Source organism: Mesorhizobium sp. CA13, assembly GCF_020165235.1.
Classification (GTDB): domain Bacteria; phylum Pseudomonadota; class Alphaproteobacteria; order Rhizobiales; family Rhizobiaceae; genus Mesorhizobium.
On sequence record NZ_JAIUHS010000017.1, the window covers coordinates 1 to 107,410 of the forward strand.

The window sequence follows — 107,410 nt, forward strand, 5'->3', positions numbered from 1 at the left end:
ACCCCCGCCTTGGCCGCCATAACGCCTGAGCAGATCACGTCCCTCCGCCTGGCTGAGGCTGTCACCTACGACGACGACGTCGACGTCCTTTCCGGCCAGCATCGATTCCGCTTCCCAGGGCTGGCGCGCCTGACGCACGTCGTGGCCCCGGCGATCGAGGTGATCGGCGAGTTCGGTCGCCACCACGTCGGCGACGCAGATAAGCCCGATGACGGCGCGTGCGGCCATGTTTTCCAACCGTTTCCTGGCAACCCGATATGAGTGCTGGACATCATGTTTATACCCAATCTACTTTCCACCGAAAGTGGGAGCGAGCGCATCGTGCGGGCGAGAATTGTCATTGTCGAGGATGAGCCCGATCTGAGAGAGGCGGTTGCCGAATATCTCGGCGCCGCCGGCTATGACGTGGCGACCGCCGAAACCGCGGCCGCCGCGCGCAGCCTGGTCGAAACGCAGTCGTTCCATCTCGCCATCCTCGACATCGCCATGCCGGGTGAGGATGGTCTATCGCTCGGCCGCTGGTTGCGCTCGAGACTGCCGATCGGCATCATCTACGCCACCGCCGCCGGCACCGCGCTCGACCGCATCGTCGGCCTGGAACTCGGTGCCGACGACTATATCGTCAAGCCATACGAGTTGCGCGAGGTGCTGGCGAGAGTCCGCAGCGTGCTGCGCCGCGTCCCGCAGCCAACGGAATCGCAGGACAGGAAAGCCGGAACGGAGCGCCGCTCCGTTGCCTTCGGACCGTTCCGGGCCGATCTCGACGGCAGGCTGGTCACCGGCGCCAACGGTGCGGTAATCGACATGGCCAAAAGCGAATTCGACGTGCTGGAGATTTTCCTCACCCGCGCCAACCGGCTTTTGACGCGCGCCGCGATCTCGGAGGCGATCGGCTTCACCGAGGATCCCGAATCCTCGCGCGCCGTCGACATCCGCATCATGCGCCTGAGAAAGAAGATCGAGGCGGACCCGGCCAACCCGAAATTCCTGCGCACGGTGCGCGGCGAAGGCTATATCTTCTCGCTGCCGGCCGGCGACGGCAACTGAGCGGGCGCAGGAGATTCCTCCTTCGCCCGTGCTGGTCTGTGGACGGATCCGACGCAAATGCCTGCCGTCCAAAAACGCTCTCGGTTTGGGACAAGGTATAAAACAAGGATTTGAAACGCGGCGCATGAAATCCGCTTGGCACCGCAACAATGGCTGAAAATGACCGCTGAAGCAGCAGGCACGGACATGCAAGACGGCCGGCAAGGCGCGGCGATGGCGGCAGTGCGTGTGGTCCGCCGGCTGCGCGAGGCCGGCGACTGGCAGCGCGAGATGGACGCCATACTGGAAACGCTGTGCCGCGCCATGGACTGCCAGCGCGGCATCCTGTTTCGCCTGCGCGAACTGCCCGGCCAGGGATTTGCCCAATCCGTGGCCGCCTACTGGATCGATCCCGTGTTCGGTGGCGAGCTGGCCTCGCCGACGGTGATCGTGCAGTCGATCATCAACGCCGATCCGTTGCTGGAACGCCTGCAGGAGGATGAACGGCAGGGCAAGATTTTCGCCGGCCATACGCGCGATCTCGAAGGCTTCCTGAGAGCCGATTTCGAAAAACAGAGCATCAAATCGTTCCTGTCCGTGTCCGTTTTCGCGCACGGCCATCTCTGGGGGACGCTGGCGGTCAATGATTGCGTCGAGGAGCGCGAATGGACCGACGAGGAAGAGGCGACGCTGCACATCATCGCGCTGGCCATCGGCGATGCCATCGAACGCTCGCCCTCCGACGCCCACGCCAGCGAGGTCATCCGCCGCACCATGCTGCAGGCCTCGCTCGATGCCATCATCGTCATCGACGAGACCGGCTCGATCGTCGAATTCAATCCGGCCGCCGAGAAGATGTTCGGCTTCCTGCGCAGCGACATCCTCGGCAAGGACCTGCTCGATACCATCGTGCCGATCTACTACCGCAAGGGCTATGCTTCGGGGGCCGAATATATGTCCGGGCGCGGCGCGCCGATGGTCGGGCAGCGGCTCGAGACCGTGACCCAGAACGCCGCCGGCGAGATTTTCCCCATCGAACTGACGGCGACCGAGATGCGGGTCGCCGACCGCCGCCTGATCTTCGGCTCCATCCGAGACCTGCGCGACAAGCTGCGCGCCGAGGAGGAGATCAACCGGCAGCGCGAGAAGCTGCACCAGAACGAGAAGATGGCGGCGATGGGTTCGCTGCTTGCGGGCGTCTCGCATGAGCTCAACAACCCGCTGGCCGTGGTTGTCGCGCAGTCGACATTGCTGCACGAATTCGCCTCCGATCCGCAGACCAAGGTTCGCGCCGAGAAAGTGCGCGCCGCCGCCGAGCGTTGCGGCCGTATCGTCAAGAGCTTCCTGTCGATGGTCCGGCTGCATCCCACGGAGCGGGCCGAGACGGACCTCAACCAGGTGATCCGCGCGGCGCTCGAGGTGACTGCCTACGGCGCGCGCTCGAGCGGCATCATCATCGATACCGATTTCGCGCCTGGCCCGTTGCTGGCCATGGCCGACGCCGATCACGTCACCCAGGTGGCGGCCAATTTCCTCATCAACAGCCAGCATGCGCTGGCCGGCGTAGGCGGCGACCGGCTGATCAAGGTGCGGACCTTCCGCAGCGAGCGCGGAGATCCCGGTTTCTCGGTCGAGGACAATGGGCCTGGCGTGCCGGAAACGATCCGGTCCCGCATCTTCGAATCTTATTTCACCACCAAACCGGTCGGCGTCGGCACCGGCATCGGCCTGTCCATCTCGAAATCGATTATCGAGCGGCACAATGGCAATGTCTGGTTCGAGGAAGTGCTGCCGAATGGCGCCCGTTTCGTCGTCCAGCTGCCGGCCATTGCAGCCGGCATCGCCATTGCCGGCCAGAGCCAGCCGCGATCGAGCGGGCTGCGCCACGCCTTGATCATCGATGATGAGCCTGACGTCGCCGGTTCGCTCTCCGACATACTCGAATTAATGGGCATCAAGTCACGGATCGCGCTCGTCTGGGACACGGCCACAACCATATTGGCTGGCCACATGCCGCCCGACATCGTCTTTTCGGACCTGCGCATGCCTGGAACAAGCGGCATAACCATCTATCGAGAGTTGCTTACCGAAAGGCCGGAACTGGCGCGGCGTTTCGTGCTGGTCACTGGCGACCTGATCGGCGCCAAGGCCGAAATCGAGGCGTTGCCGCCCTTGCAGCGTCCGCAGATCCTGGAGAAACCGTTCAGCACACTGGATGTGCGCAGCGTGCTTTCCGCCATCGCCGAACAGGCGGCTTTGAAGGGATAGGCCGCGCCGACCGGTATTAAAAAAGGCCCCCGACCGACAAAGCGGCGGGAGCCGAAGGGAGCGCTGGAAGCGCTCGGGGAGCGCCGCGACATGATCCTAAGCGGAGCCGCTTCGGAACCATGTTTCAGCGAGTACTCAGAAAACGTTCGGCGTATTGGTCAGTGGCGCGGCATTGGCGATCATCCGGATCGCACGGGCTTTGTGCGCTCCGGACTGCTCGGCTATGGCCCGCAGGCAATCGACGCTCTCGGCGCCCCACGCCTGACCCTTGCAGGCAAAGTCGATCATCGGCACCGGCAGGCGTGCGGTTCTGGTGGTGGTCATTGCGCCGCCGACGACGTTGGCCGGTGGATTGAGCGAAGCAAAGGCGGGGCCGACCGTCGGCGTGAACGCCATGCCGGCGAAGGCGCAAGCAGCCAGCGCCATGAACATTGCCATGGGGTGGTCGCTGGCGCGCTGGCGCAATGCCAGCTTCGGGCGGCGGCTAACGCGCTCCGGAGCCTGGGCCCGGCAGTCGTTCTTGGCAATCTGAACTTTCGCATGCATCATCATCCCCTTCGTTTAAGGTTCTTTTTTGGATGAAACGAACTTAGTCGCGCTCTGTATCAGCGGAAAGCTGGCGTGGATTTGATATTGTAACCGCCTTGAAACGGCACTTCGCGGCCAGATTCCACCAAGGGGACATCACGCGCCTGCTTGCCGATCCCGGCTCGGCGGATCGGCAAGCGGGCAAGACGCGTGGCGCCCTTTTGCCTCGGCTTCCCTGCTGGCAGGGATTTGCTTCGGAAACCATACCGGAACCTAGCTTTGAAACCCGACCTAACGCCCGGATTCTCCGGGGTTTTCGGGGCGGACCGTCACATCGGATCGGGTCGCAATCGGCACGCAAATTTTTTTCCAAAGTACGACTGTTTGCACAAGCCATTGCATTTCAATGAAAAATATGATTATATTGAACGGATATTCAATAAAAAGAAGAGACGTTTTATGAACCCGCATCTCCGTGACGTGGCCATTCCCAACGATTGGGACCGGCGGGGACTGCCTGGCTGGAGCTACCATTCCGATGCCCTTCTCGAACTCGAGAAGGAGCACGTTTTCCGCAACCATTGGCAGATCGCCGGACATGTCAGCGACATCCCTGACGCCGGCGACTACCTGGCCATGGACGTCGTCGGCGAACGCGCTCTGATCGTGCGCGGCAAGGACGGCGTCGTGCGGGGTTTCAACAATATGTGCCGTCATCGCGGCAGCCGTGTCGTCGCCGACAGCCAGGGCAACTGCAAGAACGCGCTTGTGTGCCCGTTCCACGGCTGGGTCTACAATCTCGACGGCACGTTGCGCGGCGCTGCCCGCCCGCGTTCCTTTCCCGATCTCGACAAGACCGAGTTCGGCCTGATGCCGCTCGATCTGGAGGTCTGGATGGGCTTCATCTTCATCCGCTTCCGCGCTGGCGGCCCGCAGCCGTCCGTCGCCGAGCTGATGAAGCCGATCGAGCCCGAATTCTCGCACTACAAGGCCGCCGACATGGTGCCCTCCTGGGGCATCTGGACCCAGAAAACTCCGGTCAACTGGAAGTCGGTGCGCGACGTCGACAATGAGGGCTATCACGTCGCCATGGCGCACCCGGCTCTGCAGGACCTCTATGGCGCGACCTATTTCGACGAACCCTTCGTCAACGGCGTGTCGCGCTCCTTCGCCAGCTACAACCCGCATGCCGGCCGTCGCTGGAGCGTCAGGAACTACGTCAAGATCGCGCCGGAGCCGGCGCATCTGCCGGACTATCTGAAGAAGGCCTGGGTCTATTACGGCATCTTCCCCAACGCGGTCCTCTCGGTGATGCCGGAATCGGTGCAATTCTATCAGGAGTTCCCGCTGTCGACGGGTGAGACCCTGCTGCGCGGCGCCATCTACCGCTATCGCGACGAAAGCCGCGAGCAGGCCGCGGCCCGCTACCTCTCCTTCCGCATCGACCGCGACACCATGTCGGAGGATGTCCAGCTTTCGGTGTGGTCGAACGAATCCATGCTGTCGGAAGCCTTCGAGGGTTTTTATCTCTCCGACCTCGAATACGGAGTGCGCACCCACCACGACCATCTGCGCAGGCAGATCCCCGTGCTTGGGCTCGAAACGGCGCCGGAGGAGAAGGACATGTGGAACTTGAACGACGCGCTCAGGTCGCGGGGGTAGGCGGGACGGCGAAGCTGCCGATCTCCCCCCTCGTGGGGAGATTAGCCAATCACCCCCGCCACACCCCTTCTTTCCTGAGATCATCCATCGTGCGCGAAATGCCCTCGCGCAAAATGCCGACCATGTCGTCGATCTGCTCGCGCGTGATGACCAGCGGCGGCGACATCACGCACATGTTGATCAGCGGTCGCACCAGCAGGCCGAGCTCGTGGCAATGCGCGTCGATGCGTTTGCCGACATCCTTATCGAGCTGCAGCGGATCCTTGCTTTCGCGGTCGGCGACGCATTCGACGCAGCCCATCAATCCCAGGCCGCGCACCTCGCCGACCAGCGGCAATTCTTCCAGCGTCTTCAGCTGCGCCTGGAAATAGGGCGCGACCGCCTGCGTGTGGGCAAGTATCCCCTGTTCCAGAAGGTCGAGATTCCTGAGCGCCACCGCGCAGCCGACCGGGTGCGAGGTATAGGTCAGGCCATGGCCGAACATCGCGTCGGGATGGTTCGACCGGCGCAGTTCCTCCAGCAGCCGTTCCGATATGATGACGCCGCCGAGCGGGAAATAGCCTGACGTCACACCCTTGGCGAAGGTGATCATGTCGGGATCGATGCCGAACACATCGCCCGAGGCGAAGACATGGCCCAGCCGTCCAAAGCCCGTCACCACCTCATCGGAGACATAGAGGATGTCGTTGTCGCGGCAGATCTCGCGGATGCGCTTGAGATAGCCGTCCGGCGGCACGACAACGCCTCCGGAAGCCTGTATGGGCTCGCCGACGAAAGCACCGATCCTGTCGGCGCCGACACGCGCGACGGTGCCGCGGAACTGGTCGACGAGGAAGTCGGTGAAACTGGCTATGCTCATGCCCTGTGGACGACGGAACGGATCGGGCGAGGACAGCTTGATCACCAGCTCGTCGGCGCCGTCCATCCAGTCACGGTCGCGCGGGCGGCCATTGAGCGAGGCCGACAGATAGGTCGAGCCGTGATAGGCGCCGCCGCGCGACAGGATCAGCTTCTTCTCCGGCCGGCCCCGCACATTGTTGTAGAACTGCATGAAGCGCAGAGCCGTCTCCACCGCCGAGGAGCCGCCCGTGGTATAGAAGACGTGGCTGAGATCACCGGTCGCGTGACCGGCTATGCGACCGGCAAGTTCCGCTGAAGGCACGTTCATCGTGTACCACGGGGTGTTGTAGGACAACGCCATCGCCTGGTCGTACATCACCCTGGCGAGTTCCTCGCGCCGATGACCGACATTGACGCACCACATGCCGGCCGGCCCGTCGATCAACCGCTTGCCGGTGCCGTCGGTGATGTAGATGCCGTCGCCTTCGCCGATCAGCGCGCGCGCTTCCGCGCCGACCGAACCGGCATACGGCCAGGGCTGGACGAGATGGCGCCTGGCCAACTCGACGGCATCGGCGGCTCCAGCTTCGGCCATGTCGCTCGCCTTCAGGTCCCTCGCAGCCGCCATTGTCATCTCCACATCATTCGTCGAATTCAGGATTTCGAAATTTGGCCGGCAGTGCCGGAAATATCCGGCATAATCCGCGCTATTTTGAATGTCCGTTCAATCAATATCTCAGAAATAGCGCTTGATTTCAATCCGCGGATGCGGGCATGATGAAAGAAAGCCGGCAAGCTTGGAGCGCGATCAGCAAAAGTGGTCACCGGTTTTGCGTTCGATCGCGCTCCAAAACAAAATTGGGAACAAACAGCCGGCGTCAGTCCAATGGGATACCGCATGGCGGGACGCTCCAGGCCAGCAACCGAGATCACAGCCGGAGCCCTGCCCTCCGGAGTCTGGCAATGACGGCGGCGGCGGAAGGGTCGCCCCCGTTGCGCATGACGCGGGCCAGACGAAACGCCCTTCTGCAATCCGAACCCGTGCAGGGCTTTGCCCTGATCAGCCCGACCTTTCTCTACGCGCTCATCCTCCTGGTTCTGCCGATCCTGGTGGTTATCGCCCACTCCTTCTGGACGCAGAACTATCTGACCATTGACCGCACCTTCACGCTGGAAAACTACCGCATCGCCCTGACCGAGCCGATCTATCGCGATCTGTTGTGGCGCTCGCTGTATATCTCGCTGACGGTCAGCTTCTTCACCGTCGTCCTGGCTTATCCGATCGCCTATTTCATTTCCTTCCATGGCGGCCGCCACAAGAGCCTGTGGCTGTTCCTCATCACCATCCCGTTCTGGACCAGCTACCTGCTGCGCGTGATGTCGTGGAAGGTCATCCTCGGCTATAATGGCGTCTTGAACTCCGGGCTGATCGGCCTCGGCATTATCGACGAGCCGTCGACAGCGCTGCTCTACAATTCGAGCGCCGTCATCATCACGCTGACCCACGCCTGGGCGGCCTTCGCCATCCTGCCGATCTTCGTCTCGCTGGAGAAGATCGACCGGACCCTGGTGGAGGCGGCCACGGACCTCGGCGACGGTCCCTTTCGTTCGTTCCTTCGCGTGACCTTGCCGCTGTCGGCGCCGGGCATCATCTCGGCGGCGCTGATCGTCATGATCCCGACGGTCGGCGACTATGTCACCCCCAAGCTCGTCGGCGGCAAGGACGGCGTCATGATCGCCAACGCCATTCAGGCGCAGTTCGGCAAGGCCTCGAACTGGCCGCTGGGCGCCGCCCTTTCCGTCACCACGATGCTGGTCGTGACATTGATGGCCGGTGTCACGGTGCTGGTCATTCGTGCCGCCCAGAGGCTTGCGCGATGAGTGCGGCGCGACGCCTGCTGCCGGGCGGCTGGCTGTCGGCCTACGCCTTCCTCTATATCGTCTTCCTCTATCTGCCCGTGATCTTCCTGCCGATCTTTTCGATCAACACGGCCGCGACGCCGAAATTCCCGCTGACCGGCTACACCCTCAAATGGTACGAGGACCTGCCCAACACGCCGGCGCTGCTCGACGCCACCTGGAACAGCCTGATCGTTGGCGTCTCGGCGTCCGTCCTTTCGACGGTCCTCGGCATCCTCGCCGCCCGCTCGATCACCCGCTACCGTTATCCCGGCCGGCGGGCCATCAACGGTCTGATCATGGCGCCGCTCGTGCTGCCGGAAGTCATCGTCGCTATCTCGATGCTGCTGGTGATGCTGCAGCTCGGCTTGAGCCTCTCCCTGTTTACCGTCGTGCTCGGCCATGTCCTGGTTTGCATCCCCTATTCGATGACGGTGCTGACCTCCGGCTTCGAGGGTTTCGATCGCAGCCTCGAGGAGGCCTCGGCCGACCTCGGCGAGAGCGCCTTCGGCACCTTCCGGCGGGTGACGCTGCCGATGGTGGCGCCCGCGATCATCTCCAGCCTGCTGGTCTGCTTCACCATTTCGCTGGACGAGTTCATCATCGCCTTCTTCCTGACCGGAACCGAGGCGACGCTGCCGATCTATATCTGGGGCCAGTTGCGCTTCGCGGCCAAACTGCCGGGCGTGCTCGCGCTCGGCACGCTGCTGCTGGTCGCCTCCTTCCTGCTGATGACCGTCGCCGAAATCCTGCGCCGCCGCGCCGCCAGACGCACCCAGAACGAGGGAGGGCTTTATGCCTGAGCAGGTTTCATCCGGACGAGCCCTGTCCGAACGGACGATGATCGAGATCAACGGCGTCACCCGCAGCTACGGCGCCTTCAAGGCGCTCGACGATGCCTCCCTGAGCATCCGCGAGGGGGAATTCTTCTCGCTGCTCGGCCCGTCCGGCTGCGGCAAGACCACGCTGTTGCGCATGATCGCCGGCTTCGACAACCCGACCAGCGGTTCGATTTCGGTCGGCGGCCAGCCGATGGAAGGCATCGCACCCAATCGCCGGCCGACCAACATGGTCTTCCAGAGCTATGCGATATTCCCGCATCTCAACGTCGAGCAGAACGTCGCCTATGGCCTGAAGCGGCTGAAGCTCCAGGGCGGCGAGGAGAAGCGCCGCGTCGATGAAGCCCTGGCGCAGGTCTCGCTGACCGGTCTCGGCAAGCGGCTCGCCACTGAACTGTCCGGCGGCCAGCGGCAACGCGTCGCGCTTGCCCGCGCGCTGGTGATGCGGCCCAAGGTGCTGCTGCTCGACGAGCCGCTGTCGGCACTCGACAAGAAGCTGCGCGAGCAGATGCAGGTCGAACTGCGCCGCCTGCAGCAGGCCGTCGGCATCACTTTCGTGCTGGTCACCCATGACCAGTATGAGGCGCTGGCCATGTCCGACCGCATCGCCGTGATGTTCGGCGGCAGGATCGCGCAGGTCGCCTCGCCCAAGGAGATCTACCAGCGGCCGGTCAACCGCCAGGTGGCCGACTTCCTCGGCGGCATGAACTTCGTCAAGGCCGAGATCGTCGAGGAGAACGGCGCCTCACTGGTCGTCGACACGCTGGGCTTCGGCCGTGTGAAGACCGACAAGCCAAAAGCCTTCGTGCGCAATGGCGGCGGCGCCACGCTCGGCATCCGCCCGGAGCGCCTGCGCGTGTTGTGGGACAATGCGACGGCCAAGTTCGAGGTTGCCGGAAAGGTGGTCGAACGCCACTATTTCGGCGAGATCACCCATTTGATCGTCGAGATCCCCGGCCTGGAAAAGCCGCTGTCGGTAACCGAGACCAACGATTTCGGCGCCGACGATATTCCGGTCGGCACTTCGATCCGCCTTGCCTACGATCCCGAAGCCTTGGTGGCGATGGCGGATTGACGGTCCGCGATGATCTTTCGCGCCGCAATGCGACCGGCAACGATCGCCCCTTCGACATAGCCGGGGAATGACGGCGACAGCTCCGACGACGCGAAATGAACAGGCGGCGCGCCAGCCAGGAGCACGGGCTCGGCATCGGTCGCCGCGACGTCGACGATGAGGTCGCTGTAGCCGCCGCCGCTCCAGCGGTCATGCGTCCAGTCGCGCTGGCTGAAACCCGCAATTTCGGCCGCGTCGGGGCCGAGGGCTTCCACGAGTTTACCGGTCACTTCGGCGCGCAACGCAGCCTCGCCAAGCTCACCCAAGCGCAGGGCGAGCGGGCCGCCGACGAAGACGACCAGCGCCGCGCGGCCTTCATCCGGACTGGCATCGCAGGCGAACAGCCCCGGCGGGTCGCGCCACATCACCATGCCGCTCAAGCCGCGGCGGCGCCAGAAGGCAGCGGGGTAGCGCACCAGCACCTTGATCACGGCGCCGCTTTCCCAGACGCCGAGCGCCTTCGCCAGGGATTCGGGCAGAGCGGGTGCGAAGTCCAGTTTCGCCGCTATGACCGGCGGCACCGCGACAAGTGCCGCCCGTGCTTCAATGATATCCGCCGCCGAGACGATGCGAACGCCTTGCGGCCCATGCTCGATGCATGAAACGGCTGCGTTGAGCCACAGCCGGTCGCCGAGATCGCCGGCCAGGTCCTCGGCCAGCGACTGCATCGTCTCGCGCAGGAAATACTGCAGCTCCGGCACCTCATTGGTGATGCGTCGGTCATTGTCGATCAGGTGCCAGAGCGGCAGTTTCTCCAGCGCCAGGCACCACAGGCCCTCGATCATCGAGCGGAAGGCTGCCTTGGCGGCATCGGCATCGTCCTGCCGGTCGAGCCAGGCGGCAACGGTCAGCCCGGCAATCGAGGGATCGTCCGGCGCGATCGCGTTCATCCGCTCGCGGATCGCCATCGAACCAGAATAGGTTCGCTTTGCCTCGGCGGCGGAGATCGGCGGCTGGACAATGAACTCGCCATGGACATAGGTTTCGACCAGCGTCTTGCCGCGCGCGCCGACGAGCGCCATCAGCTCCGGCATGTCCTCGCACAGGAACTGGCCGCCACTGTCGATGCGCTCGCCGGAGCCGATCTCCATCGACTCGACGCGCCCGCCGACACGGTCGCGCGCCTCGAGCAGCACGAAATCGACGCCGGCCTTTTTCAGCTCGAGCGCGGCCGACAGCCCGGTGAAGCCGGCGCCGATGATGACGACATCGGCTCGTGCGGATTCGCTGTTCAATAGCCGGCCTTGATCTTCTCGAACTCGGCGACCATGCGTTGCTTGAGCTCCGGCGCCACCGGCTGCTGGAACAGCGTCTTGTCGAGGAATTTATCGAGATCGTCGAAGCCGCGGTCGGCCAGCACCTGGTGATCGACCGCGGCCATGCCGGCACCGTTGCCATGGCCGTAGCCGAAGGTCTTGACCATATAGTCCGACACCCCGGGCGCATTGACCGCGCTCAGGAAATCATAGGCCTGGTCGAGCTTGCCCGGCGCGTCCTTCATCAGCACATAGCCGCACACCCAGGTCGAGATTCCCTCCTTGCTGTCGCGGTTCATGGCGATCGGCAGGCCTTGCCCCTTCAGCGTCACATAGGTCTCGTTCCAGCCCCAGACGAGATCGACCTCATTGCCGATGAAGGCCTGGTTGAGATCGGTGTCGTCGGTCCAGTAGAAACGGATGTTCTTGTGCACGTCGCGCAGGAAGGCGGACGCCTCCCGGAACTGGGCATCGGTCATCCTGGTCCAGTCTTTCAGCCCGATGACCAGGCTCGCCAGCGCATAGGCGTCGTCGACATTGTCGCCGATGGTGACGCGCCCCTTGAACTTCGGGTCGGCGAAGATCCTGAGCGATTGCGCCTGCTCCGGCGTCACCTTGTCGGTGCGGTAGAGAAGCGAGGTGTTGCCCCAGTCGAACGGCATGAACCACGCTTTGCCGTCGTTGGTGGTGGCGAGATCCTTCATCGCCATGATGCCGGGATTGAGGTTTTTCCAGCCTGCTATCCTCGACGTGTCGAGCGGCTGCAGCATGCCCGCCTCGCGCCACTTGACCACGCTTTGCGAACAGGGATGCGCGATGTCGGCCCTGAAGCCGGCTCGCATCTTCTCGAAGGCTTCGTCCTCGTCGCCGAAGAAGGCGAAGGTCGGCTCGGCGCCGTATTTGGCGGCATAGGCGGGGTGCAGCAGCGGGTCCTCATAGCCGGACCAGTCGAACACGACGAGGTCGCCGCCACCTTCCGCCCAGGCACAGACGGCGCCGGCGCCGATCACGCAGGCGGCGGCAAGGACAAGGCGGCGTAGCACTGGCTTCATGGTGCGAATTCCCCGTCGCGAAAATGCTGCCGCGAGGTTAGGAGAATTCGCCTCTCTTGGCGAGCCCGTCCGCCCACCATCTCCGCAGGCGGACGGGCGGCCGAACCGGCTCAATAGCCGGCTTTGATCTTCTCGAACTCGGCGATCATCTTGAGCTTGAGCTGCGACGGCACCGGCGACTGGAACAGCGTCTTGTCGACGAATTTCTGCACATCGTCATAGCCTTTTTCCTTCAGCACGGCCTGATCGACACCGGCCATGCCCTTGGCGTTTGCCTGACCGTAACCCCAGTCCTTGACCAGCACCTTGGCGATGTCGGGATCGTTGACCGCGTTCAGATAATCATATGCCTTGTCGACATTGCCGGGCGCGTCCTTGAACAGCACATAGCCGCAGACCCAGGTCGAAATGCCTTCGTCAGTGTCCTTTTTGGCCTTGATCGGCACGCCGGCGGCGACCGATTGCACGGTGGCGTCATTCCACGCCCAGGCAAGATCGACCTCGCCACCGCTCAAAAGCTGCACCACGTCCGTTGTGTCGGTCCAGTAGGAGCGCACGTTCTTATGCACCTGGCGCAGGAAATCCGACGCCTGTTTGAACTGGTCGTCGGTCATCTTGGTCCAGTCCTTGACGCCGATGGCGAGGCTTGCCAGCGCATAGGCATCATCGACATTGTCGCCGATCGAAACCCGGCCCTTGTACTTCGGATCGGCGAACGCCTTCAGCGACTGCACGTCCTTGGCGTCGACCTTTTCGGAATTATAGGTGAGCTGCGTATTGCCCCAGTCCCAGGGCATGAACCAGGCCTTGCCGTCGGCGGTCGTGGCGAGATCCTTCATCGCCATGATGCCGGGATTGAGATCTTTCCAGCCTGTGATCTTCGATGTGTCGAGCGGCTGCAGCAGGCCCGCCTCGCGCCATTTCACCACGCTCTGCGAGCAGGGATGGCCGAGGTCGGCCTTGAAACCGGAGCGCACCTTCTCGAACGCCTCGTCCTCGTCGCCGAAGAAGGCAAAGGTCGGCGAATCGCCGTTCTTCTCGACATATTTCGGATGGAAGCTCGGATCCTCATAGCCGGACCAGTCGAACACGACCAGGTCCTTGTCGGCGGCAACCGCCATGGCTGCGGCCGAGGCCGCCAGCACACCGGTCAATGCCAGGGTCAATGTCAGGCGTCGGGCCAATGTCAGTCGCTGGATTGATGTCCTCATTGCTGTTCCATCCTCTTTTATTTTATCGATTGCTTCATGCCTTGCGACGGGTGGCGGCTGCTCCCTGGTAATGTTTGGGGAATGCGGCCGACAGGAATTCATTGGCTGCCTGCAAGGCGCTCTCGCGGGTGGTGTCTTCGGTGCCCATCATCAAGCGCAGCCACAGCCCCTCCAGCATCGCGCTGAGCGCCAGCGCCATGACCTGCGGCTCATAGGCATAGCCGCCGCTTTGCTTGAGCGTCGCGCAGAGCTCGATGAAGATGTTCTGGTAGACGGCATCGCGGGCGCTGCTCAGCGCCTGGTAGGTCGGTCGCGACTTGGCCTCGCCCCAGAAGGCGCACCAGGCCGCCAGCTTGCGCTTGTTGCAGATGGAACGGTCGAAATCGGCCGCGACCAGGGTCCGCAGCTGGTCGGCGGGGTCGTCCCCCGCCTTCTCCAAGGCATTGCGCCAATGCGCCGAGTACTCGTCATACATATGTTGCAAGGTCGCGATCAGCAGTTTTTCCTTGCTCTCGAAATGGAAATTGACGATGCCGCGCGACAGGCCCGCGCCATCGGCGACGTCGGCCATCGTCGTCTCCGAATAGCCGCGCTTGGCCAGCGAATCGATCGTCGCCTCGATCAGTTGAAGCTGCCTGACCTCCTTGGAAGCCTTGCGCCCGCGTTTCTCGGGTTCGCTCGATGCCTCGGCGGACTGCTCTTGGCGTGCTGCAATTTTCATGGGTACGGTCATGCTCCACATCGCCGGCTAGCCGACCATCTTCGGTTTTTGCCCGCGAAGATGAGTGGGACGGTGCTCGCCACTGTCAAGCACCTTCTGCATGGCCTCCCAGGTTCGTATGTTCTTGTCGACATAGGCGGCGCCCACCGCCGCCGCGACCGTCGGATAGAGCGGCCCCTTCAGCCTTTCCAGTTCGCCCCGCGCCACTTCGCGATACCAGGGATTGCGGTCGCGAACCGCGATCTCGGCAAAGCCCGCCTGGCGCATCGCCCGTGCGTAGCGCACCGGCGAGGCCATGGCGAAGGACAGCCCTTCGGCGGCGACATAGGCCTTCATCTCAGGTGATGGTTCGCCGTCATGCGAGATCATCCAGTTTGATGCCGCAAAGGCGCCGCCGGCCTTGAGCACGCGGAATATCTCCGCAAACAGCGCATCCTTGTCGGCGACATGCAGCAGCGCATCCTTGGAGAAGACGACGTCGAAGGATTGATCCTCGAAAGGCAACCGCCCAGGCGGCGCCTGGATGAAGCAGGCGCGGTCGGCAAGCCCGCGGGAGGCTGCCCGCCGCCTGGCCGTTTCGATCACCGGCCGCTCGACATCGAAGCCGGTGACGTGCGCAGCGCCATGCCGTTCGACCAGATGCAGCGTGATGCCTCCGGACCCGCAGCCGATGTCAAGGATGGTCTTGCCTGCGAGCGAAAGTCCCTCGAGCACGCGGTCGACTTCGTCGGGCCCGCCCGGCGACAGGTAGCCGTCTCCCCACAGCGCCTCGAGGAAGCGGATGGCGGCATCGTCATACTCCGGCTCGGCCTCGGCCGTTTCGATCATCAACCCTCGATCCCCAATCGATGAATGTCCGTCTCGAACGCCTGCAAAGCCTAGCCCATGTCTGGGAAAACGCAATATCATTTGTTGAACATTCATTCAATATGGCTGGACAAAACGACAACTGCCATGCCAAATTTCGCGCGTTAAGAGGACGGATTGCGCCAAATGAACAGCGGATCGCATGGAAAGACTGGGCCAAAATGAAAGCTTGGGATGCGATCGTCATCGGAGGCGGACACAACGGCCTGGTCAACGCCTGCTATCTCCAGCGCGCCGGCCTCGACGTGCTGGTGGTGGAGAAGAATCCCTGGGTCGGCGGCGCCGCCACCAGCCGGGAGTTGACGCCGGGCTTCCTCTATTCCAACTGTTCCTATGTCTGTTCGCTGTTTCGCCCTGAAATCATGCGCGACCTCGAACTGCCGCGCTTCGGCCTGCAGGTCATTGCCTATGAGGGCGGCGCGGTGTTCACCAGGGATGGCGACTATCTTGCCAATTACCGGGACCACGATGCGCACCGGCGCGAATTTGCGCGCTTCTCCCGACGCGATGCCGAAGCCTATGACCGTTATGCGCGCGATGTGACACGCCAGTGCCGTTTCATCCAGCCGCTGTTGATGCGCACCGCGCCCGACCCGACCAGCCTGCGGCCGCGCGACCTCGGCGAACTGCTTTATCTGGGCAGGAAATTCGCGGGCCTGTCGGCGGAGGAAATGGCGCTGACGCTGCGCTTCTGGACCATGTCGATCTCGGACTTCCTCGACGAATATTTCGAGACCGATGTCATCAAGGCCAATTTCGCTTTGTCCGGCATCATCGGCACGGCGCTCGGGCCGATGTCGCCCGGCACTGCCTATGTGCTGCTGCACCACTATATGGGCGAGGTCGACGGCTCGGTCGGCGCCTGGGGCTATGCGCGCGGAGGCATGGGTGCGGTGACCAAGGCGCTGGCGGCGTCCTTCAAGGCGTCGGGCGGAACCATTCGCACCGGCGCCGAGGTCGATCATGTGCTGGTCGGCAGGGGGAAAGCCAAAGGCGTGGTGCTGGCCGGCGGCGAGGAGATCCGTGGCAGGCTCGTCGTCTCCAATGCCGACGTCAAGCGAACCTTCCTGAAACTGGTCGAGGAAAAGGAACTGCCCGAGATTTTCCTGCGCCGGGTCAGGAACTTCAAGATCCGAGGCTCGTCCGGCAAGGTCAACATCGCGCTCGATTCGCTGCCCGAATTCCCGGCATTGCCGAAGGATTCGCCGGTCTATCGCGGCGACATGCACTTCACCGATTCGATGGAGCGCATGGAGCGCGCCTATGACGACTGGAAGGCCGGACGCTGGTCGGCCGATCCCTTCCTCGACATGGTCATCCCGACAACGCTCGACCCGACCATGGCGCCGCCCGGCAAGCATTTCATGAGCTGCTTCGTGCAATACGCGCCGCCCAAAGTGAACGGCCATGAATGGACCGACGCCGATCGCGACGGCTTCGCCGAAAGCGTGATTGCGCAGATTGCCGGCTACTCGCCCGGCTTTCGCGACCGCATCGTCCACATGGAGGTGCGCACGCCGCGCGAAATCGAGGCCGAGGTCGGGCTGACCGAAGGCAACATCTTCCAGGGCGAACTCACCTTCGACCAGCTTCTGTTCAATCGTCCGGTGCCGGGCTACGCACAATACCGCTCGCCGGTCGGCGGGCTTTATATGTGCGGCTCCTCGACCCATCCCGGCGGCGGCGTCATGGGCGCGCCCGGCCGCAATGCCGCGGCCGAAATCCTGCGCGACCTCGCCAAATCGACCTCGCATATGAGCCCGGCCCATGACGTCATTTGATGCCATCGTCATTGGCGGCGGCCATAATGGCCTCGTCACTGCTGCCACGTTGGCGAAGGCCGGGCGCAAGGTGCTGCTGCTGGAAGCCGGGAGCGATCTCGGCGGCGCCGCGCGCACGGAGGAATTCGCGCCGGGTTTTCATGTCTCGTCGATCGCCCATCTGCTGAACCGCCTGCATCCCGACGTGGTGAAGACGCTGGAGCTGGAGAAGCATGGCCTGCGGATCACCCCAGACGACTTCGTGCCGTCGGTTGCGCTGTCGATGGACGGCCCCTCGCTCATCCTGCACGGCGCCTATGGCGAAATGCTCACCGGCGCAAGTTCGTCCGAGCAATCCGCGTGGAAGCAGTTGCGCGCGCAGCTGCTGCGCTACGCCGGCATCCTGGAACCCTTCCTCTCGCGTCGTCCGCCCGATCTGGCCGGCATGTCGCTGCTGGAGACGGCGGCGTTCGGCCAGACCGCTCTGGCGCTGAAAAGGCTCGGCAAGGAAGACATGCGCGATTTCCTGCGCGTACTCTTGATGAACGTCGCCGACCTGCTCGACGAGCAGCTTGCCGACACCAGGCTGAAAGGGCTGCTTGCCTTCGACGCGACGCTCGGCAGCCATCTCGGTCCGCGCTCGCCCACCTCGCTGCTCGGCCTCTACTACCGGCTGGCCGGCGAGGCCGGCGGTTCGGCCGGCGCGCAGATAATGCCGAAGGGCGGCATGGGCGCGGTGATCGCCGCCATCCGCGCCTCGGCCGAAAAGGCCGGCGTGAACGTCCGCACATCGGCGCCTGTCGCAAGGATCATTGTCGAGAAAGGCCGCGCCGTCAGTGTCGCATTGGACAATGGCGAGCTGCTGCGCGCCAGGACGATCGTCTCCGCGACAAATCCGGCGACGACTTTGCTCGACCTTGTCGGTCCACGCGAACTCGACACCGGCTTCGTGCGCAAGGTGAACAACATCCGCATGAAGGGTGATGTCGCCAAGCTCCACCTGGCGCTCGACAGGCCGCCGCAATTCACAGATGTAGATGCCGCCGGCCACAGGGGGCGGCTGGTTATCGCCCCCTCGCCCGATCATGTCGAGCGCGCCTTCAATCCATCCAAATACGGCGCGTTCTCGCCCGAACCGGTGATGGAGATCACGCTGCCAAGCCTCGCCGATCCATCGCTCGCGCCCGACGGCGCCTGTGTGTTGTCGGCGGTGGTGCAATACGCTCCCTATGCGCTCCGAGAAGGCTGGTATGCCGGCAAGCCGAAATTCCTCAAGGCGGTCATGGCGCAGCTCGAGGCCTACGCACCCGGCATCGGCAACAGCGTCGTCCATGCCGAGCTTTTGACGCCCGCCGACATCGAAACGCGCTACCGCATGCCGGGCGGCCACTGGCACCACGGCGAATTGCAGGCCGACCAGATGCTGATCTCGCGCCCGGTCTCGGGCTGGTCCGGTTACGACACGCCGTTCGACGGGCTGTTCCTCGCCGGCGCCGGCTCGCATCCCGGCGGCGGCGTCTCCGGCGCGCCAGGGCTCAATGCCGCGCGACGCGTCATCGCGATGAAGGGGTGAGCATGATTTCGCAATTCGCCAAGGCTGAGTTCTACGGGGGGCGCGAAGGATCGCCGGCATGAATCATCAACCCACCATCCCTCCACCATCCGCCCGCATCGCCGCCCAATCCCACTTCCGCACGTTGCGTCTCGGCACGCCGTTCCAGCCGCGCATCGATGCTCTGGCCAGGACCCAGGATTGGTACAACTGGGCGGGCTACCGCGCCCCCCATTCGCTGTGGGACGAGGAGCTGGAATATTTCGCCATTCGCAGCCAGGCGGCACTCTTCGACATCTCGCCTATGACCAAATACCGTATCGAGGGCACGGATGCCGAAGCCTTCCTCGATCGTGTCACCTTGCGTGACGTGACCAGGCTCAGGCCGGGCCGCGTCCACTACACCGCGTGGTGCGACGACGAGGGTTTCGTCCTCGATGACGGCACGCTGTTCCGGCTCTCGCCGATGCGGTTCCGGCTGTGCTCGCAGGAGCGGCATTTGCCTTGGCTGCTCGACAGCGCCATTGGGTTCGATGTGACGGTGGAAGAAGAAACCGACGCCGTCGCGGGCCTGGCATTGCAGGGTCCGACCTCTTTCGCCGTGCTGCGTGATGCCGGTTTTGCCGGAGTCGGAAAGCTGAAGGCATTCGACCTCGCCGAATTCCCGCATGATGGCGAAACCGTCACCATCTCGCGCACCGGCTTCACCGGCGATCTCGGCTACGAACTGTTCGTACCGGTCGACAAAGCGCTGAGCCTGTGGGACCGGCTGATGGCGGCCGGCGAATTGCGCGGCATCCGCGCCATCGGCTACACCCCGCTCAACCGCGCCCGGCTCGAGGCCGGGCTGATCGTCGCCAATGCGGACTTCACGACAGCCGAACACGCCATCCGCGCCGACCGCTTGCGCATGCCCGACGAGATCGGGCTCGGCTTCATGATCGATCTGGAAAAGGCCCATTTCAACGGCCGTCGCGCCATCTTCGAGGCGCGCGCCAAGCGCAAGCTGCGGCATGTGCTGGTCGGGTTGGAGATCGAAGGCAACATCCCGGCCGAACACGCCATCGTGTATCACAGAAAGAGCCAGGAGGTCGGGCTGGTCAGTGCCGCCATGTGGTCGCCGATGGCCAAGCGCAACATCGCCATCGCTTCGCTGGCGCGACCATATGGTGATACCGTCGTCGACGACCTCTGGGTCGAGATCTACGCCATGCGCGAGCTGCAATACCAGAAGCTGATGAAGCGGGCCAAGGTGGTGCCGCGGCCGTTCATCAAGCTCGATCGCCGCACCGCCAATCCGCCGGCGGATTTCTGACCATGGGCGAGGAAGCCGACAAGCAGCAAGAAGAGGCGGCCGAACAGTGGGAACTGGTCAACACGCCACTCGGCGAAAAATGGTCCGGCCGCACACGCTATGCCGCCGCCATGTTCTTCTACAAGCGCGGCGAGATGAGCGCCGAGACGCTTGAGGTCTACCGCATCTGCGCGCGGCTCGATTCGGAAGACCCGCTGCCGATCATCCGCGACCGCGGCGTCGGCAAGGACTGGCTGAAGCGCATGGGATTCGGCTGAACTTCCTATCCTATGGTCTTCTCCAGCATGGCCAGCCAGTTTCGGTAGGCGATCTTTTCGATCAGCGCGCGGCCGAAGCCGCGTGCGGCGAGCGCATCGATGAGCTTCGGCAGGCCGGCGGCATCGCCAATGACGGCCGGGATCATGGCTCCGTCGAAATCGGAGCCGAGGCCAACCCCATCCTCACCCAGCGCCTGCAGCAGGGAATCGATGTGGCGCACCATGATGTCGAGGCCGGTATCGGCGTTCATCTTTCCGTCCTCGCGCAGGAAACCGGTGGCGAAGTTCAGCCCGACCATGCCGCCGGTTTCGCGAATCGCGCCGAGCTGCCAGTCGGTGAGATTGCGGGAGTGGCCGCATATCGCATGCACGTTGGAATGGGTCGCGACCAGCGGCGCATCGCTGAGCGCGGCGACGTCACGAAACCCCTTCTCGTTGAGATGCGACAGGTCGATCATGATCCTGAGTTGGTTGCAGGCCTTGACCAGCGCCTTGCCGGCATCGGTCAAGCCGGGACCGGTATCGGGCGAGGACGGAAAGCGGAACGGCACGCCATGGCCGAAAGCGTTCGGGCGGCTCCAGACGATGCCGAGCGAGCGCAAGCCGGCGGCATGCAGCACGTCGAGCATGGTGAGTTCGGGATCGATCGCCTCGACCCCTTCGATATGGAATACCGCGGCGATCGAGTCGCGCGCCATGGCGCCGCGCACATCGGCGGCATTGCGGCAGACGCTCAGCGCTCCGGCGCGTTCCAGCCTGAACAGGATCGAGGCCATCGCCATCGTCGAGACCAGCGCATCGCTGTGCGGGAGTTCGGGCGGCAAAGGCTCGGTGTCGCTGGGTGTCGACGGGACAGCGCCGCGCCGACCTCTCTCGACAGGCGGCGGGAAGATCGCGAACATGCCGCCCACAAACCCGCCGGCTCGTGCGCGCGGCAGATCGATATGGCCGCCCGATTTCCCTTCCATGAACAGCTTTTCGACGTCCGGGTCTTTCGACTGATAGAGTCTGAGCAGCGTGTCGTTATGGCCGTCGAAGACGGGAACGAGATCGGTTTCGGTCATGAAGGGATCATTCGGTTCGATGTGTCGCACGCCGCCCGCGATATATCATATCTACTTAGGCAAGATGGGCCGAGCGTGCAAATGCCAAAGCCGTGCTGGCCTATCACACTGTTTTACTCCCGCGGGTCCCGACTGGTAAAGCGCCGGCTGATCCTACCCCTTCAGCACGTCGGCCCACTCCGGATGACGGCGGAACTGGGCGTTGGCGAAGGGACAGAGCGGGATGATCTTCTTGCCCGCCGCGCGCGCGTCCTCGACGGCGCGGGTGACGAGCCGAAGCCCGGCACCCTGGCCGCGAAACGCGTCGGGCACTTCGGTGTGGTCGATGATGATCTGGTGCTCGCCGATCCTGGTGAAGGTCATCTCCGCCTCGGCGCCGCCCGGACCGCGCAGCACGTAGCGGCCCTTGGAACCACGATCTTGGAGTTCGATCTCCGGCAGTTGGTCAGGCATCACTTACTCCTTGGGCCACGCCGGCAAAGAGCCGCCGCGCCGCCTCGATTTCGTTTGGCCGCACTTCGTGCCCGCCTTCATGCCACTCCACTGTGACATCGGCGCCATCGGCGCGCAAATAGGCTTCAAGCCGCGAAGTCAGGTTCGGCGGGCAGATCGGATCCCGCCTGCCGGCAGTCACCAGAATGCGGCGCCCGGCAAGACTGCCGTTCACCTCCGGTTCGAACGGGATCAGCGGGTGCATCAGCACCGCCGCGTCGAACAGGTCAGGAGCTTCGAACAGCAGCGATGCCAGGATGTTGGCGCCATTGGAGTAGCCGAGAGCGTATATCGCCGACGGCTTCGCCGCTGCTATCTGCGCCTTGACGAAGCCCGCCATCTTCCGCGTCGCGCGCTCCAGGTCCTGCATGTCATAGACGCCCTCGCCGGTGCGACGGAAAAAGCGCGCGGCGCCTTGTTCAGACACATCGCCGCGTGGCGAGATGATGGTTGCCTGGGGCGCGAGATCGCGCCCCAGCGGGACGAGCTGGCCCTCGTCGCCTCCGGTGCCATGGAAGACGAAGAGCAGCGGACCGCCCGGCGAACCGGGCAGCACCTTGTGGATGTAGCTGTCTGTGCTCATGACCCCGCCCCTCAGTCTTCCAGCTTCTGCAGGTGCTTTTCGAGATAGGGCCGCAGGTGCTGATGCTGCGCCGGCAGCTTCAAGGCTTCACCGAGATGGGCGGTGTCCTCGTCGCGGTCGAAGCCCGGCTCGTTGGTGGCGACTTCGAACAGAACGCCGCCCGGCGTGCGGAAATAGATCGCCCAGAAGTAATCGCGGTCGATCACCGGCGTCACCTGGTAGCCGGTATCCATCAGCGCCTTGCGCACTTCGAGCTGCTTGGCGCGGTCCTCGACGGCAAAGGCGACGTGATGGACCGAGCCCGCGCCGAGATCGGCAAAGGCGGCACCGGGTAGCGATTCGATGTCGACGACGTCGGCGCCATTGCCGTTCCTGACCGCCAGCCGCCTGACATTGCCGGATCTGTCGACCTCCTCATAGCCCATGAACTTCAACAACTCCTCGGTGGCGCCGCCATCCTTCAGGCGCAACGACACGGAGTGAAAGCCACGGATCGCCTCGTCGGCGGGAACACCGCCCTTCGCCCATGGCGCGCGCGTGTCGGCGCTGTCCTCGACAAGCGCGAAACCGTCGCCGTCCGGCCCGGCGAAGGCCAGACGCTTCTCGCCAAAGGTCTCGTCGCGAGACAGCCCGGTGATGCCTTTCTCGGCGAAGCGCTGTTCCCAATAGGCGAGCGTGCCTTGCGGCACCGAATAGGCGGTGGTGCCGACCTCGCCGACGCCGTGACGGCCCTTGCCGATGTTCGGAAACGGAAAATAGGTCATCACCGAACCAGGCGTACCAAGCTCGTCGGCATAGTAGAGGTGATAGACGTCGGGCGCGTCGAAATTGACCGTTTTCTTGACCCGGCGCAGGCCGAGCTTCCCAGTGAAGAACTCATTGTTCTGGCGGGCATCGCTGGCCATCGAGGTGACGTGATGCAAACCCTTGATCTGGTCAAGCATGAGTGCTGCTCCCTTGTTGTGTCGCGGCCCCTGCCGCTGTCCCCGCCAATATGAGCATCGGCCTGTTCCCGTCAAAGGCGACAAAGGCGGGATGGACTGTACTCTGGAAGTGAACAATCAAAAGCAGTTTGTTCACCGATCCACCAGCAGCCCGGGCTTGCGCCGGGGGCGGATTTCGGTTCCATGAGCGACGCTCGAACATTAGCCAAGGATATCGCCCAGTGACCGGAAAAGGCAGGCGTCCGAACGTTCTCCTGATCACATGCGACCAATGGCGCGGCGATTGCCTTTCGGCGGCTGGCCATCCCCTGGTGAAGACGCCGAATGCCGACGCATTGGCAGCGGAAGGCGTATTGTTCAAGCGGCACTATGGCGGCGCGGCACCCTGCTCGCCGGCCCGTGCCTGCCTCTATACCGGCCTCTACCAGATGAATAACCGGGTTTGCCGCAATGGCACGCCGCTCGATGCCCGTCACGGCAATATAGCGCTTTCGGCGCGCGCGCTGGGCTACGATCCGACGCTGTTCGGCTACACCGACGTGTCGCTGGATCCGCGCCGGCTCGCTCAGGCTGACCCGCGGCTGCGAAGCTATGAAGGCGTACTGCCTGGTTTCACGGTGCGCCAATTGCTGCCCGAGCATCAGAGGCAGTGGTTGTCATGGCTGCGAATGCAGGGCATCGATACCGACGCCGGCTCCCCCGCGATCCATCGACCGGCGAAAGGGGCAGGCGATGCCGGCTCGGTGACGACTGCGCCGCCCGTCTATTCGAAGGAGCAGACGCCGACGGCTTTTCTTGCCGGCGAATTCATCCGATGGCTGGGCGAACAGGAGCATGCCGCGCCCTGGTTCGCGCATCTGTCCTTCATCAGCCCGCATCCGCCCTTCATCGCGCCTGCGCCATACGACAGTATGTACGACCCCGCCGACGGCCCCGGCTTTCGCCGCGCGGCGGGCTGGCGCGACGAGGCGGACAGCCATCCCTATCTCGCTTATGACTTCGGCAGGCAAAAAAAGCACAAGTTTCGTCCTGGCGCCGCGGGCAAGGTCCACGATTGGAGCGAGGATGATTTCCGCCGCATCCGCGCGATCTATTACGGCATGATCTCGGAAGTCGATGCGCAGCTCGGCCGGATCTGGCAGGCGGTCAAGGCGGCGGGCGCGTGGGACGATACTGTTGTCGTGCTTACCTCCGACCATGCCGAGATGATGGGCGACCATTTCATGCTGGGCAAAGGCGGCTTCTTCGATGCCAGCTACCATATCCCCCTGGTCATCCGCGACCCGCGTCACGACCGAACCGCAGGCATGGCCGTCGACCGCTTTACCGAGGCGGTGGACATATTGCCGACCTTGCTCGAGCTGCTCGGAGGGGAACCCGCGCCGCATCTCGACGGACGTTCGCTGCGGCCGTTCATCGCCGGCGAGGAGCCGTCGGACTGGCGCGATGCCGCGCATTGGGAATTCGATTTCCGTTCGATCGCGGACGGGGAAGCCGAACGGCATTTCGGCCTTGCGTCGCGCCAGTGCAACCTCGCCGTGATCCGCACGGAAAAATTCAAATATGTGCATTTCGGCGGCGGCCTGCCGCCATTGCTGTTCGACCTGGAGAAGGATCCCGCCGAGCTTGCCAATCTCGCCGCCGATCCCGCCTATCTCCCGGTCAGGCTGGAATTCGCCGAACGGCTGCTTGCCTGGCGGGCCGAACATCTCGACCAGTCGCTGGCGCTGGCGGAACTGACCAGCGATGGCGTTGTGGGCTATGTAGTAGGGCAGTAGGGGAATAGGGAATCCCTACTGCCCTACTGCCCTACTGCCCTACTGCCCTACTGCCCTACTGCCCTACTGCCGTTGCTATCTCACGATCATCCGCTGCTGCTCGCGGTTCTGCGCGTAGCTGCCTTTGTCATAGGCGGCCTGGGCCTCGAGCTGCTCCTTGGTGAAGGTCGTGTAGAGATATTTGTTGCCGTCCTTGTCGGTCATGAACTTCAGATTGTCCATGCCGACGGCGACTTCCTTCTCGCCCACGCCGAGGAAACCGCCGACATCGACGATGACCGCGTCGGTCTTGTTGTCGGGCGTCAGCACGACGTCGCCGATCTCACCGACCTTGGCATCGTTGGCGCCATAAACGGTGGTGCCCTTCAGATCGTCTGCCCTGATTTCGCCGACCGGCATGGCGGTCAGCGTCGACTTGTCGATGGCGGCCGTCTGCGTCTGGTCGGGAGCCGTAGCTGCCGGAGCAGCGGCCGTCTTGTCGGCCGGAGCCGCGGCAGGTGCCGTGGTGGCGGCCGGCGTGGTTGCTGCCGGCGCATTGGAAGCGGTCGTGGCCGGAGCCGGATCATAGGCCTTGCGGTTGAAGTCCGGCAATGCCTGGAGCTCTTCCTTGGTGGTTTGAGCAACCAGCCAGCGGTCGCCGTTTTTCTCGGCCCACTGGGCCTTGCCGAAATCATAGGTGACGTTCTTCTCGCCGATGCCCAGGAAGCCGCCGACGCCGATCACCAGCGATTGCGCCTTGCCTTCCTTGCTCAGGACGATGTCGTTGACGTTGCCGATGTTCTGCGCGTCGTCACCGGTCCCGTTATAGACGCTTTCGCCGATGATATTGGTGGCGAGATTGCCGTCGGCCCGCTTCACCGGTTCCGCCGGAGCCGCGTTCATGTCGGCGGGCGCTTGCGCAGTATCGGTCGACGCGGATGTGGACGGCGCCTGTGCAGCCGTCGATGCGGCAGGTGCCGGAGAATAAGGCTTGGTGTCGAACTCCGGCTGCGCCGTCAGTTCGTCCTTGGTCGTCTGGGCGACCAGCCAGCGATCGCCGTTCTTTTCGGCCCATTGCAGCTTGTCGTAATCGAAAGCGACATTCTTCGTTCCGACGCCGAGAAAACCGCCGACACCGATGATGACGGATTTCGCCTGACCGTCCTTGTCGAACACGACATCGCTGACCTTGCCGATGTTCTCGGCATTGTCGCCGGTGCCGTTGTAGACTGATTCACCAATGATGTTGGTGACGATGCTGCCCTCGGCGTGCACCACCGGGGCGGCGGGTTCCTCCGCGCCAGGCGCAGCCGGTGTCGGGGTCGTCTGCGCATTGGCGCCCGTCGCCACAAGCATGGCGAGAGCTGTGGTGGCCAAAAGATTGCGGATCATGATGATGTCTCCTCGTGCCTGATTTCATGTATGCCGCCCGTCATGCGCCGTCGCAGGCGACGAATGGCGCGGCATTCGCCTGTTCACAACGTCGTGACCACCTTGTTGTTCCGACAAAAGCGGCCGCTCATATTCACCGCCAACAGCGCCTGCGAATTGTATGCCGCAAACGGAATTCCCTCGATCGTACGGAACCTTTTTGCCACTTGCGCCGTTCAGCCGGCGGCTGGAGCTTCTCCGGCCTGGAGTTGTCTTGAGAACATGGAGCAGGCATGCGGTTTGCGGCGGTGCTGAACCGGGACGGTGGCACCTTACGCACCACTGATCTTGAGGCCTTTTGCGATCGCATGCGCGACATGCTGGAGGCGGCAGGCCATTCCATCGATGTCGACGTGGTTGCCGGCAAGGATATCGTGCCCGCATTGGACAAGGCGGCTTCGCGACGCGGCGTCGACGTGGTGCTCGCCGGCGGCGGCGACGGCACGATCTCGGCGGCGGCGGCGCGGCTGATGGGCAAGAAAAAGGCGCTGGCCATATTGCCCGCGGGCACCATGAACCTCTTCGCGCGCGGACTCGGCATACCGCAGACGCTGGACACGGCCTTGCGATCCTTCGCCGATGGCGAGGTAATGGCCGTCGATATCGCCACCGCCAATGGCCGGCCTTTCGTGCATCAATTCTCGATCGGCATGCATGCCAAGATGGTGCAGCTACGCCAGAAGATGGAGTTTGGATCCCGGCTGGGAAAGATGCGAGCATCCGTCAAGGCGGCTTGGGCGACGATCAAAAATCCGCCGGCGATGACGGTCACCCTCACTATCGGTGAAGCCGAGATCACGGCGCGAACCACCGGCGTCGGCATCACCAACAACCTCTTTGGCGAGGGACACTTGCCCTTTGCCGACAATCCGGCGGGCGGCGTGCTCGGCATCTATGTCACGGTCGCGCAGCAACGCGCCGAACTGATCAAGTTCCTGTTCAACGTCGCGCGTGGCAAATGGCGTGACAATGAACATGTCGAGATCCATCAGACGGAGCGGGCTGTGCTGAAGATCCGGTCGGCGGCCAGGAAATTCCGCGCCGTCCTGGATGGTGAACTCATCAAGCTCGAGGACGAAATCACCATCGAGATCCATCCGGGCGCATTGAACGTGCTGGTGCCGCGGCACGGTGTGCGGGCGAAGGCGGCCTGATGCAAAGGCAGCCGACGAGAGATCGACGACTAGCCGCTCGGAGCGCTGCCTTGTTCGGTCGTCGGCGATTTCGTGTACTCGCCATAAATCTCAACAACGCCCCAGACGACGAAAGCCAGGAGAAGCCCGGCAATCAGGATTCGCAAGCCGTGCCAGCCCCAGTGCCCTTGACGCGCTTTGTTTTCAGGAATGGTCTTGGGCATGGCCGGCCTCGATGCGATTTGGACGGGTTGGACTCTGGCAAAACATCATCGGGTAACGGTTCCTTGCTACGAAGGTTCCGCGTTTGGCCAAGCCCTTCGCCGGCAAGTCGGCAGAGCGAAGACGGAAGGCTCGCGGGAGCGCTGGTGAACAAAGCGGGCAAATTGGCTCCGGGCCTGCCGGCCGAAGTATTGCGCGTCGTCAACGACGCCGGCCGGCTGGCCGTGCTGCATGGCTTGCAGGCGCTGGATACGATGGCCGACGCCGATTTCGACCGCGTCAGCGGCCTTGCCGCAGCCGCCATGCGCACACCGATCGCGCTGGTCACGCTCGTCGACGTCGAGCGGCAGTGGTTCAAGTCGCGGGTCGGCCTGGACGAGACCGAAACCGCAACCGACATCTCCTTCTCCGCCCATGCGATTGCCGCAGGCGAAGAACCGATGGTGGTAATGGACGCGACGTTGGATCCGCGTTTCAAAGCCAACCCGCTGGTCACTGGCCAGCATCACATCCGCTTCTTTGCGGGCGCCCCGGTGACCGTCGCGGGCGCCAGGATCGGAACTCTGTGCGTTTTCGACCGCAAACCCCGTTCCTATCCATCGCGCGTCAGGCTCGACCAGTTGAAGAAACTGGCCGGCCTCGCCGCCAGCCTGTTCACGCTGAAGGACGCGACGCGCAGCGGCGCCATCGCCGAGGCGGCGCTGGTCCGCGAAGAAAAAAGGCGCGCCATAGCGCTCGACGCGGCATCGCTTGCCAGTTGGGCTTGGGACATCCGCACCGACATGATCGAATGCGACGTTCTGCTGCCGGAATTGTTCAATCTGCCGCGATCGAACCGGTTGCGGGCGCGCGACATCGTGATGGCGATAGATCCGCGTGACGCCTACCAGACCGAAACCCGCTTCCGCGACGCCTTGGCCGGCGGCGACGACTATTTCGGCGAGTACCGTGTGAAAGGCTTCCATCCGCCGCGCTGGCTGGCAACGCGCGGCCGCGTCATCGAGCGCCATGCCGACGGCAGGCCGACGCTGATCTTCGGGGTCAGCTACGACATATCCGAACGCAAGCTCGGCGAAGAACGACAGCGGCTGCTGCTGCGCGAACTCAATCACCGCGTCAAGAACACGCTGGCGACCGTTCAGGCGCTGGCGACGCAGACCGTGCGCCATGCCCGCCAGCCGAGCGCGTTCCTCGAGGCCTTCGGCGCCCGGCTCCAAGCGCTCGGCATCGCCCATAATCTCCTGTCCGACCGGGAATGGCGCGGCATCGGCATCCATGAACTCGTCCAGATCGAGGTGAGGCCCTTCGACACCGCCGAGCAGCTGCGCATGACGATCACCGGTCCCGATCTGTTGCTGTCGCCCGACCAGGCAGTGGGACTGGGCCTGATCCTGCACGAACTGGCCAGCAACGCCCTACAATATGGATCGCTGTCGGCGACATCCGGCAAGGTCGATCTGAGCTGGAAGACACAAGGCAGAAAAGGCGGCCGCCGCCTTGTCCTGACCTGGCGCGAAAGCGGCGGTCCCGCGGTTGCCCCGCCCGAGCGGCATGGTTTCGGCTCGATCCTGATCCGCCGCAGCCTGGCCAAGGTCATGTCCAGCGAAGTGGCGCATGAGTTCCGGCCGGAAGGCGTTTTCGCCGAAATATCCATGCCGCTGGAGGATCTCTCCAAGTAACGGGCCCCCGACCTTAATCCGGGTCGCCGCCAGCCGGCCCGCCGGGACCTGGTTTCACGTTCTCGCGGTAGATGGCATAGGCCGCCAGCGCCACGGCGGGACCGAGAATGGCTCCGAGGCCGCCCTTACCCTTGAGCAGCGCCGGCAGCGCCGCCAGTGCGGCGGTGACGCCGATCGCCGTCATGTCGGCCTTGCGCCGTTCTGCCCGGCGCCGTGCGCGTGACCCGGCCGAGAAACGATAAACCAGCAGAATCAGGCCAGCGACGATCAGAAAGCCGACGCCGAATCCCAAAGCCGCCGCGAGCGGTCCATACCGGCCCGCAGCCAATATATAGCCGGCTCCGATCAGGAAGCCGAGACCGCACAGCGCCGCGAGCGCGGCAAGCGCATAGACGATTGCAGCCGTGCGCGCGCGGCGCATGGCTGCAACGGTTTCGCCCGAAGCCAGGCCCGAGACAAGGGAAGCCAGCATTCCCATTTGCGGGTACTAGCGGCGTGCCAGGAGCGCGAATAGGAAGCCGACGCCGGCGGCGATCGCCAATGATGTCACCGGCTTCTCGCGCACGCTTGCCGCTATCTGCGCCTCGATATCCCTGGTGTTGCTGCGCAGGCTGTCAAAGGCTGCCTCGCCTTGGGCGCGCAGATGCTCGACGCCTTCGGCAGCGGCGCGGCGGGCGGTGCCATATCCATGCTCGCCTGTCTTGGCCAACTGCTTCGTAAGCTTGTCGATATCGGCCTTCAACTGCCTGATATCGGCTTCGAGGTCCGAATTCGCGCGGGCTTCGCTTGCGTTCTTTCCTGCGGCAGCTGCCATTGCTTAACTCCTTGTGATTGCTTTGGTTTCAACGCGCTGCATGTCTCAAGGTTCCGAGCGGTTCGGATAAACGGGCATGATCCCGCAAAGCGGGTATCGGTTTGCGGAAAAGATCACGCTCACTCCAATGGATAGAGGCCATCCCGGTTCCATCGATATCGAACCTTAGCTCAAAACGGGTCCTCCTGCATCCGGTCAGATCAGTGGCCGCTGTCCCTCGCCCAGCCCCTCCCAGCCGGCAAGCTCCTTCAACCCTTCATCATCGATGATCTCGCAGCCGCCGTCGCGCCAGGCGATCAGCTTGCGATCCATCAGCTTGCGAATCGTCTTGTTGGTATGGACCAACGACAGGCCGAGCGTATCGGCGATGTGCTGCTGCGTGAACGCGATCCGGGTGAGCCGCCCGCTATTGAGGCCGACGGCCTTGGCACGGCTGCCGATGAAGGCGATGAGATAGGCGGTGCGCTCGATCGCGCTGCGGCGGCCGACGCTGAGCAGGTTCTCGTCCAGCATCCGCTCCTCGCGTGACGCGATCCAGGTGATGTCATAGGCCAGCCCCGGATGGTTGCGGTAGAGCTCATGCAGGGACTCCCGCTCAAACACGCAAAGCAGCATCGGCGACAGGGCTTCGACGGAATGCTGCATCTCGCCCATCACGCTGCCTTGCAGCCCGATGAGATCTCCGGGAATGGCGTAGTTGAGGATCTGACGGCGGCCGTCCGACAACAGCTTGTAACGGAAACCCCAGCCCGACAGCACCGTGTAGAAGTGGGCGCTGCGGCGTCCTTCCACCAGCACCGTTGCGCCCTTGTCGACCGCGAGTTCGCCTTTCTTCAATTTATCGATAAAGGCCAGTTCCGATCTCTCGAATTTGCGGAAACCCGCCAGCGGCCACAATGGGCAATTCTCGCAATCAAACCGACGGCTGGAGCTAGCAAGACCGTTCTGGATTGACATTTCGAGCGCTCCTCGAGAACCGCGGGCTCAGCCGCTACGATGGCACGTCTTTTTTAAATGACAGCGCGCCAAATAGCGATCATGACTCGCTGTGTTTCAAGGAGCCATTGCCTGTGCCCCCTTTGCTTGATGGATTGCGCATACTTGTCCTGGAAGATGAATTTCTCATCGCCATGGATGTCGAGCAGCTTTGCCGCGACCATGGCGCCCGCGAAGTGGTGATCGTCCGCGACTTGGCCGAGATCGATGGTCGACAGGTTGCCACCCAATTCGATGCGGCGATCATCGATCTCATGCTGGGCGGCACCCCGACCTTCGACTTTGCATCAGGCCTGCGCGAAATGGGAGTCCCCTTCGTCTTTGCCTCCGGTTATTCGGATGCAGACGAGATCAAAGCTGCCTTTCCAGGGATAAGGCTGGTCAGCAAACCTTATTCGGGCGAAGATCTTGTGGAAGCGTTGGCCCTGGCCTGCGGGCGAGTTCCACCCGCCTGACAGCGCCAAATTGCGTAGTGGTCAGAGAGGCGATGGCGATTCTCCCTGCCGTTTCGAGGCGACGCGCTTCAGTGCGCCGCCGTTCCCGTGACCTGTGCTGAGATCGCGTCGGGACCGTACTCGTCCTCACCGGAGATTTTCAGTATCTCCTGCAGGCGCGTGCGGGCTCGGCTGACGCGGCTCTTGATCGTTCCGACCGCGCAGCCGCAGATCTCCGCCGCCTCCTCGTAGGAGAAGCCCGAGGCACCGATCAGGATGATGGCCTCGCGCTGATCTTCCGGCAGTTGCTCGAGTGCACCGCGGAAATCCTTGAGGTCGAGCTGGCCGTGCTGGGCGGGATGCACCGCAAGCCTGGCCGTCATGATGCCGTCGCTATCCTGCACCTCGCGGCCGCGTTTGCGCATCTGCGAATAGAACTCGTTGCGCAGGATGGTGAAGAGCCATGCCTTGAGGTTGGTGCCGGGCTGAAAGCTCTCATGCTTGTCCCATGCCTTGACCAGCGTTTCCTGTACGAGATCATCGGCTTTATCGGCATTCTGCGTCAGGGACACTGCGAAGGCGCGCAAGCTCGGTATTGCCCCAAGCAGATCGGTCTTGAAGCCTTGTGAGACCGTTGCCATGCCTCAGTCCTTCTTCTGTGCGGGCTCGGTCCGCTCCAGTTGCCTGAGCAACTGCGCGAAGCGATCCGGCACATCGTCGGAGACCAGCTCGTCATAATATTGTTTGAGTTTGCGTCCGATTTCGGAATTCGGCCCGAGCGGGTCGCCCGCGCCGTTCCGGCGCCTGCTTGCGGCGCCAGTCAAGACATCTTTCGTCATTTCCTTCATTTCGCCCTTTAATCCAGCCCCAAAGCCGCTCAACATACACTCAACACAAGGCAAGCGGCATCCTCATCTGGTTGCCCATCCCCAACTCAAACGCCGTTCAAGCGCATTGGTTCCCAGGCCGGAACTTTTTACGAAGGCGCGCGTTTATGTCGTTGGGGCTTGCAATGGGGCTTGACCTGCATTTTTAGTCAATCACGTCATCTGAGGGAGACGTCCGTCATGAGTTTATCCGCCACCATCGCTCCGCACCTGCCGTTCCTGCGCCGCTTCTCGCGTGCCGTCTCGGGATCGCAGGAGAGCGGCGACGCGCTGGTTGCCGCGATGCTCGAGGCCATCATCGCCGATGTGGACATTTTTCCCGAGGCATCCAGCGACCGCATCGCGCTGTACAAGGTCTTCGCCAAACTGTTCACGTCCGTCGCCATCCGCGTTCCACAGGAGCAGGCGCAGTCGGCATGGGAACAGCGCGCCGCGGCCAATCTCAATGCGATCGCGCCGCTTCCCCGCCAGGCCTTCCTTCTGGTTGCCGTCGAGGGTTTCAGCGAGGATGAGGCGGCCGAAATCCTCGGCGTCGGCGAACAGGAATTCTCAGAGCTGCTTGCTCAGGCGAGCAATGAGATTTCCCGTCAGGTGGCGACCGACGTTCTGATCATCGAGGACGAACCGCTCATCGCCATGGACATAGAGGAGATGGTCGAGAGCCTGGGCCATCGCGTCGTCGGCACGGCCCGCACCCATGCCGAAGCGGTGACGATGTTCGGCAAGACGCGGCCTAAGATGGTGCTGGCCGACATCCAGCTCGCCGACGGCAGCTCGGGCATCGAGGCGGTAAACGAGATCCTGTCGTCGACTTCCGTGCCGGTGATCTTCATTACCGCCTTTCCCGAGCGGCTCCTGACCGGCGAGCGTCCCGAACCGGCCTTCCTGGTGACGAAGCCGTTCAACCCCGACATGGTCAAGGCGCTGATCAGCCAGGCTCTGTTCTTCGACCGGCAGGCGAAGGCAGCCGCATAGCCATGCGCATCTGAAGTCGCCGCACACGCGCGAAAAAGCAGGGCACGGCCAGCCGGAGGTTCCGCTGGCCGTGCCCTGTTTTTTCGCGCCACAATGGTGCCCCGGGGGATCGTCTTTTTCGGCAAATAGTGGAACAAACCGCATCCACCCACGTTTTTCTTGCACAGTTGGAAGGAGATGGAACCATGCTTTACTGGGCGCTCGTATTTCTCGTCGTGGCAATCATCGCCGGCGCGCTTGGTTTCGGCGGCATTGCCGGCACGTCTGCCGGGATAGCACAGATATTGTTCTTCATCTTTCTGGCTTTCCTCATCATTTCGCTTCTCGCCGGCCTGTTCAAACGGGCGTGAGCGATACTGGGCGAACACTGGAAGCCGCACCCCTCAAACGGTTTCCAGCCACCGCCGGGTAGTGTCCCACAAGGACGCCGCCCGGCGGACCGCTTTTAGGCCTCTGGTTCCCGTAACCTGCTTGGAACCCATTGGACGGTGAGCCGTTCAGCCTGAGTTGGGGTGGACAGGTCGGATGCGTTCCAGGGGTCGAGATATCAAGAAAAACGAGCGGGGCGAAGAGGTTATCGCCCTGCATCCTGCCGAAAGCGGCATGCAACTCGGCCGGGCGCTTCTCCACGCACTGCACAATGCCGGCATTTCCGTCCTCTATCAGGACCGCGACATGAAAACGGTCTGGGCGCGCAACATGCGTGCGCCCTGGGCCGCCGACAGCAGCGAGGGCGAGGGCGTCCTGCCGCCGGCACAGGCCGACCGCATCGGCGCTGCCAAGCGCGATGTCGTCGCAAGCGGCAATCCGCAGCGCCTTGAGATCGGCGTTCCGATGGAGGACGGCGTCCGCTGGTTTCAGGTCTGGATCGACGCCGACCATGGCGAGGCCGGCGACGTGCAAGGCGTTGTCACCACCATGGTCGAGACGACGGAGCAGCGGCGCCGCGAACAGACGCTGACGACGCTGTTGCGCGAAGTCACGCACCGCTCGAAGAATTTGCTGGCGATCATCCAGAGCATCGCCACCCAGACGGGGCGCTATTCCGATGGCATCGGCGATTTCCTGACGCGCTTTCGCGGTCGGCTTCAGTCGCTGGCCTCCTCCCAGGATCTGGTGACCTCCTCCAACTGGCGCGGTGCTGCCCTTCGCGAACTCGTGGCGGGTCAGGTTGGCCGCTACGGAACCGGCGCGTCGCACAGCCTTCGCTTCCGCGGCGCAAATCCTTACCTCAATCCCAATGCCGCGCTGCACATCGGCCTTGCGATGCATGAGCTTGCCGTCAACTCGGTCAGCTACGGCGCCCTGTCGCGGCCGGAGGGCTTCGTCGAAGTGACCGCCGTCCTCGACGCCTCCACCGATGGCGACATTGCCCTGTCGCTGACCTGGGCCGAAACCGTAGGAACCGACAGCAACCAAGAGGGCAAGAAGCGCTTCGGCAGCGTCGCACTGGAACGCGTGGTGCCCTCTTCCCTGAACGGAACGGCGCGACTCGAGATCGCGGATGGTCGCCTCGAATACCGTCTCGTCGTTCCGCACGGCAATTTCGAGACGGACTAGCTAGGGGATCCGGCCATGCTTTTAACCGGCTGTTCACCATAAAGGTAGATGCTGTGTTTCCCAGATACCGACGGGAACTGCCGAGTCGAGGAGCATGCTTTCGACGGCTTTGCGGCAGCGGAGGAGCATCCTGACGATCGCCGACATGAACAGACTGGAGCAGGCCGCCCGCATTTCGATGGGCGAATTCCAGGATCCCGGGCTATCCGCGGCATCGCCGGCTGCTCATGGCATTCTGCGCATCGTTGCCCCGCTGGTGGCGATAATTGTCCTGATCGCCCTATCCCAGCTGACCTGATCGAAATTCCCGCTCCTGTCTTGGCTCACGCGTCGCCCGCAATTTCCGGATCCGCGCCATCAGAAATCCATGTGCCCGGAAAAGACTCTCTTCACCAACAATAAATTGGAGCAGCAAAAGCCGATTTTTCATGCTAAGTGACGGCTGGAGCTTATTAAAGTGAGGAGTGACCCTATGCGGAAAATTCTTATTGCCATGGCTGCCGTGGTCGCCGTCAGCGGCTGCACCTCGACCGAGCAGGATGTCGTCGGGGGCGGCTTGATCGGCGCCGGCGTAGGCGGCTTGGTCGGCGGCGGCAAGGGCGCGCTGATCGGCGCGGCCGTCGGTGCCGGCTCAGGCCTGCTGGTCCGCAACCTGCGCAATGGCTACTGCCAGTATCGCGATCATCGGGGTCGTATCTACACGGCGCGCTGCAACTAAGGCAATTCCAGGAAAAGCGTGGAGCATTTCCCGGGAAAGCGCGTAGCGCTTTCCCTAGCTAGGGAATTGCGAAACAAAGAGCTTGAGCGGGTCGGCGCTTCTATCGGACGCTGAACCGCTCCGGGCATAGTGAACCGCACCGCTGTCAGGCTCTTTGGCGAACCCGACAGCGGTGCGGCAATTATCGGCGGGCCTGGAGCGATTCCGGCAAGGGCCGATGGCATTCACCCCGGCAGCGGAATCCTGATTTCCACATTCAATCCGTCATCGCGATAGTCGCGGTGGATCGTGCCACGCAGTTCACGCGTGACATTGAGGTCGATCAGTTTGGTGCCGAAGCCGGTCGTGGCCGGCGCGTCGACCTTCTTCTGCCCGGTTTCCTGCCAGCTCAGAGCCAGGACCCGGTCACGCCCACGCCCCTCGACCGACCATTCGATCCTGAGGGCGCCGACCGTATTGCCGGCCTCGCCATATTTCAGCGCATTCGTCGCCAGTTCGTGGAAGGTAAGGCCCAGAGCCTGCGTCGTGGTTTCGTCAAGCAGCACCTCCGGCCCGGACAAAAGCTCTTCCGGCAGCTCTTTTCCGAACACCTGGCCAAGCTCGATGCGCAGCAGGTCGCCAAGATCCGCCTTCTGCCAGCGCGAGCGCGTCAGCATGTCCTGAGACGCGGCCATTGCCTGCAGCCGGGCCGAGAACGATGCCGAGAACTCATTGACGTCGCTGGCGCGCGACGCGGTCTGGCGCGCGATCGCCAGCACCCGCGTGATCGAATTCTTGATGCGATGCTTCATCTCTTGCAGCATCAAATCCTTTTCGAGCAGGCTCTTTTCCGTCGTCTCGTGCAGCAGCGATGCCGCCTCGTAGGCCCGCTCCTGATAGCGCGCGACGAGCGCGATGGCGCCGGCCAGCAGCAGCCCGAACAGGCCGAGCATGACCGGGATGGCCCGCGACGATGGCTGCGAGAAGGCGCTGGTCGGCCTGAACTGCACGGTCCACGGTCGGCCCGCGACGCTGATCTTGCGGGTGACCAGCAGCCTGTCGCCAAAGCCCGAGACTGGCGGCGTCTCCGACCGGAACAGCAGATGATCCGGATCGACGGCGCCATCGTAGATTTCGGTGTTGACCGGCAGCAGCGGCGCGCGGCTGAGCGCGATCTGGAACAGATCCCGGGCCCGGAAGGCCGCATAGAGAAAGCCTACAGTCGAGGATCGCGATGCGTTTAAGGCGTAGGGTGCGGTTTCAACGTTGAGCCGCACGAAGACGTAGAAGCCGGTGAAGGTCTGCGCCGCGCCCGTGCCCTGGCCGAGTTGCACCAGCCCGCTCGCGTGCTGCTGGTCATCGCCCATTGCCTTTTCGATTGCTGCGCGCCGCACCGGCTCGGTGAACATGTCGTAGCCGATGATGGCCTTGTTGGACGGGCCGAGCGGCTCGAACAGCACAATGGGTGTGCGCCATGGCTGCGTCGTATCCGGATAGATCGGACGCCTGATGCCCTGGTCATGCATCATATCGCGTTCGACCGTCGCCTCGTCGCCTGCTTTCACCAGCCGGAGAACGCCGATGCCGCCCAGGCCTGCGAAATTGGTATCGACATCGAGCGCGTCGAAGAACGCTTTGAACTCATTCTGCGAGATGTCGCCATTACGGGCGTCGAACAATGCTTGCGACGAGCGCAGCAGCGACAGCTGCAGGTCGATCCGGCTCTCGATTCGGTTGAGCGCGTCGTCCGCGGTCGCGTCGAACTTGATGCGAGCCGCCTCCTGCGTCGCGAAATAGGCGAACCCCGCCATCGTCATGCTGATCAGCGCAACGGCAACGAAAGCGACGATTGGAAAAAGCTTCTTCAACGGATGATGCGGCCCATCAGCATGTGCGCCCTTTATGGGCAAGTCGCCTTGCCAATACAATGGCAAGGCCAAGCCATCCCGGCGGCTGGCATATCACATGACCGGCAGATCGGGATCTTGCGACCAGGCGGCAACCGGACAGGCTTCAGGCAGCGATCTTCAGCGCGCCTGGTCCGGGAATGGCGCCGGGCGGACATTTGCCCAGGATGATCATGCCGAGCACCTCGTCCTGGGTCACATCGCTGGTGCGGGCAGTGCCGACGACCTGGCCGTTTTTCATGACGCACACCCGGTCGGCCAGTTCGAAAACGTCGTGGATGTCATGGCTGATCAGGAAGATGCCGATGCCGTCGGATTTGAGCTGCCTGACCAGTTCCCCGACCTGGGCGGTTTCCTGCGGTCCAAGTGCTGCCGTCGGCTCGTCCATGATCAGGATGCGGGCGTTGAACAGGATCGCGCGTGCGATCGCCACCGACTGCCGCTGTCCGCCCGACAGCTTGATCACCGGCTCCTTGAAGCGCTGGAAGCGGGGATTGAGCCTGCCCATCACCTTGCGCGCCTCGGCCTCCATGGCGACGTCGTCGAGTGTGCCCCAGGCGGTTCTCAGCTCGCGGCCGAGGAACAGGTTGGCGGCGGCGTCGACATTGTCGGCGAGCGCCAGGGTCTGGTAGATCGTCTCGATGCCGTATTTCTTGGCATCGCGCGGATTGGAGATCGAGGCCTCCTCGCCGTTGACGAAGATTTGGCCCGCATCGCGCTTGTAGGCGCCCGATAGGATCTTGATCAGCGTCGATTTGCCGGCGCCATTGTGGCCGAGCAGGGCCACGACCTCGCCGGGGAAAAGATCGATCGAGGCATCGTCGACGGCGCGAATGCCGCCGAACGCGATTGAGATGTTGCGCATGTCGACCAGCGGGTTGCCGGCGGGAGCGATCCTGTCAGCCATGATTGTCCTCCTCCCTCAAACGCGTTTGCGATAGACGGTGTCGAGCCACACCGCGATCACCAGCACGGCGCCGACGACGATACTCTGCAGCGGCGAGTCGACGCCGAGCAGCACCATGCCGGATTGCAGCGACTGCATCAAAAGCGCGCCCAGCATGGCGCCGATGATGGTTCCCGAACCGCCGGCGAGCGACGTGCCGCCGATGACGGCCGCCGCGATCACCAGCAATTCATCCAGCGTTCCAAGCACGTTGGTGGCCGAGTTCTGCCGGGCAGACGAGATCGCGGCGGCGATCGTGGCCAGTACGCCCATGATCATGAACACTTTCATCGTGATCCAGCGCGTATTGATGCCGGCGAGGTTGGCTGCTTCCGGATTGCCGCCGATGGCAAAGACATAGCGGCCGAAACGGGTGCGTTTGGTGATGAAGGTCATGACCAGCCCGACGGCGATGGCCATCAGCACCGGTATGGCGATGCCGTGGGCGATGAACAGGCCGCCCTCGGGCACGGTGATGTTGTTGGCGGCTGCATATCTGTTCACGATGCCGACCGGCCACGGATAGGAATTGGCCAGCCAAACCGCGCCCATGATGACGGCGCAGGTCACCACGCCAATCAGCGTCTCGGCCCAGATCGGACGCAGCGGGAAACGGAAGCGCTTGCGCTGCACCCGCCCGTTGAACAGCGCAAGCACCACCGCAAGGCAGGCGGCGATACCGACCACCCAGCTCCAGGTCGCGCCGATCGATCCGGCCGGGCCGCCGCCCATCAGCTGGAACGTCGTGTTGAGCGGCGCCACCGTTTGGCCGCTGGTGACCCACCAGGCGGCACCGCGCCAGACCAGCAATCCGCCCAGCGTGACGATGAAGGCCGGCACTTCGAGATAGGCGATGACGAAGCCCTGGAAGGCGCCGATCAACAGGCCGAGCACCAGGCCGATGACCAGCGCCAGGACCCAGATCCATGGGTTGCCGAGCTCGAGTCCGACCATCCGCACCAGGAAATGCACCTGGGCGAAGCCCATGACCATGCCGATCAACCCTTCGGCCGAACCGACGGACAGATCGATGTTGCGCATGACGATGACCAGCACCATGCCTGAGGCCATGATGGCGACGGCCGAGGTCTGCACCGACAGGTTCCACAGATTGCGCGGCGTGAGGAAGGTACGGCTGTCGAAATCGAGCGGATTGACGCCGAGACGCAGGCTGGACAGGACATGCAACCCGATCCAGATCAGCAGCAGCGCGCCGATCATGCCAAGCATACGCGTGTCGATCTCGGTCGCCTTCAGGAACCGGGCGACGGCGCCGAGCTCCGACGCACGCGCGGTGTCGGCCTGCGGGTTGGACGTCGTGTCGGTCATGATTTTCTCCCACCGGCCTGCCCGTCTGACGCGGATGCCGGAACCCAGCCTAGAAGTTACCCGCCCCGGGGCGGAAAACAAATCTTCTTGAAAAAACGCCGCGGCTTGGCAGCCGCGGCGTTCATCGCTTGAAATGGAAGATCAGTTGCAGGCCGCGACGCTGCCCGCCGCGACGCCGGCACAGACCTCGTCCTTCTTGATCCAGCCAGCGTCGATCACGACGTTGAGATTGTCCTTGGTGATCGCAACCGGGGTCAGGAACAACGATTTGACGGTGTTCCCGCCGGGCGTGGTGAAGTCCTTGACGCCGGCAATATCGGTCATCTTCTTGCCGTCGGCCAGTTGCGAGGCGATCTCCGCGGCGTTCTTGCCGAGTTCCCGCGCGTCCTTCCACACCGACACGGTCTGCGTGCCGAGCGCGATCCGGTTCAGCGCGGCATGATCACCGTCCTGGCCCGACACCGGCACGGTGCCGGCCAAACCTTGAGCCGTCAGCGCCGCGACGACGCCGCCGGCAGTGCCGTCATTGGCCGCGACCACCGCGTCGACCTTGTTGTCGTTGGCGGTCAGGAACTGCTCCATGTTCTTCTGGGCGTTGGCCGGCAGCCAGCCATCGGTATAGGCCTCGCCGACATTCTTGATCTTGCCGCTGTCGATGGCGTCCTTGAGCACTTCCATCGAGCCCGAGAACAGGAAATCGGCATTCGGATCGGCACCCGAGCCCTTGATGAAGACGTAGTTGCCTTCCGGCTTCACCTTGAACACCTCGCGGGCCTGCATGCGGCCGACTTCCTTGTTATCGAAGGTCAGATAGAAGACGTCCTTGTTCTCGATCAGGCGGTCATAGCCGACGACCGGAATGCCTTCGTCGAGCGCCTTCTGCACCGCCGGGCCGATGGCGGAGGCGTCCTGCGCCAGGATGATCAGCGAATTGGCGCCCTGCGAGATCAGGCTCTCGACGTCGGTGAGCTGCTTGCCGGGGTTGGACTGGGCGTCGGCGGAAATATACTTGTCGCCGGCGGCTTCGATTGCCTTCTTCATGGCGGCCTCGTCGGTCTTCCAACGCTCTTCCTGGAAGTTCGACCAGGAAACGCCGATGACCTTGTCCTTCGCCTGCGCGACCGGCGCGAGCGTCAGCGACATGGCGACACCCGCCAGGATAGCGGCTGTGAATCTCTTCATCTTATCCTCCCTGCGCCGCGTATGGCGCGACCAAACAGGCCCGAAGGCCGGCACAAAGGCTCTATTTTTTCGAGCCTCGAAAAAACACTGGTCCATCGTCGGAACGCTGTCAACGTCGATTCTGATGTATTTTGATGTCCTCGTGAATTTTTTTCGAGCTCCGGAATAAATAATGACAGCCAGGGCCGGTTCTGCCAGTATTTGGCGGTCGCTGGGCCTGGGGAGAGAAGACGGCGACCGGGAGGATGCGAGAAACATGTCGGTCGGAATCCGCCACGACGATCTGCGCCGACGCAATCGGGCGATGGTGATCGCGGCCGTGCGCCGTGCCGGGCAGCCCTCGCGCACCGAGATTGCCGCGACCACCGGGCTCAGCCATTCCACCATATCGGCGATCTCCTCCGACCTGATCGGCGAAGGCATCCTGGCGCAGAGCAAGCCGAGCGAGGCCGGTGCGCTGAAACGCGGCCGGCCGCAGGTCGGCCTCAGCCTCAACCCTGAAGCCGCTGCGGTGATGACCGTGGTGCTGTCGCTGAATTTCCTCTCCGTCGCCGTCATCGACTATGCCGGCCAGGTGATATCGGAAGAGCAGCGCCGGCTGGACACGCTGACCCTGTCGCGCGAGGCGCTGATCGGCGAATGCGTAGCCATCGTCAGGCGACGGTTCGAGGATCCCGACCTCGACGTCGCCAGCATCGCCCGTATCGCTCTGGCGATCCAGGGCATCACCGACACGGATGCGCGCGCCATGCTGTGGTCGCCGATCACGCCGCAGACCAATATTGCCTTCGCCGACATACTGGAGGCCGAGTTCGGCATTCCCGCCACCATGGAGAACGATTGCAACATGATGGCGGTGGCGCTGCGCTGGCGCGATCCCCGGCGCTACCGCGACGACTTCATCGCCATCCTGTTGTCGCACGGCATCGGCATGGGCCTGGTGCTGAAGGGCGAACTGTTCACCGGTACCCATTCATCCGGAGGCGAGTTCGGCCACATGATCCATCGCCCGGGCGGGGCGCTCTGCCGCTGCGGCCGGCGCGGCTGCGTCGAGGCCTATGCCGGGAACTATGCCATCTGGCGCAACGCGAGGCAGCTTGGCGAGGACACCGAGCCCGTCGACGTCAGCGACGCCGACATGCGTGCGCTGGCGGCCTCGGCGCGCGAAAAGGACGGGCCGGAGCGCGAAGCCTACCGCAAGGCCGGCGAGGCGCTGGGCTATGGCCTTGGCAGCCTGTTCGCCCTGATCGATCCGGCGCCGGTCGCCATGGTCGGCGTCAGCGCCGCCGCCTTCGACCTGATCGAGCCGGCTCTGCGCGAAGCCATTGCCCAGACCGCCGGCGGCCAGCACTCGAAATCGATTTCCTTCGACACCGAGCCGAACGAACTGCCGCTGATCCGCGAGGGCTGCGCCATGCGCGCGCTGACCTTCGTCGACCAGGAAATTTTCGCACCGGGGGCACAGGCGAAATCAGGCGTGGGCGAGAATGTTGCGTGACATATCCCTAGTCTTCGCGGATCGCATACCCCGCGCCACGGATAGTACGGATCACGTCAGGCATGCGGCCGTTGTTGACGGCCTTGCGCAGCCGGCCGACATGCACGTCGACGGTGCGCTCGTCGATATAGATCGTTTCGCCCCAGACATTGTCGAGCAGCTGGCTGCGCGAGAACACGCGGCCGGGATGGCGCATCATGAATTCAAGCAGGCGGAATTCGGTCGGGCCGAGCCGGATCTCGCTCTTCTTGCGGTAGACCCGGTGCGATTCACGATCGAGCACGATATCGCCGACCTTGAGCACGCTGGACAGCACTTCCGGCTTGGCCCGGCGCAGCAGCGCCTTGACGCGTGCCATGAATTCCGGCGTCGAGAACGGCTTGACCAGATAGTCGTCGGCGCCGGTGGAGAGACCGCGCACGCGGTCGCTCTCTTCGCCGCGCGCCGTCAGCATGATGATCGGCAGCCGCTCGGTCTCGGGCCGCATCCGGAGACGGCGGCAGAGCTCGATGCCGGAAACCACCGGCACCATCCAGTCGAGCACAAGAAGGTCAGGGACATTCTCCTGTAGGCGGATCTCGGCCTCGTCGCCGCGCGTCACCACCTCGACCTGGTAACCCTCCGATTCCAGATTGTAACGGAGCAACACACCCAGCGGCTCCTCGTCCTCCACCACCATGATGCGTGGCGCGATCATCGACTGGTCACCCCTGCCGTCACGCCACTGGCGCCGACATCGCCGTCTCGTCCTGCTTCGGGCGATTGGCGGGCAATTGCGTGCCGGTCAGCACATAATAGGCATTTTCGGCAATGTTGGTCACGTGATCACCGATGCGCTCGAGGTTCTTGGCGCAGAACAAAAGATGCGTGCAGGCGGTGATGTTGCGCGGATCCTCCATCATGTAGGTCAGCAGCTCGCGGAACACCGATGTGTATTTGACGTCGATGCGTTCATCGTCGGCACGCAGCTTGGCTAGCGCCGAGGCATCACGGGCGCCATACTCCTCGATCACGCCCTGCACCTGGATCAGCACCAGCTGCGCCATGGCGTCGATGGAGTGCGACAGGTCGCGCGGCGTGGCGGCCAGGCCGACGGTGCCGACGCGCTTGGCGATGTTCTTGGCGAGATCGCCGATGCGTTCGAGATCGCCCGCCATGCGGATCGAGCCGACGACATGGCGCAGATCGTCCGCCATGGGCTGCCGCTTGGCGATCAGCGTGATGGCGCGGTCGTCGAGTTCGCGCTGGCGCGCATCCATGATCGCGTCGTCGGAGACGACGCGCTGGGCGAGCGCATTGTCGGAATTCAGGAGCGCCTTGGTGGCGCCGCCGACCATCGATGAGGCGAGATCGCCCATGTCGCGGATCAGCCTGCTGATCTGTCCGAGATCTTCGTCAAAGGCTGCGACTGTATGTTCGGCCATGATCTTGGTCCTCGTATGCCTGGGATCAGCCGAAGCGGCCGGTGATATAGTCCTGCGTGCGCTTCTCGCGGGGCGACGTGAATATCTTCTCGGTGCGGTCGAACTCGACCAGCTCGCCCAGATACATGAAGGCGGTCTGCTTCGACACGCGCGCCGCCTGCTGCATGTTATGGGTGACGATGACGATCGTATAATCGGCCTGCAGCTCGTCGATCAGTTCCTCGATCTTGGCGGTCGACAGCGGATCGAGCGCCGAGGCAGGTTCGTCGAGCAGGATGACCTCTGGCTTCACCGCCACCGTGCGGGCGATGCAGAGGCGCTGCTGCTGGCCGCCCGAAAGGCTGAGGCCACTGGCGTTGAGCTTGTCCTTGACCTCGCTCCACAGTGCCGCGCGCTTCAGCGCCTGCTCGACACGGCCGTCCATCTCGGCCTTGCTGAGCTTCTCATAGAGCCTGACGCCGAACGCGATGTTCTCGTAAATCGACATCGGGAACGGCGTCGGCTTCTGGAACACCATGCCGATCTTGGTTCTGAGCAGGTTGAGGTCCTGCGAACGGTCGAGGATGTTCTGGCCGTCGAGCAGCACCTGGCCCTCGGCGCTCTGCTTCGGGTAAAGCTCGTAGATGCGGTTGAAGACGCGCAGCAGCGTCGACTTCCCGCAGCCCGAAGGCCCTATGAAGGCGGTGACGCTGCGCTCGGGCAGCGACAGGCTGATATCCTTCAGCGCCTTCGACTGGCCGTAGTAGAAATTGAGGTTCTTGACCTCGATCTTGGCTTTCTCGACCGCGACTTCGGGCGTGTTCAACTCGGTGGACAACATCGGCTTCATCTGTCCTCTCTGCGTCCGGTAAGGCTGCGGGCCAAGATGCTCAGCCCGAGAACCGTAAGGGTGATTATGAGTGCGCCGGTCCACGCCAGCTGCTGCCATTCCTCGTAGGGGCTGAGAGCGAACTGGAAGATGGTGACGGGCAGGCTGGCCATCGGCGCGTTGAGATTGCTCGACCAGAACTGGTTGTTGAGCGCTGTGAAGAGCAGCGGCGCCGTCTCGCCGGAAATGCGGGCGATGGCCAGCAATATGCCGGTGACGATGCCCGACAGCGCCGCACGGTAGGCGACCGAGCGGATGACCACCCAACGCGGCGCGCCGATCGCGGCGCCGGCCTCGCGCAAGGCGTTAGGCACGAGGTTGAGCATGTCCTCGGTGGTGCGCACGACGACCGGGATGACCAGGATGGCCAGCGCGACGGCACCGGCGATCGCCGAGAAATGTCCCATCGGCCGCACCAGCAGCTCGTAGACGAACAGGCCGACGATGATCGAGGGTGCCGACAGCAGGATGTCGTTGATGAAGCGCACGATCGTGGTGAGGCGCGAGAAGCGGCCATATTCGGCCATGTAGGTCCCAGCGAGGACACCGATCGGCGTGCCGACGATGACGGCGATGACTGTCATCATGATACTGCCGTAGATGGCATTGAGCAGGCCGCCGGCATCGCCGGGCGGCGGTGTCATTTCGGTGAACACAGACAGCGAAACACCCGACAGGCCCTTATAGAGCAGTGCGCCGAGGATCAGCGCCAGCCAGGCCAGACCGACGCCCGCCGCCGTGACGCATAGCGTCATCATCACGGCATTCCTGCGCTTGCGTCGATTGTGAAGCGATGTGGCCGTCGACATCGGTCAGGCTCCCGTGCGGCTGTCCATGCGCAGCAGCATGTAGCGCGCAAGGGCAAGGATCAGGAAAGTGATGACGAACAGGATCAGGCCGAGCGCCACCAGCGAAGACGTATAGAGATCGCCGTCGGCTTCGGTGAATTCGTTGGCGATGGTTGCCGAGATCGTCGTGCCGGGCGCGAAAAGCGAGGCGCTGATGCGGTGGGCGTTGCCGATGACGAAGGTTACCGCCATGGTTTCGCCGAGCGCGCGGCCGAGGCCGAGCATGACGCCGCCCATGATGCCGACGCGGGTATAGGGGATGACGACGCGGCGCGTGACCTCCCAGGTCGTGCAGCCGATGCCATAGGCCGATTCCTTCAGCACCGCCGGCACCGTGTCGAAGACATCCTTGGTGATCGAGGTGATGAAGGGCAGGACCATGATGGCAAGGATCAGCGCCGAGGTCAAAAGGCCGATGCCGTAGGGCGGACCCGCAAACAGGCTGGAGAGCCCCGGCACGTCGTGGAAAAGCTTGATGATGAAGGGCTGCACCGTCGTCTGCAGGAACGGCGCGAACACGAACAGGCCCCAGATGCCGTAGATGATGGAGGGTATGCCGGCAAGCAGCTCGACGGCGATGCCGATGGGGCGCCGGAGTGGCCGCGGGCAGAGTTCGGTAAGGAAGATGGCGATGCCGATGCCGATGGGAACGGCGATCAGGATAGCGATGGCGGCGGTGACGATGGTTCCGTAGATCGGGGCCAGCGCCCCGAAATTCTCGGTAACCGGGTTCCACGATTCGGTCGTCAGGAAGGAGAACCCGAATTTCGACAGCGCTTCCCACGAGCCGGCAAACAGCGAAATCGCCACGCCGCCGAGGATGAGCAGGACGAGGATGGCGGAAAAGCGTGTCGCCGCCCGGAAAATCGTATCGGTGAGCGCGAAGCGCCGGACCGTCGCTTCCCTGGCCCGCATGGCGGCCGACGATGGCATGGCTTCGGAGACGGCGGTCATCTGGCCCTCGCGTTTCAAGGAAGACAGGGAGGGCGCCGTGAAGCGCCCTCCTCATTCAGCAGGGATTACATGGCGGAATAGAGCGGCTTGCCGTCTTCGCCGACGATGTCCTTGGCCCACATGTCCTCGACGCTCTTGACGACCGCGTCGGGGATCGGAACGTAGTCCAGCGCCCCGGCCATGTCGTCGCCCTTCGCGTAGGACCAGGCGAAGAACTTGAGCGCTTCACCGGTCGCAGCCACGTCGCCGGGCTTCTTGTAGACCAGAATCCAGGTGGCCGACGTCATCGGCCAGGATTCGGCGCCCGGCTGGTTGGCCAGGATGACGCCGTAACCCGGCTGCGAGCTCCAGTCGGCATTGGCCGCCGCCGCCGAGAACGCCGCCGCCGTCGGCTCGACCTTCTTGCCGTCCTTGTTGATCATGTCGGCATAGGTCAGCTTGTTCTGCTTGGCGTAGGCGTATTCGACATAGCCGATCGAGCCGCCGGTCTGCGAGACGTTGTTGGCGACGCCTTCATTGCCCTTGGCGCCGATACCGACCGGCCATTCGAGCGCGGTGTTGACGCCGACCTTCGACTTCCAATCGGCGCTGACGTCGGCCAGATAGTAGCTGAAATTGAACGTGGTGCCCGAACCATCGGAGCGATGAACGACCGCAATCGCCTGGTCGGGAAGCTTGACGTCGGGATTGAGCTTGGCGATCGCCGCGTCGTTCCAGTTGGTGATCTTGCCGACGAAGATATCGGCCAGCGTCGGGCCGTCGAGCACCAGTTCGCCCGGCTTGATGCCTTCGAGATTGACGACCGGAACGATACCGCCCATCACCATCGGGAACTGTGCAAGTCCGGTGGCTTCGAGATCTTCGCCCTTCAGCGGCGCATCGGAAGCGCCAAAGGTGACGGTCTTGGCCTTGATCTGCTTGATGCCGCCGCCCGAGCCGATCGACTGGTAGTTGAGACCGATGCCGGTCTCCTTCTTATAGGCATCGGCCCACTTCGCATAGATCGGGTAAGGGAAGGTGGCGCCGGCGCCGGAGATGTCAGCTGCCATTGCCGCTGAAAGGGTGAGGGTGGACGCCGCAGCCATTGCGATCGCAACGGCCGCCGAGCGGATGAAATGTCTCATGTGGCCTGCTCCTGTTCGGAAGATGGTCTCTCGGCGCCATTCCTTGCCAGCGCCCGCTGAGGCCAATAGCGTTCGATTATAACAGTCGCATGACAGTTTCGTGTCAGCCCGGTAACGCGTCGCCGCCGCTTGGAAAGGCGATGGCGATCGGCGGCTGCGGCATGGCGCCGGTTTGCCTTCGGGAATCAGGGACTTGCGCTATCCGGCCACCCAAACAGCCATCGGATTCGGCGTGGATCGCTGACCGAAGAAAAGCCGGACGGGAGCGCGTTGCTCGAGGCCAGAGGATGTCTTGGCCGGGCCATCGCCAAAAACAGGTCCGTTGGGGTAGATTGACGCTGCTTCATACTGGCGGTCGCTGCTCCCGCCCGTAACTAGAAGAGAGCGGAAATTCGATGCCGTCATTGTCCCGGCTGGACGCCGGCTTTGATATGGTGCGATCGCACCATAGTCTTGCTCGAAGGGCAGCGGCCGACCCCGACTGATTCTCGCCGCAATCCCGTGGAAGGCGCGAAGCCTATCCCGCGTTGCGCCGGGCCTGGCGACCGGCGCCGACCCAGCGCTCGACCTTTTCGAGCAGGGCCCTGGGGCTGATCGGCTTGGGCAGATAATCATCCATGCCGGCGTCAAGGCAGCGTTCGCGATCGCCCTTGAGCGCATGCGCGGTGACCCCTACGATCGGCACATGCGTGCCGGTTTCCTCCTCTAGCCGGCGAATGGCGGCGGTCGCCTCGAGCCCGTTCATCTCCGGCATCGAGACGTCCATCAGGATCATGCACGGATTGAGCCTGCCGAAGGCGTCCAGCGCCTTGCGGCCATTGCCGACGATCTCGAAACCGTAGCCGGTCTCGCCGAGGATCTGGGTGAAGACCATCTGGTTGACCTCATTGTCCTCGGCCACGAGTATGTCCAGCCGCTGCTCGCCGCCGTTCGCGGCAAGCCGAGGCCTGACCGGCGGCGGCTGCAGCAACGCGCGTTGCCCCGATGCCGCGGCTGGCGATGGTTGCGGACCGTTCCCCCCGCCTCCCTCGACGGCAAGCGGCCGGGCGACATCGCTAGCGTGGCGATGCCGCTGGATGGTAGCGACCAGCGTTTCCAGGAGCACCGAGGAGCGTGCGGGCTTGATCAGTTGGGCATCAATGCCGAGATCGCGGTAACTGGTGTTGGCCAGCGACTGGTCGACGGAGGTCAGCATGATGATCGGCGTGTCGGCAAGCCCGGCGGTGCTGCGCACGACACCTGCCATCTCGGCGCCGCTCATCTCGGGCATCTGATAGTCGAGTACGACGCAATCGACCGGCACGCCGTAGGCGGCGGCAGCGATCAGCACTTTCAGTCCCTCGGCGCCGCTCTCGGCCGCGCAGGAATCGAAGGTCCATGACGTCATCTGCTCGGTCAGGATGGCGCGGTTGACGGCATTGTCGTCGACGATCAGCACCCGCGCGCCGGTCACATCCACCGGCATGATGCGCTGCGCGTTCTGTTCTCCGGCTCTGGGCAGCGTGACCGCGAACCAGAAGGTCGACCCCTTGCCTTCGGCGCTTTCCACGCCGATGTCGCCGCCCATCAGTTCGACCAGCCGCGAGGTGATCGCGAGCCCGAGCCCGGTGCCCTCATGCCGCCTCGTTGAGGAGGTGTCCACCTGGCTGAATTTCTCGAACACCTGTTTCAGCTTTTCCTCGGGGATGCCGATCCCGGTGTCGGTGACCGAGATCGTCAGCCTGGTTCCGTCCGGCACACTTTCGCCGGTGACGTCGACGAGCACATGTCCTTCGTCGGTGAACTTCACCGCGTTGCCGAGCAGGTTGGTGACGATCTGCCGGATGCGGCCGACATCGCCGATGAACAGGCTTTCGAGCCCAGGCTCGATGCGCACGATGAGCTCGAGATCCTTTTCCTTGGCGCGTGTCGATACCAGCGTCGCCACGTCCTCGATCGCCTCGGCGAGATTGAAGGGAGCGGGATCGAGCACCAGCTGGCCGGCATCGATCTTGGAGAAATCCAGGATATCGTTGATGATGGTGAGCAGCGCATTGCCCGATTTGACGATGATGTCGGTGAACGTCTTCTGCTTCGGATCGAGATCGGATTTGGCCAGGAGTTCGGCCATGCCCAGCACGCCGTTCATCGGGGTGCGGATCTCATGGCTCATATTGGCGAGGAATTCCGACTTGGCGCGGTCGGCAAGTATGGCGCGCTGGCGCGCCTCGCGCAGTTCCGCCTCGCGCAGCTTCAATTCGGTGATGTCGGTGGTCGACCCGATCAGGTAGAGCGACCCGTCGGACGCGATCATCGCGCCCTTGCGGGCGAACTGGTGGCGCACGCTGCCGTCCGGAAGTGTCACCGTCTCCTCGACCTCCTGGGTTTCGCCGCTGCGCAGCACCGCGAGGTCGCCATTGACGAAGGCTTCGCCGTCCGGCCCGAAAATTTCGATGTCGGTCTTGCCGATCGCGTCCTGCTTGCTGAAGCCGGTGAGATCGCACCAGCCCTTGTTGACGTAGAATTGCCTGAGATCGGAGCGCTTGGCGTAGATCGACACCGGCACGTTGTCGATCAGGCTGCGGAACACCTCGTTCTCGCGCATGCTTTCTTCCAGCGCCCGCTCGCGCGCCTTGACCTCGGTGATGTCGGTGCTGGAGCCGACCAGATGCACCGATCCGTCCAGCGCCACCAGCCGGCTCTTGCGCGTCATCAACTGCCGCACCGTGCCGTCGCGATGGGTGACGGGCTCCTCGACCTCCCTGACGCTGCCGGTGAGAGCGACCTCGGTGTCGTCAAGGCTGTAGCTTTCTCCATCCCCGGCGCCGAACAGCTGCCGATCGGTGCGGCCGATGACGTCTTCCTTGGCGAACCCGGTGATCGCGCACCACGCCTTGTTGACGAACTCGATGCTGAGATCCTGCGCCTTGATGAAGGCGGCCACGGGCAGTTCGTCCAGCACGTGCCGGAACAGGTCGATCTGCCGCATCGAGTCGTGCAGTGCCTTTTCGCGGTTCTTGATCTCGGAGATGTCGAGACGCACGCCGATGAACGTGCCGTCATCGGTGCGCATGTCGTAGACCTGATACCAGCGGCCGTCGGGATTGAGACGTTCGAAGGATGAGTATGGCAGGCGGTAGCGGGCGAGGATGCTGTCCAGCCAGGGATCGAGATCGCCATCATAGAGCGCATCGATCCGCGGATCGCCGCTCGAGCGGAAATAGCCGGCCGAATGACCGAGCGACAGCGCGTCTCGAAAGGTGCGGCCGGGCTGCCATGCCGGCTTCAACGCTGGCAGCGTGTCCTGCATCTTGCGGTTGGCGAAAACGAAATTGTCGTCGCGGTCGTAGATGATCACGGCGGCCGGCAGCGATTCCAGCACGCTCGCCAGGTGTTTGCGGGCGTCCTGCGCCTCGGTCTCACGACCCTTCATGTCCGAGACGTCGAAGAGGAAGCCGGCCACGTAGTTGCGGCCGCTTGCCATTCTAACGCGGTTCTTCCTGACGACGCGCGAGCGGTTGACGCCGTCGACCTCGAAACTTTCCTCCACCTCGTAAGGCCGCCCGGTCGCCAGGACCGCGCGCTCGCTTTCCTCGAACAGCGCAACCTCGGCCGGCGCGAGAAAATTGCCGCCGGGCTTGCCAAGCATGGTTTGCGGCTTCTGGCCGAACAGGCCCGCGAACGCCTCGTTGACGAAGACGAAGCGCAGATCGTCGTCCTTGACGAAGATCGGATCCTTGACGCCGTTGATCACCGCTTCCGCCAGTCGCGCCTTTTCCAGCGCGTCGGCCAGCTCGGCCTCGCGGTCCTTCATGTCGGTGACATCGACATAGGAGATGAGCCGCTTGCCGCCGCCCAGCGGGGCCAGCGATGCGATCAGGGTTCGCCCGTCATTGCGCGGCAATTGTCTCGAGCCGGCGACGCCGGCCCTGATCTCGGCCTCGCGCTCGGCGGTATGGCGTTGCCAGGCAACGTCGTCGCCGCCGTAGGGATCGACGGCGCGGCTGGCCTCCATCAACTCGCGGAAGCCCGAGCCGATCCCGGCGCGCTGGGGATCGATTTTCCACAAATTGTAGAAGGCCTGGTTGATCACTTCGGCGCGCAGGTCGGCGTCGAGGACCATGATGCCGATCGGCATCGAATCGACCATCGTGCGAAGGTCGGCAAGGCCTCCCGAGGACGCCTCTTGCTGCTTCTGTTCCAGTTCTTCGAAGGCGCCCGCCAATCCCGTGACGTTGCGTCCAATGCCGCGGTAGCCCGCAAATTTCCCCTCATCGTCGAAGCGTGGAAAGCCTGAGGTCAACACCCAGCGGCAATCGGCGCGACCTCCCTTCAGTTCGTAGACGAAGTCACGGAACGGCCGATGCGCCTGCAGATCCTCCAGATGCATTGCCGCGCTGCGGTTGCCGTTCAGGACCTGCTTCAGGAAATCGAACCGAAAGCGGCCGAGCACAGCGGCCGGGTCGATGCCCGTGACTGCCTGGTAGTTGTGCGAAAGCCAGGAAAATCGCAGCTCGGCATCGGTCTCCCAGATCCAGTCCGAGCCCGTCTCGACCAGCTGGCGTAGCATGGCCAAATCCATGCCCTCGGCGAACGAGGCCGCATCGTTCACCGCCATTTCGCCCGACCCGCGCCCGCCGCGCACGCCGGCTGTCTCGTTCGCTTCAGCCATGCCGTCCCCACCCCGAATCCAAGGCCGAACCCTCCCTCCGCGGTTCGTCGGCGGAATGTGCCCGAGAAGCATTAACGATCCGCTAACCTTAACAAGCCGTTGCGCACCGGACAGGCCTGGCCTGCGCCATTGCGCCCGGTTGTCGGCCGGATCGAAGCCGCGCTATAAGCCCATACGGGGGTGTTGCTGATGTTTGGACGGATTGTGCCTTGCTTGCTGAGCGCGGCGCTGCTTTTCGGCAGCGGCTGTTCGCGCAGCTATGACGGCACCGTCGTCATTCCGCGCCCGCTCGATGTCCGGCGTTTCTGGGACCGGCCGCCGCCCAATGTGGAATACGGGCCGTCCGGAATGGAAAACGGCGCTTTTCCGGCGCCGCCACAACCGCCAACCCGGTTTTCCGAGCGCAGGCCCGCGCCGCGCGCCGCGCCGAGACGTCATCTTTCAAGAGTTTCGAGACCACCTCCACCGTCCTCCGGTGAGGAAAAGCCCCTGGCATGCAGGAATGTCAGCGAACCCGGAAAGAGGGTTCGCATGGTCTGCGACTGATGGATGCCACCCGAAATTGACATTGGCTGGGAAACCGGCGCCTACGCCCGGAGCGGATGATCATTCGGCTGGGAAGAAGGCTGGGCCAACTATTCTCACCGGCCGCTTGCCGGCCTCTATCGACTGATGCTGGGCCGCCCCGGAAGCTTCGGCGCCCGCCGCGGGAATTGCCGCGACGCTGCCGAGGTCCGGCTTGGCCGACGGCAAGGGGATGATGGCATTGGTCATGTTTGTGGGCGTTACCGTTCTGGCCCTCAATTCGGTGACCCTGCTGTAGTAGCGTTTTAGGTCACATGCCTTGAAATTGACGTCGTCGCGGTAGCGGTATGCGGTCGGCAGATCGGTGTAGGGCTTGCGCGTGTCGAGAGCGACCATCTTTTCGGTTTCGAGGCTGATGTCGCTGAGCGTATAGAGGTCGACCCCCGGCTCGTCGCAGATGTAGCGGCATTGATCGGCCATATCCTTCACATCGTCGCTGCCGGCGAACTGCGACTTGGGTGCTGGGAAGAAATATCCATCCGAAAGGCGCACACAGAACAGCATCGCGTTGCCGGCGCCCGTTGCCCTCGCCGCTGGCGCCGTCGCAGACGCCGATTGGGTCTTCGCCGCGGCGCGCTCCTTTGCCGCTGGCGCGCAGCCAAGCGCGACAAAGCGCGCCCGCAGCCCCGACATGTCCCGGCCTGAATTGGAGGCCGCCGCGATCCGGCGCTGCACCTCGCTCCTGTTCCTGGCAAGATCGGCGCACGCGTTGAAGAAACCACCGAGGAAATTTTTCGCCGTGCATTTGCGCTGCCTCTCGAGCCCTTGGATCGCGGCAAGCTGGCGGTGCAACTGCGCAAGCTCGGCGCTCGTGCCGCCGCCACGGCCGGCCGACGACAATTGATTTCTTATCGCACTGCAACTGTCGGCATAAGAACTGGACATTCCGAGCGCCAGCACCGTCAGGATGACGAGCGCGATCATCATGGAGAACCAGAAACGGATCATCGGAACGACGAGGTCCTTGTTGCTGAGAACCTGGAATGACAACTATTTCGACTTCACCAAGCTTTCACTAAATAAGTTTTATCTAATCTTTCCAGTCTCCATGCATTTAGACACTTGCCTCTAGGTTAATAGAAGAACCTCTGTGAATTCAATATTGCATTTTTATTTCAAGATTGAGACGAACTGCAAAACAATGCAGCCGAACGGAGGGCTGGCAGGCCTGCCGGATCACTCCGGCGTTACCGGAAACGGGTCCTGAAACCTTTGCCGGCCTTTCGCGTTGAAGCGCCAAGGAGAACGCAGATGTCGATCCACATCACGGTATCGGAACTGACAAGAAGCCTTTTTCATTCCCTGGGGCTTGATCCGAGACCCCTGAGCGCCGAGCAAAACCTGCTGCTGGAATGCTATCTGGCCGGGCAAATCCCGGAATCCGCCTGGAACGACTATGTCTTCGAGACGCCCGAACTGGCGCGGCACGCCGAGGCGCGGCGTACCAGCCACTGACCGGTGAAGGCGGTGATGGTTTGGTGCTAATCGCTACGTGAGCGGGTCGCTGACGCTGGCAGATGTTTTCCGTCAGGAATTGCGTAAATGGAAGCGGGATCGGCGATCCGCCGAACGCCGAACGGTTCTAGCACATTGAGCCGCGGCGCGCCCTGTGCGGAGAGCCGCGGAACAGCTATTGCTTGGGAGAGACGAATTGCAAGGTGAACACGTTGCCGGCAATCCCTTGCGCCAGTTGCGGCGAAAGGTTGAGCGGCGTGCAATTCTTCACCGCGGCCGTTGCGGCGTCGATAAACGACTTTCGCGCCTTGTCGTCGCCGGCCACCTTGGCGGCGGTCGGCCGTGGCGGACCAAGCAGCGTGCCGTCGCGCTTGAAGCTGAAGCTCAGCGTGACGATGGAATTTCCAGCATCCGCCGGCGGCGTCCAGCATGCCTGGATCGCCGTGCCGACTTCGTCCATCGTGTTGAGCTGGGCGGCAGCCGACGGGGATGTGGCAACCATCACCACCGCGCCGGCAATCAGGAGCATTCCAGCCATGTTTTTCATTGCAATTCCTCGACCTTCGACCCTCTCCAGCCCGCGTGCGATCGGCAGGATTGATGGTAGGGCCCGAAATGGCAAGGGCAATATGCTTTGACGAAGGTATTGCCGAAAGCATTGGAGACGGCCTACCGCAACAGCCGGCCGAAAAAACAAAAGGCCGGCGTGGGCCGACCTTTGTTTTCACCGCAGCGCCAGTACATCCGTGGTCGCGGGTGAATTGTCTCCAGTAGACAGGTTATAGGTAAACGAAACCTTAACCGACGCCCGCCTCCACGCCATAGCTCCGAGCCCGGCTCCAGCCAGCTTCCATGCACTGCATATGACGGAGCGCTCGAGCGGGGCGGCTGAATATTGTTCGATGCCGGAGATCAACGGCTGAGCCGTTTTTCTTGGTACGCCCAAGGGGAATCGAACCCCTGTTCCCGCCGTGAGAGGGCGGTGTCCTGACCGCTAGACGATGGGCGCGTTCAAGAACCGGCGATATAGGCTGGCGGCGGAGAAAAAGCAACTGGGGTTCCGCCAGCTTTCCCGGGATCGAGCAAAAGCCGGCCGGTGCTAGCGTTTGGGCTCGATCAGGTCCCATAGATTGCCGTGGAGATCGGCGAAAACCGCCACCGTGCCGTAGGGCTCCAAGCGCGGTGGCTCGCGAAATTCGACGCCCTTCGCCACCATCGCCGCGTGATCGCGGGCAAAGTCGTCGGTTTCGAGGAAGAGAAAGACCCGCCCGCCGGTCTGGTTGCCGATACTCTTCCTTTGTGCCTCGTCGGAGGCCTCGGCCAGAAGCAGCCGCGCGCCGCGCCCGCTGGCCGGCGCGACCGTCACCCAGCGCTTGCCGCCGCCGAGGTCCATATTCTCCAGGAGCACAAAGCCCATCCGCCCGACATACCAGTCGATCGCCTCGTCATAGCTGTCGACGACCAGCGCGACGGTGGCGATATTACGGTTTTCGGCAAAGCCGGTCATTGCGCGCCGGGCTTCATTTGTTGCGGATTGCAAAGCGGCCGATTATACGCCGCTCGCCTATATCGTAGACGAAGATCGTGCGGCTGCCATCGGCGAGTTCGGCGTCGATCGAGACGCGATTGCCCGACAGCGACTGGCTGACCACGCTGGCGCCGACCGGCAGCACGATGTCTCCGCTGAGCGGTTCGCCGGCGGGCACCTGGATGTCGCCGGCCAGCGGCGGGCCCACCGGCGCTGCCTTGCGTGATTTGTAGACAATCGCCGCGATCACCACCATAAGAGCCAGCAAAAGCAGGCCGAGATTGATGGCCATGAAGCGGATGAGCCTGCCGCGCACCTTTTCGATCTCGGGGTTGAGCGGCTTTTCCCCGCCTTCAACAACGGCGTCTTCGTCGGCGGCGGGGCGGGCCATGGCAAACATTCCGGAACGATTCTCGATGAGCGCTCATAGCGAAGAGGCCCCCCGATTGATAGAGGACCAATTCATGCAGGCAGAACCGACCGTGCTCGTGGCCGGCGCCGACGGTGCCGGCCAGCGCCTCGATCAGTGGCTGGCAGGCAGGCTCGGCCCGGACATGTCGCGCAGTCGCGTGCAGATGCTGATCAGGCAGGGCGCGGTCTTGGTCGACGGCAAGACCGTTGTCGAGACCAAGCGCAAGATGTCGCCGGGCGAAACTGTCTCGGTCGCCATGCCGGAGCCGGAACCGGCGGAGCCACAGGGGGAAAACATCGCCCTCGATATCCTCTACGAAGATGACGAACTGATCGTCATCAACAAACCCGCCGGGCTTGTCGTCCATCCCGGCGCCGGCAATTGGACCGGCACGCTGGTCAATGCGCTGATCCATCATTGCGGCGACAGCTTGTCCGGCATCGGCGGCGTGCGCCGGCCGGGCATCGTCCATCGTCTCGACAAGCAAACCAGCGGCGTCATGGTCGTGGCCAAGACCGACCGCGCCCACAAGGCGCTTTCTGAGGCCTTTGCCGATCACGGCCTGACAGGCGATCTCGAGCGCGCCTACCTGGCGCTGGTCTGGGGCATACCGCAGCGGCCGGCCGGAACGGTGGATGCCCCGCTCGGCCGCGCCGCCGACCGTGTGCGTCGCGCCGTGGTACCCGAAGGACGCGACGATTCCCGCCACGCCGTCACCCATTTTGCGGTGCAGGAGCGCTTCGGCGAAAACCAAAAGGAATTCGCAACCGCAAGTCTGGTCGAATGCCGGCTGGAGACCGGCCGCACCCATCAGATCCGCGTCCACATGGCCCATATCGGTCATCCGGTACTCGGTGATCCCGATTACGGCCAAGCCTTTCGCACCAAGGCCAACCGGTTGCCCGAACCGCTGAGAAGCCAGGTCAAGGCATTTTCCCGGCAAGCTTTGCACGCCTGGCTCCTTGAATTTCGCCATCCGACTACCCATTTATCGATGAGGTTCGAGGCACCGATACCGAGGGACATGGAGGAACTCGTCGGCGGCTTGCGCAGTCTGTGATCCGCCACCGGCAAGCTTCAAATCAACCATCAAAAAACCTGACTGGCGTTGTTCACTTCAGCGTGACACACTGTTTCGTGTTGAACAAATGCCTGTCTTTTCTGGTTTTGTTCCTGTATATATCCGATGTCGCGAGCGAGCCTTTGGTGCTCGCGTCACATGCCCGCCGCGTTTCGGGGGCATCACTCCAATAGAGAGGGGGCGCTATCATGGCCCAGTCACTACCCAGTATCGTTTCCGGCGAAGGCGGCCTCAGCCGCTACCTGGAAGAGATCCGCCGCTTTCCGATGCTTCAGCCGCAGGAAGAGTACATGCTCGCCAAGCGTTATGCCGAGCATGAGGACACTTCCGCCGCGCACAAGCTCGTCACCAGCCATTTGCGGCTCGTCGCCAAGATCGCCATGGGCTATCGCGGCTACGGCCTGCCGATCGGCGAAGTGATCTCGGAAGGCAATGTCGGCCTGATGCAGGCCGTCAAGAAATTCGAGCCCGAGCGTGGCTTCCGCCTCGCGACCTACGCCATGTGGTGGATCAAGGCCTCGATCCAGGAATACATCCTGCGCTCGTGGAGTCTGGTCAAGATGGGCACGACCGCCAACCAGAAGCGTCTGTTCTTCAACCTGCGCAAGGTGAAGGGCAAGATCCAGGCGCTTGACGACGGCGACCTCAAGCCCGACCAGATCGCCGAGATCGCCACGCGGCTGAACGTTTCGGAAGCGGAAGTCGTGTCGATGAACCGCCGCCTGTCGGGCGACGCCTCGCTCAACGCGCCGATCCGGGCGACGGAAGGCGAGTCCGGCGAATGGCAGGACTGGCTGGTCGACGACCACGAAAGCCAGGAAGAGATGCTGATCGAGCAGGATGAGCTGGAAAACCGGCGCGGCATGCTGTCGGGCGCCCTTGCGGTGCTCAACGAACGCGAACGGCGCATCTTCGAGGCGCGCCGCCTCGCCGATGAGCCGCTGACCCTGGAAGAACTGTCGGCCGAGTTCGACATCAGCCGCGAGCGCGTGCGCCAGATCGAAGTGCGCGCTTTCGAGAAGGTACAGGATGCGGTCAAGGCCGCCGCCAAGCGCCAGACCCAGGCGCTGCGCACCATCGAGGCGCAGCCGGCGGCTTAAAAGCCACGTTCGGCAACGAAACATCCAGGCGGCGTCAGGAAACTGGCGCCGCCTTTTTCGTGATTGCTTCAAAGCCCATCCAGCGGAAATTTCAGATACCGTCGTCCATTGGCTTCCGGTTCCGGTAGGCGTCCGCCATTCATGTTTACCTGCAGCGCATGCAGGATCAGCCTCGGCATCGGCAATGTCCGGTCGCGGGCCTCGCGGAGCGCAACGAACTCGGCCTCGCTGCACGCGGCGGCAAGATGAATGTTGCCGGCTTTCTGCGCGGCAACCGTGCTCTCCCATAACGCCTGGCGCCCGCCGGGCTGATAGTCATGGCCGACAAAGAGGCGCGTGTCCTCCGGCAGGGCCAGAATGCCTTGGATCGAGTGCCACAGGCGCGCGGCGCTGCCGCCGGGAAAATCCGTCCTTGCCGTGCCGCTGTCGGGCATGAACAGCGTGTCGTGGACGAAGGCCGCGTCCCCGATCACATAGGTGATCGACGCCAACGTGTGCCCGGGCGAGAAAAGCACCCTTGCTGGAAGCGTTCCGACCCGAAAAACCTCGCCGTCGCCGAACAGCCGGTCCCACTGCGAGCCGTCGGCGGGGAAATCCGGCCAGTTGTAGATCGCCTTCCACAATTTCTGGACCTCGACGATCCTCTCGCCGATCGCCGTCGGCGCCGCGGTCCTTTGCTTCAGGTACTGCGCGGCCGAGAAATGATCGGCATGCGGATGGGTGTCGAGTATCCATTCGACGCTCAGTCCCTCCGCCCTGACGAAATCCAGCAGCGCATCGGCATTGGCTGTCGAAACTGCGCCGGACTTCTCGTCGAAGTCGAGAACCGGATCGATTATGGCGCACCGCTTCGTCACCCGGTCGGCGACGACATACTGGACGGCGCCGGTCGGCTTGTCATGGAAACCGGTGACTTCAGGCTTTGCCGAACCTATGTCCAATCCGACTTCCCCTCCTGTTAACGGGACAGGAATGATTTTCTCTGCCAGAGCAACATAAGAGCATGCTTGTCTAGCAGGACGTTGCCGTCAAGCACGCCTTGCCAGAAAAAGCTGCGGAAGTCGAAAAATGCCATCCGGGAAACTGGAGCAAATCCAAGCGGTATCCCGGGAAGAGCGCGTGGCGCTTTGCCCAGAGAACTGCGCAAAACAAAGAGACGGTTCGCCGTTTTCGTGAAACGGTGAACCGCTCTACGCGGAAGGCTGCTTGGTCTTCCGGAGATAGGGCAGGACGGTCTCATAGGCGCCGAAGCGCTTGATGGCGTCCTCGTTGGAAACGGCCGCGGTGATGATGACGTCCTCGCCCTGCTTCCAGTTCGCCGGCGTCGCTACCTGGTGCTTGGCGGTCAGCTGCATGGAATCGACCGCGCGCAGGATCTCGTCGAAGTTGCGGCCCGTGGTCATCGGATAGGTCAGCACCAGCTTGATCTTCTTGTCGGGCCCGATGACATAGACCGAACGCACAGTGGCATTGTCGGCGGGCGTGCGGCCCTCCGAGGTCTCGCCGGCACCAGCAGGCAGCATGTCGTAGAGCTTGGCGACCTTGAGATCCTTGTCGCCGATCAGCGGATAGTTCACCGAATGGCCGGTCGCCGTCTTGATGTCGTCCTGCCATTTGCCGTGGCTTTCGACCGGATCGACCGAAATGCCGATGATCTTGACGTTGCGCTTCTTGAACTCGCCCTCGAGTCCCGCCATCGTGCCCAACTCGGTCGTGCAGACGGGAGTGAAATTCTTCGGGTGGCTGAACAGCACCGCCCAGCCGTCACCGATCCACTGGTGAAAGCTGATCGGTCCTTGCGTGGTCTCGGCGGTGAAATCCGGGGCGATATCGTTGATGCGAAGGCTCATGATGTTTCCCTACCCTTGAAATGTTGCCGGCAACGGCTGGCGAGCGCTCAAATCTTTTTAACACCTCGGCGGCAACCCACAAATGCCTAAACCCACAGGCGCCCGTCGCGCCCGCGAAAAAATTTCTCTTCTTACCGCCAAGTTCGGCAGGAATTTCCGGGGAGACCGCTTATGCCTTGTTGACGGCCAGCGTCGCCGCAAGATCTTCCATGCGCTGCGCCAGCGCGCCAAGCGCGTTGGTCAGCACGCTGTCGCTCTTGTCGGCCTTGGTCAGCGCCTCGTCGCGGGTTTTGCGCAAGGTCAGCACTTCGCTTTCCATGCCCTTGACGCGCTTCTGCAGCTCCGAAAGTTCATCCATGACCATGATGCCGGCCATGACCGTCAGCCGCTGGTCGCCAATCTCGCCGAATGAATCCTTCAGATGCGAGACGTAGCGGTCGAAACGCTCGGCGAGATCGATCAGATGCTCTTCCTGGCCTTCGTCGCAGGCCATCCGATACTGCTTGCCGTCTATGGAAACCGTGACCTGTGCCATGAGCCTACCTATCCAACACAGCGCGGATGGTTTCCATGGCGGTCACCAGTCGTCGCGACACTTCCTTGTTGGCGTCCTCCAGCCGTTCGGCGCGCGCCTCGGAATTGTCGAGCTCCTGCGCCAGCCGCGAGCGGTCGGCATTCATCCGCTGCACCTCGGCCTCGGCTTCCGAATAATCGCGCTCATGCTCGAGCTTGGCCGCGACGGCGTTTTCCAGGCCTTCCATGGCCTTGCCCAGCCTTGCGATGACTTCCTTGAGTGTCGTTTCCCCGGTCATGGCCTCGTCCTGTGCCCTGCCCATCACCGAATCGTTCGCGTTCAGAACGCGTTATCTCTGAAACATTAGGCACCGGGTGAAGGCGACGTCAACAAAGCTCTCGCGACTGTCCCCTGCTAACGCTAATATAGGCCTGCCCGCGGCATCACAAGGCCGGCAAATGCGCACCGGTTTGTTGACTAAAAGTGCGCGCCTGCTATGTGTCGCGCACGCTTTTCAAGGGCTCTCCCAAGGCCCCGAACCCCACCCCGGAGGAACCATGACGTCGCGTGAACAACATGACCGGATGGCCAATGCGATCCGCTTTCTCTCCATGGACGCGGTCGAGAAGGCGAACTCCGGCCATCCCGGCCTGCCCATGGGCTGCGCCGACATTGCCACGGTGCTGTTCACCCGCTTCCTGAAATTCGACGCCAAGGCGCCGCATTGGGCCGACCGCGACCGCTTCATCCTGTCGGCCGGCCATGGCTCGATGCTGCTCTACTCGCTGCTCTACCTGACCGGCTACGAAGACATGACGATCGACCAGATCAAGCACTTCCGCCAGTTGGGCTCGAAAACCGCCGGCCATCCCGAATATGGCCACGCCGCCGGCATCGAAACGACCACCGGCCCGCTCGGCCAGGGCCTTGCCAATTCTGTCGGCTTCGCGCTCGGCGAGCGCATCATGAACGCCGCCTTCGGCAACGACCTCGTCAGCCACTACACCTATGTGCTGGCCGGCGACGGCTGTCTGATGGAAGGTGTCTCCCAGGAAGCCATCGCTCTTGCCGGCCACCTCAAGCTCAACAAGCTGATCGTGTTCTGGGACAACAACAACATCTCGATCGACGGTCCGGTATCGCTGGCTGACAACACCGACCAGGTCGCCCGCTTCCAGGCCTCCGGCTGGAACGCCAGCCATATCGACGGCACGGATCCGGAAGCCATCGCCTATGCGATCGAAGCCGCCCGCCATTCCGACAAGCCGACGATGATCGCCTGCAAGACGACCATCGGCTTCGGCGCCCCGACCAAGGCCGGCACCAACAAGGCGCACGGCTCGCCGCTCGGCGCCGACGAGATCGCCGGCGCGCGCAAGTTCTTCAACTGGGAGTCACCCCCCTTCGAGGTTCCAGCCGACATCCTCGATGCCTGGCGCACCGCCGGCACGGCCGGCGCCGAGGCGCGCGCCGACTGGGAAGGCCGCCTCGCCAAGGCCGACGCCAAGCTCAGGGCAGAGTTCGAGCGCCGCGTTGCCGGCAAGCTGCCGTCCAACTTCGACGCCGTCATCACCGACTACAAGAAGAAGCTCTCCGCCGACAAGCCCAAGGTCGCTACCCGCAAATCCTCCGAAATGGCGCTGGAAGTCATCAACGGCGCCGTCCCGGAAACCATCGGCGGCTCGGCCGATCTCACCGGCTCCAACAACACTAAGACCAGCCAGACCAAGAACATCACCCCGGACGATTACGGCCAGCGCTATGTCCACTACGGCATCCGCGAACACGGCATGGCTGCCGCCATCAACGGGCTGACGCTGCATGGCGGCGTGATCGCCTATGGCGGCACTTTCCTGTGCTTCTCCGACTACGCCCGCCCCTCGATGCGGCTGGCCTCGCTGATGGGCATCCGCTCGATCTTCGTCATGACCCATGATTCCATTGGTCTCGGCGAAGACGGCCCGACCCATCAGCCGGTCGAGCATGTGGCGGCCCTGCGCGCCATCCCCAATCACAATGTCTTCCGTCCGGCGGATGCGGTCGAGACCGCCGAATGCTGGCAGTTGGCCCTTGAATCGGAAAAGACGCCGTCGACGCTGGCGCTGACCCGACAGAACCTGCCGACCGTGCGCACCGAATTCACCGAGAAGAACCTGAGCAGCCAGGGCGCCTATGAACTCGCCGCCGCCAGCGGCGAAGCCGCGGTGACGATCTTCGCCACGGGTTCGGAAGTCGAGATCGCGCTCGGCGCCCGCGACCTCCTGGAGAAGCACGGCCATCCGACCCGCGTCGTTTCGGTTCCTTGCTTCGAACTGTTCGACAAGCAGAGCGAGGACTACCGCCGCAAGACGATCGGCAATGCGAAAGTGAAGATGGCGATCGAAGCCGGCATCCGCCAGGGCTGGGATCATCTCATCGGCTCGGACGGCATCTTCATCGGCATGACCGGCTTCGGCGCCTCGGGAACGATCGAGCAGCTCTATCCGCATTTCGGCATCACCGCCGAGGCGGCCGCCAAAGCGGCGGAAGCCCGCCTGCATGGCAAGTAAGGCCGTGCATGTTGCCCAAAAGTGTATCTCGATTTTGGGACAGCGACATGTATGAAACAAGAAACGCTTGGCGAAACCGCGTACAGCGGTTCCGCCGGACTGGCCTGACCTAATCGATTTAAATCCACGTCGCCGCGGCTGGATTCTTTCCGCTTCCGCCGCTATGAAGCTGCGGACCAATCGTCTGCCCTCCAGCTCCCAAGGAGAGAAAAATGACCGTCAGAGTTGCCATCAACGGATTCGGCCGCATCGGCCGCAACATCCTGCGCGCCATCCATGAATCGGGCCGCAAGGACATCGACGTCGTCGCCGTCAACGATCTCGGCCCGGTCGAAACCAACGCCCATCTCCTGCGCTATGACAGCGTGCACGGCCGCTTCCCGCACGAAGTGTCGGTTTCCGGCGACCAGATCACCGTCGGCAAGGAGACGTTCAAGGTCACCGCGATCAAGGATCCGACCCAGCTGCCGTGGAAGGAGCTCGGCGTCGACATCGCGCTCGAATGCACCGGCATCTTCACTGCCCGCGACAAAGCCGCCGCGCACCTGACCGCCGGCGCCAAGCGCGTCCTCGTTTCGGCGCCGGCCGAAGGCGCCGACCTCACTGTCGTCTACGGCATCAACCACGACAAGCTGACCAAGGACCACATCGTTATCTCGAACGCGTCCTGCACCACCAATTGCCTGGCGCCGCTGGCCGCAGTCCTGCACGAGACGGTCGGCATCGAAAAGGGCATGATGACGACGATCCATTCCTACACCGGCGACCAGCCGACGCTGGACACCATGCACAAGGATCTCTACCGCGCCCGCGCCGCGGCACTCTCGCAGATCCCGACCTCGACCGGTGCCGCCAAGGCCATCGGCCTGGTGTTGCCCGAGCTCAAGGGCAAGCTCGACGGCATCTCGATCCGCGTGCCGACGCCGAACGTCTCGCTCGTCGACTTCAAGTTCATCGCCAAGCGCTCGACGTCGGCGCAGGAGATCAACGAAGCGGTGATCGCCGCCTCCAACGGCAAGCTCAAGGGCATCCTGTCGGTTACCCATCATCCGAACGTGTCGATCGACTTCAACCACGACCCGCACTCCTCGATCGTGGCCCTCGACCAGACCAAGGTGATGGACGGCAACTTCGTTTCGGTGCTGTCCTGGTACGACAATGAATGGGGCTTCTCCAATCGCATGGGCGATACCGCGGTCGCCTTCGGCAAGACCATCGCCTGATCGCGGGCCCATCTTCCACAGACTTGAAACGCCCGGCTTCGTCCGGGCGTTTTTCGTCGGAGTGCTCGGCAAGGCGTCGCTTCGCTCCTGCTATCCCCAAGCATGACGAAGTTGTAGGGCCTCGGCCAAAAAACCGCTCTCCCGCCTTGCGCCGGCCATGCCTTCGCCCCACTCTTCCTTGAATCGAGAGAAGAGGCAGGGGACAAATCACGGATGGAGCATGCGATCTATCTCGTCACGCTGGTGGGCACCGCGCTTGTCGTCGTCGCCGCGTTTTCGAGCCTGATCGCCTTCCGCTTCGGCGCACCGCTGCTGCTTCTGTTTCTCTGCATCGGCCTCGCCACCGGAACCGACGGCCTCGGCATCGAGTTCGACAACGCCCGCATCGCCTATTTTGCCGGCTCACTGGCGCTGGCGGTGATCCTGTTCGATTCCGGCTTCGGCACGCCTCTCAATGCCTTGCGGCAGGCGGCCGGGCCGGCTCTGTCGCTGGCCACGTTCGGCGTGGTCCTCACCACCGGCCTGTTCGGCGCCGCCGCCTACTACCTGCTCGACCTCACCTGGCTGGAATCCTTCCTGCTCGGTGCCGCCGTCGCCTCCACCGACGCGGCCGCCGTGTTCTTTCTTTTGCGCGCCGGCGAGATCAATCTGCGCGAGCGCGTGCGCTCCACGCTGGAGGTGGAGTCCGGTACCAACGATCCGATCGCCATCTTCCTGACCATCACCCTGGTCGAGATCATAGCCGCCCACGCCGACCCAGAGGCCAATGTCCTGGCCACCAATCTCGTCCTCGGCTTCCTCATCAACATGGGCCTGGGCGCCATTGTCGGCGTGCTGGGGGGCCTCGCCATCGTGCGCCTCGTCGACCGGCTCAATCTCGACCATGGCCTGCTGCCGATCTTCGTGCTGACCCTGTCGCTGATGGTCTTCGCCGCCGCCGGCGCCATCGGCGGCTCCGGTTTCCTGGCGGTCTATCTTGCCGGCCTCATCGCCGGCAATTCCGATATCCGCGCCGTCACTATCCTCAAACGCTTCCAGGACGGCATGTCCTGGCTGGCGCAGATCATCATGTTCCTGATCCTCGGCCTGTTCGCGACGCCCTCGCAATTTCCGGCGATCATGGTGCCTGCGGTGCTGCTTGGCCTGTTCCTGATGTTCGTCGCCCGGCCGATCGCGGTCTGGCTTTGCCTGATCCCGTTTCGTCTGCCGCGCCCCGAAGTCGCCTTCGTTTCCTGGGTCGGCCTGCGGGGCGCCGTGTCGATCCTGCTTGCCATCACTCCCTTGCTCGGCGGGCTGGAGAATGGCCGCACGATCTTCAACGCCGCCTTCATCATCGTCCTGGTGTCACTCGTCATCCAGGGCTGGACCGTTGGTCCGCTGGCGCGCCGTCTCGGCCTGATCGTGCCGGCGCGGCTCGGACCTCTGGACAAGGTCGAGCTCGAACTGCCGGGCTCGGCCCATCACGAGCTCCTCGCCTACCGCGTCGCCCCGGGCAGCCCGGTGGCGCGCGGCGAGCGCATCCCTCGCTGGGCGCGGCCCTCGCTGGTGTTGCGCGACGGACGCTCGATGCGTTTCCAGGACATGGGCAGGCTTGCCGCCGGCGACCAGGTCTACATCTTCGTGCCGGACCGCTATCCACGCCTGCTCGACAAGCTGTTCGCCAGCCGCGCCGTCGTCGACCCCGAGGATGCCGATTTCTTCGGTGCCTTTGCTGTCGATCCGGCGCGTTCCGCTGCCGAACTGGAAGCCGCTTACGCGCCGGGCCTGAGCGAGGCGGAACAGAACCTGACCGTCGGCGCTCTGGTCACGGCTCGGCTCGGCGGCCATGTCGAATACGCCGACCGCGTGCTGATCGGCCCGATCGAGCTGATCGTGCGTGACGTCGATGACAAGGGCAGGATCACAGGCCTGGGCCTCTCCTTCGAACCGACCGCGCCCGTGGCGCGGGTACCGGTCTTCCTCAGCGCCGGCGAGATCGCCGACCGGATCAAGGCCTTCGTCCAAACCTGGCGCAAGCCGGTGGAAACACCGATCCCCCCGGCACGCGCAGACGAGAAAACAGAGCCGGCGGCGGAAAAGGCAACGACCGAGAGCTGACAACGGCGATCCTTTGCGCCGCAGCCATCCGCCTGCCGTGACGCTACGCGACGTCAACGCCTTCGCCTTGAAAATTTCGCGCCCTCCCCAGCCAAGTCTTGCATCGTCGTCGGTGCGGGGTATGGTCCCGGCGATTTCTCAGCGAAAGGAACCAGCATGGCCAGCTTCAAGACACTGGACGATATCGGCAACATCAATGGCAAGCGCGTGCTGGTGCGCGTCGACCTCAACGTTCCCGTCGCTGACGGCAAGGTCACCGACACGACCCGTATCGAACGCATCGCGCCGACCATCGCTGAATTGTCGGGCAAGGGTGCCAAGGTCATCCTGCTCGCCCATTTCGGCCGACCCAAGGACGGTCCCTCGCCGGAATTCTCGCTGGAGCCGATCGCCAGGGCAACGTCCGAGGTGCTCGGCCGCCCCGTGGGCTTTGCTGGCGACTGCGTCGGCGACACGGCGGGAAGTGCCGTCGCCGCCATGAACAAGGGCGACGTGCTGCTGCTCGAGAACACCCGCTTCTACAAGGCCGAGGAGAAGAACGACCCGGCCTTCACCGAACGGCTCGCCGCCAATGGTGATATCTTCGTCAACGACGCCTTCTCCGCTGCCCACCGGGCGCATTCCTCGACCGAGGGACTGGCGCATCTGTTGCCGGCCTTTGCCGGTCGCACCATGCAGGCTGAATTGGAAGCGCTGGAGAAGGGCCTTGGAAATCCTGTCCGCCCGGTGGTCGCCATTGTCGGCGGCGCCAAGGTCTCGACCAAGATCGACCTGCTGATGAACCTGGTCAAGAAGGTCGACGCGCTGGTCATCGGCGGCGGTATGGCCAACACCTTTCTCGCCGCACGCGGCACCGACGTCGGCAAGTCGCTGTGCGAACACGACCTCGCCGCTACCGCCAAGCAGATCATGATCGAGGCGGCCGAGGCCGGCTGCGCCATCATCCTGCCCGTCGACGGTGTCGTGGCGAAGGAATTCAAGGCGGGTGCGGCCAGCGAAACCGTGGCCATAGCCGACGTGCCGGCGGATGGCATGATCCTCGATGTCGGCGAAAAGACCGTGAGGGCCGTTGCCGACTGGATCGATCGCGCCGCGACCTTGGTCTGGAACGGCCCGCTCGGCGCGTTCGAGATCGACCCCTTCGACCGCGCGACGATGGCGGCAGCCAGGCATGCGGCGGCGCGCACCAAGGCTGGCAAGCTGGTTTCGGTGGCCGGTGGCGGCGATACCGTCGCGGCGCTCAACCAGGCCGGGGTTGCCGACGATTTTACCTATGTCTCGACTGCCGGCGGCGCCTTCCTCGAATGGATGGAAGGCAAGCCGCTGCCGGGCGTCGACGTGCTCAAGCGTTGAGACGATCAACTCGAGCGCGCGGCGTTGCCGGGACTTTCGATCGATTCGAGCTTTCCGGCGTCAATCCTTTGGCGGTAGTGTTCTGCTAGAGCAATTCCAGGAAAAGTGTGTACGGCTTTCCGTCCGGAATTGCGTCAAAACAAAGAGTTAGAGCGGTTCGCCGTTTCCGGGAAACGGTGAACCGCTCTAGGCACAGAACAACACCGTCCAGGAGAAGCACGATGAGCGAACGTCTCGAAGACATTGCCGCCGCGATGGTGGCCAACGGCAAAGGCCTGCTGGCCGCCGACGAAAGCTCGGGCACGATCAAGAAGCGGTTCGACGTCATCGGCGTCGAATCGACCGCGGACAGCCGGCGCGACTACCGCGAGATGATGTTCCGCACCAGTGACGCCATGACCAGGTATATTTCCGGCGTCATCCTTTATGACGAGACCATTCGCCAGAAAGCGGCCGACGGCACGCCGTTGGTCGATATCATCAAAGCTTCAGGCGCTATTCCCGGAATCAAGGTCGATGCCGGCGCCAAGCCTCTGGCCGGCTTTCCCGGCGACACGGTCACCGAGGGCCTCGACGGCCTGCGCGAGCGGCTCGCCGACTATTACAAGCTCGGCGCCCGCTTCGCCAAATGGCGTGCCGTGATCGACATCGACACGGCAAAGGGCGTGCCGTCGGTCACCTCGATCAGCGCGAACACCCACGCGCTCGCCCGCTATGCGGCCCTTTGCCAGGAGGCCGGTATCGTGCCGATCGTGGAGCCGGAAGTGCTGATGGACGGCGCCCACGACATCGACACATGCTATGAAATCTCGAGGGCGACGCTGACGAAGCTCTACGACGAGCTCTATGCGGCCCGCGTCGTGCTCGAAGGCACGATCCTGAAACCCAATATGGTGCTGGCCGGCAGGAAGTCGGGCAGGGTGAGCAGTCCTGAAGAGGTCGCGCAAAAGACCATAAAACTGTTCCGCGAGGCCGTGCCGGCCGCGGTGCCGGGCATCGCCTTCCTCTCCGGCGGCCAGGAGGACGAGGAAGCGACCGCCAACCTCAACGCCATCAACGCCATTGGCCCGCATCCGTGGAAGCTGACCTTCTCCTATGGCCGCGCCCTGCAGGCTGCCCCGCAGAAGGCCTGGAGCGGCAAGGCATCCAACGTTGCCGCGGGCCAGGCCGCCTTCACCCACCGCGCCCACATGAACCATCTGGCGGCGCTTGGACAATGGAGGCCGAGCATGGAGCAGGCTGCCTGACCACGGTTTTCCGTCTCTATCGGACCCGGGCCATGCGCCCGGGTTTTGCTGCGCTCCGCCGGACTTGGGATAAAGCGCCTCCATCCCTATTTCTCTCCAGCGCAGCCGGCGCGATGTCGGCTCACGCCCGTCCCGAACGTCCTTGGGATGAAGCCAGGGAGAGGTTCATGCATCGCAACAAGGTCGTTTCACGCGAGGATTGGTTCCGGGCGCACAAAACGCATCTGGCGCGCGAGAAGGAATTGACGCGATTTCGCGAGCGCATCGCGGCGGAACGGCGCGAATTGCCCTGGCTGAAGGTGAGAAAGGACTACGTCTTCGAAACCGAGCAGGGTCCAAGATGCCTGGCCGAACTGTTCGCCGGCCGCAGCCAGCTGATCGTCTATCATTTCGTGTTCGGTCCCGGCTCGACCCATCATTGCGAAGGCTGTGCGTTCGTCGCCGACCACATCGACGGCGCCAACCAGCATCTGAGACATCATGACGTGTCGCTTGTCGTGGTGTCACGCGCGCCGCCCTCCGAGCTGCTGCCCTACCGAGAGCGCATGGGTTGGAAATTCGACTGGGTCTCATCCTATGCCTCGGACTTCAACTTCGACATGCAGGTGTCGTTCACCGACAAGCAGATCGCATCGGGTGAAGCGATCTACAATTTCGAGACGCCCGTTCTGAAATCGAAAGACCTGCCCGGCACCACCGTGTTCTACCGGGACGAGACCGGCGACATCTTCCTGACCTTCATGTCGCGCGCCCGCGGCAGCGAACAACTGATCGGCGCCTATCAATATCTCGACCTTGCGCCGAAAGGGCGCGACGAGACCGGCCCTTACAGAACCTTGATGGACTGGGTGCGGCTGCACGACCAGTATGGAAACAGGTCGCAAGCGGACAGGGCTTAGGACATTCAGCGATCCCATCGAACATTGAACGCTTGAAGGCGTCCGCCACCGGTGCAAGGATCGTTCACCTCCGGCGCAACATGCGTTAAATGCTGCTCGATGCGACGCTTTCCGGCTCTCCTCACCTGGCTCGCCTTCCCTGTCTATGTCTGGCAGGGGCTTGGCGTGCGCCGACGCACCTCGCGCATGCTGCCCGCGCAAGGCCCGGTCATGCATGAGATCGCCGGCGGGCACCCGGCGGTCTGGCTGCTCGTGCTGGGCGATTCCTCCGCCGCCTCGGTCGGCATCGAAAAATCCGAGAATGGCCTGGCCGCGCAGCTGGCCGCCCTGATCTCGCAGCGCACCGGCCGCGCCGTGCGCTGGCGCGCCGCTGGGTTCAATTCGGCGACCTCTGGGCAGATCCGCGACCACGTCCTGCCCAATCTCTCGGCCGATCCGTGGACGCATATCGTGCTCGCCATCGGCACCAACGATACCAAGAATTTCCACTCCGTGCCCCGTTTCAAGAAGGCGTTCGGCGGCCTGCTCTACGCGCTGCGCGCCAAATGGCCCGAGGCCCGCGTCGTGTGGTCTCCTGTGCTGGAGTTCACGCAAGCGCCGGCAATGCCGTCGCTGCTCGGCAGGATCCTGGAAATTCGCGCCGGTGAGATGAACCGGATGGGCAAACGTCTTTGCCTCGAACGCGGTGCGGTGCCGGCGCCGCGCTTGCCGATCACCAATCCCGAAGCCGGCTTCGCCTCGGACGGATTTCATGCTTCGGAAGCCGGTTACCGGGCCTGGGCCGAGCACCTCGTCGGCTGCGTGATCGAAGAGTGATTGCCGCCGGCTGCGTGCCGGCCGACATCTTACGCATTACGGGCGGAAAACCGCCAGACACCTTCCTGGAACTGCGCTACGTCCAATGTCCAAGCACGGCCGTTATCGAAATGGCCGCCATGGCCAGGAGCGCCAGCTTCCAGAAGTCGCTGCGCCGTTTCAGCCCCGGCCAGCCGAGCGGCTTGATCAACTGGATGACCATGATGCCAAGGATGACGAGGGCGAGGAGTTTCGACATGCCGCCTTTGACCAGCATCGGAACCCGCTGTCAAAGCCTCTCGCAAGGGCCGAAACCGGGCCATACCGGCGCTGATCGGCCCTCACTTCGGTAGGCTGACATCCTCCTGACAGACTGCTGTCAGGAGGGGTGTGCGATAGTGGCTCATCGAAGCAAGAGGAGGATAGCCATGAACGGGTTCACCATTCTGCATAATATGAAGCACTATGTCGGCAAGGTGCGCACGATGCGCAATGAGATCCGCACCAGGCGGTTCCTGAATGCATTGCCGGCGGACGTCCGCAAGGATATCGGCTGGCCGGACATGTATGATGGCCTTCATATCCGCGACAATTGAGGCGATTTTTTCAGGCAAGGCTTGGAGGCCGGGATTGCCGCACCCAGATAGCAAGTCCAGGCAAGCAAGTAATGCGATTTCCGGCGAAGGCGAACTGAACGAGTGCAGCTTGTCGCCGGGGGCTGCGCATCTGGGAATGGAGCAAACGCATGCCTGAGCAAAAGACGATCGGCTTTTTGTTCATCCAAGGCTTCGCCGACTGGGAATATGGCCTGCTGGCCGCCTCGGCGGTCGAATGGTTCGGCGCCCGCGCGGTTTCGCTGACGCCGGACGGCGGACCGGTGAGCGGGATCAGCGGTTTCCGGCTGACGCCCGACCGCTCGGCCGGCGCCGATGAAAATGCCGATCTCGATGCAATCGCCGTCATTGGCTCCGACCGATGGGCGGGCGAGGCGCCGCCCGAGGTCGCGGAATTGCTGAGGGCCGTTGCGATGCGGGACGGTGTGGTCGGCGGTATCTGCGCCGGAACGCTGGCGCTGGCCCGAGCCGGCATGTTCGAGAAGGCGAGGCATACCAGCAATGGCCGCGACTGGATCAATCACCACATTGCCGGCTATGCCGGCAATCATAATTATCAGGACGTGCCGCATGCCGTGTCCGACAGCAAGATCGTTTCCGCGCCAGGTTCGGCGCCCGGCACCTTCGCGCTGGCCTTCCTGAAGTCGCTCTATCCTGAACGAAACGGCGAACTTGCCGAGATGCGGACGCTATTCGCCAGCGAGTATGCTGAACGCTCCTGACAGAATGGTGTCAGGAGCGCCATGCCATAGATGCATGAGCGTTCGAGAGGACGAGCGATGAAGAGCTGGACCGACAGATTGAACACGCCGGGGGTCAACGGCATCAAACCGGCCCCGCGCACGGTGGAAGATGGAGCCGAAGACCAGACGATCCTGATGCCGACGGCGCGACAGGTCGACGAATTCATCCCCTCTATTCCCAAAGGCGTCGAGATGGACGTTCGCGCGCTGCGCACGGGGCTTGCCTTTGAACATGGCGCCGAAGTGACATGCCCGGTCGCGATGGGCTATTATCGGCGTACCGTTGCCGAAGCAGCCATTGAGGATCTCGGGCGCGGCATGACGCTGAGCGATGTCGCGCCCTTCTGGCGCGTGCTCGATGCCAATGACGCCGACAACGAGGAAATTGTCCTTCGGCGCGGAATTTGTGGCCGCGCAGCGCAAGTGCGAAGGCCTGAAACCATGATGCATGCCGCCGAGTGTTCTACGGTTTCGGAATAAAGGCATGCGCAAGAACACGATGCATGCAGTCCAAAAGTGGGAACCGGTTTTGGGCGACATGCATAGGAACAACATCGAGGGACCATACGATGCGACGCGCCGACAGGCTCTTCCAGATCGTGCAGCATTTGCGCGGTGGCCGTCTGGTCACCGCGCAGAAGCTTGGCACATGGCTCGAGGTTTCCGAGCGAACCATCTATCGCGACATAGCCGACCTGCAGTCGACCGGAGTGCCGATCGACGGGGAAGCGGGCGTCGGCTACATGATGAGGGAGGGTTTCGACCTTCCACCGCTGATGTTCACGCGTGACGAGATCGTGGCGCTGGTCGCCGGCGCCCGCATGGTGCGTGCCTTTGGCGGTGCGGCCATGGCCCGGGCCGCCGATGAGGCTTTGGTCAAGATCGGCGCGGTGCTGCCCGATGCCGAAAAGGACCGCATCGCCCGCACCGAGATCCACACGCCGATGTGGGTGGTGAGCGACGCCGCGCGCGAGGCGATCGACCTGATCGAGCGCGCCATCGAGAAGCGCCAGGTGCTGACCATCGACTATTCGGACGAAGCTGGCCGCGGCACCGCCCGCGACATCAGGCCCTTGGGCCTTTGGTTCTGGGGCAAGGTCTGGACGCTGGTCGCCTGGTGCGAGATGCGCGACGATTTCCGCGCCTTCCGCATCGATCGCATCGCCTCCGTGGTCATCGCAGGCCGCGTCTTCAAGCCGGAGCGCGGCAAGCAGCTCGCCGATTTTTACCGGGCGGTGGAACGCAGCGAGGATTACGGCATGGCGCCGGACCGCGCGGCGCGAAGCTGACATCTCCCGACCACATGGAAAAGCCCGCTCGAAGCGGGCTTTTCCATCGAATTCACGAGAATTCTACTCCTCGTCGTCGTTATCCTTGTCCTTCGACTTCAGAGCCGAGAGCTTGGCGAACACGGCGTTGGCGTCGAGTTCGGCATCCTCGTCCTTCGGCTTTTCGGGAGCCGGAACCAGGCGCTCGGTCAGCGCCGCCGGCAGCAATGTGTCGCCGACCGGCTGTGCCTGCTCGCGACCACGCGATGCACGGTTGACTTCCATGTCAAGATCGATCTGCGAGGCGAGACCGAGCGTCACCGGGTCCATCGGCTGCAGGTTGGCGGAGTTCCAGTGCTTGCGCTCGCGGATCTGCTCGATCGTGGACTTGGTGGTGCCGACCAGACGCGAGATCTGCGCGTCCTTCAATTCGGGATGGTTGCGCACCAGCCAGAGAATGGCGTTCGGCCGGTCCTGACGCTTCGACAGCGGGGTATAGCGCGGCCCCTTGCGCTTGGATTCCGGCACCCGCACCTTGGGGTCCGAGAGCTTCAGCCGCTGGTTCGGATCCTTCTCGGCACGCGCGATCTCGTCGCGGGTAAGCTGGCCGGTCATGATCGGATCCATGCCCTTGATGCCTTGCGCCGATTCGCCGTCGGCGATCGCCTTGACCTCGAGCGGATGCAGCCCGCAGAATTGTGCTATCTGCTCGAAGGAAAGCGCGGTGTTGTCGACCAGCCAGACGGCGGTCGCCTTGGGCATCAGCAGGGTGTTGGCCATTTAAAAATCCTTCTCGTTCGCCCGCGTTCCCGCGCGGGCGGTGGTTTAGAGCCACCAAAATGGGAAATTCGAGGGTTATATAACCGCTCTGCGGCGCTTCCGCAACGTTTTTGGGAATGCGTTTTTGGGAACGCGCGTCGATCTGGCAGCCACACCGGGGGCGGATCGATCAGGACCGGCACGCAAATGGCGCCGCGAATATGTTTGGGATCCAGAAAGACAAAACCCGCCGGACAAGGTCCGGCGGGTTCGGAACCGGCGACGAGCAAGCGTCTGCGGCGGCTCTGCTTTGCGACCCTGCCTTGCGACAGGGTGGTTCTTGAGATCAGATCGCCTGGCGGGCGATCTTTTCGATGTCGGCGCGATTGATGCCGAGATCGCTAAGCTGGCGCGCATTGAGGCGGTTCAGTTCGCGCACGGTCTCGTTGTACATGCGCCAGTTACGGAAAGCGCGGATCGGGTTCATGTCAGTCCTCCAAATGGGGTGTTCGTTTCGATGATGCTCAAATAGTCATCATCGAGCGGCACTTGAATGGCTGATTTTGCATAGCAATGATGCAAATGCTGCATTGCACCATTAAGCTTTTGTTCGGCTTACAGGCAGGGACCGGGTCGCGGGTATGAGCCCGCCTCCGCCGGCCGGCATCGGCAATGTTGGCGTCAGCCGACGTCGAGCACGATCTTGCCGATATGATCGCCTTCCTCCATACGCTCATGCGCCCGCCAGGCATCGGCGAGCGGGAAGATCATGTCCATTACGGGCGCGATCCGGCGCGTGCCGAGCAACGGCCACACCTGCGCTTCGAGCGCGGCTGCCAGCGCCGCCTTGAACTCAACGGTGCGCGGCCTCAGTGTCGAACCGGTATGAACAAGCCGCTTGACCATGATTTTCGAGAAATCGGCGCTCGCCACCGCGCCGCCTTGCAGGGCGATCTGGACGATCCGGCCCTCGACCGCCGCGGCCTCGTAGTTGCGCGCCACATAGTCGCCGCCGACCATGTCGAGGATGACGTCGGCACCCTTGCCGCCCGTCACTTCCTTGACCGCCGCGACGAAGTCCTCCTCGCGGTAGTTGATCGCCCGGTCGGCGCCGAGCTTCAGGCAGGCATCGCATTTCTCCTTGTTGCCGGCCGTGGTGATGACATGGGCGCCGAAGGCAGATGCAAGCTGGATCGCCGTCGTGCCGATACCCGAAGAGCCGCCATGGACCAGTAGCGTTTCGCCTTTCTTCAAGCCGCCGCGCTCGAACACATTGTGCCAGACGGTGAAATAGTTTTCCGGCACGGCCGCCGCTTCCGTGTGGGTGAAACCGGCCGGCAGCGGCAGCACGCTGCCGGCATGAACCTTGACATATTCGGCATAGCCGCCGCCGGGAGTGAGCGCGCAGACGCGCTCGCCAAGACGCCAGCGAGAGATCTCGTCGCCCAGCGCGGCCACTTCGCCCGACGCCTCCAGGCCCGGCAGGTCCGACGCGCCGGGCGGCGGCGGATAGGCGCCCTTGCGCTGCTGCACGTCGGGCCTGTTGACGCCGGCGGCGCGCACCTTGATCAATATCTCGCCGGGACCGGGCACAGGCACATCGCGCGTCTCCGGTTTGAGCACCCTCGGCCCACCCGGCTCCGAGATCGCGATGGCCGTCATCCTTGCCGGAATTTTATATCCGCTCGCCATGAAATCTCCCGTCTTTCCTCGCCGCATTCTTACCGGCTGTTTGCATCGACGCCCCTGTCCTATGTATGCTCATTGGCAAATCAGGCAAATGGCCAATCGGTATGGCGGAGGAGGAGCACAAATGGCGATCTTCGACGACGAACCCAAGAAGAAGGCGCGTCCGCACGAGATCGGCCAGGACCTGTCGCTGCTCTCCGTCGGCGAGTTGTCGGAACGGATCGGCATCCTGCGTGACGAGATCGCCCGGCTGGAGGCTGAACTCAAGTCGAAGGACAGCACCAAATCCGCGGCCGAGGCGCTGTTCCGCCGCGGATAAGGCTGGAAAGATCCGCCGCCGAAAAGCCCGAATGCGACTGTCTTCAGACTCTGCGTCTTTCCTCGATTTCAGCCGGATCAAAAAATGCTCGCAGCCTACAGACCGATCCTTTCGCTGCTTCGCGGCACCGCCTTCCTTTTGGCAGCGTCGGGATTGCACGGCCTGCTGTTGCCCCTGCGCGGCCAGGTGGAAGGCTTCTCCACCGCATCTCTCGGCCTGATGGGCACGGCCTGGGCCGGCGGCTTCGTCACCGGCTGCTTCTTTGCCCCACGCATCGTGCGTCGCGCCGGCCATGTACGCGCCTTCGGCGCCTTCGCCGCGTCCGGCGCCATCGTCGCGCTGCTCACCGGCCTGGTCATCGACGAATATGTCTGGATCCTGCTGCGCGCCTTCACCGGCTTCACCATGGCCGGCGCCTTCATGGTTATCGAAAGCTGGCTGAACGAGAAGGCCACCAACGAGAATCGCGGCACCGTCTTCGGCCTCTACATGATGGTCACCTATGCCTCGATCATGGGCGGGCAGATGATCGTGGCCGGCGGCGACGTGAAATCGGCCTCGCTCTTCATGATCACCGGCATCCTGTTCTGCTTGTCGCTGATCCCGACCGCGGTATCGACCGCGTCGCACCCCAAGCCGCTCCAGGACGTCAAGCTCGACGTCAAGGGACTCTACGCCAACTCGCCGGTCTCGGCCATCGCTTGCGTCCTCATCGGCATCGCCAACGGCGCATGGGGCACGCTTGGCGCCGTCTACGGCGCCCGCATCGGCATTTCCACCGCCGAGATCGCCTTGATGATGAGCCTGGTGGTGGTGGCGGGCGCCGCCATGCAGCTTCCGGCCGGGCGTTTTTCCGACAAGACCGACCGGCGCTTCGTGCTGGCGGGTGCCGCTTTCGGCGCGGCGCTGTTCGCGCTCTTGATCTTCCTGTTCGAGCCGCGCTCCGGCGTCTTCGTCATCGTCTTCACCGCCGCCTACGGTGCCTTCGCCTATACGCTCTATTCGATCGCCGTGGCGCATGCCAACGATCACGCAAGTGCCGAGGACTTCGTCAAGGTTTCGGGCGGCCTCCTGCTGCTCTACGGCTTCGGCACCATGATCGGCCCTTTGCTGGCGGCCGCCCTGATGGGCTGGATGCGCCCCGAGGGCCTGTTCCTTGCGACCGCGTTCGCGCATCTTTCTCTGGCAGGCTACACGCTGCTGCGCATCAGCCGCCGTGCGCCGGTACCGATCGAGGACCGCGATGCCTTCAAGACGCAGCCCGCCGACCGTTCGGTGACGCCGGAAGCATTGCGGCTCGACCCAAGAAGAAAAGCAGAAGCAAACGGTTGAGATTCGAAGAACTTTGCCCCACAAATGAGGCATGATGCTTTCCGACGCGTTCGTGGCGATCGCCGATCCCAACCGGCGCCATCTCCTGGAAGAACTTCGACGCGGCCCGAAAACCGTCAATCAACTGGCAGCCGGGTTGCCGGTCTCACGCCCGGCGGTATCGCAGCATCTGAAGGTGTTGCTCGATGCCGGCCTTGTCCACGCCAAGGCCGAAGGCACGCGGCGCGTCTATACGGTGAGCAATGCCGGCTTCCTGAAACTTAACATCTGGCTCGACCAATTCTGGCAGGATTGATCATTCCTGTTCAAACGCCCGATCAAGCACCACGATCAGCCATCATTATACGGGAAGAGCTTGAAATAGGGCTGCGCCTCCTCGATCACCCTGATGAAGGCCGGCCGCTGCAACAGCCGGTCATGATAGCGCTTCACGGCAGGATATTTGTCGCCGAACGGCTCGACCTTGTTGGCATAGAACAGAGCCGGGGATGCCGCGCAATCGGCCATGGTGAAGGCATCACCCACAGCCCAGCTCCTCGACGCCACCTCCTGTTCGATGATCGCGTAGGAATTGCGCAACTGGTCGCGCGCCTGTTCGACGCCGAACGGATCGGTCCTGCCTTCCGGGCGCAGCCGGTCGCCGACGATTTTCTGCATCGGTTCCTGCACATAGAGATCGTAGAAGCGATCGGCCTGGCGAACCGCGATGGCGAGGTCGATGTCGGCCGGGACGAGTTCGACCGGCCCGGGATAGTGCATGGCCAGATACTCGATGACGATGGTCGATTCCAGCACGGTGCGATCGCGCGCATCGTCGCGCAAGGCAGGCATCTTGCCCGAAGGCGCTATCTCCAGGAAGGCCGCGCGCGACTGCTGGTCGCCGAGATCGACGATGACGGACGCGAACGGCGTGCCGTTCTCGTAGAGCGCGATCAGCGGCTTCCAGCAGAACGAGGCCAGCGGGTGGTAGTGAAGCGTCAGGGACATTTTTGCTCACCTGTCTCGGGGTTCACGTCGCCTATACTGAAATGTTCACTTAACTATTGCCCAAACTTGTGGCGTCAGGACCGCGCTTTGAGTGCCAATCGGCCCGGATATGAGCGACGATGCCGGCGACGATCACATCCCAATCCTCCGGATGCAGTTCGTGGCCACCGCCCTCAACCCGGAGGAGTTTCGCGCCGGCGACCGCCCCGGCCAGCGCTTCGCCATGCTCGACCGGAAAGAGGGGATCGACCGTAGCATGGATGACCAGCAGCGGCGCCTTCATCTCGTGCAGCCGGCCGCTCCATCGGTCGCTATCGCCCTTGAGCAGGAAATGATTGGTCGCGCTGAGCAAGCCGCCGGAGCGATCATAATCCCGCTCGATGAAGGCTCTCATGCGGCCCTCGTCGAAGGGATGCGCTGTGCTGGCGATTGCCCTGGTATCTTTGATCATGAAGTCGATGACCTGGCGGCGATCCGACCAGTCGATGTGCGCGCCTTCAGCCGAATGTTCGATATAGGCATCGCTGGTCTGCGGCAGGTTCGAGGTGTCCACTCCCAGGGGCGAGCTGCTGATCACGGTCAGCGACGCGACGCGGGACGGATGCTTGAATGCCACAAGCTGCGCGATCATGCCGCCCATCGACATGCCGGCGATATGCGCCTTGTCGAGGCCGTGGCTGTCGAGAACGCCGATCGCATCGTCGGCCATGTCGTCGAATGTGTAGGGTGGCTCCCCAGGCGGGTATTTGGTCGATCGGCCGGTATCGCGATTGTCGTAGCGGAGCACGAACAGTCCGGCGCCGGCGAGCTTCCGGCAAAGCGCCTCCGGCCACCACAGCATTGAGGCCATCGCTCCCATGATCAGCAACAGAGCGGGGTCGGCGGGGTCGCCAAAGGCTTCGGATATGATATCGGGGCGTCCGGTCTTCGTCATCGCGTGGCCTCCTCATCTGCTTGCATTTTGCAATCGGTTGCACCATAATAAAACCGATACGATAATGCAACCGGTTTTGGAGACATCGAATGAACATCGATCGCCGCTCGGGTTGCCCGATCAATCTCTCGCTGGAAGTGTTCGGCGACCGCTGGAGCCTGATCATCCTTCGCGACATGATTTTTGGCGGCAGGCGCCATTTTCGCGAGTTGCTCAACGGATCGATGGAAGGCATTGCCTCCAACATACTGGCCGACCGGCTGAAGCGGCTGATGGATCTGGGCATGCTGACCAAGGCCGACGATCCCTCGCACAAGCAGAAGGCGATCTACAGCCTGACCGAAATGGCGATCACCCTGGTGCCGATCCTGGCCCATCTCGGCGCCTGGGGCCGCGTCTGGCTGCCGGTCAGCGAGGAATTGTCGATCCGCGCCGAGCTTCTGGAGAAGGGCGGACCACCGCTCTGGGAGAAATTCATGGACGAGTTGCGCCATGAGCATCTCGGCACACCTCTCGATCCAGCGTCCGGCCCCTCTGTACGCGCGACCCTGCAGGCCGCCTATGAGGCCGTTGTCGCCGGCAAGGCTCTCAGCACCGACACGGCCGCATGACCAACTATTTTCCCCGTTGAGTGGCCGGCTCTGCTACAAGAGGCCGAAAATCACGTCACGAGATTGGAACAGACTCTTGGTTGAGAACTCTAGGGATACTGCCCGCGCGCGCGCCGATCTGCGCTTCAAGAAGCAGGAAGAAGCGGCCACGGTCCGACAGAAGGCGATGGCCGAGTATGTCGCCGAGAGCGATGCTCGCAAGGTCAAGACCGACAAGCTGCGGGCGCTGCGGCTGGCCAAGGAAGCCGAAGACCTTGCCAACGCGCCGGCAGTGCCCGCCAAGAAGCCCGCCCGCGCCAAGAAGAAGTAGCACGCCGCTCCCCGGTCGCTTCGTTGCCGGCCCTGAACCGTTGCCGTTGATCGCATTGGGATCGCGGCGTCAGCGCGATCGAATTGGCGCCTTCACCCGCTTTCCAGCGCGAAGCAATTTCAACCGGAACCTGGATTGCCTCGTCCGGCTGGCTGCCGATGCTTGTCCGTTCAATAGGAGATCGCCATGACCGCACTGCCGCTCGACAAAGCCCTCGAGATCATCGATGCCGCCTTCACCAAGGGCGCGGAGCTCAAGCTTAGGCCGCTCGGCGTCTCGGTGCTCGACGCCGGCGGCCATCTCGTCGCCTTCCAGCGCCAGGACGGTGCCTCGTTCCTGCGCCCGCAAATGTCCGCCGGCAAGGCCTATGGCGCGCTCGCCATCGGCATGGGCTCGCGCCGCGTCGAGGCCTTCGCCAAGGAGCGTCCGCATCTCATGACAGGCATCTCCGACGTCTCGGGCGGACGCGTGTTGCCGGTCGTGGGCGGCGTGCTGATCCGCGACAAGGCAGGCAGCATCATAGGCGCCGTCGGCATTTCCGGCGACAGCTCGGACAATGACGAAGCCGCGGCCATCGCCGGCATCGAGGCCGCCGGCTTCACCGCCGATCCGGGCTGAGGTTAATTCAGGTTGATATCCCTGCTCGCCGACCGCATGGACACCGAGAAGCCGGCGAGCACATCGAACAGCGCGATGATCATCAGCGTGAAGAAGACCGAGTGCGCGGCGCCCTTGACCAGCAGGAACTCGATCAGGAAGGCCACGAAGACCAGCGTCGATAACAGATGGTCCATGATCGAGGCATTCGTGGTGCGCGCCGATTTCACGATCTCGACGAAGAGGAAGATGAGCCCGATCAGCACAATCAGGTCGCCGAGCGTCATCGAGAACACCCCGCCCGACATCATGCCGACGGAAAAGACCTCGCTCGTCCACGGATCGTCACCGCTGCCGAATATTCCGAGCAGCCCGAGATTGTAGAGAACAAAAGGCACGATCAGCAGCGGGACGGCACCGAACATCTGGCGTCTCCATTTGGGGGCACCTCTTTTGTAGAGTGCGCCAGCGGCACGCCGTCAAGAATTTTCGCAGCACGCCCCGAACACGCTAGAAGACCGGATGCAACAACGATGTCAGCCGGTTGTCCGGCCGACATCTCTGAAATCGAGCCGCGGGATGCGTGAACGCGCACCCCGCTCGCGATCAGCGCTTGAAGTAGCCGGCGCGCACGGCCGCGCCGATGACGTTGAGGATGATATGGCCGGCCGTCATCGAGGTGATCTCGTTGACGTCGCGCGCCGGCGCGATCTCGACGATATCCATGCCGACCAGCCTTCCTTTGCCGACCAGCCCTTTGATGAGTTCAATCGTCTGCCGGTAGCTGACGCCGCCCGGCTGTGGCCCTTCGACCGCCGGCATCACCGCCGGGTCCAGGCCGTCGGCATCGATGGTGAGATAGTAGCGGCCGCCGTCGGGAATTCGCTTCAGGAGCGCCGCGGTGCCGATGTCCTGCCATTCATTGGTGGTGATGATGTTGGCGCCATAGGCGCGGGCGGCCTCGACCTCCTCGGTGCGCGCGCTGCCTTGGCCGCGGACGCCGACCTGAAAGATATCCTTGATATGCGCCATTTCCGAGGCCCGCCGGATGGTGCTGGAATAGCCCTCCTTGACCCCGTTGACGTTGTCACGCCAGTCGAGATGGGCGTCGAGCTGAACCAGCGTGATCGGACCCTCGCCATCGAGCGCCCGGAAGATCGGGATCGGAATGCCGTGGTCGCCGCCGATGGTGATCGGCAATGCGCCCGCGGCGCGGATCTTGCGGATCGCCGCTTCGGCTCTGCCGTAGTGCCCGACATGATCGGCCGCCGCGCCGGGAACGTCGCCGACGTCTACCACCTTGATGTCCTTGCCGTCGAAGACTGGCCCACCAATGTCGAAATCATAGCGGTCGAGCGCCTGGCTGATCCGCTGCGAGGCGCGTCGCACCGCGGTCGGCGCATTGGTCTGGTCGTTGATCAGCTCGTCGATCGTGTAGGGATCGCCATAGGGCATGCCGATGATGGCGACATCGGCCTTCAGCGTGTCGAGATCCTCGACCAGCGGAAAGTTCATGAATGTCTGGAAGACGCCGCGCGGCGCGGTGGTGAGCTTGGACATGGGGACTCCTCTGCGTTGAAAGCTTTTTGGATCAGGCGCCACGGCGGGCTGCGAGATGGGGCTGCAGCCTATGCTCCAGGCTGCGCGAGATCGCTGCCACGAAGGCCGTCAGCCCCCAGTACAGCAATGCGATGGCGGTGAAGATCTCCACCGGCGAGAAGGTGCGGCCGATGATGTTCTGGGCCATGTAGGTGAGTTCCGGCACGGTGATCGCCGACAGGATCGCCGATTCCTTGATCAGCGTGATGGTGAGATTGGTGGCCGCGGGCAGGATGTAGCCGAGCACCTGCGGAACCAGGACCTTGCGGAAAATGGTCAGGTAGCGCAGCCCCAGCGCGTAGCCGGCCTCGACCTGGCCGTACGAAATCGACTGGATCGCGCCCCTGATGATTTCGGCGGAATAGGCGCTGGCATAGGCTGACAGCGCGCCGATCGAAACAACCACCGGGGAGAGCCTGACACCGAATATCGGCAAGGCGTAGAACAAAAGGAATATCTGGATCAGGAACGGAATGTTGCGGAATATTTCGACATAGGCGGAAACGATTGCCGCCGGCACCCGTCCGCCGCGCAGCCGGATCAGCGCTAGCACGGTGCCGAGCGCGAAGCCGAACGGCAGTGCGACAGCGCACATCAGCACCGTGTTGCCGAAGCCCTTGGCGAGTATGTGCCAGTTGTCCGCTATGACGGAAAAATCGAAGCTCATGCGCGTGCGCCTCGCGCCTTGAATTCCAGATGCCTGGTCAGCAGGCTGCATGAGAGCAGCACGACGAAATACAGCACCGCCGCGATGCAGAAGGCCTCGACCGGCCGGTAGGTCACATTCATGATGTTCTGCGCGGTGCGGGTCAGTTCCACCACCGCGATCACCGACAGGATCGAGGATGCCTTCACCAGCATGGTGAACTCGTTGACCATCGGCGGGATAATGGCGCGGAAGAGCTGCGGCAGGATGACTTTGAACCAGGTCACGGCAGGCTTCAGCCCGAGCGCCTTGGCCGCCTCGTACTGGCCGGCGGGAATGCGCGTCAGCCCGGCGCGCAGGATTTCGGCGACGAAGGCCGCGCTGTTGAAGCTGAGCGCCAGCACGCCGGCCAGGAGCGGCGGCAGGTCGATGCCGACGAGGCCCGGCAGCACGTAGTAGACCATGAAGATCTGCACGATCAGCGGCGTGCCTCGGATGAAGCTGGTGTAGAGCGCGCCGATCCAGCGGATCACGCGCCAGCGCGACCTGCCACATGCGAGCAGGCCGAAGCCGATCAATGTGCCCACCAGAAACCCCAGCGCCGAGACACCCAGCGTGATGCCGGCGCCGGCCAGGAATTCCGGCAGGAAGGTCAGCGTCTTTGAAAAATGGAACATTTTTCAGCTCGAATGATCCCTGAACGTCCGGCCGATCCGAGGCCGGCGCGTCCAATGACTGGAACCGCCGGTCCGGCAGCGCCGGGCGCCTAGTTGGGGCTTAGAGCGCGCCAGGCGGCAGATAACCCTCGTCGGGCGTCTTCATCTCGAACCCGAACCATTTGAGCTGAAGCTCCTTCAGCTTGCCGCTGTCTTTCAGCTCGCCGATCTTGGCGTTGATGAAGGCGCGCAGATCCTTGTCCTCCGGCCGCACCACCCAGGACAGATAGGAGAATTCGCCGATCGAGCCGACGACCTTGTAGGTGTCGGGAACGTTCTTCATCAGAACGGCCGCCGAAGGCGAGGCGATGACGATGGCGTCGACCTGGCCGGAGGCCAGAGCGACATGGGTCTCGGGAAAGGAGGTGAACAACTTCAGCTCGCCGACACCCTTGCCGCCCTTATCCTTGAGCTCCTTGTCATAGGCCTCGATGATGGGCTGCACGGAGGAGGCGAGTTGCGTGGCCACCACCATGCCGTTGATGTCCTCCGGCTTCTTGATGCGCTCCTCGTCGACGCGCACGACGATGACGTTCTCGAACGAACCGGTCGGCCGCGTGTAGGCGTATTTTGCCGCCCGCTCGGCGTTGATGCCGGTCGAGGTCGCCATCAGGTCGAACTTCTTGGCCAGCAGCCCCGGCAGCAAGCCTTGGAAAGGCAGGTTGAGCTGGTCGAGCTTCACGCCGAGCTGGCTGACCACATAGTCGAGAATGTCCTTGTTATAGCCAACGATCTGGCCGTCGCGGACGAATTCGAACGGCTCGAACGCGGCCTCGGTTCCGACGAGGATGGTGCCGCGCTGCTTGATTTGGTCGACCAGCCCATCGGCATGGGCGGCGGTTGCGAACGGCAGGAGGAGCGGCGCGGCGGCAAGAAGGGCCAGAACGCGGCGGCGCGAAGCGGAAAGAAACTCACCCATTGTTACCCTCTTTTTTCTTCGGTTTTGCTGTGCTGGTAAGCCCGGCCGCTATGCTTGAAGACGCGACCGATCATGTAGCTCTCGGAATCCTTGATCCCGGGAACGTTGGCCAGCTCACTGACCAGGAAATCGTGCAGGCTGGTCGTGGATGGCAAAGTGAGCTGGATGATGATGTCGAACGGCCCGGTCATGGCGTAGACGCTGTCGACGAACGAGTATTCCGATAGTTTTCGAGCAACGCTGATGATGTGCTCGCGGTCGACGTCGAGCCCGACAATGGCCGCAATGCCGACATCGCTGCGCAAAGGGCGCACGACCGCCTGGATGCAGATATCGGGGTCCTCGAGCACACGGGCCATTTTCCGCCGCACCGTCGCTTCGGTGACGCCAATGCGCTTGGCGATATCCACGCTCGACATCCGCCCATCGACCTTGAGTTGGGAAAGCACGGCCTGCTCAGTATCGTCGAGATCACTTGTGCTGACGAAATCCCACATCGAATTCCCAATCTGTGTCGATTTCCGACTATAAATTCAAAAATTACATAAGAAACCATCTATGGCAATCCCACAGATTGCGAAAAACACCGAGCGACGCTGCCTCCGGCGGGCGCCGGGCATCGGGCTCACGGTTCGATCATTGGGAAAAGTCGTGTCGACCGAAGTCGATGGCGATGTCCGGCACGTAATCGGCCATGCCTCGAGGAAGCACGAGGAGGCGGCGTCCGGGCCGATCGGAGATCAAGGCCTGGAGACGCAGCTACGCTGTCGATCGTCGGACCCGACAGACGCAAAAAAAGACCGGCCAGCGGCCGGTCTTTTTAGCTCAACATCAGGAAAGCTGGCCTCAGCTTTCCTTGGGCGTCAGCACCTGGCGGCCGCGATACATGCCGGTCTTCAGGTCGATATGGTGCGGGCGGCGCATTTCGCCGGAATTCTTGTCCTCGACATAGGTCGGGGCCTTGAGGGCGTCTGCCGAGCGGCGCATGCCGCGCTTGGACGGAGAGGTTTTTCGTTTCGGAACGGCCATGGATATGCTCCATTACATGGTCAAAAGCCCCGCCCGCCCTCGTGAAAGGGCCGTGTCAGGGGCCGGAATCTGAGAAAGTCGGGTGCCTATACACGCCCGGTGCCGTTTTGGCCAGCGCTGCCCGCGAATTTTTTTATGTCCGCTACTGGAGGCAGCCGACATAAGCACCGGATCGGCCGGCGCGCCGCTCGATCAGGTTGGCCAGCCTCCTCAGCCCCGGCCCAGGCTTGGCCGGGTTGCGGACGATCGGATTTGGCAAGCTGACGGCAAGCAGCGCGGCCTGCCGGCGCGACAGCTGTTTTGCCGAAACACCGAAATGGTGCTGCGCCGCCGCCTCGATGCCGTAAATGCCCGGCCCCCACTCGGCGATGTTGAGGTAGATTTCCATGATGCGCCGTTTCGACATCACCGCGTCGAAGTACACGGCCAGCGGCAACTCGACGACTTTACGAACCGTGCCCAGCGGACGGGACCACAAAAACAGGTTCTTCACCGTCTGCATGGTGATGGTCGAAGCGCCGCGCGTCCCCTCGCCGGCCAGCGCGTCGTCGACGACACCCCGCAATTCGCCGAGGTCGACGCCGCGATGGAAACAGAACTGTCCGTCCTCCGACATGATCACCGAATTGGCCAACACCGGTGCCACGTCGTCGATCGAAACCCAGCGGCGGTCATAGCCGGAGAAGGTGGCAAGGTCCTTCAGCATCAGCGTCGACACCGGATGCACGAAAGACGGCAGGTAGAGGAACGTCAGCACCGTGGGGATAAGCGCCAGCACGGCAGCCACGACGATACCGCGCCGGACCCAGCGTTTGAGAGCACGACGGTTCACGCCACGGGATCTCGTCGCCATGTCCAGCTTTTCGGTTTCATGATCGACGATCGGTTCCGCCAAGTCGCCCAACCCGTGTCTCTCCTTCCCCCGGCATAATGGCGGTTGTCTTCTTGCGCAACGTCTGAGTGTCGGCTACCGGTCCGGGCCATGACGAATGACAATGAAATGGCGTTCGAAACGGCGCTCGTTGCACGGGCCGCCGCCGTCGAGACGTTGCTGCGGCGATTGCTCGACGACAGCGCGCTCACGGGCGAGATCGCGCGGCCCAAGCGCCTTATGGCGGCGATGCGGCACGGCGTGCTCAACGGCGGCAAGCGCCTGCGCCCCTTTCTGGTGATGGAAAGTGCGGCGCTGTTTTCCGCCGACGGCGAAGCGGCACTGCGCGTGGCGGCCGCACTGGAGTGCGTACACTGCTATTCGCTGATCCATGACGACCTGCCGGCGATGGACGACGACGATCTGCGCCGCGGCCAGCCTACCGTGCACAGGGCCTTCGACGAGGCGACCGCCATCCTGGCCGGCGACGCCCTGCTGACGCTTGCCTTCGACATCGTCGCCGACGAGACAACGGCGATGCCGGCGGAGCGGCGGGCCGCCCTTGTGCTGGCGCTCGCCCGCGCCGCCGGGACCGGCGGCATGGTCGGCGGCCAGACGCTGGACCTCGAGGCCGAGCGCATCGCGCCGGACGAGGCCGGGATCATCCGGCTGCAGGCGATGAAGACCGGTGCGCTGATCCGCTTTGCCTGCGAGGCGGGCGCGGTCGTGGCCGGCGTGCCTGCCGGGGATCGCGAAAGACTGGCCGAGTTCGGCTCGGCGATCGGGCTTGCCTTCCAGCTTGCCGACGATCTTCTCGATTTGACCGCGGATGCCGCACAGATGGGCAAGGCGACGGGCAAGGACGCCGCCGCCGGCAAGGCAACGCTGGTGGCGCTGCACGGCGAGGCATGGGCACGCGCCCAGTTGCATGGCCTTGTCCATCAGGCGCATGCGCTGCTCGAACCCTATGGCGAGCAGGCCGGCCTGCTGAAGGCAGCCGCGACCTTCGTGGCGACGCGCAACAATTGAGATCGGGGCAGACCCCGAGGCTTGGCGTGAAGGTTTCTGCTTAACAGGGCAATGGGGAGGATCAGGTTCGATGTCGACCAAATTGTTCGATCTCAACGGGCGCACCGCGCTCGTAACCGGCTCCTCGCAAGGCATAGGCTTCGCCTTGGCCAAGGGTTTGGCCGAAGCCGGCGCCAGGGTGATCCTCAATGGCCGTGACGAGGCGAGGCTCGCCGCGGCGGTCAGGCAGATTCCCGAAGCGGAAAAGCTGGCCTTCGATGCTACCGATCATGAAGCGGTCCGCTCGGCGATCGACGGTTTCGAACTGGGCGGCGGAGCGATCGACATTTTGGTGAACAATGCCGGCATGCAGTTCCGCGCGCCGCTGGAGGAGTTTCCCGCCGATGCATTCGAGCGCCTGCTGCAGACCAATGTCGCCAGCGTCTTCCATGTCGGCCAGGCCGTGGCGCGCCATATGATCGGCCGCGGCCGTGGCAAGATCATCAACATCGCCAGCGTGCAGACCGCGCTCGCCCGTCCGGGCATCGCGCCCTACACGGCAACGAAAGGCGCGGTCGGCAACCTGACCAAGGGCATGGCTACGGATTGGGCCAAACACGGCCTGCAATGCAATGCCGTCGCACCCGGCTATTTCGACACGCCGCTCAACGCGGCCCTTGTCGCCGACCCGGCATTCAGCGCCTGGTTGGAAAAGCGCACGCCGGCCGGCCGCTGGGGAAAGGTCGAGGAACTGGTCGGCGCCTGCGTCTTCCTGGCCAGCGACGCCTCCTCTTTCGTAAACGGCCATATTCTCTATGTGGACGGCGGCATCACAGCGTCGATCTGATCCGCCGCGCCGAACAGGCCGGCGGGCCAAATGCTGCCCGATCGATACTCGGTTGACGCGGAGCTGACGTCACGCGTGGCAGCATTCCGCTGTTCGGAGATACACGACTGCGGTGGCCTCACTCCCGCCAGAGCGTTGGGGGATTCGCGTTTCGGGAACCATTGCGCCCGTCGCGACGTTCGGGACCAGAAGCAGGAGGCAACCCATGAACGACAACAAGCATCGCAAACAGCCAAGGCCAAGCGATCGCGACTTGCGCAGCGATCCCGGCATCGGCGCATCCAAAGGCACCATCAAAGGTGGCGATATCCTTGACGACGACGAGGAGCTCGACGGCGAAAATACTTTTCGGGGCGATGTCGAGAACGACACCACCCCACAAGGCGGTGTGAACCCCGACCAGACCGGCCGGACGAACAAGTAGAGGGAGATATCCCATGACCGGCAAGAAGACCCACGAACAGCAGATGCAAATCATCGAGGAGCGGGTGAACACCAAGAATGCGGACAAGAATTTCAATGCCGAGGACGAACTGAAGCGGTCGAAGCAGGAGAGAACGGCTCGCCAGCAGGGCCAGGCGCTCAGGGGCGGCGACGTCGATCTGGTCGATGTAGACGACCGCGAAATGCTTCGCGGCTCGAACCAGGAATCCAGGCATCACAAACGGTCCGCGGATTGAAGGAATATCCGAAGGTTGACCGTTCCTTGAAGTGCCGCGGCCCTTCATCTCGGCTCAGCCGGCGGGATACATGGGAGGCTCTGCGGGAATCCGAGATTCTCGGTCGCCAGAACGAAATCTTAATGTAAATCAAGCGTAATCCCGACCGTTAAAATAATGCGTATGTGTTGGGGTTGCGCATGCCGGAATATTCTTCCTTCATACGGTCCATCCGGACCCGTTATCTCTCAGGATTGCTGATCTTCGCGTTGGCTTCGCTCGCGATCATGGTTGCACTTGATCGCGTCAATTCCTTCCGCCACCAGATCGATGCCCTGAGCAGCAACCTTGTAATATTCACCCGCGACCTGCGCAACGCGACCAGCTTCGCCGAAACGACGAGAACCGCCTGGCGCGCGGAGACGCGCGATGCGCTGGCCGCATCGGCGCGCGGCCATTCGGAACGCCTCTCCCGCGAGATTGGGACGCTTGCGGCCCAGATCGCCGCATTGCGTCCACGCCTGTCGACAAAGACCATCAACGAGCTCGAATCCGCTTCGGTCAATGGCGACCTGTTCTGGTCGCCGCGCGACATGGTTCGAAACTTCAACCTCATGTCGGTGGCGCAAAAGGTCGACGAGTGGAGCTATCGCGAAATCCGCAACCAGAACGACCTGTTTGCCCAGCCGATGCTGGTCCGCGTCCGCACCGCCATGGACGACGAGCGCCATTTGGCCGACGCCTCCAGTGACCGGCTGCTGCTGTGGGCGAGCGGATTGCTGTTCGCGGTGCTCTCCATCGCCGCTTTCTGGATCTTCCGGCCGATGGAGCAGGCCATCCGCCGGGCCTTCGCCGAATCCGCCGAGTCGCTGTTCAAGGCAGAGGCCGCCGACCGCGCCAAATCGGAATTCCTCGCCAATATGAGCCATGAGATCCGCACGCCGATGAACGGGGTGCTCGGCATGGCCGAGCTGCTGGCCAAGACCGAGCTGACCGCGCGCCAGAAGACCTTCACCGACGTCATCGTCAAATCCGGCAACGCTCTGCTCACCATCATCAACGACATCCTCGATTTCTCCAAGATAAATGCCGGCCAGCTCACGCTCGACCCGGCGCCGTTCCGCCTTGCCGAGGCGGTCGAGGATGTGGCCACGCTCGTCTCCGCCCACGTCGCCGAAAAGAACCTCGAACTGATCGTGCGCGTCGACCCGCGCCTGCCGGCCTACGTCGTCGGCGACGCCGGGCGGTTCCGCCAGATCGTCACCAACCTGCTCGGCAACGCGGTGAAGTTCACCGAGAAGGGCCATGTGCTGATCGACGTCGGCGGCGAAACCGTCAATGATGTCGTCCAGCTCAAGCTGCGCGTCGAGGACACCGGCATCGGCATCCCGGCCGAGAAGTTGCAGAACGTGTTCGAAAAATTCGCCCAGGTCGACGGCTCCTCGACCCGCCGTCACGAGGGCACCGGCCTCGGTCTCGCCATCGCCGCCCGCCTCGTCGACCTGATGGCCGGCAAGATCGGCGTCGAGAGCGAGATCGGCCGCGGCTCCGTATTCTGGTTCGCGGTGCCCCTGCCCGTGCATCGTGCCGAGGCTCGCGACGAGATCGTGCCGGTCGACGTCACCGGCGCGCGCGTTCTGGTCATCGATGACAATCCGGTCAACCGCGAGATCCTGCTCGAACAGCTCAGGAGCTGGCGCTTCGACTGCGCCGCCGCCGAAAGCGGTGCGGTCGGCCTGGCTTTCCTCGACCGCGCCTGCCAGCTGGGAGCCGCCGTCGATTGCATTATCCTCGACTACCAGATGCCCGGTATGAACGGCGCCGATGTCGCGAAAGCCATTGCCGCCGACAGCCGGCTGTCGGCCATACCGGTCGTGCTCTTGACCTCGGTCGATCAGGTCGATTTCGGCAAGATGATCATCGATTTCGGCATTGCCGCGCACCTGACCAAGCCGGCACGCTCCGCGGTTTTGCTCGGCACCGTCATCTCGGTCGTCCAGAAAGCCCGTTCGCAGCTCGGCAGGGCGCAGTTCGTTCGCGAACCGGTACCGACCCTGCCGCAAGCGGCGCCGCCCGCCTTTACCGTCATCCGCGGCCCGGCAATGCCGGCTGTCCCCGTGCCGGAGCCGACGGTCGCGCCGAACGGTCCGATCGACATCCTCATCGCCGAGGACAATGAGGTGAACCAGCTGGTGTTCGGCCAAATCCTCAACGGGTTGGGCTTGAGCTATCGCATAGCCGGCAACGGCCGCACGGCGGTCGAGATGTACCGCTCGCTGCGCCCGAGGCTGATCCTGATGGACGTCTCCATGCCGGAAATGAACGGCTACGAGGCGACCCGCACCATCCGGGCGACGGAGGCTTCGGATGGCAGCCACATCCCGATCATCGGCGTCACCGCGCATGCGCTGAAGGGCGACCGCGACAAGTGCATCGAAGCCGGCATGGACGATTATCTGCCGAAGCCGGTTTCACCCGACCGCCTCGGCGCCAAGATCGGCACCTGGCTCAGCGAAACGGTGGTGGCGAAGACGGCATAGCTATACCGTCGACGCCTCAGACGCCGCATCCAGATGATAACGGCGCATCCAGTCGAGGCTTGTCTCGTCGGCAAGCCTTGCGATGCCGGGTTTTATATCGCCAGCGTCCGGTGACTGAACCCCCAAGGCGTCGCAAATGGACGCCAACGTTGCAACCGGATCGCTCGACAGGCGCTCATAGCCGATCCGCAGCGGGATTACCTCTTGCTTCGCGAACCACATGTTCCAGGCAGCGTCATAAGCTTCGAGCTCGGCAACCTCATCCTTGATCCGCCCGAAATCATATTGAGGTTCTTCGGGAGGTCCCACCCTTTCCAGCTCGGTGCCATCGGGAGCGACGTGCCAAAGACCGGTTTGCTGCGCCTTGATCAGGGAGACGGCCTGCGCAAGCTTGTCCTGGCGTGACAGATGTATGTAGAGAACACGGCCAAACGCCCTCTCGAAACGAGCTTCGTCTGAGACAAGCCCCGGGAAAATCCGGTCGAGTATCGCTGAAAGTTCATCCAGATTCTCTCGCATCAGGCGCAGGCCGAAAATGCCGGTCCTGCCCTTGCCGGCGGCGATCGCCGCATTGAGATAGGCGGCATCGAATTCGAGTTCGCTCATCGTGTCGCGGCCGGGCAGCCCCCACTCTTCGGCCCATTCGGGCACGTCCTGCCGCCGATAGAACGAATGAGGATCGCCCGTCGCCTTCGTGGAGGCCAGCAGTTTGCACAGCAAGGTGCTTCCGGTTCTGGGCGTGCCGCAGATAATGTATCCGTCGACCATCCTGCGGCCCCTGTTGCTCGTCGGAGGCAAGGCAATTCCGGCCGATCCAGGGTCGCCTATAGCCGAAATTGCAGGCAGATGCGACGGGCGCATTCGAGCGGCGTGAGCCGACTGGTGTCGACTTCGAGATCGTAGTCCATGCCTTTGTGCACACGCTCATACTGCCAGCGCGCCAGCCCCGGCATTCGGTCGGATCTTTGCCGCTCGCGTGCCTCAAGCACCTCCAGCGGCGCGAATACACCGACCAGAAAGAGCTCGAAGGCCGAAAGCAGCCTTCGATACTGCGGCATCTCGCCATCGCAGAGCACATCGTCGACGATGATGTTGTTGCGTTGCCCGGCCATGGCGGCGATGGCGTGGCGCATGCCCAGCAAGGTTCGCGCCCCCACCGGCCCTGCGCTGATGACGACCGCGGGCTTGCCGTCCCGAAGGACGGTTTCATAGGAAAAACCGTCGGCATGATCCTGCAGGGTCTCGGGCAGCATCTCGATGAAAGTGTCCATCTGGACATGCAGGAAAGGCTCGGTCGCTATTTCCTGCAGCGCCCTGGCGATCGAGCTCTTGCCGGCACTGCCGGCGCCGTTGAGCAGAACGATCCTGGCTGCTGTTGTCATGGCAATCCCCCTCGGTCCTGGACGACCCGCTAACGGTTGCGCACCACCACGCATGCCCCGCCGACACTTTGCAGTTTCTGGCAGATGGCGCCGGCGGCGGCACGGTCGTCGACCCCGATCCTGACCGCGTAGATGCCGCGTCGGCCGATCGGCGTCCGCACCCGGCTGACCACCGGATCATGCCCGGCTAACAGGGCCGGGAAGCGGCCTCTCACCCTGAGCCACTGGTTGATCGCGGCGCTGCGGCGGAAATTGCCGGCCACCTGGACTCCCCACGGCTTTATGTTGATGGAAGCCATCGCCACCGTCCGCGACATGATCACCGGGAGCTTGCGGCAGGCCGCGACGAAATCGGATTTCGCGTCGAGCGGTCGTACGCTTCCGGCATAGGCGCGGTCGGCGAACTTATCGACCGGCTCGCCCATGATGTCGAAGACATAGCTTTCGGTTTCCATCGGCAGGAAGCCGCCCGAGCCCAGCCAGCGCGAGACCCGGTTTTCGCCGGCATTGTAGGCGGCGGCCGCCAGGCCGAGATTGCCATAGCTGGTCTTCATCTCGGCGAGGTATTTCGCCGAGGCCGGGATCGCCTGGTTGATGTCGAAGGAATTGGCGAGCCCGCGCATCCTGGCGGTCCCCGGCATAAACTGGGCGATTCCTTCGGCGCCGACTGGACTGACGGCGTTGGGATCGAACCGACTTTCCTTCCAGATCAACCGGGCGAAGAAATCCCTGGGCAGGCCGTTCTGGTCGGCATGGGCCTGGATCAGATTGCAGACCTTGTCGATCAGCCGCTGCTTGGCCGATTGCGGCGGATCGGCCTGGACCAGGGTCGGCCACCCGCACAGCAGGATCAGCGCCACCGGGAGGAAGCGCAGCATTCGACCTACTCTGCCGCGGCCTTGCCGCGACCAAATCGTTGTTCGATATAGTCGGTGACCATCTTTTCGAAATCCTGCGCGATCGACGGTCCGCGCAGCGTCGCCGCCTTCTTGCCGTCGACGAAGACGGGCGCCGTCGGCGTCTCGCCGGTGCCGGGCAGCGAAATGCCGATATCGGCATGTTTGGACTCGCCCGGGCCGTTGACGATGCAGCCCATGACCGCGACCTTGAGGTTCTCGACCCCTGGGTATTTCTCACGCCACGCCGGCATGTTCTTTCTGAGATCAGCCTGGATGTTCTGCGCCAGTTCCTGGAACACGGTCGAGGTTGTGCGGCCGCAGCCGGGGCAAGCGGCGACGATCGGCACGAATTGCCTGAAGCCCATGGTCTGCAACAATTCCTGCGATACCTGCACCTCCCGTGTGCGATCGCCGTTCGGCTCCGGCGTCAGCGATATGCGGATGGTGTCGCCGATGCCTTGCTGCAACAGGATGCCCATGGCGGCGGATGAGGCGACGATGCCTTTCGAGCCCATGCCGGCCTCGGTGAGGCCGAGATGCAGCGCATGGTCGGAACGGCTGGCAAGCTCGGTGTAGACGGCGATCAGGTCCTGCACGCCGCTGACCTTCGCCGAGAGGATGATCTTATCGCGGCCAAGGCCGATCTCCTCGGCCATCTCGGCCGAGAGGATCGCCGACTGCACGATCGCCTCGCGCGTCACTTGCTGTGCGGTCAACGGAAAGCCGCGGGCCTGGTTGTCGTCCATCAGCCGGGTCAGGAGTTCCTGGTCGAGCGAGCCCCAGTTGACGCCGATGCGCACCGGCTTGTCATGCTTGATCGCCATTTCGACGATTGCCGCGAACTGCCGGTCCTTCTTGTCCTTGAAACCGACATTGCCGGGATTGATGCGGTATTTGGCCAGCGCCTCGGCGCAGGCCGGATGATCGGCCAGGAGCTTGTGGCCAATATAGTGGAAGTCGCCGACAATCGGCACGTTGATACCGAGCCGCGCCAGCCGCTCCCGGATGCGCGGCACCGCGGCGGCGCTTTCATCGCGGTCGACGGTAATGCGCACGATCTCGGAGCCGGCGCGATGCAGCGCCGCGACCTGGGCGACCGTCTGGTCGACATCGGCGGTATCCGTATTGGTCATCGACTGCACGACGACGGGAGCACCGCCGCCAACCACCACGCCGCCCACATCGACGCCAACCGAGGTGCGGCGCGGGAAGGGGAAGGAATAATATCCGGTCATGCCGGCAGCCTTTAATCTCTGGGGCGCCGCGCGTCCACTTGGACGCACAAAAGCGCGCTCCGGGCCGATGCGCTGAAGTCCGGGCATGAGGTGGAGGAGCAAAGATGGCTTGTCAATGGCGACAGGTCGCCACTGGCCGCAATCATCCCGCCGCCGGTTCCTTGGCACCCGATTTTTTGCCGGTCGCTTGCGTTGGCCAATCGGCTACCTGGCGATTGGCAGGCCCCAATCGCTTCACCATTCCGGGAATGAATTCCGGGGAGGAGCAAGGAGAAGAGCGACGCAGCACAGCCAGAATCCAAGCCCTGACCTCAGAGCGCCATGGCTCTTCGGTCAAGAGTTACCGCATAGATTCAGGGGTTCCTGCGCAGAGCTTCACTCCTGCTCGTCCTCGGATTCCGAAGTCGGAAGGCCTCGGCCTGGTACGGATATCTGTGATGGCCGACCTGAAACGGAAATCAAAACCACCAGTCCGGCGGCAATTGCCGCCGGCAGGAAAGACCCGGATGGTGAGCGGTTATGTCAGTGGGGCATCAATGCGTCGTGGGTTTGGCCCTCAGTTTTTCAATCTCGTCCTTGATTGCCAGCTTGCGTCGCTTGAGATTCACGATTTCGAGGTCGTCCACCGACGGGTGATTCATCGCATCATCGAGCTCGCGTTCGATGTCGCCGTGTTTCCGCTGCAACTCATCAAGATGGGATGCAAGAGACATGATTGGTTCTCCCTTTCATGGTTTCCTCGATTGCAGCCGCCAAAGGCGCGTCCACCGCAGGCTCGCTCTGTGACGGCACAATGACAGTGTGCCACCTTCGCGCAGCGATGTCGAATGATCCGTGGTAGCATTCCACGGCACTGTGAAATGTGATATGGGCTGCGCGCCGGTGGCAAAACGAGCCGCCCCCGCCCAATCAGGCCCAGTTTTGGGCGCCGCAGACGTGCAGACGGTAGAGAATGTCCGATCAGGAACAGGCCGATATTCGCCTCGAATTTTCCCGGCTGAAGCAGGAACACGCCGATTTCGACGCTGCGATCAATGCGATGATCGCCATGAACTGCGACCCGCTGCAGATCCAGCGCATGAAGAAGAAGAAGCTTGCGCTGAAGGATCGGCTGATGAAGCTGGAAGACAAGATCATCCCGGACATCATCGCCTGACTTCAGGTCCAGGCCGCGATCGAAAGCCTCGCCGCGCGTTCGCGCAGCAGGGCCAGGAGTTCGCCTGTCTTCTCCTGCGACGTGTCGATGGGCACCACCAGACACATCGTCGCCTCGACCGTGCCGGGCGCTGAAAACACCGGCGCGGCGAGGCATTTCGTATAGGCGTCGACGAGCCCCGAAGTGATACAATAGCCGGTGGCGCGCGCCGTCGCTATGTCGGCGATGAAATCGTCCAGCCGCAATCTGCGGCCATCGGGCAGGATGAGATCGTCTTCCGATATCATCGCCTCGATCCGGGCCTGTTCGAGACCGGCGAGCAGGAGCCTGCCTGAGGCGGTCCAGGGCAGCGGGATCTGCAATCCGGTGGCGGAGCTGATGCGGAACGGCCGGGTGCCCGGGCTCGAGTGGACGATCGTATAGCGGCCGCTCTGCAGCATGCACAGTTCGGACGTCTCGCCGGTCTCGCGCGACAGGTTGTCGACCTCCTGGCGTCCTCGCCTCAAGAGGTCGTTGCCGCGCACATAATCCATTCCATAGAGATAGAGCTTCTTGCCGAAATAGACGCGGTTGCCGTCGCCGGCCATTTCCAGGAGGCCGGCATCGACCAGCGATCGCACCAGCGTGTAGGTGGTCGAACGCGGCGCGTTGACCCCCTTGGCCAGGTCGCCGATGCCGATGGCGCGCTGTGTCGAATGAAGGAACTCCAGAATCTCGAGCACCCGGTTGAGGCCCTTCTCCCGAGAGGCCGAAATCTTTGCGTCCGCTGAGACCGCCAAGGCGCTGCCATCTTGCATTGTCGATTCCTGATGTTAGTATCTGTCTTGTACAGGATACACACGTCCCTTGTAAGAGACAATTTCTGAATGATTTCGGGCGCGTGTATTGCCTGTGCGTAGGGGAACACAACACGAAAGGAGGTCGCTGTGAACGACACATCCAAAAGGCGTGATTTTCTGAAACTGGGCATGGCCGGACTGGCAACGGCCGGCGTCATGAGCGCGGCGGCTACGGTCGACGTGCAGAAGGCGGCGGCGCAGGCTGCGCCCGATAGCCTGCTGCGCACCGTGCTGGAGCGCGGCAAGCTGATCGTCGGCACCGGAAGCACCAATGCGCCCTGGCATTTCGAGAACGATGCCGGCGAACTCGTCGGCATGGACATCACCATGGGACGCATTCTCGCAAAGGGGTTGTTCGATGACCCGGCCAAGGTCGAGTTCGTCATGCAGGACCCGGCGCAGCGCATTCCGAACGTGACGACCAACAAGGTCGACATCACCATCCAGTTCATGACCATGACCGCGCAGCGCTCGCAGCTGATCAACTTCTCCAGGCCTTACTACGTCGAGGGCGTCGCCTTGCTGACTTTGCCCGGCGCCGAGAACAAGACCTTCGACAAGCTGCTTGCCGCAGGCTCCGCGACGCGCGTTTCCATCCTGCAGAATGTCGACGCCGAATCTTCGGTGCATTTTGCCTTGCCGGAGGCGCAAGTGATGCAGATCGATACACAGGCCAACGTGCTGCAGGCACTGGAATCCAAGCGTGCCGATGCCGCTGCCGTCGACCTTTCCACCGTGCGCTGGCTCGCCTCGCGCAATCCTGACAAATACTTCGACGCCGGCAAGAGCTGGTATTCGATGCTTTATGGCGCAGCGCTCCGGCAAGGCGATCTCGACTGGCTGACCTTCGTCAACCAGACCTTCACCATCGCCATGTTCGGCCATGAAACGGCGCTCTACGACGCGGCGTTCAAGGACTATTTCGGGCAGGAGCCGCCGGCGCGCCATCCCGGCTTCCCGGTTATCTGACGTCATCGGCGGATAGGCGCCGCCGGCGCCCTTCCGCCTTTTTCCTGGCGACGCGGCCAGCTTTGCGTCACATCGGGAGCACTGAGGCCGACGCATGGGTTATGCGCTTAATTTCAACCTGATCTGGCGGCATTTCGACAAGCTGTGGGGCGGCCTGCTGCTCAGCCTCGAACTCGCGGTCATCTCGATCGCCATTGGCATCGTCATCGGCCTGGTCCTGGCGGTCTGGTACGTGTCGGCCGGACGCATGGTGCGCGGCATCATCGCCGCCTATGTCGAATTCATCCGCAACGTGCCGCTGATCTTGCTCGTCTATCTCGTCTTCTACGGTCTGCCGACCGTGGTCGACATCGCCTACAGCGCGCAAACCTCGTTCGTCGCCACGCTGGCGCTCTACAGCGGCGCCTATCTGGTCGAGGTGTTCCGCTCCGGTCTCGAAGCGGTGCCGCGCGGCCAGCTCGACGCCGGCAAGGCGATCGGCCTGACGCCCTGGCAAAGGCTGCTGCATGTGCGCCTGCCGACCATGCTGCGCATCACGCTGCCGGCACTTTCCAACACCTTCATATCGCTGTTCAAGGACACCTCCGTCGCCTCGGTCATCTCGGTGCCCGAGCTGACCTTCGGCGCGCAATGGATCAACTTCAACACCTTCCGCATCGTCGAGGTCTATCTCGTCGTGACGGCGATGTATCTGCTGACCGGCTACGCCCTGCTTTACGCGCTCCGGCTCGTCGAACGCTGGTTCAAGGTGGTGCACTAGCATGCTTGGCCAGATCGCCTACGCCTTGCCTTTCCTGGCTCAGGGTTTTGCGCTGACGCTTTGGGTGTCGCTGCTGGTCGTGACGTTTTCGCTCGTCGCCGGCGTCGTCCTTGGCGTTGGCCTGGTCTATGGCCCGGCGCCGGCACGCTGGGCGGTGCGCATCTTCAGCGACACGATCCGCGGCATACCGATCCTGGTTCTCATCTTCTTCGTCTATTACGGGATGCCGGCCGTCGGGCTTCACCTGCCGTCCTTCTGGGCTGCCGTGCTGGCGCTGACCTTGTTCAAGACGGCCCAGGTCGTCGAATACCTGCGGGGCGCCGTCGGCTCCATCCCGAAGGGACAATCGGAGGCCGCGATGGCGATCGGCCTGACCTTCCGCCAGCGGCTGGCCCATGTCATCTTTCCGCAAGCGTTCAGGCGTTTCCTGCCGCCCTGGATCAATGGCGTCACCGACGCGGTCAAGGGCAGCGCGCTGGTTTCGCTGCTCGGCATCACCGATCTCATGCAGGCCATCAACCAGGTCATCGGCCGCACCTATGAGGCCATGCCGCTCTACATCCTTGGCGCCCTCATCTATTTCGCCGTCAATTATGCGCTTTCGCTTGCCAGCCGGCGGCTGGAGCGGCGCTTCTCCTTCATCCGGGAATAGCAATGTCCACAAGCTCGAACGATGCCCCGGCCCTCCTCGATATCCGCGATGTGTCCAAATCCTTTGGCGCCGTCCAGGTCCTGCGCTCGGTCAGCCTGCGCGTGGCGCGCGGCGAGGTGGTGACGGTCATCGGGCCCTCGGGCAGCGGCAAGACCACGCTGCTGCGCTGCGTCAACTTCCTGGAGAGCTATGACAGCGGGTCCATCCGCATCGACGGCAAGGAGGTCGGCTTCCGCGAAACCGGAGCCCGCCAGCGCCGCAGTGAACGCGACCTTGCCGCGATGCGCGCCGAGACCGGCATGGTGTTCCAGAGTTTCAACCTGTTTCCGCATCTCACCGCCGCCGGCAACATCATGCTCGGCCTCACCAAGGTGCGCGGCAAAAGCACCGCGGAGGCGCGCGCGATTGCCGAACACTGGCTCGGCCGCGTCGGCCTTGCCCATAAGGCCGACAGCCTGCCGGCGGAGCTCTCGGGCGGCCAGCAGCAGCGCGTCGGCATTGCGCGCGCCGTGGCCATGGGGCCGAAAATCCTGCTGCTAGACGAGATAACCTCCGCCCTCGATCCGGAACTCGTCGGCGAGGTGCTCGAAGTGGTGCGCAGCCTCGCCGAGGACGGCATGACGATGGTGATGGTCACGCATGAGATGGCCTTTGCCCGCGACGCCTCGAGCCGCATCGTCTTCATGGCCGATGGCGGCGTCGGCGCGGTCGGCCCGCCGAAGGAGATTCTCGCAGCAGACGCCGACAATGAGCGTCTGCGCAATTTCCTGGCGCGCTTCCGCGCCTCGCACTTCTGACATCGGATGGTCGACGCCATCCCAAGGAGCCTTCTTCCATGACGCCTTACACCAGGCTCGCCGAACTCGGCCTCACATTGCCCGAGCCGCCGACGCCCATCGCCAACTTCGTCACCCATGCCGAGAGCGGCCGGCTGATCTTCCTGTCCGGCCAGGGACCGCTGCGAGCTGACGGCACGCTCTGCACCGGGAAGGTGGGCGAGGATGTGACGGTGGAGCAGGCTTATCAGCATGCCCGCCTCACCGGCCTTAACCTGCTTGCCGTCATGCATGCTGCCGCCGGCGATCTCGGCCGCATCGTGCGCGTCGTCAAGCTGCTCGGCTTCGTCAACGCCACGCCGACCTTCAGCGATCACCCCAAAGTGGTGAATGGCTGCTCCGATCTTTTCGCCGACGTTTTCGCCACGATCGGCGGGCATGCCCGCTCGGCGATCGGCGTCGGCTCCTTGCCCGGAAACATCACCGTCGAAATCGAAGCGGTCGTCGAGATCGCCGCCTGACCTGCTAGAAATGGGATCCAGAGATGAAAACCTATTCCGACACCGGCTCCAACACCACGATCCGCGAACGGCTCGGCCTTCGCCCGATCATCAACGTCTCCGGCACGATGACGGCGCTCGGCGCATCGATCATCGTACCTGAAGCGATCAGCGCCATGTCTGAAATGGCATCGCAATGGGTGGAGATGGATGATCTGCAGCGCGCCGCAAGCGCCGTCGTCGCGCGCCTCACCGGCGGCGAGGCCGGCTTCATCACCGCCTGCTGCGCCAGCGGCATCACCATGGCGATCGCCGGCGCGATGACGGGAACCAACCTGCTCGCCATTGAACGCCTGCCTGACGTCACGGAAGGCCTGAAGTCCGAAGTCATCGTCCAGCTCGGCCACATCGTCAATTATGGGGCGCCGATCGACCAGTCGGTCCGGGTGGCCGGCGCCAAGGTCGTGCCTGCCGGCACGGTCAGCGTGACGCAGGATTATCATGTCCGGGACGCGATCAACGACCGCACGGCGGCAGGCCTCTATGTCGTCGCGCATCACACCGTGCAGTACGGCATGCTGTCGCTGGAGGAATTCTGCGAAATCTGCCACGCCAAGGGGGTGCCGGTGATCGTCGACGCGGCTTCCGAATATGACCTGCGCGGCTTCCTGGCGCGCGGCGCCGACATCGTCATCTACAGCGGCCACAAATTCCTGAGCGGCCCGACCAGCGGCATCGTCACCGGACGCAAGGATCTGGTGCGATCAGCCTATCTGCAGAACCGCGGCGTCGCCCGCGCCATGAAGGTCGGCAAGGAAAGCATCGCCGGCACCATGGCCGCGCTCGAGGCCTGGGAGAAGCGCGACCACGCCGGCATCCGCCGGCGCGAAGAGGCCGCCCTCAACCTTTGGAAGGATGCTCTGCAAGGTATCCCGGGCATTGGCGCGGAGATCATTCCCGACCCGACCGCCAACCCACTTGATCGGCTGCAGGTCTTCGTGCGGCCGGAAAGCGGTTTCACCGCCGCCGGCCTTGCCTCGGCGCTTGCCGGGGGATCGCCGCCCATCATCGTGCGCAACCACGAGGTCGAACGGGGCCATTTCTTCCTCGACCCCTGCAATCTTCATCCCGGAGAGGCGGAGATTGTCGCCGAACGGCTGCGTGCCCTGTTGACCGCGAAGGACCGGCCCGCCGACGCCATGAGGATTGCTCGCAAGGATTCTTCCGGCGCCTTGCGCTGGCCGGATTGAGCGCCAAGCGGACCAACGAAACAGAAGCATGGGCTGATCACGTGACCGTGAACAGCCGGATGCGTACGCGCCGGGAATAAATCTCGGCCGCAACGGGTCTCCTCGACATAGGCCGCTACAGGCGTTGAGGAGACCGGCATGCCCGTCATTGCGAAAACGACAGCGAGCATGGCCGCCGCGTCGGCGGCCGCCATTTGCTCGAGCGCATGACCTTAGCCGGCCTTCTCCCATGATGCAGGGCTTTCCCATTGCGCTTGACACTGGTGACGCAGATGAATTCACTTTCGCCACGGCAGGCGGCTCTGCCTGTTGCCGCGGGTTTCGCCCGGGCGAGCGGGACGAGATCACCCGCGTTGCCTGAAAGCGCCCGGCCTGTTCCTCGCGGAGTATCGGATGGTGCTGCTTTGAGCGATAAGGCCAGGGCCGAGCGCTTCAACGAGGTGGTGCTGCCGCATCTCGGCGACGCGCTCGCGCTTGCCCGCTGGCTGACCGGCAATGGCGCCGATGCCGAGGACGTCGTGCAGGACGCCTGCATAAAGGCGCATGCCGGCATATCAGGCTATGCCGGCGGCAATGCCCGCGCCTGGCTGCTGACCATCGTGCGCAACACCGCCTATACCTGGATGTCGCGCAACCGGCCGCGCGGCATGCTGGCTGTCGGCGATCTCGGCGACCTCGATGAGATGGCGGCGGCACACGGCACCAGTCTGCCGGACGAAAACGGTCCGGAGGCAAGCCTGATCGCCAAGGCGGATACGGCGGCACTTGAAGCGGCTATAGCAGCCTTGCCGCAGCCGTTCCGCGAGGCGCTTGTGCTGCGCGACATCAACGGCCTCAGCTACCGCGAGATGGCGGCCATGCTCGGCGTGCCGATGGGTACGGTGATGTCCAGGCTGGCCCGCGCGCGGAGCCTGCTTGTGTCTGAACTGGGGAGAGCGCCATGACCATGCATGACGACGGACTGCCCAATGATCCGAAAGGCATCAGGCTGATGATCCACGCCCTCGTCGACGGCGAACTTGATGCAGCGGCCGCGCTTGCGGTGGAGCGGCGCCTCGCCGCCGATCCGCGGCTTGCCGCCGAGCATGCCCGCATCGTGGCCTTGCAGGGCGCGATCGGCCACTTGCCGCACTCCGAGATCAGCGATGCCTTTCGGGCTCGCATCGCGGCCATTGGCGCTGCGGCCACCGCGCAGCCGGAGGCAGGCGAAACGGTCAAACCGCAGCAGGGCTCACCGGCGCTGCCGGGGATGCTTGCCCCTAGCGGGGGAGGGCAGAGGCGAAATGCCGATCCGCGGCTGTCGCCAAGTCGAGCGCGCCGCTTCGGCTCGTTCGACTGGCGGGCCATGGCCGCGTCGATCATGATCAGCGCGGTACTCGCCAGCGGGGCGACGCAATGGGTGATGTTCAGCGGTGCGGAAGACGGCCTTGCCGCCGCGGTCGCCAGCGGCCATCGCCGCAGCCTGCTTGCCGCCAGCCCGATCGACATCGTCTCGTCGGATCGCCATACGGTAAAGCCTTGGCTCGACGCCCGGATCGGCGTGTCACCACCGGCACCTGATCTTGCCCAGGACGGCTACGCACTGATCGGCGGCCGCGTCGAAGTAATCGCCGGCCGGCCCGTGCCGGCACTTGTCTACCGCCACCGCGAACATCTGATCACGCTGGTCGCCGAACCGCAGCAGGACGGTAAGGTCAGCGGGCCTGACGATCTGTCCTCCGGCGGCTTTTCGCTGGTGCAGTGGAGCGACGGCGCCTTCTCCTACTGGGCTATCTCCGACATGGAGCGGCCCGAACTCGACGATTTCGTCGCCCGCTTCCGCAAGGCTGCGGCATAGGCCGATCTCCCGGCCGGACGACCGGCAATGCCTCGCATCCTTGCCGCCGCCGCCGAATTCCGCTAAGGCGCGCCTTTGTCGCCGGGAGCAGAAGCTTGGACGATCAACGCGCCGACGTCGCCATCATCATGGGCAGCCAGTCCGACTGGGCGACCATGCGCCATGCCGCCGAGACACTGGAGGCGCTTGGCATCCCGCATATCAGGCGGATCATCTCGGCGCACCGCACCCCCGACCGACTCTACGACTTCGCCAAGGGCGCCAAGGCCGCCGGCTACAAGGTCATCATCGCCGGTGCGGGCGGTGCGGCGCACCTGCCCGGCATGACGGCGGCGATGACACCGCTGCCGGTGTTCGGCGTGCCGGTGGAATCCAAAGCCCTGTCGGGACAGGATTCGCTGCTGTCCATCGTCCAGATGCCGGCCGGCATTCCCGTGGGGACGCTGGCCATCGGCAAGGCCGGTGCGGCCAATGCAGCCCTGCTGGCCGCCGCCGTGCTGGCGCTCCACGACGACAAGCTTGCCGGGCGGCTTGATGCCTGGCGCGCCTCCCAGACCGCCAAGGTCGCGGCCGAACCCACGGACGCGCCGTGAGCCTGCCCGCCGGATCGACCATCGGCATCATCGGCGGCGGCCAGCTCGGCCGCATGCTGGCAATGGCGGCCGCTCGCCTCGGCTACCGCACCGTGGTGCTGGAGCCGCAGCCGGATTGCCCCGCAGCGCAGGTCGCCAACCGTCAGGTCACGGCCGCCTATGACGACCCCGCCGCGCTTGCCGAACTGGTCGCGGCAAGTGCCGTCGTCACTTATGAGTTCGAGAACGTTCCGGTTGCCGCCGCCGAGGCGCTCGCCGCCAAGGTGCCGGTCTATCCGCCTGCGCGCGCGCTTGATGTGGCGCAGGACCGGGTGACCGAGAAGACATTTCTCAACGGCATCGGCATTGCCACGGCGGATTTCCGCGCGGTCGACAATGACGACGAGCTGACGGCGGCGCTGAAGTCCTTTGGCGGCAGCGGCATATTGAAGACGCGGCGCATGGGTTATGACGGCAAGGGCCAGCGCGTCTTCCGCGACATGGAAGCCGGCGGCTTCGCCGGCACCTGCGAGGCCATGGGCAACGTGCCGCTGGTCCTCGAGGCTTTCGTTTCCTTTGAGCGCGAAGTCTCCGTCATCGCCGCGCGCGGCATCGATGGCGTCGTCGCCGCTTACGATCCGGCCGAGAACGTCCACCGCAGCGGCATTCTCCACACATCGACCGTGCCGGCCGTGATCGCGCCCCAGACAGCCGAGGCGGCCCGGACGGCGGCGGTGAAGATCCTGTCGGCGCTTGACTATGTCGGCGTCATCGGCGTCGAGTTCTTCGTGCTGGCCGACGGCTCGCTGCTGGCCAACGAGATCGCGCCCCGCGTCCACAATTCAGGTCATTGGACGGAAGCCGCCTGCACCGTTTCGCAGTTCGAGCAGCATATCCGCGCCGTGGCCGGGCTGCCGCTCGGCGACCCGCGGCGCCATTCCGACTGCGTGATGGAGAACCTGATCGGCGACGATATCATGCGCGTTCCGGAATTGCTGGCGGAGCCAGAGCTGATGTTGCATCTCTACGGCAAGGCCGAGGCGCGGCCCGGCCGCAAGATGGGCCATTTCACCCGGATCAGCCGCCGCGCCTGACAGCGACAGCGACACCGCGAGCTACTGGGCAGGAAAACTCGGCGCATGGTGTCCCCCAGTCACGTGGCGACCACCACATCATACCAGCCGGTGCCGAGCCATGGGCCGGCTGCGGATATTTGACGGCATCGGGCATTCATCTCCGCTACCAGGCATGCTTGCGGTTGACACGGACAAGGCTCCTCGTTTATGAGCCACCCACAGTTCAAAGGCGCGTCTTCTGGCGCGCCTTAAAATTTCGACCCGACCGGGTCCACACCGACAGGCAAGACCATGAAGATCAAGAATTCGCTCAAGGCGCTGAAGGCGCGTCATCGCGACAACCGTCTGGTTCGCCGCAAGGGCCGCGTCTACATCATCAACAAGACCGCCCCGCGCTACAAGGCGCGCCAGGGCTGAGCTTCGTCGCGAGGCTTTTTGCCTCCACAGTTGGTGTTTATCGTCGGTCCGCCGGCTTTTCACGCTAAAATCGGTTTGACGTTCCGCCGCCCGGGACTAGATTCGGGCGATGCGGATTCTTTTTGCATTTCTGACGATCCTCGTTTGCAGCGCCGTCTCGTTGCCGGCGCGGGCCGATGATCGGGCGACCGTGCAAACGGCCCCGGAGCCGGCGCCTCCGGATGCCCAGCCGGCGCCGGAAGCCCCGCCTCCCGCAATGACCAGGGAGGCCCGGCTCGACAAGCTGTTTGCCGATCTCAAGCGCGAGCGCAACGAAAAGGCGGCAGAGCGTATCGCCGGCATCATCTGGAACGAATGGTCCCAGTCGGGCAGCGCCTCGATCGACCTGATGATGCAATGGTCGCAGAAGGCGATCGAGAACCAGAAGTTCGACGTCGCGCTCGATTTCCTCGACCAGGTGGTGACATTGCAGCCAGCGTATGCCGAGGGCTGGAACCGGCGTGCAACGGTGCATTTCATGATGAAGAACTACGGCAAGTCGATGTCCGACATCGATCATGCGCTGCAACTCGAGCCACGCCACTTCGGCGCGCTGTCTGGCCTGGCGCAGATCATGACCGTGACCGGACGCAAGCAATCGGCGCTCGAGGCCTGGCAGAAGGTCCTTGCCATCTATCCGATGCTGCGCAGCGCCCAGGACCAGGTCGGCACGCTTTCGGAAGAGCTCGCCGGCGAAGGCATTTGATATTTAAGGCAGTAGGGGAATAGGGCAGTACGGCAGTAGGAGAGAGATCGCCCGGAAATACTTCCCCTACTCCCCTACTCCCCTACTCCCCTAC

The 107,410-nt window shown here is 63.4% G+C and carries 116 protein-coding genes, 1 tRNA gene and 1 pseudogene; 58 read left to right on the plus strand and 60 right to left on the minus strand.

Features of this window, described 5'->3' with window-relative positions; translation table 11 throughout:
- Window positions 1-228, minus strand: a pseudogene (locus tag LB566_RS27480) (DNA-binding response regulator); the annotation flags it as partial.
- 45 nt (window positions 229-273) lie between these two features.
- Between LB566_RS27480 and LB566_RS27485 the strand changes: the two are divergent.
- The gene (locus tag LB566_RS27485) at window positions 274-1,047 is read left to right on the plus strand and encodes a response regulator (protein ID WP_224629023.1); all 774 of its coding nucleotides are present in this window, start codon (window positions 274-276) and stop codon (window positions 1,045-1,047) included.
- 159 nt (window positions 1,048-1,206) lie between these two features.
- Window positions 1,207-3,294, plus strand: coding sequence for a sensor histidine kinase (locus tag LB566_RS27490; RefSeq protein ID WP_181169560.1), 2,088 nt, complete (start codon window positions 1,207-1,209; stop codon window positions 3,292-3,294).
- A 135-nt stretch (window positions 3,295-3,429) separates the two neighbouring features.
- Here the strand turns inward: LB566_RS27490 and LB566_RS27495 are convergent, their stop codons facing one another.
- A complete protein-coding gene (locus tag LB566_RS27495; RefSeq protein ID WP_140554122.1) occupies window positions 3,430-3,840 on the minus strand; it encodes a hypothetical protein in 411 nt (136 codons plus the stop codon).
- A 441-nt stretch (window positions 3,841-4,281) separates the two neighbouring features.
- On the opposite strand from LB566_RS27495, the gene LB566_RS27500 reads away from it, so the two are divergent.
- Window positions 4,282-5,484 (plus strand): aromatic ring-hydroxylating oxygenase subunit alpha, encoded by a 1,203-nt coding sequence (locus tag LB566_RS27500; RefSeq protein ID WP_140500615.1) that lies wholly within the window; start codon window positions 4,282-4,284, stop codon window positions 5,482-5,484.
- A 49-nt stretch (window positions 5,485-5,533) separates the two neighbouring features.
- On the opposite strand, the gene LB566_RS27505 is transcribed toward LB566_RS27500, so the two are convergent.
- A complete protein-coding gene (locus LB566_RS27505) occupies window positions 5,534-6,952 on the minus strand; it encodes an aminotransferase (protein ID WP_224629027.1) in 1,419 nt (472 codons plus the stop codon).
- A 26-nt stretch (window positions 6,953-6,978) separates the two neighbouring features.
- A complete protein-coding gene (locus LB566_RS27510) occupies window positions 6,979-7,224 on the minus strand; it encodes a hypothetical protein (RefSeq protein ID WP_224629029.1) in 246 nt (81 codons plus the stop codon).
- Between the two features lie 63 nt (window positions 7,225-7,287).
- On the opposite strand from LB566_RS27510, the gene LB566_RS27515 reads away from it, so the two are divergent.
- The 3 genes from LB566_RS27515 to LB566_RS27525 are packed head-to-tail and all read left to right on the plus strand — an operon-like array spanning window position 7,288 to window position 10,137.
- A complete protein-coding gene (locus LB566_RS27515) occupies window positions 7,288-8,205 on the plus strand; it encodes an ABC transporter permease (RefSeq protein ID WP_224629031.1) in 918 nt (305 codons plus the stop codon).
- Entirely contained in the window at window positions 8,202-9,026 is an 825-nt protein-coding gene (locus LB566_RS27520) for an ABC transporter permease (protein ID WP_224629033.1), read from the plus strand. Before LB566_RS27515 ends, LB566_RS27520 begins: the two co-directional genes overlap by 4 nt.
- A 37-nt stretch (window positions 9,027-9,063) precedes the next feature.
- Window positions 9,064-10,137 carry an ABC transporter ATP-binding protein gene (locus tag LB566_RS27525; RefSeq protein WP_224629183.1) on the plus strand — a complete coding sequence of 358 codons (1,074 nt, stop codon included), beginning with the start codon at window positions 9,064-9,066 and terminating at the stop codon, window positions 10,135-10,137.
- Here the strand turns inward: LB566_RS27525 and LB566_RS27530 are convergent.
- The 5 genes from LB566_RS27530 to LB566_RS27550 form a co-directional block, all read right to left on the minus strand.
- The gene (locus LB566_RS27530) at window positions 10,101-11,411 is read right to left on the minus strand and encodes a flavin monoamine oxidase family protein (RefSeq protein ID WP_263498400.1); all 1,311 of its coding nucleotides are present in this window, start codon (window positions 11,409-11,411) and stop codon (window positions 10,101-10,103) included. The two genes, LB566_RS27525 and LB566_RS27530, sit on opposite strands and share 37 nt — an antisense overlap.
- Window positions 11,408-12,484 carry an extracellular solute-binding protein gene (locus tag LB566_RS27535; protein WP_224629035.1) on the minus strand — a complete coding sequence of 359 codons (1,077 nt, stop codon included), beginning with the start codon at window positions 12,482-12,484 and terminating at the stop codon, window positions 11,408-11,410. Before LB566_RS27535 ends, LB566_RS27530 begins: the two co-directional genes overlap by 4 nt.
- A 110-nt stretch (window positions 12,485-12,594) precedes the next feature.
- The gene (locus LB566_RS27540; protein ID WP_224629038.1) at window positions 12,595-13,695 is read right to left on the minus strand and encodes an ABC transporter substrate-binding protein; all 1,101 of its coding nucleotides are present in this window, start codon (window positions 13,693-13,695) and stop codon (window positions 12,595-12,597) included.
- Between the two features lie 34 nt (window positions 13,696-13,729).
- Complete coding sequence (gene betI / locus LB566_RS27545; protein WP_140880653.1) at window positions 13,730-14,416, minus strand: transcriptional regulator BetI; 687 nt, start codon at window positions 14,414-14,416, stop codon at window positions 13,730-13,732.
- A gap of 27 nt (window positions 14,417-14,443) precedes the next feature.
- On the minus strand, window positions 14,444-15,244 hold the full coding sequence (locus LB566_RS27550; protein WP_224629040.1) for a class I SAM-dependent methyltransferase: 801 nt from the start codon (window positions 15,242-15,244) through the stop codon (window positions 14,444-14,446).
- A 200-nt stretch (window positions 15,245-15,444) separates the two neighbouring features.
- Between LB566_RS27550 and LB566_RS27555 the strand changes: the two genes are divergently transcribed.
- Genes LB566_RS27555 through LB566_RS27570 form a run of 4 tightly spaced genes read left to right on the plus strand, consistent with a single transcriptional unit; the run spans window position 15,445 to window position 20,167 of the window.
- Window positions 15,445-17,064 carry a phytoene desaturase family protein gene (locus LB566_RS27555; protein ID WP_224629042.1) on the plus strand — a complete coding sequence of 540 codons (1,620 nt, stop codon included), beginning with the start codon at window positions 15,445-15,447 and terminating at the stop codon, window positions 17,062-17,064.
- The gene (locus LB566_RS27560) at window positions 17,051-18,616 is read left to right on the plus strand and encodes a phytoene desaturase family protein (protein ID WP_224629044.1); all 1,566 of its coding nucleotides are present in this window, start codon (window positions 17,051-17,053) and stop codon (window positions 18,614-18,616) included. Before LB566_RS27555 ends, LB566_RS27560 begins: the two co-directional genes overlap by 14 nt.
- Before the next feature lie 58 nt (window positions 18,617-18,674).
- Entirely contained in the window at window positions 18,675-19,910 is a 1,236-nt protein-coding gene (locus LB566_RS27565; RefSeq protein WP_224629046.1) for an aminomethyltransferase family protein, read from the plus strand.
- A 2-nt stretch (window positions 19,911-19,912) separates the two neighbouring features.
- On the plus strand, window positions 19,913-20,167 hold the full coding sequence (locus LB566_RS27570; protein ID WP_224629048.1) for a hypothetical protein: 255 nt from the start codon (window positions 19,913-19,915) through the stop codon (window positions 20,165-20,167).
- 5 nt (window positions 20,168-20,172) lie between these two features.
- Here LB566_RS27570 and LB566_RS27575 read toward each other — a convergent pair whose 3' ends face one another.
- From LB566_RS27575 to LB566_RS27590, 4 genes are all read right to left on the minus strand, one after another.
- Window positions 20,173-21,231 carry a dipeptidase gene (locus LB566_RS27575; protein ID WP_140554153.1) on the minus strand — a complete coding sequence of 353 codons (1,059 nt, stop codon included), beginning with the start codon at window positions 21,229-21,231 and terminating at the stop codon, window positions 20,173-20,175.
- Window positions 21,232-21,384: 153 nt separating this feature from the next.
- The gene (locus LB566_RS27580) at window positions 21,385-21,684 is read right to left on the minus strand and encodes a GNAT family N-acetyltransferase (RefSeq protein ID WP_224629049.1); all 300 of its coding nucleotides are present in this window, start codon (window positions 21,682-21,684) and stop codon (window positions 21,385-21,387) included.
- Entirely contained in the window at window positions 21,677-22,306 is a 630-nt protein-coding gene (locus LB566_RS27585) for an alpha/beta hydrolase (RefSeq protein ID WP_224629051.1), read from the minus strand. The genes LB566_RS27580 and LB566_RS27585 overlap by 8 nt, the downstream gene beginning before the upstream one ends.
- A gap of 11 nt (window positions 22,307-22,317) precedes the next feature.
- Window positions 22,318-23,250, minus strand: coding sequence for a VOC family protein (locus LB566_RS27590; protein ID WP_224629053.1), 933 nt, complete (start codon window positions 23,248-23,250; stop codon window positions 22,318-22,320).
- 221 nt (window positions 23,251-23,471) lie between these two features.
- Between LB566_RS27590 and LB566_RS27595 the strand changes: the two genes are divergently transcribed.
- A complete protein-coding gene (locus tag LB566_RS27595) occupies window positions 23,472-25,028 on the plus strand; it encodes an alkaline phosphatase family protein (protein WP_224629055.1) in 1,557 nt (518 codons plus the stop codon).
- 75 nt (window positions 25,029-25,103) lie between these two features.
- On the opposite strand, the gene LB566_RS27600 is transcribed toward LB566_RS27595, so the two are convergent.
- Window positions 25,104-26,399 (minus strand): PRC-barrel domain-containing protein, encoded by a 1,296-nt coding sequence (locus tag LB566_RS27600; RefSeq protein WP_224629057.1) that lies wholly within the window; start codon window positions 26,397-26,399, stop codon window positions 25,104-25,106.
- A 272-nt stretch (window positions 26,400-26,671) separates the two neighbouring features.
- Between LB566_RS27600 and LB566_RS27605 the strand changes: the two genes are divergently transcribed.
- Complete coding sequence (locus LB566_RS27605) at window positions 26,672-27,592, plus strand: diacylglycerol/lipid kinase family protein (RefSeq protein ID WP_224629059.1); 921 nt, start codon at window positions 26,672-26,674, stop codon at window positions 27,590-27,592.
- Window positions 27,593-27,621: 29 nt separating this feature from the next.
- Here the strand turns inward: LB566_RS27605 and LB566_RS27610 are convergent, their stop codons facing one another.
- On the minus strand, window positions 27,622-27,795 hold the full coding sequence (locus LB566_RS27610; RefSeq protein ID WP_181169562.1) for a hypothetical protein: 174 nt from the start codon (window positions 27,793-27,795) through the stop codon (window positions 27,622-27,624).
- Between the two features lie 144 nt (window positions 27,796-27,939).
- Here LB566_RS27610 and LB566_RS27615 point away from each other — a divergent pair, with 144 nt between their 5' ends.
- On the plus strand, window positions 27,940-29,472 hold the full coding sequence (locus LB566_RS27615) for a sensor histidine kinase (protein WP_224629061.1): 1,533 nt from the start codon (window positions 27,940-27,942) through the stop codon (window positions 29,470-29,472).
- 13 nt (window positions 29,473-29,485) lie between these two features.
- Here the strand turns inward: LB566_RS27615 and LB566_RS27620 are convergent, their stop codons facing one another.
- From LB566_RS27620 to LB566_RS27630, 3 genes are all read right to left on the minus strand, one after another.
- Window positions 29,486-29,950, minus strand: a complete 465-nt coding sequence (locus tag LB566_RS27620; RefSeq protein WP_224629063.1) for a hypothetical protein — start codon at window positions 29,948-29,950, stop codon at window positions 29,486-29,488.
- 9 nt (window positions 29,951-29,959) lie between these two features.
- Window positions 29,960-30,286: a YqjD family protein gene (locus LB566_RS27625; protein ID WP_140517891.1), complete on the minus strand. Its 327-nt coding sequence runs from the start codon at window positions 30,284-30,286 to the stop codon at window positions 29,960-29,962.
- A gap of 195 nt (window positions 30,287-30,481) precedes the next feature.
- Window positions 30,482-31,243, minus strand: a complete 762-nt coding sequence (locus LB566_RS27630) for a Crp/Fnr family transcriptional regulator (RefSeq protein ID WP_140554162.1) — start codon at window positions 31,241-31,243, stop codon at window positions 30,482-30,484.
- A 173-nt stretch (window positions 31,244-31,416) separates the two neighbouring features.
- Between LB566_RS27630 and LB566_RS27635 the strand changes: the two genes are divergently transcribed.
- Window positions 31,417-31,737, plus strand: coding sequence for a response regulator (locus tag LB566_RS27635; protein WP_181172661.1), 321 nt, complete (start codon window positions 31,417-31,419; stop codon window positions 31,735-31,737).
- A 68-nt stretch (window positions 31,738-31,805) separates the two neighbouring features.
- On the opposite strand, the gene LB566_RS27640 is transcribed toward LB566_RS27635, so the two are convergent.
- A complete protein-coding gene (locus LB566_RS27640; protein ID WP_140500591.1) occupies window positions 31,806-32,357 on the minus strand; it encodes an RNA polymerase sigma factor in 552 nt (183 codons plus the stop codon).
- A gap of 3 nt (window positions 32,358-32,360) precedes the next feature.
- The gene (locus LB566_RS27645) at window positions 32,361-32,564 is read right to left on the minus strand and encodes a NepR family anti-sigma factor (protein WP_181172662.1); all 204 of its coding nucleotides are present in this window, start codon (window positions 32,562-32,564) and stop codon (window positions 32,361-32,363) included.
- Between the two features lie 219 nt (window positions 32,565-32,783).
- Between LB566_RS27645 and LB566_RS27650 the strand changes: the two genes are divergently transcribed.
- The 5 genes from LB566_RS27650 to LB566_RS27670 all read left to right on the plus strand — a co-directional run bounded on the left by LB566_RS27650 (window position 32,784) and on the right by LB566_RS27670 (window position 35,856).
- Window positions 32,784-33,578, plus strand: coding sequence for a response regulator (locus tag LB566_RS27650; protein ID WP_140500589.1), 795 nt, complete (start codon window positions 32,784-32,786; stop codon window positions 33,576-33,578).
- 185 nt (window positions 33,579-33,763) lie between these two features.
- Window positions 33,764-33,928, plus strand: a complete 165-nt coding sequence (locus tag LB566_RS27655) for a DUF1328 domain-containing protein (protein WP_140554166.1) — start codon at window positions 33,764-33,766, stop codon at window positions 33,926-33,928.
- 175 nt (window positions 33,929-34,103) lie between these two features.
- A complete protein-coding gene (locus LB566_RS27660) occupies window positions 34,104-35,138 on the plus strand; it encodes a sensor histidine kinase (RefSeq protein WP_224629065.1) in 1,035 nt (344 codons plus the stop codon).
- A 94-nt stretch (window positions 35,139-35,232) separates the two neighbouring features.
- Window positions 35,233-35,436 carry a hypothetical protein gene (locus tag LB566_RS27665; RefSeq protein ID WP_224629067.1) on the plus strand — a complete coding sequence of 68 codons (204 nt, stop codon included), beginning with the start codon at window positions 35,233-35,235 and terminating at the stop codon, window positions 35,434-35,436.
- 174 nt (window positions 35,437-35,610) lie between these two features.
- Window positions 35,611-35,856 (plus strand): YMGG-like glycine zipper-containing protein, encoded by a 246-nt coding sequence (locus LB566_RS27670; protein WP_140500585.1) that lies wholly within the window; start codon window positions 35,611-35,613, stop codon window positions 35,854-35,856.
- A gap of 224 nt (window positions 35,857-36,080) precedes the next feature.
- Here LB566_RS27670 and LB566_RS27675 read toward each other — a convergent pair whose 3' ends face one another.
- From LB566_RS27675 to xylF, 4 genes are all read right to left on the minus strand, one after another.
- Window positions 36,081-37,703 (minus strand): CHASE domain-containing protein, encoded by a 1,623-nt coding sequence (locus tag LB566_RS27675; protein ID WP_224629069.1) that lies wholly within the window; start codon window positions 37,701-37,703, stop codon window positions 36,081-36,083.
- 145 nt (window positions 37,704-37,848) lie between these two features.
- Complete coding sequence (locus LB566_RS27680) at window positions 37,849-38,649, minus strand: ATP-binding cassette domain-containing protein (protein WP_140554172.1); 801 nt, start codon at window positions 38,647-38,649, stop codon at window positions 37,849-37,851.
- A gap of 15 nt (window positions 38,650-38,664) precedes the next feature.
- Window positions 38,665-40,017: a sugar ABC transporter permease gene (locus tag LB566_RS27685; RefSeq protein ID WP_140643604.1), complete on the minus strand. Its 1,353-nt coding sequence runs from the start codon at window positions 40,015-40,017 to the stop codon at window positions 38,665-38,667.
- A gap of 141 nt (window positions 40,018-40,158) precedes the next feature.
- Window positions 40,159-41,199, minus strand: coding sequence for a D-xylose ABC transporter substrate-binding protein (gene xylF / locus LB566_RS27690; RefSeq protein ID WP_224629071.1), 1,041 nt, complete (start codon window positions 41,197-41,199; stop codon window positions 40,159-40,161).
- Between the two features lie 256 nt (window positions 41,200-41,455).
- Between xylF and LB566_RS27695 the strand changes: the two genes are divergently transcribed.
- The gene (locus tag LB566_RS27695; RefSeq protein ID WP_224629073.1) at window positions 41,456-42,697 is read left to right on the plus strand and encodes an ROK family protein; all 1,242 of its coding nucleotides are present in this window, start codon (window positions 41,456-41,458) and stop codon (window positions 42,695-42,697) included.
- A 7-nt stretch (window positions 42,698-42,704) separates the two neighbouring features.
- Here LB566_RS27695 and phoB read toward each other — a convergent pair whose 3' ends face one another.
- The 8 genes from phoB to LB566_RS27735 all read right to left on the minus strand — a co-directional run bounded on the left by phoB (window position 42,705) and on the right by LB566_RS27735 (window position 54,141).
- A complete protein-coding gene (gene phoB, locus LB566_RS27700) occupies window positions 42,705-43,394 on the minus strand; it encodes a phosphate regulon transcriptional regulator PhoB (protein WP_224629074.1) in 690 nt (229 codons plus the stop codon).
- 19 nt (window positions 43,395-43,413) lie between these two features.
- Window positions 43,414-44,121, minus strand: coding sequence for a phosphate signaling complex protein PhoU (phoU, locus tag LB566_RS27705; protein ID WP_224629082.1), 708 nt, complete (start codon window positions 44,119-44,121; stop codon window positions 43,414-43,416).
- A 25-nt stretch (window positions 44,122-44,146) separates the two neighbouring features.
- The gene (gene pstB, locus LB566_RS27710; protein WP_140554179.1) at window positions 44,147-44,950 is read right to left on the minus strand and encodes a phosphate ABC transporter ATP-binding protein PstB; all 804 of its coding nucleotides are present in this window, start codon (window positions 44,948-44,950) and stop codon (window positions 44,147-44,149) included.
- Window positions 44,947-45,798: a phosphate ABC transporter permease PstA gene (gene pstA / locus LB566_RS27715; protein WP_140554181.1), complete on the minus strand. Its 852-nt coding sequence runs from the start codon at window positions 45,796-45,798 to the stop codon at window positions 44,947-44,949. The genes pstB and pstA overlap by 4 nt, the downstream gene beginning before the upstream one ends.
- 3 nt (window positions 45,799-45,801) lie before the next feature.
- Entirely contained in the window at window positions 45,802-46,791 is a 990-nt protein-coding gene (gene pstC / locus LB566_RS27720) for a phosphate ABC transporter permease subunit PstC (RefSeq protein WP_140554182.1), read from the minus strand.
- Window positions 46,792-46,856: 65 nt separating this feature from the next.
- Window positions 46,857-47,915 carry a phosphate ABC transporter substrate-binding protein PstS gene (gene pstS / locus LB566_RS27725; protein ID WP_224629083.1) on the minus strand — a complete coding sequence of 353 codons (1,059 nt, stop codon included), beginning with the start codon at window positions 47,913-47,915 and terminating at the stop codon, window positions 46,857-46,859.
- A 517-nt stretch (window positions 47,916-48,432) separates the two neighbouring features.
- A complete protein-coding gene (locus LB566_RS27730) occupies window positions 48,433-52,566 on the minus strand; it encodes a PAS domain-containing protein (RefSeq protein WP_224629085.1) in 4,134 nt (1,377 codons plus the stop codon).
- A gap of 606 nt (window positions 52,567-53,172) precedes the next feature.
- A complete protein-coding gene (locus LB566_RS27735; protein WP_224629087.1) occupies window positions 53,173-54,141 on the minus strand; it encodes a DUF2865 domain-containing protein in 969 nt (322 codons plus the stop codon).
- Between the two features lie 261 nt (window positions 54,142-54,402).
- Here LB566_RS27735 and LB566_RS27740 point away from each other — a divergent pair, with 261 nt between their 5' ends.
- Window positions 54,403-54,606: a hypothetical protein gene (locus LB566_RS27740; protein WP_140554187.1), complete on the plus strand. Its 204-nt coding sequence runs from the start codon at window positions 54,403-54,405 to the stop codon at window positions 54,604-54,606.
- Window positions 54,607-54,781: 175 nt separating this feature from the next.
- On the opposite strand, the gene LB566_RS27745 is transcribed toward LB566_RS27740, so the two are convergent.
- From LB566_RS27745 to LB566_RS27760, 4 genes are all read right to left on the minus strand, one after another.
- Window positions 54,782-55,153, minus strand: coding sequence for a hypothetical protein (locus tag LB566_RS27745; protein ID WP_224629089.1), 372 nt, complete (start codon window positions 55,151-55,153; stop codon window positions 54,782-54,784).
- 387 nt (window positions 55,154-55,540) lie between these two features.
- Window positions 55,541-55,615 (minus strand) — tRNA-Glu (locus LB566_RS27750).
- 90 nt (window positions 55,616-55,705) lie between these two features.
- Complete coding sequence (locus LB566_RS27755) at window positions 55,706-56,113, minus strand: VOC family protein (RefSeq protein ID WP_224629092.1); 408 nt, start codon at window positions 56,111-56,113, stop codon at window positions 55,706-55,708.
- Between the two features lie 13 nt (window positions 56,114-56,126).
- A complete protein-coding gene (locus tag LB566_RS27760; RefSeq protein WP_224629094.1) occupies window positions 56,127-56,525 on the minus strand; it encodes a fimbrial protein in 399 nt (132 codons plus the stop codon).
- Window positions 56,526-56,550: 25 nt separating this feature from the next.
- On the opposite strand from LB566_RS27760, the gene LB566_RS27765 reads away from it, so the two are divergent.
- Window positions 56,551-57,606: an RluA family pseudouridine synthase gene (locus LB566_RS27765; protein WP_224629095.1), complete on the plus strand. Its 1,056-nt coding sequence runs from the start codon at window positions 56,551-56,553 to the stop codon at window positions 57,604-57,606.
- A 209-nt stretch (window positions 57,607-57,815) separates the two neighbouring features.
- Window positions 57,816-58,727, plus strand: coding sequence for an RNA polymerase sigma factor RpoH (gene rpoH / locus LB566_RS27770; RefSeq protein WP_027023478.1), 912 nt, complete (start codon window positions 57,816-57,818; stop codon window positions 58,725-58,727).
- 68 nt (window positions 58,728-58,795) lie between these two features.
- On the opposite strand, the gene LB566_RS27775 is transcribed toward rpoH, so the two are convergent.
- The 4 genes from LB566_RS27775 to LB566_RS27790 all read right to left on the minus strand — a co-directional run bounded on the left by LB566_RS27775 (window position 58,796) and on the right by LB566_RS27790 (window position 61,389).
- Entirely contained in the window at window positions 58,796-59,668 is an 873-nt protein-coding gene (locus LB566_RS27775) for an MBL fold metallo-hydrolase (protein ID WP_224629098.1), read from the minus strand.
- 249 nt (window positions 59,669-59,917) lie between these two features.
- Window positions 59,918-60,577, minus strand: a complete 660-nt coding sequence (locus LB566_RS27780) for a peroxiredoxin (RefSeq protein ID WP_140554196.1) — start codon at window positions 60,575-60,577, stop codon at window positions 59,918-59,920.
- Between the two features lie 169 nt (window positions 60,578-60,746).
- Window positions 60,747-61,112 carry a cell division protein ZapA gene (locus LB566_RS27785; protein WP_140500552.1) on the minus strand — a complete coding sequence of 122 codons (366 nt, stop codon included), beginning with the start codon at window positions 61,110-61,112 and terminating at the stop codon, window positions 60,747-60,749.
- A gap of 4 nt (window positions 61,113-61,116) precedes the next feature.
- Window positions 61,117-61,389: a DUF4164 domain-containing protein gene (locus tag LB566_RS27790; protein ID WP_023763725.1), complete on the minus strand. Its 273-nt coding sequence runs from the start codon at window positions 61,387-61,389 to the stop codon at window positions 61,117-61,119.
- Window positions 61,390-61,648: 259 nt separating this feature from the next.
- Here LB566_RS27790 and tkt point away from each other — a divergent pair, with 259 nt between their 5' ends.
- The 7 genes from tkt (at window position 61,649) to LB566_RS27825 (ending at window position 71,275) form a co-directional block, all read left to right on the plus strand.
- Complete coding sequence (tkt, locus tag LB566_RS27795; protein WP_224629100.1) at window positions 61,649-63,640, plus strand: transketolase; 1,992 nt, start codon at window positions 61,649-61,651, stop codon at window positions 63,638-63,640.
- Between the two features lie 212 nt (window positions 63,641-63,852).
- Complete coding sequence (gene gap / locus LB566_RS27800; protein WP_224629111.1) at window positions 63,853-64,863, plus strand: type I glyceraldehyde-3-phosphate dehydrogenase; 1,011 nt, start codon at window positions 63,853-63,855, stop codon at window positions 64,861-64,863.
- 213 nt (window positions 64,864-65,076) lie between these two features.
- Window positions 65,077-66,960, plus strand: coding sequence for a potassium/proton antiporter (locus LB566_RS27805; protein ID WP_224629130.1), 1,884 nt, complete (start codon window positions 65,077-65,079; stop codon window positions 66,958-66,960).
- Window positions 66,961-67,116: 156 nt separating this feature from the next.
- Window positions 67,117-68,313 (plus strand): phosphoglycerate kinase, encoded by a 1,197-nt coding sequence (locus tag LB566_RS27810; RefSeq protein ID WP_224629131.1) that lies wholly within the window; start codon window positions 67,117-67,119, stop codon window positions 68,311-68,313.
- 221 nt (window positions 68,314-68,534) lie between these two features.
- Window positions 68,535-69,560 (plus strand): class I fructose-bisphosphate aldolase, encoded by a 1,026-nt coding sequence (locus LB566_RS27815; RefSeq protein ID WP_224629132.1) that lies wholly within the window; start codon window positions 68,535-68,537, stop codon window positions 69,558-69,560.
- Between the two features lie 167 nt (window positions 69,561-69,727).
- The gene (locus tag LB566_RS27820) at window positions 69,728-70,459 is read left to right on the plus strand and encodes a DUF899 domain-containing protein (protein WP_224629135.1); all 732 of its coding nucleotides are present in this window, start codon (window positions 69,728-69,730) and stop codon (window positions 70,457-70,459) included.
- Between the two features lie 99 nt (window positions 70,460-70,558).
- Window positions 70,559-71,275 carry an SGNH/GDSL hydrolase family protein gene (locus LB566_RS27825; protein WP_224629137.1) on the plus strand — a complete coding sequence of 239 codons (717 nt, stop codon included), beginning with the start codon at window positions 70,559-70,561 and terminating at the stop codon, window positions 71,273-71,275.
- Between the two features lie 76 nt (window positions 71,276-71,351).
- Here LB566_RS27825 and LB566_RS27830 read toward each other — a convergent pair whose 3' ends face one another.
- The gene (locus LB566_RS27830) at window positions 71,352-71,513 is read right to left on the minus strand and encodes a hypothetical protein (RefSeq protein ID WP_140500636.1); all 162 of its coding nucleotides are present in this window, start codon (window positions 71,511-71,513) and stop codon (window positions 71,352-71,354) included.
- Window positions 71,514-71,682: 169 nt separating this feature from the next.
- Between LB566_RS27830 and LB566_RS27835 the strand changes: the two genes are divergently transcribed.
- The 4 genes from LB566_RS27835 (at window position 71,683) to LB566_RS27850 (ending at window position 73,900) form a co-directional block, all read left to right on the plus strand.
- Window positions 71,683-71,850: a hypothetical protein gene (locus LB566_RS27835; protein WP_140550927.1), complete on the plus strand. Its 168-nt coding sequence runs from the start codon at window positions 71,683-71,685 to the stop codon at window positions 71,848-71,850.
- A gap of 149 nt (window positions 71,851-71,999) precedes the next feature.
- Window positions 72,000-72,590, plus strand: a complete 591-nt coding sequence (locus LB566_RS27840) for a DJ-1/PfpI family protein (RefSeq protein WP_224629140.1) — start codon at window positions 72,000-72,002, stop codon at window positions 72,588-72,590.
- A 57-nt stretch (window positions 72,591-72,647) separates the two neighbouring features.
- Window positions 72,648-73,091 (plus strand): hypothetical protein, encoded by a 444-nt coding sequence (locus LB566_RS27845; RefSeq protein WP_224629142.1) that lies wholly within the window; start codon window positions 72,648-72,650, stop codon window positions 73,089-73,091.
- Between the two features lie 89 nt (window positions 73,092-73,180).
- The gene (locus LB566_RS27850; RefSeq protein ID WP_140500532.1) at window positions 73,181-73,900 is read left to right on the plus strand and encodes a helix-turn-helix transcriptional regulator; all 720 of its coding nucleotides are present in this window, start codon (window positions 73,181-73,183) and stop codon (window positions 73,898-73,900) included.
- Between the two features lie 63 nt (window positions 73,901-73,963).
- Here LB566_RS27850 and LB566_RS27855 read toward each other — a convergent pair whose 3' ends face one another.
- From LB566_RS27855 to LB566_RS27865, 3 genes are all read right to left on the minus strand, one after another.
- The gene (locus LB566_RS27855; RefSeq protein WP_140550924.1) at window positions 73,964-74,659 is read right to left on the minus strand and encodes a DUF1013 domain-containing protein; all 696 of its coding nucleotides are present in this window, start codon (window positions 74,657-74,659) and stop codon (window positions 73,964-73,966) included.
- Between the two features lie 325 nt (window positions 74,660-74,984).
- Window positions 74,985-75,125 carry a DUF1127 domain-containing protein gene (locus tag LB566_RS27860; protein WP_140500528.1) on the minus strand — a complete coding sequence of 47 codons (141 nt, stop codon included), beginning with the start codon at window positions 75,123-75,125 and terminating at the stop codon, window positions 74,985-74,987.
- 194 nt (window positions 75,126-75,319) lie between these two features.
- Window positions 75,320-76,330, minus strand: coding sequence for an NAD(P)H-quinone oxidoreductase (locus LB566_RS27865; RefSeq protein WP_224629147.1), 1,011 nt, complete (start codon window positions 76,328-76,330; stop codon window positions 75,320-75,322).
- Between the two features lie 121 nt (window positions 76,331-76,451).
- Here LB566_RS27865 and LB566_RS27870 point away from each other — a divergent pair, with 121 nt between their 5' ends.
- From LB566_RS27870 to LB566_RS27880, 3 genes are all read left to right on the plus strand, one after another.
- Complete coding sequence (locus LB566_RS27870; RefSeq protein WP_140500525.1) at window positions 76,452-76,646, plus strand: DUF1192 domain-containing protein; 195 nt, start codon at window positions 76,452-76,454, stop codon at window positions 76,644-76,646.
- An 84-nt stretch (window positions 76,647-76,730) separates the two neighbouring features.
- Entirely contained in the window at window positions 76,731-77,978 is a 1,248-nt protein-coding gene (locus LB566_RS27875) for an MFS transporter (protein ID WP_140500523.1), read from the plus strand.
- Window positions 77,979-78,009: 31 nt separating this feature from the next.
- The gene (locus LB566_RS27880) at window positions 78,010-78,273 is read left to right on the plus strand and encodes an ArsR/SmtB family transcription factor (protein WP_140550922.1); all 264 of its coding nucleotides are present in this window, start codon (window positions 78,010-78,012) and stop codon (window positions 78,271-78,273) included.
- Window positions 78,274-78,308: 35 nt separating this feature from the next.
- Here LB566_RS27880 and LB566_RS27885 read toward each other — a convergent pair whose 3' ends face one another.
- Together LB566_RS27885 and LB566_RS27890 are read right to left on the minus strand one after the other, a co-directional pair.
- The gene (locus LB566_RS27885) at window positions 78,309-78,965 is read right to left on the minus strand and encodes a glutathione S-transferase family protein (RefSeq protein WP_224629148.1); all 657 of its coding nucleotides are present in this window, start codon (window positions 78,963-78,965) and stop codon (window positions 78,309-78,311) included.
- Window positions 78,966-79,014: 49 nt separating this feature from the next.
- Window positions 79,015-79,899: an alpha/beta fold hydrolase gene (locus LB566_RS27890; protein WP_224629149.1), complete on the minus strand. Its 885-nt coding sequence runs from the start codon at window positions 79,897-79,899 to the stop codon at window positions 79,015-79,017.
- Window positions 79,900-79,988: 89 nt separating this feature from the next.
- On the opposite strand from LB566_RS27890, the gene LB566_RS27895 reads away from it, so the two are divergent.
- From LB566_RS27895 to LB566_RS27905, 3 genes are all read left to right on the plus strand, one after another.
- Window positions 79,989-80,510 carry a winged helix-turn-helix transcriptional regulator gene (locus tag LB566_RS27895; RefSeq protein ID WP_224629151.1) on the plus strand — a complete coding sequence of 174 codons (522 nt, stop codon included), beginning with the start codon at window positions 79,989-79,991 and terminating at the stop codon, window positions 80,508-80,510.
- Window positions 80,511-80,586: 76 nt separating this feature from the next.
- Complete coding sequence (locus tag LB566_RS27900) at window positions 80,587-80,820, plus strand: hypothetical protein (protein WP_140500515.1); 234 nt, start codon at window positions 80,587-80,589, stop codon at window positions 80,818-80,820.
- A gap of 186 nt (window positions 80,821-81,006) precedes the next feature.
- A complete protein-coding gene (locus LB566_RS27905; protein ID WP_140562417.1) occupies window positions 81,007-81,438 on the plus strand; it encodes a GlcG/HbpS family heme-binding protein in 432 nt (143 codons plus the stop codon).
- Between the two features lie 2 nt (window positions 81,439-81,440).
- Here the strand turns inward: LB566_RS27905 and LB566_RS27910 are convergent, their stop codons facing one another.
- The 8 genes from LB566_RS27910 to LB566_RS27945 form a co-directional block, all read right to left on the minus strand.
- On the minus strand, window positions 81,441-81,842 hold the full coding sequence (locus tag LB566_RS27910) for a hypothetical protein (protein WP_224629153.1): 402 nt from the start codon (window positions 81,840-81,842) through the stop codon (window positions 81,441-81,443).
- A gap of 181 nt (window positions 81,843-82,023) precedes the next feature.
- Complete coding sequence (locus LB566_RS27915) at window positions 82,024-82,977, minus strand: agmatinase (protein WP_224629155.1); 954 nt, start codon at window positions 82,975-82,977, stop codon at window positions 82,024-82,026.
- Between the two features lie 31 nt (window positions 82,978-83,008).
- Window positions 83,009-83,683: an amino acid ABC transporter permease gene (locus LB566_RS27920; protein ID WP_224629157.1), complete on the minus strand. Its 675-nt coding sequence runs from the start codon at window positions 83,681-83,683 to the stop codon at window positions 83,009-83,011.
- Complete coding sequence (locus LB566_RS27925; protein WP_224629159.1) at window positions 83,680-84,339, minus strand: amino acid ABC transporter permease; 660 nt, start codon at window positions 84,337-84,339, stop codon at window positions 83,680-83,682. The genes LB566_RS27920 and LB566_RS27925 overlap by 4 nt, the downstream gene beginning before the upstream one ends.
- Before the next feature lie 100 nt (window positions 84,340-84,439).
- Entirely contained in the window at window positions 84,440-85,297 is an 858-nt protein-coding gene (locus LB566_RS27930; RefSeq protein ID WP_140550913.1) for a transporter substrate-binding domain-containing protein, read from the minus strand.
- A gap of 2 nt (window positions 85,298-85,299) precedes the next feature.
- Entirely contained in the window at window positions 85,300-85,794 is a 495-nt protein-coding gene (locus tag LB566_RS27935) for an Lrp/AsnC family transcriptional regulator (protein WP_140500504.1), read from the minus strand.
- 349 nt (window positions 85,795-86,143) lie between these two features.
- Window positions 86,144-86,326, minus strand: a complete 183-nt coding sequence (gene rpmF, locus LB566_RS27940) for a 50S ribosomal protein L32 (protein WP_008834724.1) — start codon at window positions 86,324-86,326, stop codon at window positions 86,144-86,146.
- 142 nt (window positions 86,327-86,468) lie between these two features.
- On the minus strand, window positions 86,469-87,230 hold the full coding sequence (locus LB566_RS27945; protein WP_224629160.1) for a biosynthetic peptidoglycan transglycosylase: 762 nt from the start codon (window positions 87,228-87,230) through the stop codon (window positions 86,469-86,471).
- 78 nt (window positions 87,231-87,308) lie between these two features.
- Here LB566_RS27945 and LB566_RS27950 point away from each other — a divergent pair, with 78 nt between their 5' ends.
- From LB566_RS27950 to LB566_RS27970, 5 genes are all read left to right on the plus strand, one after another.
- Entirely contained in the window at window positions 87,309-88,226 is a 918-nt protein-coding gene (locus tag LB566_RS27950; protein WP_224629162.1) for a polyprenyl synthetase family protein, read from the plus strand.
- A 70-nt stretch (window positions 88,227-88,296) separates the two neighbouring features.
- Entirely contained in the window at window positions 88,297-89,052 is a 756-nt protein-coding gene (locus LB566_RS27955) for an SDR family oxidoreductase (protein WP_224629163.1), read from the plus strand.
- A gap of 205 nt (window positions 89,053-89,257) precedes the next feature.
- The gene (locus LB566_RS27960; protein ID WP_224629165.1) at window positions 89,258-89,476 is read left to right on the plus strand and encodes a hypothetical protein; all 219 of its coding nucleotides are present in this window, start codon (window positions 89,258-89,260) and stop codon (window positions 89,474-89,476) included.
- A 13-nt stretch (window positions 89,477-89,489) separates the two neighbouring features.
- Window positions 89,490-89,732 (plus strand): hypothetical protein, encoded by a 243-nt coding sequence (locus LB566_RS27965; RefSeq protein WP_224629167.1) that lies wholly within the window; start codon window positions 89,490-89,492, stop codon window positions 89,730-89,732.
- 179 nt (window positions 89,733-89,911) lie between these two features.
- Window positions 89,912-92,251: a response regulator gene (locus LB566_RS27970; RefSeq protein ID WP_224629169.1), complete on the plus strand. Its 2,340-nt coding sequence runs from the start codon at window positions 89,912-89,914 to the stop codon at window positions 92,249-92,251.
- On the opposite strand, the gene LB566_RS27975 is transcribed toward LB566_RS27970, so the two are convergent.
- The 5 genes from LB566_RS27975 to LB566_RS27995 form a co-directional block, all read right to left on the minus strand.
- On the minus strand, window positions 92,252-93,019 hold the full coding sequence (locus LB566_RS27975) for a Stf0 family sulfotransferase (protein ID WP_224629171.1): 768 nt from the start codon (window positions 93,017-93,019) through the stop codon (window positions 92,252-92,254).
- 56 nt (window positions 93,020-93,075) lie between these two features.
- The gene (locus LB566_RS27980; protein WP_224629173.1) at window positions 93,076-93,633 is read right to left on the minus strand and encodes a chloramphenicol phosphotransferase CPT family protein; all 558 of its coding nucleotides are present in this window, start codon (window positions 93,631-93,633) and stop codon (window positions 93,076-93,078) included.
- 29 nt (window positions 93,634-93,662) lie between these two features.
- On the minus strand, window positions 93,663-94,511 hold the full coding sequence (locus LB566_RS27985) for a lytic transglycosylase domain-containing protein (protein ID WP_140550907.1): 849 nt from the start codon (window positions 94,509-94,511) through the stop codon (window positions 93,663-93,665).
- A 5-nt stretch (window positions 94,512-94,516) separates the two neighbouring features.
- The gene (gene ispG, locus LB566_RS27990) at window positions 94,517-95,767 is read right to left on the minus strand and encodes a flavodoxin-dependent (E)-4-hydroxy-3-methylbut-2-enyl-diphosphate synthase (RefSeq protein WP_140550906.1); all 1,251 of its coding nucleotides are present in this window, start codon (window positions 95,765-95,767) and stop codon (window positions 94,517-94,519) included.
- A gap of 533 nt (window positions 95,768-96,300) precedes the next feature.
- Window positions 96,301-96,480: a YdcH family protein gene (locus tag LB566_RS27995; RefSeq protein ID WP_097571999.1), complete on the minus strand. Its 180-nt coding sequence runs from the start codon at window positions 96,478-96,480 to the stop codon at window positions 96,301-96,303.
- Window positions 96,481-96,719: 239 nt separating this feature from the next.
- Here LB566_RS27995 and LB566_RS28000 point away from each other — a divergent pair, with 239 nt between their 5' ends.
- Window positions 96,720-96,923 carry a YdcH family protein gene (locus LB566_RS28000; protein ID WP_140550905.1) on the plus strand — a complete coding sequence of 68 codons (204 nt, stop codon included), beginning with the start codon at window positions 96,720-96,722 and terminating at the stop codon, window positions 96,921-96,923.
- A gap of 2 nt (window positions 96,924-96,925) precedes the next feature.
- Here the strand turns inward: LB566_RS28000 and LB566_RS28005 are convergent, their stop codons facing one another.
- On the minus strand, window positions 96,926-97,720 hold the full coding sequence (locus LB566_RS28005) for an IclR family transcriptional regulator (RefSeq protein ID WP_140550904.1): 795 nt from the start codon (window positions 97,718-97,720) through the stop codon (window positions 96,926-96,928).
- A gap of 129 nt (window positions 97,721-97,849) precedes the next feature.
- On the opposite strand from LB566_RS28005, the gene LB566_RS28010 reads away from it, so the two are divergent.
- From LB566_RS28010 to LB566_RS28065, 12 genes are all read left to right on the plus strand, one after another.
- Window positions 97,850-98,731: a transporter substrate-binding domain-containing protein gene (locus tag LB566_RS28010; RefSeq protein ID WP_140550903.1), complete on the plus strand. Its 882-nt coding sequence runs from the start codon at window positions 97,850-97,852 to the stop codon at window positions 98,729-98,731.
- Window positions 98,732-98,825: 94 nt separating this feature from the next.
- On the plus strand, window positions 98,826-99,491 hold the full coding sequence (locus LB566_RS28015) for an amino acid ABC transporter permease (protein WP_140500485.1): 666 nt from the start codon (window positions 98,826-98,828) through the stop codon (window positions 99,489-99,491).
- A gap of 1 nt (window position 99,492) precedes the next feature.
- Complete coding sequence (locus tag LB566_RS28020; protein WP_140500483.1) at window positions 99,493-100,143, plus strand: amino acid ABC transporter permease; 651 nt, start codon at window positions 99,493-99,495, stop codon at window positions 100,141-100,143.
- 2 nt (window positions 100,144-100,145) lie between these two features.
- Window positions 100,146-100,940, plus strand: a complete 795-nt coding sequence (locus LB566_RS28025) for an amino acid ABC transporter ATP-binding protein (protein ID WP_140550901.1) — start codon at window positions 100,146-100,148, stop codon at window positions 100,938-100,940.
- A gap of 38 nt (window positions 100,941-100,978) precedes the next feature.
- Window positions 100,979-101,440, plus strand: coding sequence for a RidA family protein (locus LB566_RS28030; RefSeq protein WP_140550900.1), 462 nt, complete (start codon window positions 100,979-100,981; stop codon window positions 101,438-101,440).
- A 23-nt stretch (window positions 101,441-101,463) separates the two neighbouring features.
- Window positions 101,464-102,669 (plus strand): aminotransferase class V-fold PLP-dependent enzyme, encoded by a 1,206-nt coding sequence (locus tag LB566_RS28035; RefSeq protein WP_224629175.1) that lies wholly within the window; start codon window positions 101,464-101,466, stop codon window positions 102,667-102,669.
- A 404-nt stretch (window positions 102,670-103,073) separates the two neighbouring features.
- A complete protein-coding gene (locus LB566_RS28040) occupies window positions 103,074-103,613 on the plus strand; it encodes a sigma-70 family RNA polymerase sigma factor (protein WP_224629177.1) in 540 nt (179 codons plus the stop codon).
- Window positions 103,610-104,506, plus strand: coding sequence for an anti-sigma factor family protein (locus LB566_RS28045; protein ID WP_224629179.1), 897 nt, complete (start codon window positions 103,610-103,612; stop codon window positions 104,504-104,506). Before LB566_RS28040 ends, LB566_RS28045 begins: the two co-directional genes overlap by 4 nt.
- A 95-nt stretch (window positions 104,507-104,601) precedes the next feature.
- Window positions 104,602-105,099, plus strand: a complete 498-nt coding sequence (gene purE, locus LB566_RS28050) for a 5-(carboxyamino)imidazole ribonucleotide mutase (protein WP_140550896.1) — start codon at window positions 104,602-104,604, stop codon at window positions 105,097-105,099.
- Window positions 105,096-106,172, plus strand: a complete 1,077-nt coding sequence (locus LB566_RS28055; protein WP_224629181.1) for a 5-(carboxyamino)imidazole ribonucleotide synthase — start codon at window positions 105,096-105,098, stop codon at window positions 106,170-106,172. Before purE ends, LB566_RS28055 begins: the two co-directional genes overlap by 4 nt.
- Window positions 106,173-106,445: 273 nt before the next feature.
- Window positions 106,446-106,571, plus strand: a complete 126-nt coding sequence (gene ykgO, locus LB566_RS28060; RefSeq protein ID WP_125004464.1) for a type B 50S ribosomal protein L36 — start codon at window positions 106,446-106,448, stop codon at window positions 106,569-106,571.
- Window positions 106,572-106,680: 109 nt separating this feature from the next.
- Window positions 106,681-107,316 carry a tetratricopeptide repeat protein gene (locus LB566_RS28065; RefSeq protein WP_224629182.1) on the plus strand — a complete coding sequence of 212 codons (636 nt, stop codon included), beginning with the start codon at window positions 106,681-106,683 and terminating at the stop codon, window positions 107,314-107,316.
- Window positions 107,317-107,410 lie beyond the last annotated feature (94 nt).

Bases quoted from the DNA above. Each gene is read 5' to 3' on its own strand.
- LB566_RS27515 (WP_224629031.1), top strand. From the start codon at position 7,288: ATGACGGCGGCGGCGGAAGGGTCGCCCCCGTTGCGCATGACGCGGGCC.
- LB566_RS27655 (WP_140554166.1), top strand. From the start codon at position 33,764: ATGCTTTACTGGGCGCTCGTATTTCTCGTCGTGGCAATCATCGCCGGC.
- LB566_RS27920 (WP_224629157.1), bottom strand. From the start codon at position 83,683: ATGAGCTTCGATTTTTCCGTCATAGCGGACAACTGGCACATACTCGCC.
- LB566_RS27965 (WP_224629167.1), top strand. From the start codon at position 89,490: ATGACCGGCAAGAAGACCCACGAACAGCAGATGCAAATCATCGAGGAG.
- pstA (WP_140554181.1), bottom strand. From the start codon at position 45,798: ATGTCGACGGCCACATCGCTTCACAATCGACGCAAGCGCAGGAATGCC.
- LB566_RS27785 (WP_140500552.1), bottom strand. From the start codon at position 61,112: ATGGCACAGGTCACGGTTTCCATAGACGGCAAGCAGTATCGGATGGCC.
- pstC (WP_140554182.1), bottom strand. From the start codon at position 46,791: ATGACCGCCGTCTCCGAAGCCATGCCATCGTCGGCCGCCATGCGGGCC.
- LB566_RS27645 (WP_181172662.1), bottom strand. From the start codon at position 32,564: ATGAAGGAAATGACGAAAGATGTCTTGACTGGCGCCGCAAGCAGGCGC.
- LB566_RS28000 (WP_140550905.1), top strand. From the start codon at position 96,720: ATGTCCGATCAGGAACAGGCCGATATTCGCCTCGAATTTTCCCGGCTG.
- LB566_RS27505 (WP_224629027.1), bottom strand. From the start codon at position 6,952: ATGGCGGCTGCGAGGGACCTGAAGGCGAGCGACATGGCCGAAGCTGGA.
- tkt (WP_224629100.1), top strand. From the start codon at position 61,649: ATGACGTCGCGTGAACAACATGACCGGATGGCCAATGCGATCCGCTTT.
- LB566_RS28065 (WP_224629182.1), top strand. From the start codon at position 106,681: ATGCGGATTCTTTTTGCATTTCTGACGATCCTCGTTTGCAGCGCCGTC.
- LB566_RS27830 (WP_140500636.1), bottom strand. From the start codon at position 71,513: ATGTCGAAACTCCTCGCCCTCGTCATCCTTGGCATCATGGTCATCCAG.
- LB566_RS27665 (WP_224629067.1), top strand. From the start codon at position 35,233: ATGCTTTCGACGGCTTTGCGGCAGCGGAGGAGCATCCTGACGATCGCC.
- LB566_RS27850 (WP_140500532.1), top strand. From the start codon at position 73,181: ATGCGACGCGCCGACAGGCTCTTCCAGATCGTGCAGCATTTGCGCGGT.
- LB566_RS27520 (WP_224629033.1), top strand. From the start codon at position 8,202: ATGAGTGCGGCGCGACGCCTGCTGCCGGGCGGCTGGCTGTCGGCCTAC.
- LB566_RS27550 (WP_224629040.1), bottom strand. From the start codon at position 15,244: ATGATCGAAACGGCCGAGGCCGAGCCGGAGTATGACGATGCCGCCATC.
- LB566_RS27970 (WP_224629169.1), top strand. From the start codon at position 89,912: ATGCCGGAATATTCTTCCTTCATACGGTCCATCCGGACCCGTTATCTC.
- LB566_RS27885 (WP_224629148.1), bottom strand. From the start codon at position 78,965: ATGTCCCTGACGCTTCACTACCACCCGCTGGCCTCGTTCTGCTGGAAG.
- LB566_RS27510 (WP_224629029.1), bottom strand. From the start codon at position 7,224: ATGCGGTATCCCATTGGACTGACGCCGGCTGTTTGTTCCCAATTTTGT.
- LB566_RS27930 (WP_140550913.1), bottom strand. From the start codon at position 85,297: ATGGGTGAGTTTCTTTCCGCTTCGCGCCGCCGCGTTCTGGCCCTTCTT.
- LB566_RS27815 (WP_224629132.1), top strand. From the start codon at position 68,535: ATGAGCGAACGTCTCGAAGACATTGCCGCCGCGATGGTGGCCAACGGC.
- LB566_RS27525 (WP_224629183.1), top strand. From the start codon at position 9,064: ATGATCGAGATCAACGGCGTCACCCGCAGCTACGGCGCCTTCAAGGCG.
- LB566_RS27880 (WP_140550922.1), top strand. From the start codon at position 78,010: ATGATGCTTTCCGACGCGTTCGTGGCGATCGCCGATCCCAACCGGCGC.
- LB566_RS28005 (WP_140550904.1), bottom strand. From the start codon at position 97,720: ATGCAAGATGGCAGCGCCTTGGCGGTCTCAGCGGACGCAAAGATTTCG.
- xylF (WP_224629071.1), bottom strand. From the start codon at position 41,199: ATGAAGAGATTCACAGCCGCTATCCTGGCGGGTGTCGCCATGTCGCTG.
- LB566_RS27610 (WP_181169562.1), bottom strand. From the start codon at position 27,795: ATGCCCAAGACCATTCCTGAAAACAAAGCGCGTCAAGGGCACTGGGGC.
- LB566_RS27865 (WP_224629147.1), bottom strand. From the start codon at position 76,330: ATGGCGAGCGGATATAAAATTCCGGCAAGGATGACGGCCATCGCGATC.
- LB566_RS27765 (WP_224629095.1), top strand. From the start codon at position 56,551: ATGAGCGCTCATAGCGAAGAGGCCCCCCGATTGATAGAGGACCAATTC.
- LB566_RS27790 (WP_023763725.1), bottom strand. From the start codon at position 61,389: ATGACCGGGGAAACGACACTCAAGGAAGTCATCGCAAGGCTGGGCAAG.
- rpoH (WP_027023478.1), top strand. From the start codon at position 57,816: ATGGCCCAGTCACTACCCAGTATCGTTTCCGGCGAAGGCGGCCTCAGC.
- LB566_RS27660 (WP_224629065.1), top strand. From the start codon at position 34,104: ATGCGTTCCAGGGGTCGAGATATCAAGAAAAACGAGCGGGGCGAAGAG.
- LB566_RS27925 (WP_224629159.1), bottom strand. From the start codon at position 84,339: ATGTTCCATTTTTCAAAGACGCTGACCTTCCTGCCGGAATTCCTGGCC.
- LB566_RS28020 (WP_140500483.1), top strand. From the start codon at position 99,493: ATGCTTGGCCAGATCGCCTACGCCTTGCCTTTCCTGGCTCAGGGTTTT.
- LB566_RS27570 (WP_224629048.1), top strand. From the start codon at position 19,913: ATGGGCGAGGAAGCCGACAAGCAGCAAGAAGAGGCGGCCGAACAGTGG.
- phoB (WP_224629074.1), bottom strand. From the start codon at position 43,394: ATGATCGCGCCACGCATCATGGTGGTGGAGGACGAGGAGCCGCTGGGT.
- LB566_RS27855 (WP_140550924.1), bottom strand. From the start codon at position 74,659: ATGGCCAACACCCTGCTGATGCCCAAGGCGACCGCCGTCTGGCTGGTC.
- LB566_RS27580 (WP_224629049.1), bottom strand. From the start codon at position 21,684: ATGCCTGACCAACTGCCGGAGATCGAACTCCAAGATCGTGGTTCCAAG.
- LB566_RS27840 (WP_224629140.1), top strand. From the start codon at position 72,000: ATGCCTGAGCAAAAGACGATCGGCTTTTTGTTCATCCAAGGCTTCGCC.
- LB566_RS27975 (WP_224629171.1), bottom strand. From the start codon at position 93,019: ATGGTCGACGGATACATTATCTGCGGCACGCCCAGAACCGGAAGCACC.
- LB566_RS27825 (WP_224629137.1), top strand. From the start codon at position 70,559: ATGCGACGCTTTCCGGCTCTCCTCACCTGGCTCGCCTTCCCTGTCTAT.
- LB566_RS27760 (WP_224629094.1), bottom strand. From the start codon at position 56,525: ATGGCCCGCCCCGCCGCCGACGAAGACGCCGTTGTTGAAGGCGGGGAA.
- LB566_RS27650 (WP_140500589.1), top strand. From the start codon at position 32,784: ATGAGTTTATCCGCCACCATCGCTCCGCACCTGCCGTTCCTGCGCCGC.
- LB566_RS27555 (WP_224629042.1), top strand. From the start codon at position 15,445: ATGAAAGCTTGGGATGCGATCGTCATCGGAGGCGGACACAACGGCCTG.
- LB566_RS27490 (WP_181169560.1), top strand. From the start codon at position 1,207: ATGACCGCTGAAGCAGCAGGCACGGACATGCAAGACGGCCGGCAAGGC.
- LB566_RS27495 (WP_140554122.1), bottom strand. From the start codon at position 3,840: ATGCATGCGAAAGTTCAGATTGCCAAGAACGACTGCCGGGCCCAGGCT.
- LB566_RS27600 (WP_224629057.1), bottom strand. From the start codon at position 26,399: ATGATCCGCAATCTTTTGGCCACCACAGCTCTCGCCATGCTTGTGGCG.
- LB566_RS27820 (WP_224629135.1), top strand. From the start codon at position 69,728: ATGCATCGCAACAAGGTCGTTTCACGCGAGGATTGGTTCCGGGCGCAC.
- LB566_RS27635 (WP_181172661.1), top strand. From the start codon at position 31,417: ATGGATGTCGAGCAGCTTTGCCGCGACCATGGCGCCCGCGAAGTGGTG.
- LB566_RS27860 (WP_140500528.1), bottom strand. From the start codon at position 75,125: ATGAACCCGATCCGCGCTTTCCGTAACTGGCGCATGTACAACGAGACC.
- LB566_RS27730 (WP_224629085.1), bottom strand. From the start codon at position 52,566: ATGGCTGAAGCGAACGAGACAGCCGGCGTGCGCGGCGGGCGCGGGTCG.
- LB566_RS27905 (WP_140562417.1), top strand. From the start codon at position 81,007: ATGACCGCACTGCCGCTCGACAAAGCCCTCGAGATCATCGATGCCGCC.
- LB566_RS28025 (WP_140550901.1), top strand. From the start codon at position 100,146: ATGTCCACAAGCTCGAACGATGCCCCGGCCCTCCTCGATATCCGCGAT.
- LB566_RS27890 (WP_224629149.1), bottom strand. From the start codon at position 79,899: ATGACGAAGACCGGACGCCCCGATATCATATCCGAAGCCTTTGGCGAC.
- LB566_RS27740 (WP_140554187.1), top strand. From the start codon at position 54,403: ATGTCGATCCACATCACGGTATCGGAACTGACAAGAAGCCTTTTTCAT.
- LB566_RS27620 (WP_224629063.1), bottom strand. From the start codon at position 29,950: ATGGGAATGCTGGCTTCCCTTGTCTCGGGCCTGGCTTCGGGCGAAACC.
- LB566_RS27995 (WP_097571999.1), bottom strand. From the start codon at position 96,480: ATGTCTCTTGCATCCCATCTTGATGAGTTGCAGCGGAAACACGGCGAC.
- LB566_RS27605 (WP_224629059.1), top strand. From the start codon at position 26,672: ATGCGGTTTGCGGCGGTGCTGAACCGGGACGGTGGCACCTTACGCACC.
- LB566_RS27680 (WP_140554172.1), bottom strand. From the start codon at position 38,649: ATGGCTGACAGGATCGCTCCCGCCGGCAACCCGCTGGTCGACATGCGC.
- pstS (WP_224629083.1), bottom strand. From the start codon at position 47,915: ATGAGACATTTCATCCGCTCGGCGGCCGTTGCGATCGCAATGGCTGCG.
- LB566_RS27895 (WP_224629151.1), top strand. From the start codon at position 79,989: ATGAACATCGATCGCCGCTCGGGTTGCCCGATCAATCTCTCGCTGGAA.
- LB566_RS27500 (WP_140500615.1), top strand. From the start codon at position 4,282: ATGAACCCGCATCTCCGTGACGTGGCCATTCCCAACGATTGGGACCGG.
- LB566_RS27630 (WP_140554162.1), bottom strand. From the start codon at position 31,243: ATGTCAATCCAGAACGGTCTTGCTAGCTCCAGCCGTCGGTTTGATTGC.
- LB566_RS28030 (WP_140550900.1), top strand. From the start codon at position 100,979: ATGACGCCTTACACCAGGCTCGCCGAACTCGGCCTCACATTGCCCGAG.
- LB566_RS27910 (WP_224629153.1), bottom strand. From the start codon at position 81,842: ATGTTCGGTGCCGTCCCGCTGCTGATCGTGCCTTTTGTTCTCTACAAT.
- LB566_RS27590 (WP_224629053.1), bottom strand. From the start codon at position 23,250: ATGCTTGACCAGATCAAGGGTTTGCATCACGTCACCTCGATGGCCAGC.
- phoU (WP_224629082.1), bottom strand. From the start codon at position 44,121: ATGGCCGAACATACAGTCGCAGCCTTTGACGAAGATCTCGGACAGATC.
- LB566_RS27540 (WP_224629038.1), bottom strand. From the start codon at position 13,695: ATGAGGACATCAATCCAGCGACTGACATTGGCCCGACGCCTGACATTG.
- LB566_RS27695 (WP_224629073.1), top strand. From the start codon at position 41,456: ATGTCGGTCGGAATCCGCCACGACGATCTGCGCCGACGCAATCGGGCG.
- LB566_RS27935 (WP_140500504.1), bottom strand. From the start codon at position 85,794: ATGTGGGATTTCGTCAGCACAAGTGATCTCGACGATACTGAGCAGGCC.
- LB566_RS27745 (WP_224629089.1), bottom strand. From the start codon at position 55,153: ATGAAAAACATGGCTGGAATGCTCCTGATTGCCGGCGCGGTGGTGATG.
- LB566_RS27585 (WP_224629051.1), bottom strand. From the start codon at position 22,306: ATGAGCACAGACAGCTACATCCACAAGGTGCTGCCCGGTTCGCCGGGC.
- LB566_RS27950 (WP_224629162.1), top strand. From the start codon at position 87,309: ATGACGAATGACAATGAAATGGCGTTCGAAACGGCGCTCGTTGCACGG.
- LB566_RS27565 (WP_224629046.1), top strand. From the start codon at position 18,675: ATGAATCATCAACCCACCATCCCTCCACCATCCGCCCGCATCGCCGCC.
- LB566_RS27810 (WP_224629131.1), top strand. From the start codon at position 67,117: ATGGCCAGCTTCAAGACACTGGACGATATCGGCAACATCAATGGCAAG.
- gap (WP_224629111.1), top strand. From the start codon at position 63,853: ATGACCGTCAGAGTTGCCATCAACGGATTCGGCCGCATCGGCCGCAAC.
- LB566_RS27985 (WP_140550907.1), bottom strand. From the start codon at position 94,511: ATGCTGCGCTTCCTCCCGGTGGCGCTGATCCTGCTGTGCGGGTGGCCG.
- LB566_RS28045 (WP_224629179.1), top strand. From the start codon at position 103,610: ATGACCATGCATGACGACGGACTGCCCAATGATCCGAAAGGCATCAGG.
- rpmF (WP_008834724.1), bottom strand. From the start codon at position 86,326: ATGGCCGTTCCGAAACGAAAAACCTCTCCGTCCAAGCGCGGCATGCGC.
- LB566_RS27915 (WP_224629155.1), bottom strand. From the start codon at position 82,977: ATGTCCAAGCTCACCACCGCGCCGCGCGGCGTCTTCCAGACATTCATG.
- LB566_RS28035 (WP_224629175.1), top strand. From the start codon at position 101,464: ATGAAAACCTATTCCGACACCGGCTCCAACACCACGATCCGCGAACGG.
- ykgO (WP_125004464.1), top strand. From the start codon at position 106,446: ATGAAGATCAAGAATTCGCTCAAGGCGCTGAAGGCGCGTCATCGCGAC.
- LB566_RS27755 (WP_224629092.1), bottom strand. From the start codon at position 56,113: ATGACCGGCTTTGCCGAAAACCGTAATATCGCCACCGTCGCGCTGGTC.
- LB566_RS27535 (WP_224629035.1), bottom strand. From the start codon at position 12,484: ATGAAGCCAGTGCTACGCCGCCTTGTCCTTGCCGCCGCCTGCGTGATC.
- LB566_RS27685 (WP_140643604.1), bottom strand. From the start codon at position 40,017: ATGACCGACACGACGTCCAACCCGCAGGCCGACACCGCGCGTGCGTCG.
- LB566_RS27625 (WP_140517891.1), bottom strand. From the start codon at position 30,286: ATGGCAGCTGCCGCAGGAAAGAACGCAAGCGAAGCCCGCGCGAATTCG.
- LB566_RS27560 (WP_224629044.1), top strand. From the start codon at position 17,051: ATGACGTCATTTGATGCCATCGTCATTGGCGGCGGCCATAATGGCCTC.
- pstB (WP_140554179.1), bottom strand. From the start codon at position 44,950: ATGAAGCCGATGTTGTCCACCGAGTTGAACACGCCCGAAGTCGCGGTC.
- LB566_RS27875 (WP_140500523.1), top strand. From the start codon at position 76,731: ATGCTCGCAGCCTACAGACCGATCCTTTCGCTGCTTCGCGGCACCGCC.
- LB566_RS27960 (WP_224629165.1), top strand. From the start codon at position 89,258: ATGAACGACAACAAGCATCGCAAACAGCCAAGGCCAAGCGATCGCGAC.
- LB566_RS28015 (WP_140500485.1), top strand. From the start codon at position 98,826: ATGGGTTATGCGCTTAATTTCAACCTGATCTGGCGGCATTTCGACAAG.
- LB566_RS27575 (WP_140554153.1), bottom strand. From the start codon at position 21,231: ATGACCGAAACCGATCTCGTTCCCGTCTTCGACGGCCATAACGACACG.
- ispG (WP_140550906.1), bottom strand. From the start codon at position 95,767: ATGACCGGATATTATTCCTTCCCCTTCCCGCGCCGCACCTCGGTTGGC.
- LB566_RS27640 (WP_140500591.1), bottom strand. From the start codon at position 32,357: ATGGCAACGGTCTCACAAGGCTTCAAGACCGATCTGCTTGGGGCAATA.
- LB566_RS27980 (WP_224629173.1), bottom strand. From the start codon at position 93,633: ATGACAACAGCAGCCAGGATCGTTCTGCTCAACGGCGCCGGCAGTGCC.
- LB566_RS27805 (WP_224629130.1), top strand. From the start codon at position 65,077: ATGGAGCATGCGATCTATCTCGTCACGCTGGTGGGCACCGCGCTTGTC.
- LB566_RS27845 (WP_224629142.1), top strand. From the start codon at position 72,648: ATGAAGAGCTGGACCGACAGATTGAACACGCCGGGGGTCAACGGCATC.
- betI (WP_140880653.1), bottom strand. From the start codon at position 14,416: ATGAAAATTGCAGCACGCCAAGAGCAGTCCGCCGAGGCATCGAGCGAA.
- LB566_RS27670 (WP_140500585.1), top strand. From the start codon at position 35,611: ATGCGGAAAATTCTTATTGCCATGGCTGCCGTGGTCGCCGTCAGCGGC.
- LB566_RS27870 (WP_140500525.1), top strand. From the start codon at position 76,452: ATGGCGATCTTCGACGACGAACCCAAGAAGAAGGCGCGTCCGCACGAG.
- LB566_RS27955 (WP_224629163.1), top strand. From the start codon at position 88,297: ATGTCGACCAAATTGTTCGATCTCAACGGGCGCACCGCGCTCGTAACC.
- LB566_RS27780 (WP_140554196.1), bottom strand. From the start codon at position 60,577: ATGAGCCTTCGCATCAACGATATCGCCCCGGATTTCACCGCCGAGACC.
- LB566_RS27835 (WP_140550927.1), top strand. From the start codon at position 71,683: ATGAACGGGTTCACCATTCTGCATAATATGAAGCACTATGTCGGCAAG.
- LB566_RS27485 (WP_224629023.1), top strand. From the start codon at position 274: ATGTTTATACCCAATCTACTTTCCACCGAAAGTGGGAGCGAGCGCATC.